Origin of the sequence: Bradyrhizobium sp. SRL28 (assembly GCF_018596315.1) — a bacterium.
GTDB lineage: Bacteria > Pseudomonadota > Alphaproteobacteria > Rhizobiales > Xanthobacteraceae > Bradyrhizobium.
The window spans coordinates 1-96,870 of record NZ_JAHEAG010000027.1 but is presented as its reverse complement, the minus strand read 5'-3'; the positions used below and the strand labels follow the sequence as shown (position 1 = coordinate 96,870).

The following is a 96,870-nucleotide window of genomic DNA, read 5'->3' as shown; positions in this document are numbered from 1 at the left end:
ATCGCCGTTCGTCCTATGTCGGAGGCTGAAGACCCTTTGAGCTGAGCCACTCGGCTCATGTGGGAGGCGGTTTCCGCAAGCCGCGCCCTACGAATAAACCGGTCGCGCTCCACTCCAGGTGGGGTGCCTCGGGCTTCTTTCCGCAGACGCTCGGCTTCTTCCGAAAGGCGGTTGTCGAGGGGATCGATAGGTGAAACGCTTTCCTGCATGGCGGGCTCCTTTCCCTGCCTGCGAGAGGATGACGGGCGCAAAGGGCGGTCTCATCACCGATAGCTGACCGTGACTGGAACATTTTGCGCCGGTTCCACCTGGGCCGCCACCGGTTTATTTCGTTTTTACCCAGGGAACTTCGCGATTTAGGCGAACATTTATAATTCGCATTCTGGTCAATAATGACCAGCGCACTGCGGGGCGAAAAGCGGATAAAGCCATGTCGCTAATCCCCCCAAGGCGACAACTTCAGAAGGGCCTCAGCGCCGCCGCTGGGGCCTTTTTCTCCGTTTCATGCGTACAGTTCGGCGCAGCGGCTCCCGTCCTGAAGGGATTGGATCCTACTTCAGCCTATTGATCGCGAATGAGAAATTTACTTGAAGCACCGGGCCGGTCTCGTCTCTGACCTCAATTGCCATCCGGTGGTTTCGATTACCATCATAGCTGGGTCCGCGGACCGCATCCCCAGCCATTTCCGCCAGAGATTGTGTGGCTTCCTCCTGTACGGCCGCGACGTCGCGCAGTTCCAGCCCCTCTTCATCAACTGCTAGATTGTCCTCGTCGCGCAAGTCCAAATAGTAATGGGGCATCGGCTCTCTTCCAGGCGGCTCCACTCCAGAGAAGAACCAGATCGTTGGTTCGTTCCAAGCTAACAAAAGGAAACCCGGCCTCAGGCGAACAGCTCGGCGCCGGCCGGCGTGAAGGTCACGAAGGTCCCGGAGTCGTGCATCACCAGCCAGCCGCGCTCGACGCCGTAACGACCGGGCTGCCGGTTGCCCAGTTCCTTCAATTGAGCAGCTTGCCGAGCTTCTTGATGATCTCTCGCTGGTCGCTGGCGTATTCCTCAGCGACACGCCGGGCCTGGTCAGTGCGTGTCGGGAGCGGTTTTTCGTCGGTCATGACCTGACGGCTAGCTGAGGGACAGAGGCAATTCTTGACCTAAATCAAAGGAAAGCCATGCATCAGCTTAGCGCCGCGTCCCAAGCAACTGAACGGCCCCAGCCTGGGAGCAGAACAGTGGGGCCGCAATTCCAATGCGCCATGCAGGGGGCGTCGTCGCGCCCCGCATCAACGCGAACGGTTACAAGTCCGTTCCGGGCGAGCCTTAGACAGCCTCGTAAGCTGTTGGCTGCTTTTCAGGAGCCTTCGCAATTTTGAATGTTACGGGGAAGGTGCCTGCCGCCAAACGCTTGTAATCCGATTGCACCTCGGAAGACGCCTTTCAATAAATTGGCGCTCAAGATCCGTCAGCTTGGTTTGGAGCAAGCGTCGGTAGCGGGCGATATTATTGCGATGGGTGCGCAAGCGGGCAATGTTTTCGTCCATCATCGTCGTCGCAGGCCAGTTGATGCTGGCGCCTGTCACCCAACTGGCGCGTTTGAATGCCGGCCCCAGCCTCGGCATAGGAACGAACTTTCAACGCCTCGCGTTGAATCCACGCTCCGTGAGGCGCGTACCATGAACAACACGGATCACGACACGGTATTGCGAGCTATGGAGGATGCCAGGCGCATCCTCGGAGAATACATCGCGCCACCGACGCCTACGGACCGAGCCTTGGGGTTGATTTTCTTGAACAAGCGGGTGGTTGCTCGGTTCCTATTTGGGAGGCTGCAGGCCACACGGTGGCACAGCGAGGCGTTTGGTCTAAGCGAACAACTCCGCGCCCGCGGGCGTGAAGGTGACGAAATTTCCTGACTCATGCATCTTGAGCCAGCCGCGCTCGATCGCGAGTTTGAGGCCCGCGCCGTACTCGGCCGGGCTGCCGCGATCGCGGAAGAGAAACGGCTCGTTGATTTTCTCGATGTGGATGCGTCCTTGAATTGGCTCAACGCCGTTGGCAATCTCGAGGATCCGGCGCGCAGCCTTTTCCGGTTCGGCGTACGTTCGGGTGGTCGCGTACTTCATGCGGCGGCCTTGTCTTCCTTGTCGACACCGCGCGCGACGATCCTGATCGTCGGGCAACGGCCGCTGTAGCGCCTTGGCTTCATCCCACGGCGCGCGCATCCAGATGTCGCGTTCTTCGTCAGTGAGCAAAATAACGGGCATGGCTTTCGGGTGGATCGGCTCGACGACGGCGTTGGGAGACGTGGTGAGAAAGCCGTAGACGAGGTGAGGGCCGGGGACCGGCTTCGATTTCGTCCTACGGTCACCCTTGAACTCGGTCCAGATGCCGGCGAAGCAGGTTAGCGGCCGATCATCATTGATCGCGAACCAGACGACGTCCTTCTTCCTCGTCTCGGGGTTCGGCTCCGGCGCATATTCCGCAAAGCTGTTGAACGGGACCAAGCGGCGGTTCTCCGGCTTGAGCCAGCCGCGCCAGTGCGGCGACGACGGGTTGCGGATGTTAGTGACCGGGTATCCACCGGCTCGTGGTGGCGGCGGCATGCCCCAGCGCATCATCGTCATTTCGAGTTCGCACATTTTCGGCAGCCGGTATCGCCAATCTCTCCAGTGTTAATCCGTCTTAATCGGCAAGTCCCGCAGCTTTCGCACGTAATAGCCTTGCCTCTGAACCGCTGACTTAATCTCGTCACTGACTTTGACAACCTTCCTTTTGGACTTGCGCCATCGCCCGAACGTGCCAACGGGTATGGGAAGTCCCCTACTAACGACGAGCAAATCGCGCTTTCCGCTTAAATAAACGTCGAACATATGCCACCCCCGAGACAATGAACGTTATCGCTTCGGAGCGAAGTATCGCGTTGCGAGAATACAACACCAAGCCCCTTGTTCGCCGCTTCACCGCAGGGCTCGGCGCTCCGACAATAGCATTTGGCCATCGGCTTGTGTCCTGTGAATAGCGGGGAATACTGTCGGCGACCTCACAACCGAGCGTGGTTTTTTGCTTGGATGTCGCTCGCATGTCACGCGCGTATAGCAACAGTTTGCTCGACCAGTACGAGCAGGATGTGGACGAGATCGTCGCCGCCTGTAACGGTGATCTGCGTGGCGCTATCAAAGCTCTGATGCTCGTGAACGAGCAGTTGGAACAAAGACTTTGGCTAATGAGCGCAGAACTCGTTGAGCGGCTGCCTGATCATCGGGTGCTGAAGTCGATGCACTAAGCTGGACCGGCCCGATCGTCATTCAGAACCGAACCTGCGAGCAATCCTTGCAGCGCATGTAGCGTTCCAGTGCATGGATCGGCGTTGTCTTCGGTCGCCGCACGATGTCGAGCGCAACGGTCTGGTGCGTGTTGCAGCCAAGGCATTTCACTTCGATATAGCCAAACCCGGCGTTGATTGCGTCGCCCAAGGCGGGGGATGGCTGCGCCGGACCCTGAAAGCCCAGCATGCGCTTGTTCCACGCCTCGCAAGCGAGCCAATCGGCTTCCTTGCGTGCTGCCGTCGCCCGCTCTGCCGCCGCCCGGACCGATCCGCCGTGAATCCTTTCGCGAGACTTGGTGCCCATCACTCATCAAAGCGTGTCCAGCCCTTGGGCGCAAATCACCCAATGGCTGGTGGTCGACCGTGGCCGGAACCACGGCGAATTGTGGGTGTGGGCAACGACGTGCAACCTCGATGTCGGATGTTCGGCACGTGTCGCGCCAAGCTGACGATGTTGGTTGATAGGGGCAAGGCGGGTCTCAAACCGCGACTGCTCTCGCACGAGCCATAGCAGTAGTGGTAGCAGCCGCGATCACGTCCCCTGATTGTTCGGAATCAGTAGGAAGTAAGTAAAATGGTCGCTGTTGCCCCCAAGGTGCGGCGGGCTTTTTGCGAGTTGCGTTATTGCCCAAGCGTATTTCAGCCATGCCAGGGTTCATTAAACCCCAGCTTGCAACATTGAAGTCCAAGGCGCCCAAGGGCGACCAATGGCTGCATGAGATCAAGTACGACGGTTATCGCGTCCAGGTCCATCTCAACCGCGGACGGAAGAAGGCGTTCACCCGCAATGGGCTGGATTGGACGAACCGCTTTACCGCGATTGCCGGCGCCCTCGCCATTTTCAGGCGAAGCCATCATCGACGGCGAGGTGGTGGTCGTCCATGAAGGACGCACCAACTTTTCCGAACTCCAGGCAGAGCTTGCCGCCGGCAGGCAAGGCAGACTGGTCTATTACGCCTTCGATCTCCTCTGGCGAAATGGCGATCTCCGCGGCCTCCCACAAATCGAACGCAAGCAGGCGTTGCTGGACCTTCTCGGCGAGAACGATGTCGAACTACCGGTTCTCTATTCCGAACACCTCACCGGAGACGGTCAGGTGATGTTCGAACATGCCGCCAAGCTGAACTGGGAAGGCATTATCTCCAAGCGCCAATCGTTGTAGATTGTAATCCCAATCATGATCATCGAGCCGGCCGCGACCGCCACCGAGCAGATCACCGGCCATTCTTCGAGGACGGCGACAATGGCTGCCCGCCCGCCAAGGTTTCTCTTCATATGCGCGAAGCGGCAGCCTGCCACACCCATTCGGAAGCGCCGTTTGGCCCGAGCAGGTGGTTTGCCTCTAACAACACGAAGTGCTCGTATTTTGGCACGCTGCAATTATCTAGCTGTCATGCTTAAAAATGCGTTTAACCCCGCCTTCCGAACCGCGGCCTAAAGGTTCCGGCCGGCAAAGAAATGGCTTCACAGCGCCTATCGAGGCTGCCGGTTTGATCGCTGGGTCAAGGTCAAGACCCGGACCATCCGGCGACGCGTTCGCCGTCATTTGGTGGAGTGCTGCCGGGATCGAGCCTTGTCACATGAATTAACCGGCCGACGCCTGTTCTGGCGACACAGTGCGACGGCTTGCCATGAAGATCTTTCCAGGATGCCTGGCGTTCGGCAACCATAAGAACATCAAGGACTATGCGCGCGCGATGGCATTTATCGCCATCGATGAAGCCACCAAAGAGCCGCTTGGCGTCGTGCGACTGCATGCCGACGCAACCCATGAGACCGGCGAGTACGCGATTCTGCTGCGATCGGACCTCAAGGGCAGGGGCCTGGGCTGGTCCTTGATGCAACTGATCATCGAGTACGCCAAATCGGAAGGCCTGAAACGGATATCCGGACAAATTCTCCAGGAGAATGCCGTGATGCTGAAAATGTGCCGGGAGCTGGGATTCGAGATCAAGGCCGATCCACAGGATCGCGGTTTGCGCGATGTTACACTGACACTCGAAAGCCGCTAGGAAGCGAGCGATATCGTCCACGTATGACGGGCAATCTGCTCATCTTCCTGCGAGGGGAGAACCCTCACTAGGACTTTCGATGGGGCCGGACCAAGGCTGACTCCGGCCCAGGACAAGCCTGCGCAGATCGATCCTCGGACCGCACCGTCATTTTCTCCAATCCCTCCGGTAAAGACGATGAGATCGATGCCGTCGAGAACGGCGATCATTGCAGCGATCTGCTTGCGCACAGAATAGCAAAACATGTCGATCGCCAATCGTGCGTTGTGATTTTCGGGTGAGGCTTCATGGAGGCGCCGCATTGTTGCTGCTGGTTGCGGAGATGCCCATCAGCCCGGATCGATGATCGATCATGTGTTCCAGCTTGGCCGCGTCGAACGTCAGTTCGCGCATCAGGTAGACCAGAATGCCCGGGTCGAGATCGCCACTCCGGGTGCCCATGATTACCCCTCCACTTGGGGTTAATCCCATGCTGGTATCGATGGACTTTCCGTCCTTGACGGCAGTGACGCTGGCACCATTGCCGAGATGAGCAATGACCAGGCGGCCCGGGACGTTGTCTCCAAGTTGATGCACGATTGATTCGCAGGAAAGGCCGTGAAAGCCGTAGCGTTGGATACCCAGCGATTGCAATTCCTGGGGAACTGCAAGCACACGGGCGACATCGGGCATTCCAGCATGAAAGGTGGTGTCGAAACATGCCACCTGCGGAAGTCCCGGAAAATGTTCTTGCGCAAAGCGGATAACCGATACGGCAGCGGGGGTGTGCAGCGGCGCAAATGCGGCCGCGCATTCCAGTTGCTGCGATACCATTTCGTCAATCAGGCAATGCTGCCGGAGCTTCGGGCCGCCATGCACGACACGGTGCCCTATCGCTGCCGGCGCGGGCGTTTTTTCCTCTTCGAAGAAGTTCCCGATGCGGATCACCGCATCCCGTTGGCTGAGGATGGTTGCTCTGTCGTGCACCAGCACATTTCCTTGCGAGTCCCGCACCTGAAATTGGCTGCTTGGCTCGCCGATCGATTCCGCAACGCCCGTGAACAGCGTGTCCGTCCGCGAGGCGCTAACGCGGTATAGGCCGAATTTGAGCGAGGAGGAGCCGCTATTGAGGGCGAGGGCGATAAATTCCGATGGTGTGCTGCTCATGGCATCTCCAACGTCAAGCGTCTCACGCGCGCCAGCGCCAGTCGCGAACCTCCGGCAGGTCGTCGCCGTTCTCGCTGATGTAGAGCTTGTGACGTTCCATCGAGGTCCAGTACCGCTCCGTCGCCTTCTTAACCTGGTCACCGAGCCTGGGGATGCGCCGGATGGCGTCGAGTGCGAGCTGATAACGGTCAAGGTTATCAGCACGACCATGTCGAACGGCGTCGTGGTGGTGCCTTCATCCCGAAAGCCCCTCACATGAATATTGTCGTGATTATGCCGCCGGTAGGTCAGCTTGTGAATCAGGGCGGGATACCCGTGAAAGGCGAAGATCACGGGCTTGTCGGTGGTGAACAACTCGTCGAAATCGTGATCCTCGAGTCCGTGCGGATGTTCTGATTGCGGTTGCAACACCATCAAATCGACCACGTTGACGACCCGGATTCGGATGTCCGGAACATACTCGCGCAAAAGGGTTACAGCCGCCATCGTCTCCAGCGTCGGCACGTCTCCCGCACATGCCATCACGACGTCCGGGTCGCCGGCATCATTGCTGGCCCAATGCCAGATGCCTGCGCCGACCGTGCAATGGCGCGTCGCCGCGTCAATATCGAGCCACTGCCACTCCGGCTGCTTTCCGGCGATGATCAGATTGATGTAGTTGCGGCTGCGCAGACAATGGTCTGCCACCGATAGCAGGCAGTTTGCGTCCGGTGGCAAATAGATGCGGACAACATCGGCCTTCTTGTTGGCGACATGATCCATGAAGCCGGGATCCTGATGGGAAAAGCCATTGTGATCCTGCCGCCAGACATGTGAGGTCAACAGGTAATTCAGCGAGGCAATTGGCTTACGCCAGGGTATTTGCTTGCTGACCTTGAGCCACTTGGCGTGCTGATTGAACATGGAATCGATGATGTGGATGAACGCTTCGTAACATGAGAACAGGCCGTGGCGTCCGGTGAGCAGATATCCTTCGAGCCAACCCTCGCACATGTGCTCGCTGAGCATTTCCATCACGCGGCCGTCTGGGCTGAGATCGGTCTCGATCGCCTCGACCTCGGCCATCCACGCCTTGCCTGAGACTTCGTAGACGGCTTCCAGCCGGTTGGACGCCGTCTCGTCCGGGCCAAAGAGCCTGAAATTCTGTTTGCTCAAATTGAGCTTCATCACGTCACGCAGGAATGCTCCGAGTAACCGCGTGGCCTCCGCTCTGACGCTGCCGGGCGTCGGCACCGCCACGGCGTAATCGCGGAAGTGGGGCATCGATAACGGTTGAAGCAATTCTCCGCCGTTGGCGTGCGGATTAGAACCCATGCGGCGGTGACCCGTCGGCGCGAGCGCTGCCAACTCCTCGCGGAATTTCCCGCGCTCGTCGAACAATTCCTCCGGCCGGTAGCTCCGCAGCCAGGCTTCGAGCTGTTTCAGATGGTCGGGCTTTTGAAATCCGCAATCGGAACCTGATGTGCCCGCCACGTACCCTCGACCGGCTTGTCGTCGACGAATTTCGGACCGGTCCAGCCCTTGGGCGTGCGAAACACGATCATTGGCCAGCGTGGGCGCTCCAGGCGTTTGTCCCAGATGGGAGCGCGGGCCGCGCCCTGGATAGCTCGAATCTGAAACAAAACTCGGTCGAGCGTCCCCGCAAGACTTTGGTGCACGAAGTTGGGATCGTCGTCCTCGACAAAATGCGGGTCGTAGCCGTAGCCACGTAATAGTTCGGTCAGTTCTTGCCGGCTAATGCGGGCCAGCACGGTCGGGTTGGCGATCTTGAACCCGTTCAGATGAAGGATCGGAAGCACCGCGCCATCGCGGGCCGGATTGAGGAATTTGTTGGAGTGCCAACTGGTGGCGAGAGCGCCAGTTTCCGCTTCGCCATCGCCAATAATGCAGCTGACGATCAGATCGGGATTGTCGAAAGCAGCGCCATAGGCGTGAGCCAACGAATAGCCGAGTTCACCACCTTCATGGATCGAACCGGGCGTTTCCGGCGAGACGTGGCTGGGGATCCCGTAGGGCCAGGAAAACTGCCGGAATAGCCGTTGCAATCCGTTCCGGCTGCGCTCGATCGCAGGGTACCGCTCCGTGTACGAACCTTCGAGATAGCTGTGCGCGACGATGCCAGGACCGCCGTGGCCCGGACCGATGACGTAGATCATGTTGAGATCATTGTCTTTGATCAGGCGATTAAGGTGCACGTAAAGGAAGTTCAGTCCTGTAGTCGTTCCCCAGTGCCCGAGCAGCCGAGGCTTGATATGTTCGGGCTTGAGGGCGGTTTCCAACAGTGGATTTTCTTGCAGGTAGATTTGACCGACTGAGAGATAATTCGCCGCGGACCAATAGGCGTGCATTTTCCGGAGCAGGTCGGGCGATAATGTATCTGGCATCAATTTTCCAAATTCCGTTTGCTGCGGTCACCCAGGAGGGGGCATCGCATTGGCTGTCCATGTGATCAGTTCTGTCGCGATGCTTGCGAAGGCGTCATTGAAGGCGGCGACGGCTGAGGCGGGGTCAGGTTTGTCGAGCTTCCTGCGTTGTTGAAAAAGATGCGAAGCCACGACTTGCCCCTCCTTGTTCAGAACCCGCGCTGAAAATCCGATCTCTGCGGTTGGTTCTGGATCCGTATTGATCTGAAAGCTTCTGACGTCGACCAGTAGCTGAGGATTTGCTCCCGGATTGTCGGTCGAGCGGAGTGGCGCATGGGCGACATCGTAGTTTTCGAAGCTCTGAATGAGCTTGGCTTGCAGCATCTTCGGAATGCTGTCGGCCCACTGCGCGTTCGAGAACCCCGGTAGGTCCCTGTTCGGCGCAATCAGGAATCGCTGCGTGTCCAGCAGCAGGATCGCCGTCGGTGTCGGCATCACCAGTTGCTCGTTGAGCGGCGTCCTTGGCGAAGCAAATTCAGAGGGAAGGCTGAGGTCGTAGAGGGTCTTTGGGATCGCTGGCTCGCTGCCTCCCGTCATCTTGACAAGGCCGGCCACGATGGAGTCGAGGCCGCCGGTATTCTTGGCGAGCCCTTCCGTAAAAATCTTCAGATTGGCGATCGTACTTTTGAGCGGTTCCGCGTTTTCAGCCAGCACTGAATCGACCCGCCCGAGTGCGTTGCGGGCAGCCTGCGTCATGCTTTGACCGGCCGCCGGATCGGCGACGAGCACTTTCATATCCGTTGACGCACCGACCTCCTTGCCACCCTCCAACGTGATCACGGGAACGCCGGTGAGACCCTGGAAGTCCAGGCCAACCTTTGTGTCGGAGTGCACCGGAGTACCTGATGCGACGGCGATGGTCGCATCTACCTGCCGCGGGCTGTCCGCGACCAAACCTAGATTGGTGACCTCTCCAACGCGGATTCCATTAAACAGCACCGCTGCGCCTACAAGTAGTCCCGAGACGGACCCCTCGAACTGGACGTGATGCACCGTCCGCGCGCCGGTTCCGGCAGTGTTGTGCAGCCAATAGACGAATCCAAAGACTGCACCGATCGCCGCCAGGACGAATGCGCCGACGACGATAAAGGGAGCGCGGGTTTCCGTTTGTCAGCTCGATTCTGGTTGCAGCATCAGGGAGCGCTTGCCATGGAAGTACGCTTTGACCCATGGGTGGTCGGAACGAAGCAATTCGCGCATCGGGCCGATCGCAACGATCTTGCCGTCCGCGAGCGCCGCGACGCGGTCACAAACAGTTTTCAGGCTGGCAAGGTCGTGGGTCACCATGAAGACGGTCAGCCCGAGCGTTTCCTGCAGTGTTCTGATCAGGTCATCGAAGTCGCCCGCCGCTATGGGGTCCAGCCCGGACGTCGGCTCGTCGAGAAAAACGATTGAGGGATCCAGCGCGAGCGCACGCGCCAAGGCTACGCGTTTTGTCATTCCGCCCGAGAGTTCGGACGGAAACTTCTCGCCGTCCGCTGGCGTCAAGCCAACCATTTCGAGCTTGGCGGTCGCAATCTCGTTCAATAGCGACTCGGAAAGGACGAGGTTTTCTCGAAGTGGAAACTGAATATTTTGCAGTGCGGTCAGAGAGGAAAACAGCGCGCCCTGCTGGAACAGGATGCCCCACATCGCAGCGGTGTGAACGTCGCGACCGTGGCTGTTGTCAATATCGATGCCCATGACCTGGATACGGCCGCTCCGTTTTGGAATAAGCCCGATAATGGTCCGCATCAGCACGGATTTGCCGCCGCCGGACGCGCCGACCAAACCCAGTATTTCGCCTCTGCGAACGTCAAGGGACAGCTGGTCGATCACGGTTTGCCGGCGGAATCCCACCACGAGATCGCTCACGCGAATGGCAAATTGCTCCCCGGATCCCTGCATCGTCACATTCCAATCGATGCAAAGAAAACGGCGAAGGCGCCGTCGAGGACGATGACGAGAAAGATCGATTTGACGACCGAGATTGTCGTCTGTTTGCCCAGGGATTCCGCGCTTCCCTTGACCCTCAAACCCTCGCTGCTTGCGACGATGCCGATCACCAGCGCCATGAAAGGCGCCTTGATTATTCCGACTTCGAAATGCGTCACGGAAACGGCTTCGTGAAGCCGGGCGAGAAATATCGCCGGACTCATCCCGCCATAGAACCACGCCACGAGGCCGCCCCCGTACAAGGCGGCCATCGAGCCGATGAAGGCCAGGATAGGAAGCGCCAGGACCAGCGCAATGATGCGGGGAAGTATCAGGACCTCGACAGGATCGAGGCCCATGGTGGACAGCGCGTCGATTTCCTCGCGCATTTTCATCGAGCCAAGTTCGGCGGTGTAAGCGCTTCCGGATCGGCCGGCGACCATGATGGCGACAATCAGGACGCCGATTTCGCGCAGGACGAGAATTCCAACCAGATCGACGACATAGGACTCAGCGCCGAACTTGCGGAAATGAAAGATGCCTTGCTGGGCGATGATTGCGCCAATTAGAAAGGTGACCAGGGCCATGATCGGTATCGCCTGCCATCCGACCTGGTGCAGGTGATAGACTAGGGATTTCAACCGGAGCGAACGCGGCCTTCGCAAGACGCCGAGACTGGCCGAGGCTAGGGCCCCCAGCATCTGCAGAAAGACGGATATATCCTCCGCGGCGCCGAACGCGGAACGGCCGATGGTTTCCAGTCGCTCGAGGACGGGATTTTGGACCGGCCGGCTGGCGGGCTTGCGGCGGTTGACTTGCCGAATGTCCTCGATAAGACCCTCATGACGTCCGGCGACGCCAACGAGGGTTGCTGGATGGCCGGAGTCGGAAGCGCCGCGCACGATCCTTTCCAGCAACCATGCGCCCAGCGTGTCGAGTTCACGCACATCGGCCATGTCGATCTTCAGTTTCTGGGTCTTTTGGACACTAGCCGGGACGAGATTGATCAGACGTTCCAGGGTGGCTGCATGAACAGCTGTCCACGAACCGCTTGGACTAAGCACCAACGTCTGGTCTTGGGTTGCTGTACCCAGCAGGGGAGGCGTACTCAATCCTGTTGCCGGTCAAAAATGCTTCGTTGGGACAGGTATCCGCCCACGGCGCATTCAACGAAGGCGCGCGCGAGTTCATGGATGCGGGCTTCGCATGCCAGTCTTGTATGATAGGAGCTTCCGTTTGGCACTGGGTCTCCTGTTCTGCTACTCAGCAAATTCGAGTAAATACCGCCGTGGGTCGGATCAAGGGGTGATTATCAAATTGCGCGGATGCGGCTCGCCGGTGTTGCCACTCAACCGAGATCATCTGATAAGCACTGAGGGCGGATTGAGTTCCCCCAAAGCAACGCTCGTCAGCATTGTCTGGCCGTTGAAGGTCGGCGTTGCCGGGCATACCGACGCTTTCGAGTGACTTATGATCAAAATTGCTCACAACAACAAAAATAAATGGAGCAGGATCAAACAATGTCGCGGACAAAGGCATTGTTTGTCTGACGGCTTGTTAGAAACGGTGTTGGTTTTAACGCGCCGACCCTCTCTGTTGTAGCAAAAAGCGATTCTGGCGGCCGTACGCCATAATTCTCGAATCCAGATTGGTTCACCACCATGCCCGATGGCTCCGCCACCGCCCATATCTATCGTCCGAAAATCTTCACCGTGTTGGTGGAAGGATATAATCTCGACTGCTTTCGCCGGGATATGTTGGCCGCACTTACCGTGGCGATTGTCGCTCTCCCGTTGTCAATGGCGATCGCTGTTGCCTCAGGCGTTTCGCCGGAACGAGGGTTATATGCCGCCGTCATTGGCGGCTTCCTGGTCTCGGCGCTGGGTGGCAGCCGCTATCAGATCGGCGGTCCCGCCGGAGCGTTCATCGTTCTTGTCGCAGCAACAGTCACCAAATTCGGCCTGGAAGGGCTGCTGCTTACCGTTTTCCTCTCCGGATTCATGCTGACCCTGATCGGGCTGCTGCGGCTTGGTTCGCTCATTCGTTATATTCCGCATGCCGTAACCGTCGGCTTCACCTGCGGGATTGCAGTCACGATCTTTGCAAGCCAGCTCAAGGATCTCGGCGGCCTGAAATTGCCCGGTGCCGAACCTGGACAGCTGTTGCCCAAGCTCGCGATGCTTGGTCAGGCGTTACCGACCCTCAGCCCGGCCGCATTCGCTATTGGCGCAGGCTCCGCCACCTTGATCTTCTTGCTGCGACGCTTGCTGCCGAACTGGCCGGGAATGTTGATTGCCGTCGTGCTTGCCTCGGTAGTCGCCTGGATGTTCCATTTGCCGGTCGAGACCATCGGCAGCCATTTTGGTCAACTCCCGGATGGCGTGCCGCCCCCCCGATTGCCATCATTCTCGACTTCATCTGTGCTTGACGTGTTGCCGGCTGCGTTCTCTTTCACCCTTCTTGGGGCGGTCGAAAGCCTGCTGTCCGCCAAAGTGGCCGACGGCATGACAGGACGCAAGCACCGCTACAATATGGAGGTCGTAGCGCAAGGCGTCGCAAACGTCGTTTCTGCTATATTCGGCGGGATCAGCGTGACCGGAACCATCGCGCGCACGGCGACCAATATTCGTGCCGGCGCATGCAGTCCGATCTCCGGCATAGGGCATGCCGTCTTTATCCTGGTTTTCATGTTGGTCGCAGGACCGTTGGCGAGCTTCATCCCCTTGTCCACGTTGGCCGGTGTGCTGGTGGTGGTCTGCTGGAATATGGCGGAGAAGGAAGATTTCCTTCTCCTGCTTCGCGATTGGCGCGGCGCCAGCGTGCTGATGGCCACCTTCGGCCTTACGCTGATCGAGGACCTTACCTTCGGTATCATCGCGGGATGCATGCTGGCGGCGTCGTTCGCGATCTTCGACCGAGTCAAGCGACGACAACGAGTGCATTCCTGAGAAATGCCTGAGTCTGCTAAGGCGTACGAATTTGTTGTGATCGAAAGCAGACCCGGTGGAATCTCCGGTTCTGGCGCGAGGCGGTCATTCGGCAAGTGGGTGATGTCGGCTAAGTGGCAATATCGGAAGTGGGACTGGATCAAAATCGACTCATAACGGTGGGCCGATACAAAACTACGCGGCTGCAAAAGTGGCGTGCGTAACTGAGACTTTTGTTCCCAAGGCTCCGCTCAATGTCACCACTTGTGCATCAAGCGTTAACGACGCCGGTACCAAGCCCGGTTTTCGGTTGAGCGAACACGCCATCAGGCTTGCCGGAGCCATTGTCGGAGACCGCAAGCCGCCAATCTGTTCCTGACACATCATAAGCAACAGTAATCTCACCAGTCTTTGTCGTCTCGTTGAAGGCATGCTTGAGGGAGTTGATAACGAGTTCGGTGACTATCAGGCCGATGCTCTCTGCATCGCGCCTCGTGGAATTTCCCCCTGTACCATTGAATTTGATCGAAATCGACCGATTGTCACCAATCATCGATTGCGCCAGAGCCGTGCAGAGCGTCGCAAGATACGGTCCCATCTCGATGATCGAGTTGGCGACAGAACCGTGCAGGTGCTTTTGAACGGTGGCAACCGAGATGACCCGGTTGTGAGCGTCTTCCAAGTGACGGCGGGTTTCTTCTGACTCTACTGTTCTTGCCTTAAGCATGATTATGCTGGCGATGATTTGCAGACTGTTGACAACACGATGTTCCAGCTCCTCTAGAAGCATTTCCTTCTGGCGTATCAAATCATCCTTTTCGTTTTCGAGGATGCGTTTTTCTGTAATGTCCTCAATGCCAAGCAGGATCGTGGAGTGTGAACCCTTCTCATAAAAGACTTTACGGGCATTCAGGAGCATCGTGCGCTGGCCGATGCTCGGGAAATCATGCTCGACTTCGTAGTTTTCCATAGCTCCCTGCTCGGGAACGATTTTTCCAAGCAACAAACGAAGCTTCGGAATATCCCATTGACCGTCTCCGAGGTCATAGAGAAGTTTGCCCTGAGTGTCGTCGGCATTGACTTTGAACGTCAGATAGAAAGATCGGCTCGCAGCAACGACCCGAAGATCCTGATCGAGGACAATAAGAGGTTCTCGAACCGTGTCGACGATAGCGTGCGCAAGTATCCAGGCATCCTGGACCTTGGGAAACTGCTTTCTGAACATGTTTCTGAACATGTTGGATGCCCTCGGGAGTCTACCCAACTCTCAGTCCGCGGCGCGCCCATCTGCTGCCGAAGATAGCTCTACTTTACACCCACTATGCGCGGTCGGCGACGCAATTTGATGCCTTGAAAACAGCCGAACCGTCCCTGCGCTAAAAGCAGACTTGGGCGCAACGCCCGGTTCTGGCGGATATTGTTGCAAAGTCTTTTTGGGGTAGCGAACGAGAATTCTTAGGGCCGCTGATGCGTTTTGCGCGCTGCGGCGTGAGGGACCACATCGTTTCATTCAAAATCGATCACGGACCTTCGTAGGTTGAGCAGTCGATCGTCAAGCGCGGGAAGGTACGCACGGGCAACCTCTGGCACCCGATGGTAGGCAACAACATGCAGCAGTTCCGTAACTCCATTCTACCGGTGCGACAATGCCGAACTCGCCAAGGTAAGCCCCGAGCGAATTAATCACCGCGGTCTGCTGGCGGATGAACAGATGGCGTGTGCATCAGGCAGATCTGCTGCTCAGGCGTCTTGGTTGGCACGAACCGCATGTTGGCTCGGGTAGCCACCTCGCAAATCGCCTCTGCGTCAGCCGCATCAATCTTCTGCCGCTAGACGCAGGGCGTCACGTAAGCTGGCGGCATCAGCCGAACGATATGGCTGAGGGCCTGAAGTTCGCGTGACCAATAGTGACACGAGGCACAGGCCTCAATGCCCACCGGATATGGTGGCAACTTTTGGAAGAACGCAAGTACAAAGCGGCGCTTCAACTGCCGGCGGACCAACACCTGGCCGGCGGCATCACCGTGCACATGGAAGACTGACTTGGCGATGTCCAAACCGATCGTCGTGACCGTCTGCATGGCTCGCTCCTCTGAATACTGGAAGCTTTAACAGCGCCCACATCCGTGGCCCTCACGCGCCCATGGAGGAGCCGTCCACAGCATCAACAGTGGGCGAGACGCTGGCCAAGCGGTCGTTTTGCGGACGATCTTAAGAAAAGTGAACGCGAGACGCGGTACTTGAGTTGGTGGCCCGCGTCCGCCCATAGCGTCGATCCAACGCGGGGATATCAGCGCCGCTCGAACGCGCGACCAGTGGCGATTTGACCCATCTCCGAAATGGACACTTCAGCTCGCTTTCCCGCGTCGATTGCCTATATGTCTAGGTATCACCGCGCCGCCTCCTGCCACTATCGGTGACTGAGAGCTTGTCGCTCCCGCCATTGTCATCGCGCAACTTCGCTCAAGATCTGAGCGGTCATCGCATTGCTTTGAGGAGGAAGCCTTGGCCTTCAAAGATATTCTTGTGGCATTGACCAGCTATCCCGAACCCTCTCCTTTATCCGTGGTCGACGACGCGATTACTATCGCTGCGGTCCTCGGGGCACATCTCGCAGCACTCTCATGCGAAACGCACGTGCAAGTGCCGGGACATTTCCTTTCGGGTTCGTTCGCCCATATCCCCGGAATCATCGCTGGTGAAGGCGCCAAGAGCCGGCAAAATGCACAGGACCTGCTTGCCGCATTCGACAAAGTTGCGGAAAGGGCTGGCGTTCCTCACGAAACAATCCTTGGAAAATGCACGTCAACTGATTTCCCGAGCCTGCTTCTCGATTATGCGCGGCTCCGCGATCTGACCATCATCCCAGTGGCGGAATCATACGAGCAAATGTACCCGGAGGCGGTTATATTCGGGTCAGGCAAACCTACCATGGTCTTGCCCAAGACTCTCCGGACACGCCCATTCGAGCTGGGAACCGTCGCTGTGGCGTGGGACTTCAGCCGCGCCGCCGCCCGTGCGGTATCGGACGCCCTTCCACTTCTTGAAAAAGCGAGAAAGGTCCGTGTGGTCACGATTGTCGATGAAAAACACATGGACACAAAGCATTCTGCCGAAGAACTCGCGAAAAATTTGGCCCGGCACGGAATCGACGTTGTTCTGGACAGGGTTGAAGCAAAGGGCAAGCCGATTGGCAGCGTTCTTGAATCCTATACTCTGTCCAACGCGGTGGATTTGCTGGTAATGGGTGCTTACGGGCACTCGCGGCTGCGGCAATTCATCCTTGGGGGCGCTACCAAGAGCCTTTTATCGAAACCACCGCTTCCGATCCTCTTTTCACACTAACGACGAGCGCTCGTCAGCGCGATCATTGCTCGACAGCCATATTGAGTGATGATCCGAAAGAGACTCGCGATGAGCAGGGCGATTGTGCTGTGACACCGCGAGGTAAACTTATCAATTTGTCCGGGTAATCTTTGCCGCAAAGCCGCCGAATGGCTTATAGGACTGCTTTGCAAGATCACCGTACAGTACGCCAATCGTCTGTGATTCTGTAACGAAGGTCTCGTAGGCGGTTTTGGCGAATTCGGTTTGCACCTCAATCGCATTTTCGAGCGACTTCGCGCCACAGAGCTTCTCAACAAACAGCTTTGTGTCTTCAAGCGACTTCTTCGTGTAGTCACCGTAAGCAGCGGCAATCGCCAGGAAGGGGTTGGATGACGCGGCCCCTGTATGTTGAATATGATTTGCACGTGACATTTTGGACCGTCCCTTTGTTTATGAGCTTTCCTTCATTTATCTAACAGTGAACCAATGACGCGCCCCACCAATGGTTGCTCCGAAATCGCGGTTCCCGCTTGTTCGTTTGGCGGTGCATCTGCGTTCGTATGATGATCTCGGAATTGAGGCGTATGCTCGCCGTGTAACGCCAGAGCAATAGCCGTTGAATTCGCGGCAATCGCCGTCTCTTCGGCAAACGTCTGATCGGCCGCAGTTGGGTAAACGGCTGATCACCCGCCGCCGGGGATTAGGAAGCCTGCATAAGCGGCCAGATTCTCCACGAAAATACGGTCATGCTGAAAATGTGCAGGGAATTGGGATTCGAGCTCAAGACCGACGCCGAGGATCCTGGTCTGTGTGCGACGTCACGTTCACTCTCGAAAGTTCCTAGCAAGCGATCTTGCAGACGAGCAACGTAAGCTTCTCACGGGCTGTTTGAGCGGTAGGGTATCCCTCGTTTGGCCTGCGAGGGTCATCGATACTCGTCTGTCACTTGCCCAAATCGGCGAAGCAGATGCTTATCGTTAAATTTGCCAATCTCGAAATCGGTAGTGCGGCTGTACGCTACAGAACCAGCATGGCCAAATACCTTCCAAAGCCCTTGCGCACGTTGTATCGCGGCGGCAGGGCTTGGGCAGTCAATGGGGTCACCAGCAGCAATGCCGCCGCCGTCAGCGAAATCAAAAGGCAGTGCCAAGAAAAGAGTGATTGCGGCCATACGCTCGCACTTTGTAAGTTTACCTTCGCGCACTCCGGCGGGAGGCATCGTCTTAATCGGCGAGAAGCACCAAGGTTCCTTGTCTATTGCGACGTCGGCCACGTTTTTGGCACGGCCGTCTGAGGAGAATGGCTTAGTGTGTCGCGTCTTTGCCGCTAAGTCGCAGCGGTCACGGCCTCGAGCGGACATATCGGCTACTGTGGTGACCGGGAGGCGCGAATGGACGTGTCGGAGTTTGTCGTCGCAGCGCTGCTGCTGGAACTGACGCCTGGTCCAAACATGGCATACCTCGCGACGTTATCGCTCACGCGAGGGCGGGCTCCCGGCTTGGTCGCAACTATAGGGATCGCGTTCGGACTTGCAGTGCACGCCATCTTTGCAGCACTCGGCGCGGCAGTGCTGATCCAGCAGTTCGCTCTGATTTACGAGGTCCTTCGATGGATCGGCGTTGCCTATCTCTTGTTCCTCGCCTGGGAGGGTTGGCAAACCCAAGCGGAAACCTCGCCGGGCCGCGTTGATCTGCGCAGAACAGCAGGTCCGCTGTTCTTGCGCGGATTTCTGTCAAACGTCTTTAATCCCAAATCGGTCATCTTCTTTGTATCCGTGGTCCCTCGGTTCGTGGAGACGGAGTCCGGCGCTTTGGCAATCCCGATACAGATGGCCGTGTTAGGATGCCTCTATGTCGGCATAGCCACAATGGTGCACGCAACCATTGTCGTGATGGCAGTTCAGTTGAAGCCGTTGCTTATAGATGGAAAGCGACGGGACATAACGCGCCGAGTTTTATCCGTGGCCCTCGCCTTCGTGGCGGTATGGCTGGCTTGGACCACGAGACGTTGAACTCGGACCCACTTTACTCCGATTTCGCAATGGAACGAGCGGCCAGTGCCAAGTCACTGCGTCGTGTCCTCTGTTGGCGCTTTTCGGACCTCGCGCGATGTCCGACTTGAGTCCGCTATGCGCGCCAAGGCGGACATAGGCCCCGGCGACCGGGAGGCGAGACGTTGTGTCCACGATGCCCGATCCCGATCCCAACCCATTCGCCGATTGCGACACCATCGTCTGCTACGGCAACGCCAAGCCCGCCGACACACACACACACACACACACAGCGTGATCCATTGCATCGATGGCGAAATTATCGGGTGGCTGGAGCGTCAAGAGCGACGCAGGCGTGACACACGCAAAAGCCGCCAAGGTTTTCCTTGACGGCTCGTGCCGTTGCATTTGCGTAGAGGTACTGTGTCGAGCGGTGCTCGAACGCAGCCCGTGCTCGCTCTTATTTGGACGCACGCGTCCTTCAATGAGGCGGTGGGTGCGTTGCCAGTGTATCGGGCCAACGATCCCCGATCTTTATGACATGTGACTGGCGGCGATGCTCTTCAAGCCAGCACTGCTGTCCCATTCGATGAAATGGCAAAAGCGCGGTTTTTAATTGAGCGCCCCGCGATCATCATCGCCGACTAAGCTCAGCAACCGATCCGCCACGATGCCAAGCTCGCAGCCGTTTACCATCGTATTCGCCTGCCAGACGTGGCTCTCTCGCGTTCCGATCTGAATGCCTCGTTGGGGCTACAAGTCGACCGGTATGAGGCGTCGTCTGGGCGGCCGTATGCTCAGATCGACATTGCAGATCACGGAGATAAATGGGCCGCTGCTCTCAACCTTATCCAATCAATTCGCGCCTTCATTCCGGGGCTGGTTTCGGGGGGGCGATTGGAACGCCGAGCTTACTTGCTGTGAAGGCCGGTGATTTCTCTGGGTTCAGCGCCCGGGTACTCAGCCACGATAATCCAGTCGTCGTCCGAGTTACGGACAGGTCTGAAGGTCACTTTTGTTTTTGCCATGGGACACTATGCAGGCAATACCTTAAAAAGTGAACCCGCCCTACGGAAAGCAAAAAACCCCGCACGGGCATGGGCGGGGCTTTGAGATTGGAAGGTATTCAATAAGTCCTGTCCCGCGATGCGCACTGATGGCTTTTGCGTTGCGCTAAGCCGCCGTTGCTTGCTCGTGCGGCGCTCGCTCGGCGAGACGCTGTTCAAGGGCGTCGATGGTCATCTTGAGATTATCGCGCCGCTCGATCAGGGTCCTTGCCAGCATTGGATACTTGACATCAGACCGGTCGGAAACGCCGCCGCGCTCTTCTTGGGCCGCGATCTCGCATTCGATCAGTTGAACGGTGCGGACAAGATCAGCCAGTATCTTACTAATCACTGCAGTTTCGCGCGCTGTCTCAAAACGAGGCTGCATACTCATTTGGGTGCTCCGAATGACTTAGTTCGGCACAACCAGAGATTAGTTGCCGAACAATTGAAGGACCCATCGCAAGTTGTTGGCCAATAATGACCCGTAAGAACACGGTCATCGAAACCCGTGGGCCGCGGGGGGCTTCGGTCCCGCGCTCACGCCGACGGCGAACGTCTCAAGCCTGCCGCTTCAACCCGGCGGGTTCTTTTTTTGATGTAGCAGGCGCGGCAATCTGCGGGCTCTCTCTCACCGGCCGCTGGTTTCGAAGTACGGCCGAAGGAACCGGCCGGGAAAATCGAGCGGCCCACCGCCGTTCGCACCGTCTTTGAAGGTCCAGGGGGATGATACTCATAACAGTTCCGGTTTTCGGTGATTTGACGTCCCTCAATGACAGCTTCCCGAAGGCGTGCGGATGGCGATGGGCGCAACTGTGTCCCGAATAGGGATAGAGCTGATTTTCCGCCGGTGTTGGAATCTGATCACACCATGCGGGCAGCACAGCACCCAAGGGTAAACAGGGTGTTTTCGACGTCAATTCGGCATGAGTTTCCACTTCCGAATCTGGCACCTTTCGGACCTGACAGGCCCGGCTGGCGACGTCTGTTCTTGAGGGCAAAGCGGACTGCCCAGTTGCGCCGGTCAGATTCTACGGGCCGCGCTCTCTGGAAAGAAGTCGGGGAGCGGCTGCTCACCTGGCGGCGCAAAACCGCGACACTAAAGCTGTGTTAACTTTTCGAAAGTGAGCAATATTGACCGGCGACGGGATCGCGCTGGTTCCATGCTGGTTGCATCACCGCCCCTTCGGCAACTACCGGTGACTGAGAGTTCTGTAACGCTCCCGCCTGAACTAGAAGGCGAAGCATCATGACCATCCTGCGACCACTCTGTCCATGTGCCAAACGCGAACCATGTTGGCGCGAGTTACCCCTGGCCCTATTGGCTTCGACATCCGGACGTTCGAATGCCCTGCGTGCAATCACATCCATCAGACTGTGGTCGAACTACTCGGCGATCCGATGAAGTCTGTCACAACGAACGTATGGCTTCGCGGTCAACTGCAAGCGCCGACGTAAAGGCCTCTTTAGCCGCGCGCCCTTAGCCGGCATACGACTGTTGGCTCGAAACGAGGGAGCCGCCAACTAAGGCGGCCTTACGTCGGAGAGACCGACCGTATTGCCCGTGCCATTAATTTCGCGAATCCCGTCGCCGATCTAACTGGCTGAGATAGGTAAGCCCGTGCACAGTTAGCCGGTGCTCGTTCCTTTCGCCATCAATGTACAATTTCATCAAATGCGTCGAGAGCTGCTCGCGGGACCCCTTGGCTTCTGAGCGATCGGCAATCGCGCCATATATCCTCAGCGCTCTCTCAACGGGTAAGATAACCACGGAACTTCTCTCAGATTTGTTCATCATGAGCTAAGGCATCTAGCCCCACGAGGTTCCAAAAAACTGAGGCTCGATTGCTTCAATTTCAGGCTGCCTGATAATCACGACGGTGACAGTAGCCACTATTGGTGGATCAGCTCGCAAACCTGTCCCTCGATACCCGTCCGCCGCCCGAGCGACACGCCGCCTGTGTGGAAGCTCGAAGCGATGCTAAAATCGCTGATCGATTAGGTCTCGAACGATCCAGAACAAACTCGCCAGTACACAGTTATCTCACATGCCCCGTCGCAAACTTGTCTTTATCGGCCCAATGAGCGTTCAGCCCGTCGAACACGGATCGATAACGCTTAACCAATCCCCATCCGAGAAGCCGACAATTGACCGGTTACCGGAAGCCGGCAGGACAAAACAATCGGCGAGAGCAGAAGCGCTTCGTATTGCGAAGGCTAAAATTACGAGGCGAAATTCGCTGCAAAAGCAGCGAAAACTTCAGAAGCCGATGTCTGAGTAGAGTACGTCATGCGGAGCAAAGCGGACGTTGGTTAGCCGCCAATCACAGCAATGGGCATTCGCACGAGCGGGCCCCGGTGCGGGGCTGGCTTGCTTCGGGACCGCTCCTTCTGCTTGAGCGTCCCCGTCTCGGAACGCACAATCATGGTACTGGGGAAACCGTACAGCAAGGGTGCGGCATCGTCGCCTCGCATGGAAGTTATGTGTTTTAATCGGGCAGCACGGTGTCCTAGTTTCGACAGCATGTTCAACCCTAGTGGCCTAGTTTGGGATACGCAGCAAAGCGGACATTGGAAACGAAAAGCCCAGCGCTGGGGCTGGGCTGATCGGAAGTATTTCAAGATCGGTAATGGGGCCACCAGAGTACAGGTCAGTCGAGCTGTCTGTATAATATTGAACACCCGCCAAAATAAAGTTCACTTTGTAACACAGTTCCCCCCGCCGGCTGGCGCGTAATGGTATCGGCGCGCTGGGATACCACGGCAGCAAACGTGATCGGAATAAAGTACTCCGTGCGTCAAGCGGCGATCCTGTTTGGGTTGGCTAAAGTAACCCCCAACATTTCCGCAGCTCCTTTAGACAAAGCGGCCGATCTAAAATTGCAAGTGGACGAACCAGGCGCGCTGCCTGAAGCGAAGCTGCTCGCACCGGACATTCAGCCGCCCGCGACGTGACGGAAGGGCCGCCTCAGTTAGCGGCCTCTTTCCCTAAAAACTCGTATGTCGCCAATGGCACCTTTCGGACGTGGCGCGATGTCCGAGTTAAGTCCGCTGTCGGGGGTAAAGTGGAAGTTGGGCTTTGGGGCTGTCGGGGCAGCTTTTGACCCTGGCTGTGTAAAAACGCGAGAGATCGAAACGCCGCGAGAATTACATTCTTCAGTACGCTTTCAAAGTTGAATGCGTTTGCGTGTTTGAGGGCTGAAGCAGTCTTGGACGAATAACTTCTTCTATAGCCCTCAATCGTCTTAGCGTTTTTACACGGCCAAGACCCACAGGCGACATGACCTTTCGGAGGATTGGTTGACCGCCCTCATAGAATCGTATCGCGATCGAACAATTGGTTTGTGCTCGATCCGTCGCCATGATCTTCAATAATGCGGAGTTGCTTGCCACCGTCGATAACCTCGAAGAAGACTTTTTCGTCTTTCGGATCGTCGCGCCAACGTCCGGGCTCGCTGGCCCACAGGACGCGGTTGCCTTCTATCCGACATCTATAGTTCCAAACAAAATTGTCTATTGGCCGGACGTAAGTTAGTAACAGTACGTCGCCGGTGGTTAGAGTTACCTGCATCATCTTCGGATCGCGACCCATAATTGACGCAATTGCGGTTCGGCAAATCGCCTCGACCTCGAAGACTGGCGCACCTGATGCCCGCGACATGCTCGCGAACAACATCGTGAACGTAATCAACCAAAGAATGAAAAGCATGGGAATATCGCCGCTTTTTCCCGATTGCTTCTTCATATTCAGCCTCCGCTCCAACACTCCTCGGCTTGTCCCAAAGCATTCGAAGACGGTCAATCAACTCGGGTGAGGTTTTCGGTACACACAGTACATGCAGATATTCCTCAAGATTGAGCTGTTTTGCTCAGACTCCATGTGGACAACGGCGCAACTGTGTGTGTCGACATAAGCGGCCGGGACCGTAAATGTTGATGCATAGATTCCGGCCACCAGCGTGTGATCGGAAGTCAACCCGCCGAATTCGGGCTTCGGCTTTTGGGGAAACTTCCGCTGGAGGATGCAATGAGCCTGCCCGTCAGCACCACTGACGCTTCGCCCACCAATCCACAGCGACCAGAGCGAAGGAAATCGCGGGCCCCCCGGCGACTGCCTGCGACCGAAGCGCAGCAGCACGACATAGTCCACGACATCGTACTGGAAACAGCGGTCACTGTCGCGCCTGATCCAGCACGGGACCAGATGCCTGTCGACGGACTGCCCACCGCCGCCGTGATCGACCAGATGTGGCAGGCCAATCCGCTCCAGAAGCTCCTGCCCGTGGATTGGGAGGCGATCACGCAGGCTCTCTCGACGCTGGGTGCCCGGTCGATGGCAGATCCGGTGAACGCGACAACGGCGGCCGCAAAACTGAATATGAGGCTGTGGCAGGAAGCGGCGGAGACGTGGATCGGCTCCGCATCGCGCTGGTGGGGACTGGCGACGCCCACCGAAGATAAACTTCGGGGCCCCGCAGCCGACCGCCGCTTCGAGGCGCCGGAATGGGAGCAGCACCCGTTTTTCCGGGTCCTCAAGCAGTGCTATCTCGCGATCGCCGCCCAGCTTCGCGAGGAAGCTGACCGGGAGGTTCCCGATCCGACCGAACGGCATCGCCTCATGTTCCACGTCCAGCAGTTGATCGATGCGACGAGTCCTACCTTGTTTTTGCCGACGAACCCGGCGGCTCTTCGCAAGGCGTTGGCAACGGGTGGCGGCAGCGTGGCCGACGGCCTGCGTAATCTGGTTGCCGATCTGCGCGAGGGTCGGATGACTATGACCGACACCGAAGCTTTCGCGCCAGGAAAGAACCTCGCCATCACGCAAGGGAAGGTCGTCTACCGAAACCGCCTCATCGAGCTGATCCAGTATGCGCCGCTCACCACGCAGACCTACGCGGTACCGCTGCTGTTCATTCCGCCCTGGATCAACAAGTTCTACATTCTCGACCTGCAGCCCAAGAACAGTCTCGTCCGCTTCCTCGTCGAGCATGGCTTCTCGGTATTCATGATCAGCTGGAAAAACCCGGACGCATCAATGCAGGGCATCGCGTTCGAGGACTACATGACCGATGGGCCACTGACCGCGAGCGATGTGGTGCGCGAGATCACGGGGGCGGCATCTGTCAACCCGGTCGGGTACTGCATTGGCGGAACGTTGCTCGCCATGACGCTGGCCTATTTGGCGGCGCGGGAAGACGACCGCTTCGGTCCGGCCACCTTCATGGTTTCGCTGCAGGATTTCTCCGACGTCGGGGATACAGCTATTTTCATGGACGAGCCCCAGATCGAGTTCATGGAGCGACGCATGCTTGAGCGCGGCTATCTCGACAGCAGCGACATGGCGAAGATGTTCAATCTTCTGCGCTCCAATGACTTGATCTGGAACACGTTCATCAACAGCTATCTCATGGGAAACAAACCGTCCGCCTTCGATCTGCTCTATTGGAACGACGATGGCACCCGTATGGTCCCCTCGGCGCACGGCTTCTATCTCCATAACACCTATCTCGAGAACAACCTGGTCAAACCGGGGAAGATCTCTCTTCTCGATCAACCGATCGATCTGCGTCGTATTCGCAAGGACATCTACGCAATCGGCGCCGAGAGGGACCACATCGTTCCATGGAGCTCGGCTTGGCGGATAGCGCAGCTGACAAGTGCGAAGACGCGCTTCGTGCTCGCAGCGAGTGGGCACATCGCCGGCATGATCAACCCGCCGTCCGCAGGCAAAGGTGGCCACTGGACCGACGAGACCGGCGATGCGGCGGCGGCCCGGACGGCGGCGGCGTGGCTGGCTGGCGCGAAAAAGCACGAGGGCAGCTGGTGGGGCGATTGGACCACATGGCTTGAGGCCCGTTCCGGAAAGAGAATACCGGCGGCAGCTGTCGGCAGTGCTGCCTTCCCGCCGATCCAGGACGCGCCGGGAAGCTATGTTCTGGAAAAATAGCATGGGAAATCTGTCCCTATCGGACATCAAATCCGAAGGCATACCTGGAAGGTACGCTACGAGTGCCGGCTTGCGGGGAAGGAGCGGGGCCCGGTGTGATCCGCGCGCTCCCGTTAAATCAATTCAGTGGATCCTTGCGTTGTCGACCATGCATTTGCGATGCCCTTACGATCCACAAGTTGCTACCGAATCGGCCTCACGCCATAATTTGACGTGGATCGAGGTCAGGCGCGCGCCTGCTTGCGCGACCGCTTGTCGAGACCGAGCAGCGCTGGCCCATACGTGACGGAGAAGCCGAGGAAAGCGGCTGACCAGGCGGCTGCCGCGACGTAAAGAAGGGCATCGCTGTGCGCCGTCTCGATCACGGCGCAGATCCGCGCCAACACCGCGACAAGAGCGGCGGCATAGATGGCCTGGGTCGACAGCGACGCAATCAATCTCTGGCCGGTGTGACCGAGGCTTGCGCGCGTCATCACCGCCAGCGTCATGATTCCCGCGGATCCTGCCATCCAGGCGTGCAGTCCCGCGCTTGGGGAAAGCAAACCGAACGCGGACGCCGCGCCAAACAGAAAGCCGAGCGGCACGAAGGCATAGCCAACGTGCAGAATCAGTACCAGGCGCTCGCCAAAGGTTCGATCGCCGGCCCAGCGGCCAAGCCGCACCAGATGCAACAATCCTGCAACGGCGAGCGTGGTGCCAACCAACGCGCCTTCCTGCCGAACAATCCAAATCAACAGTATCACGGCGGTGATTGCCACGATCGCCACGTCGAGGCGCCCGAACGGCGCCGGAAGGCGGCCCGGCTTTTCCCGGGCCAGCCAGTTGCGAGTGAAGCTCGGAATGATCCGACCGCCGATCAACGAGATCAGCAGAACGACGGTCGCGATGCCGATCCGAATGCTGACGTCGGCGGTGCCATTCACATGGGCTTCGATATGGAAGGCAACATTGCCGGCCAGAAGCAGCGTGATCAGCACGACCACCTTAAGATTTAGCCAGTTCTTGCCGGCAAGGATTTCCCGCGTCGCGGCGGCCGCGACCAGCGCGAGGAAGCTGGTGTCAATCAGGAACGCCGCCAGCCAGCCGATTTCGGCGGAGGCCGTCACCGCGACGCGGCCGGCTATCCAGACCAGAACCAGCGTCAGCAGCGGCCTGCCCTGAATCGGCAACCGGCCGGTCCAGTTTGGAATCGCCGTGAACAGGAAGCCAGTCATCACCGCTGGCAGGTAGCCGAACAGCATTTCATGGATGTGCCAGTCACGTGGCGCGAACGCCGAACGCAGCGACAATTCGCCATGGAAAACTGGAAGCCAGACGAGGATGGCAAGCCCGGCATAGATCGCGCCCAGCAGAAAGAACGGTCGGAAACCGTCGGACAGAATAGCAGGCCCCCGGTAGGCGCGGCGCCGCGGCGCAGGTGTTGTGGTCCTGTTCATGTGGAAACGTCCAGTCCGCTCAAAACGACCGGCGACAAGGGGCCGTCATGCAGCCCGGACGCGCTTATTTCTTTTTTCCGTCGGGATCGAACTGCTTGAGAAACGCGACCAGGTCGTTGGTCTTTTGCTCATCCTTCAGACCAGGATAGATCATCTTGGTACCCGGGATTTTCGCTTTCGGGTCCTTGATGTACTCGCGGAAAGTGGCCTCATCCCAAGTGATTCCGGAGTCCTTGTTGGCGGCTGTATATGAAAAGCCGGCAACGCTGCCCGCCTTGCGGCCAACTATGCCGTTGAGGACCGGGCCGACGCCATTCTTCGCGGTTTCGCCAATCTGGTGGCAAGTCTTGCATACGCCAAACACCTTCTCGCCAGCAGCGGCATCCTGGGCTCTGACTTCACCCGCGCCGGCGACCGCCAACAGTGCAACAAAAACAAATCCACGCATCCTGCTCTCCTGTTTCGCCCCTTTGGGAAAGAACTCTTCATCTTGTCGGGGGTGATCGGCCGGTCCGATCGTTCTCACTGCCGCCGGACCGGCACATCTCAAGCACCCAGTATGATCAAGGTTCCGCCTGCTTCGACGATGCGAGCCTGAACGTTCGGTCGCATAGCCACGATGTCCCGGATCCGCGACAACGGCATCAGGCTGAACGCGGTCGAAAGCGCATCCGCTTCGGTGGCAGTTGGCGCAATCGCGCTCACGGTGCTGTACAGCGACGGGCTCCGTCCCGTCTTTGGATCGAACAGATGCGTAAAACGGCCAGTGGAGTCGAAACGAAATCCAGCGCCCGCGGATGTCGCGACCGCGCGATCGACAAGGTCGATGGTTTCGGTGAGCGTACCGGGTTTATCGGGATCGGCGAGACCCACGCGCCACGGCGTGCCCTCGGGTCTCGCTCCGATCGCCCGTATCTCGCCCATATTGACCAGCGTCGTCGACAGGCCCGCGCTGTGCAACTTCTCGACGACGCGGTCCGTAGCGTATCCCTGCGCGATGCCGTTCAGAGTAATTGCGGCGCCACGCTCGACGAGAGCGACGCGATCCGCACTCACAAGAAGCCTATTACGGCCGACCTTCGCGAGCGTTTCGGCCAGCCTCTGGGGCGATGGCCCTTCCGAATCGGGCCTCTCCGAAGAGAAATGATCCGCATAAAGCTGCCACAGCGGCTGCACTGTTGGATCGAAGGCGCTGTCTGTCAGATCAGCAAAAAACAGCGAGGCTTTCAGCAGCGCCACCATGTCGGCGTCGGGAGAGACAAGAATACCAGTGCGGTTGAGGGCGCAGATCGCGGAGTCGGCCCGGTACAGACTGAACTGCTGCTCCAACCGCTGCACGTCCAGGACGCATCGCGCAACAAGCCGTCTGGCCTCGACTCGGTCCGGGTGATAAATCTCGATCGAGACTTGTGCGCCGAGTGCCGATCCGTACCACCGCACGGGATCGCCCGCCTGAGCGGTTCTGCCACCGGCCAGGAATGCCGACCCGGCTGCCGTCGCAGCAATGGCGATCATGCGTCGGCGCGTAAGATTGGGGTTTAGCATCGGCCGCTCCTTATCAGTTGAGACGCACATCGGAGTGTTCGGTCTGGTCGCCGGCCGTGTCACTGCCCAGCACATAGGCGGCTGGAATCTGCGTGAACGTCACAACCCGGCCGCCATTCGCCGCGGCGAACGCGTCAGCCGCCTCGCGATTTCCGAAGGGTACGGCCTCGGCCGCGCCCATTCCGCCCTGCTTGCGGCTTTCGATCACGAAAAACGCCGTGCCCGCGTCGATCCAGTTGGTCTCGCCCGGATTCTCCCAGCTCGCCGCCCGCGCCATATCCGAGACGTAGATCGCCCGGATGTCGCGGGGCTGCTCGGCCATCAGCGTGAACGCCACGGTGTCGCGCACTGACGTGAACCAGAACGGGTCGATCCTGCTCGCCGTGATGATCTGACCTTTCGGTCCCGGATGTTCGAGCAGGTTCATGCCGCAGAACACGCCCATCGCGGCGCTATTGAGGGCGACGGGCGGCGGAGCGACCGTATTGGCCGCATCCTGATTGCATCCTGTCAGGAAGATGACGGCGACGAAGGCGCATATGATCCGCAAGGTCATAGCTCCCTCCGCGCAAAGAACACCGTCGCCAGTCCGAGCGGTGCAGCGACCCAGGCCAGCAAGCCAAGCAACAGTGCGCCAATCCCTGTGCTCGCCGTCCCGGCAAGCCCGGCCATCCCCGAAAACTGGCTAACGTTGAAACCGGTCAGATTGGTCAGGCGGTAAAGATCGGTCGGATTGAGAAACAGCAGCGCCTCGAGGACGGACGCAGAGATCAGCCGCCCCTGATCGATCACCAGGATGCCGAGCAATGCCATGTCGAACACCAGCACCATCAGCAACCAGATGCCGACCGAGAGTCCCGCGGCGGTGCCGCGATCGCGCACCAGGCTGCTGATCAAATAGCCGATCGCGACGAAGACTGCGCCGAGCATGATCGACGTTCCGAGCATGGACGCGAAGGCATACCAGCTTGCCGCCAGCACCGAGGCGCCGGTGACGGCAAGGGCGGCCGCCGCCGCGCCATAACCGATCACCGTAGCGAAGGCGAGGATCAGGACATGTCCGCAGAATTTTCCGAGGATGACCTGACGGCGGCCGACGGGATAGCTGAGCAGCAGGATCATCGTGCCCCGTTCCATTTCGCCGACCACCGCGTCATGGGAAATCAGCAGCGCGATCAGCGGCAGCAGAAAGATCGTGAGGCTGGAGAGGCTGACGACGACGACATCAAGCGCGCCGGCGCCGACATTGCCTGTCGGTGCGCTGCCGAGGAAAGTCAGGGACAGCGCGAGCGCCGCCAGGAGAAGGGTCGTGGCCAGAACCCAGCGGTTGCGCAACCCTTCCTTGATTTCCTTGCCGGCGATGATGACGATGTTCCTCACGCGGCCTTCTCCTGCATACCAAGAAAATGGGCGTAGAGATCGTCGAGGGTGGGTGCTGAGATTTCAATGTTGCGGACGCGTGGATCGCCGGTTGCAACCCGCAACAAATCCATCTTCCGCGCCTCATCCCGCACCAGCATCACGTGGCCGTGCGGCGTTGCCAGCGCCTCGCCGGCCATCCATGCCGGCACCTCACCAGCGTCAGGTGCAAGATCGAGCGAAACCCGGATCGGTAATTGCGAGATCGAGCGCAACTCCGTCAAGGTCCCTTGCGTCACCAGCACCCCACGGTTCACGATGAGGACGTGTTCGGCGCGATCCTCGAGTTCGTTGAGGGCGTGCGACGAGATCAGGACGGTGGCGCCGTCGTCCCGCAGCTCGTTCAAGATCTCGTAGAAGGTCTGCCGCAGCGCCGGATCGAGACCCGTCGTCGGCTCGTCCAGCAGCAGCACCCGCGGTCGCCCGAGCAGCGCCTGCGCCAAACCCAGCCGTTGTCGCATGCCCTTGGAATAGGTCCCGACCCTGCGATCGGCCGCATCCATCAATCCGACACGATCGAGCAGCGCCCATGCCGTGGCCGGCTTGATCTGCTTGAGCCGGGCGTAGAACGCCAGCGTCTCACGCCCGGTCAGCGCGGCGTTGAAGGCAACGTTTTCCGGCAAATATCCAAGCTGCCGGCGCGCCGAAAATTCGCCGGCCGCCGGGTCCTCGTTCAGCACGCGGATTTCGCCGCGATCGGCGCGGATCAGTCCCAGCATCAATTTGATCAGCGTGGTCTTGCCGGCGCCGTTGTGGCCGACCAAGGCAGTGAGCCGCCCCGGACGCAGGTCAAACGAGACGTCCCGCAGCGCCCTCACGGCGCGGTAGCTTTTTTCAACGCCCTTCACGGACACGGTGGAGGGTATCATCGCAGGCTCCGGCTGGCTGACGGTTTCGGCGGTGGTGCGATCAGCGGACGGGTATCGACGACCCCGCCGGGATAGAGTGTGGGAAACTGCGCCTGCGCCCAGCGCAGCACCTGCACCGCGGGGCTGTTGATCAGCACTTTTGCCGACGGCGCCGTCCACAACACCCGATCGACCAGATCGTTGGGACGATAGGCGGTGTCGGCGATGCCGTCGCCGTTGAGGTCGAACGCCGGATTGTCGCTCCAGTAGTTGCCGCGCCCGCCTTTCGACCAATCGAGGTCACGTGTCCCGACATATTTCACCTGGCTACGGTTGCCGACAAAGGCGTTGCCGGTGATTTCGTTGCCCTCGGAGCCGGCCGTGAAGTGAACCCCGATGCCGCATCGCTCAAACCAGTTGTTGCGGAACTTGTTCTGGTTGGTGTTGTAGATGAAAACGCATTTCGCGGGTCCGCTGCGCAGGCCTTGCGTCGGCTTTGTTTCCGGAACCATTCCGCGTTCTTCGTCCGGGCCTTCTTCCCGATCGGCGGCGATGGTATCGAGCGATCCCCCGGCCACCCAATTGCCGTCGATCTCGGAATAATTGGCGTAATTGAACAGCAGCCCGTTATCGCGGTCGCGGTCCGAGATATTGTTGCGGATGATCAGCCGGTTCGAATACATGATGGCGTAGCCGACGTGATTACCGACGGACACGTTGCCGCTCACTTCGCTGTCGTTGGTATACATGTAGTGCACCGCGAACCGCACCTGCTCGAAGCGGTTGTTGATGAAGCGGTCCTTGCGACTGGCGATCGTGAAGATGCCGTCGCGCCCGTAGCGGAACGTATTTTCGGCGATCGTGACGTCGGGTGCATTCCAGAGCGACACGCCGTTGCCGGCCTCGCTGAGGCGTCCGCCGCGCACGCCTTCGATGATATTACGCAGGACACGCGAACCCGTCGCGCCGTGGACATAAATGCCGAACAGGTTTCCTTCGAAGCGGTTATTTTCAATCACCGCGCGTTGCGCGGTCTTCTCCAGAAACACGCCGGAATCCATGGTCTGCAGATCGTGGCCCGATCCCTGGATGGTTACGCCGCGGATTGTCACGTCCGGCGCCGTCACGGTGACAACATTGCCGGCACCGCCGCCGTTGAGTACCGCGCCCGGCCGTCCCGCCAATACAACGCGCCGATTGATCCTGATCGCTCCTTTGTATTCGCCCGGCGCGAGTTCAATGACGTCGCCATCCTGCGCGCGGTCGAGCACGGCCTGCAACGGCTGTTCAGGAACAGCCGTCAGCGTCTCCGCACTAGCGAAGCCCGTGGCTCCGGCGGCGAAGATCACCGCCGGAATGATGCGCAAGAAGCAGAGCACGTGTCGTCTCTCTCAAACCGTCTTGGGCTCGACCAGCATCCGGCCCTTCATTTCCATGTGCATGGCGTGACAGAACCATGAGCAGTAATACCAGTAGACGCCGGCCTTATCCGCCGAGAACGATACCGAGGCGGTCGCCATCGGCGCGACTTCCATGTTGATGCCGTAGTTTATGATAGAGAACCCGTGCGTCAGATCTTCCACCGCATCGATGTTGGTGACGTAGACGGTGACCTGATCGCCCTGCTTGATCTGGAACTGCTCCAACCCGAACGCAGGCGCGGTGGACGTCATGTAGACGCGCACCTTGTTGCCGTCCCGAATGACCTTGGAGTCGGCTTCAAGATCGATGCCGTCGGCCTTGGCCTGTTTGACCGCTTCGGCAAAGAACGGATCGGCGCGATCCCAGATCGAAATCGGATTGATCTTGGAACGATGAACAATGGTGGCGTCATGCGGTTCGGCAAAGCTCGGACCGTCATGGACCAATTTCATCTGGTCTCCGGAAATATCGATCAACTGATCGTTCTCGGGCTTCAGTGGCCCGACATTGAGGAACCGGTCCTTCGAGAACTTGTTGAGCGAGATCAGCCACTTTCCGTCCGCCTCCTTGGTCTGACCCATCGAGGAGTGGTTGTGGCCGGGCTGATAGTGCACATCGAGCTTCTGCAGGATCGGATCCACCTTTTCGCCCTTGAAGGCGCGCTTGGCGATATCGATGTTCCATTTGCAGATCTGGCTGTCGAGGAAGAGCGTCGTGTAAGCATTCCCCTTGCCGTCATATGCGGTGTGCAATGGTCCAAGACCGAGCTCAGGCTCCGCCACCACGACGTCGCGTGGCTTTATCTTGTCGTCGAACAGTCGGTCGAACAGACGGACATTCATCACCGTAACCGTCGGTGAAAGCTTTCCCGCCGCCACGACGTGGATCCCGTCGGGCGCGGTGTTTATGCCGTGCGGGCTGTTGGAGACCGGGACATAGCGCGTATAGCGCGAGCCCTTGCGGCCGTCGATCACCGGCACGCCGTTGATTTCCTTGAAGTCGCCTTTCTTCACCGCCTCTTCGATGCGCTTGATGTTGAAGATGGTCACCCAGTCTTGTTCGTTGGCGGTCATCTCGGCGAGCGTGACGCCTTCTTCCGAATTGTAGCAGGTTGAGAAGGCGTACTTGCCCTGATAGTCGGCATCGACGTTGTCGAGATTGCCGTCGACCATCACCTGCCACGCGACTTTCATGGTGTCGCCATCGATCGCGGAGAAGATCGAGTGATACTTCTTGCTGTCGTCCAGGATCTTGCCATCGTTCGGCAGCGGCACGGCATCCTCACCGTTACAGAACACATAACCGGTGCGCGGATATTTCTGCAAGCGCAGGCCGTGAACCGTATGCTGGTTCGGAAGCTGAATGATCTTGTCGCATTTCATGACATCGAGACGGATGCGCGCGACGCGCGTATTGGCCTTGTCGTTCATGAAAACGTAGCGGCCGTCATAGGTGCCGTCGGTGAAGGAGACATGCGGGTGATGCAAGTCGCCGTTCATGTAGGTGCCGCCGTGATTCTTGAGGAATTCGCGGGTCTCGGGAAGCAGTCCCTCGGTCAGGATCTTCAGGCTTTCGTTGGTCTGCCCCCAGCCGGTGGCGCTGCAGCGGTTGAACACGGGAACACGCATCAACTCGCGCATAGACGGCAGGCCGACGATGCGCAGCTCGCCGGACTGGCCGCTGGAGAAGAACGTGTAGTATTCGTCGAGCTCACCCGGGGCGACGTCGGTCTTCAGCACCGCTGGTCGCGCTGAAGGAGCTTTCGGCGGCGTGGTCTTGGTCTGTGCATCGGCAGAGGTAACAAGACCCTTGCCGTCGGTGCCGAGAGCAACTCCTCCGGCAAGACCGACACCCGCGGCCGCCGCGGTCGTTCCAAGCAAAGTGCGCCGACTGACACCTTTTCCTTTTCCGGTTTCGTTGTCGTTCATAATAGCCTCCTAGGCTTTCAAGTTGCAGATGGAGTGATGGCGTCGACGGGCTTCAGCCCGATAGGCTTGCCGCCGGCGGTGATGATGGTGTTCGGACCTTTGCCGCCGCTTCGCATCGAAGGCGACGACAGCGCATCGCGTTTTTCGCGCTTCAGCCGCACCTGGATCATGTGCGGGCAGCGGTGATCGTCGAAATACAGCTCCTGGCAATGCATGCAGTAGATGCACTCATTGACGTTGATGTGACCTTCCGGATGGATCGCCTGCACGGGACATTCCTTGGCGCATCGCTGGCAGGGCGTGCCGCATTCGGGCCAGCGGCGCAGCCACTCGAACATCCGGATGCGGCCGGGAATCGCGAGCGCGGCGCCAAGCGGGCACATGTAGCGGCAGAAGAACCGCTCGACGAACAGTCCCGCGGAAAGCACCGTCAGGGCGTAGATGACGAATGGCCATTCGCGCGCGAACTTCAGAACGATCGCGGTCTTGAACGGCTCGACCTCGGCGAGTTGCTCTGCGAAGGCCGTGGAATAAAGCGACATGCCGAACAGGCCGAGAAAGATAATGTACTTGATCGGCCACAGCCGTTCATGAAGACCCCACGGCAGTCTGTACTGCGGGATCTTCACCGCCTGGGCGATGTTGTTGAGCAATTCCTGCAGCGCGCCGAACGGGCATAGCCAGCCGCAGAATGGGCCGCGCCCCCAGAACAGAAGCCCCGCAGCGATCGATGCCCAGAGCAGGAAGATCAGCGGGGACGACAGGAAGTATTCCCAACTGAAGTCGGTCAGCAGCGAATTGGCGAAGGTCAGAACATTGACCACCGAAAGCTGGGCGTTGGCATACCAGCCGAGCCACACCAGAATGAAGAGCAAGTAGCCGCGGCGGACCCACACATAGACTTTGGGACGCCGGACCAGGGCATTCTGGAAAAAGAAAATCAGCGTCAGCGCGCCCAATGCGACGATCGTTGTGCTGATCTTGACGACGTTGCCCCGCCAGATTTTCATCCACAGCGGTTCATCTTCGGTGGCGAAGGATGCCGCCGCGTCACGCTTTGCCGGCGCCGGTGCTTCCGGCGATGCCGCGGGAGACGTGGTTGCCTGCTGCCGGACCGGCGGAGCAGACTCGCGTTTCACGTAGGCATCCGGAAGCGTGTAGCCGAGATCGAAGGTGAGCCACGCTTTGTCCCTGGTGGCGACCACGCGCTGCACCAGCAGCTGCAGCAGCCATGGCTCGGTCGGATCGAGGCCGAACTCAGGCGGCACCGTGAACAGGGCAATTTCAGGAAAATCGGGCGCACCCTCGGCCGAAAGGTTGCCCAGCCGGGTGTGATCGCGGTCGCGGAAACGGATGCTGTTGGCGTCCTGGATCAATTCGATACGGTCAAAGATCCCGCCGCGGACGTAAGCAGCGCCCTTGAACGAGTAGCGCCCTGATCCCGCGACGATCAACGCCTGTTGACTCGGCTTCAGCCTACCGGCCAGCCGATTGTAGCCGTCGTCGCCGAGCAGGCTGCGGCCGATCGTCGGTACAGCGACATCCGCGACATAGAGGTCGATGAACGTGTCGTCTGGGTCGCCCTCTTCCGGGCGCGCGGCGGCAGCGGCATTGCCGGATTTTTCGAAAGCTCTATTGACGTCAGCAACGGAGAGAATCAACCGGCGGACGGAGCCGTCACCGACGAGGCTCTGCCAGTCGCGGACTTCACTTTTCCCGGGATCAATCGCCTTCGACACTTGCGGCACCGCGGTGGCGACGGCATTGCCCTGAGCGCCAAGCCGACCGCTCTTGATAAGCTTGGTCGCGGAGCGGACGATGCTGTCGCCCATCACCAGTACGGTCACGGTCGCGCCGCTGACGATATCTACCTGAGGCGAGGGCGCGGCTCCGCGCACGACGCTGTCCATGTCGGCGCCGATCAACTTGTTGATCGCCTCCAGAACGCGTTTTTCCGGAATGCCCAGGAGGACGATGGGTTCTTTGTGTTCGACGAGTTTGAGGCCGGTCAGTACTCCCTTCGGATCGATGCCGACCAACAGCTGGATCGGCTTTCCGGAGTAACCGGTGGAGTTGGCAAACTCGGAATTCAGGTAAACGAAGCCGAGAAGACGATCGTCCTTGTAAGCGGGCGCAATTGCGGGATCCCCTTGCAGCGGCCCGAAGCGATTCGCACCGGCAACCAATTCGGCCGGTTCGGCCTTGCCAAGGTAATCGTTCAGCCGGCCTGCAGCATTCGCGTCGCCAAGGAGAGCAATCCAGCCGAAAAGGGCTAGAGCTCCAAAGAGGACATAGTTGACGGGTTTCCGCAAAACGCTTCTTCCAGATTCTAGCAAAGCGCCGTTGTTCTGGATTGCCAGCTTCGAAAACCTATCTAGAGCACCGAACGAGATTGCTACTTGCGCTGGATCAAACATCCCACACTCTGATAGGTTCAAACTTATTGTGAGAAAGAGCCGACATGCGCAAAGAGCCGCTTCTGACCGCAGTGCCGCCAGCTCCCGTGCGAAGCCTTAGCGAGCTTTATGCAATTGCGGTTGACCAGGCGCAAAGGGCCACGCACCGATATGGCGCGATTGCCACCCAGATGGATGAGCGCCTCTCGCCGGTGCGCTCCGTCTTCGAGGCACTTGCGACACGCGAGCAAAATCGATCCGGTAGCCTGTCCGCAGCCTGCCTTGCCGCATGCGGTAAGCGTCCCGATGCATCCGACCTGCGCTGGGCACCGATCGATCTCGTTCCTGCGGCGGAAATCGCCGACATCAGGGATTCCAGTCTGTCGACGCCTTACACCGCATGGGTGCTCGCAGCCCGCCATCGCCAACGCGCCTTCGTGTTCTGGACTTATGTCATCGCTCTTGCCGAAGATCCGTTAGTCCGGCTGACGGCGGAAGCCCTGGCGCATGAGGCCCTGTCCGACGGTAGTTTGTTGCGTCGCGAGCGGCGGCTGGCCTGGAGGGCTGAGCGGAAGATCGCCGCCGATAAGACTGAGGCTGCTCACGGAACCGACGAGCCCGCATCGGCAGCGCTTCTGGAAAGCCTTCTCCTCAAGGACATCATCGCGTGGTCGCAAGGATTGACCCCCGCCCAACGCGACCATGTCACGACCATGGACCCTTCACGCCTGCCGCCGCATTTCCTGATCCTGCCTGACGAAGGCGGCGCCGATCCAGCGTCCGGAGAGATTGAACAGATCAAGCGCCGCGCGCTGCGCCGCGCCGAACAACTGTCGAACATCTATTTGGACGAGGCGGAAAGCGCTGCCGACCAAAGCAGCATGGAGCTCGCGCAAAAACTTGCCGCTCAATCCATTATGCGACTCGCTGCTCTGCGTAACATTGCCTCTGTATCCGCCTCGCGATGAGCGGTTAGTAACGCTGCTACATCCTTTGTTGGTTTGTGGCCGCCGTTTCGATGCGGTGAAAATGGATCCGGAAAGGTGATAGGACGAGCATGCTCTTCCGGTTCTCGAAGCACTGGTCAATATTGCTCACATTCAACAAAATAAATGATGGGCAAACGTTGCCGGCCATGTCTGTTCCGGGTGTGCGCCGTGTAAAGGCGACGATTTCCAGTGGGTGCAAGTCCCACCCGGCAATCGCTCCAGCCGGAAGCGTTAGAAAGCCGTGCATCTGGTCACTCATGTGCACCACGGAAAAGGCATATGAGCACGTTCACGACAATAGACGGTACCGAAATCTATTAAACCTAGGCGGAGACAGGAATGTGCTGCTGGACGTTCCTCAAGCGACCGATCTGGACGCCGCGCTCCTGCATATCTCGCAGCTGCACATACATCATTGCCGTCATCAACGCGTCGTTGAAGGCGTCGTGCTGGTGCAAAGCTGGGAGCCCCAAGTCCGACAGCATCGATGCGAAGCGCAGGTCGTGCACGGTCCCTGGTGGGGCGTTCCGGTACTTCAGCGCATAATAGATCGCCGAAACATCAATACGCGGGTTCGGTAGTTTTGCTTGAATGTAGGGTAGCACGTACTTATCGAGCATAGCGACGTCGAAGTCGACGTAGTAGCCCACGATCGGACGTCCTCCGATGAAGTGTAGCAGTTCTGGCAGAACTTTATGCATCTGCTTTCCCAGCGCAACTTCCTGGGCTCTGAGATGATGCACCTTGATCGACTCCGCCGTGGGCGGCTTGTCAGCACGAATGACGACCCTGAATGCGTCGCTGGTAAGGATCCGCCGGCCCTGGACCTTGATAGCAGCCACTGCGATCATCTCGTCGCGCCGCGGATTGAGGCCCGTGGTTTCGCAGTCGATTACGACGACCTCATCGGGTGGTCCCGGTTGGAACAGAAATCGGTAAGCGGGGTTGCCGAGCGACACGCGGTAAAAAAGATTGCGCAGGAAGCGGGCCATCTCAGAATGCCGCAAGATTGTAGTGCACCCGAATGAACTCGCGGAACTGCCGCACGACCCGTAGCGCATCACGCAGGATATCTCGGTCTGCGGCAGTAATCTCGTCCAGGCGCACGAGCGCTTCTTGCTCGGGCCTGCCACGGTGGATCGCGCGGAGCTGGGAACGTAACCGGAATTCCATGAACACTCGAAGCGCGCTCACCAGCTCTAACCCAAACCTTGAGTCAAGCGTGCGCATCTCCACGAGGCTGGCAATCCTCCCGGCGGTTGATGAGGCTAATACGGCCTTCTCAATCGCCAGCGTTCGCACCCCATGCACGATCGGGAACGTGCCGGCCTTCTTAAGATCGACCTCGTCAACTCCGACACCAACGGACGCCATGATCACACTGAGTACTCCTAGGTTTGGCGTGCTGAAGGTTTCAATGAGACGCGCAAATTGAGCCAGAAGAGCATTCTCGCCGCGTAGAAGCTCAACGAGTGATCGCTTGGCGCGGGCGAGATGCTCTGGATCACCTGCGACTGCGACCGCGTCGGAGAAGATCGCGATGTTCATCGCTGCGTCGGGGTCCCGACTTAGCAGCCAGGATTTGAGCTGACGGATGAAGCTTGCTACCGACTGCGACCAGACCGGGTTGCTCACGACTACATTGCCTGGGCAGGGAGGGAACCCGAAGCTTTCGAGCGCACCCGAGAAATCGGCGCGGAAGGCCGCGAGATCCTCGGCGGGAACATCGGCGCCCAAGAGAAGTCCATTATCCTGATCGGTGCGAGCGGTCTGTTCGCCACGCCCCTCGGAGCCCATGAGCAGGAGGCAGCCGTGCTGCCGGATCGAGGGCGGCGCGATCATGTCAAACAGCTTATGCAACAGGCGGCGGTTCAAGTCGGAGGTAATGTCAGCGACGAGGTCGACTTTGAGACCTTGCCCGTGCAATCGCTCGACTTGCGCCTGGATATCCCGCGCCGGCGCCGCGAGATCGTCGAGGCTGCGCGCGCGCTCAATCCGGCCCGGAATCAGTTGCGAGTTGCCAGCAAAAAGCCCAAGTAGGTCGATGTCCTCGAGAAAGCCCACGAAGGCGCCATCGCGGCGAACCGCTAGTCTGCGCTTGTCTTGCTTCGTCATTAGGAGCAGCGCATCAAAAATGAAGTCGTCTGCGTCGATGGCGACTACGTCGAAGTGGCACACCTCCCTTAATGGAGTGTCAAGCGCCAGCCGACGCAGCACGACGGCTTTCGACAGGTTCATGCCGGTGACGACGCCGATGCGCTCGCCGTCGCGAACATAGAGTGCATTGATGTTGTTGTCGCGCATGGTTCTGCCGGCCTGCTCGATCGTCGCGTTTGCCTCGATGAACACTGCCGCACCGAAACGAGCGTCACGAATACGCGAGCGCAGAACGCTCTCTACGCCTTCAGCCTGACGTGCTTCGGCGAAGGCGGCGAGCTTGCGTGACACGTCAGCGTAGAAGAAGGCGGCGAAGGCTGGATTGCGGCGTATCAGGCCGAGCAGGAGATCGCGGGGAATGAGGTGGCATAGCGTTTCTTCAGTGGCCACAAAGTCTTCCCCCGCCGCGCCGTGAACGACGGCGCGAGAGTCGAAGCTGTCCTTCGGACCAAGCACAAGCCGCAGGCTGCTGCTCTCTCGGACCTCAACGGAGCCCTTGATAACTACATGCAGATTTTCAGACGCGTGCGCCTGCTGAACGATGACCTCGCCCGGACGATAATAGCCGACGTCGAGCGATGAAATCAGCTCATCGAGTTCGTGCTGCAAGAGGCGATCGAACGGCGGATTAGTTGCATCAAAGCCTTGCATCAGATTGCCATAGCACGACGCAGCCGGAGCCGCACGCCCGGCCGTTCGGGCACCTTTAGTGGACGTGCGCCGTCGCGGCCCCGATACCCGTTTCCGAACGGACATATTGCGCGTCGAACGCGGCCTGCTCCGCGCGAGCGCGCGGGCTTGTGTCGAGCTTAGAGAATAACCAGATGCCCAGGAACGCGAGGCTCATCGAGAAAATCGCAGGATTATCGTACGGGAACAGCGCATCCTTGAAGCCGAACGTGGTCACCCACACGGCCTTGCTGAGAACAACCATGACGACGGCGCTTACAAGGCCGAGGAGGCCGCCAAATACAGCGCCACGGGTCGTGGTACCCTTCCAGAGTATCGACATCAGAAGGACCGGGAAGTTGCAGCTTGCGGCAACCGCAAACGCGAGTCCCACCATGAAGGCGACGTTCTGGTTCTCGAAAATGTAGCCGAGCACTATTGCAATAATGCCTATCCCGATCGCCGCCATCTTCGAGATGTTGACCTCTTTCTGCTCTGCGACGCGACCCTTTGCAATGACCGAGGCGTAGAGGTCGTGGCTCACCGCCGACGCGCCTGACAAGGTCAGCCCCGCGACAACAGCGAGAATTGTCGCGAAAGCCACCGCTGAGATAAAGCCGTAGAACAAGGAGCCCCCGGTCGCGGCGGCGAGATGGACGGCCGCCATATTCGTACCCCCGAGCAGGTCGTTGAGCTTGCTATAGGCGCCGTCAGCGCCGAGCTTGTAATAGCTCGGATCATTCATGAGGTAGGTGATTGCCCCAAAACCGATGATGAAGGTGAGAATGTAAAAGTACGCGATGAAGCCGGTCGCGTAGAAAACGGACTTCCGAGCCGCCTGCGCGTCCGACACGGTAAAGAAGCGCATTAAGATATGCGGTAGGCCCGCGGTTCCGAACATCAGCGCCATGCCAAGCGAGATCGCAGAGATCGGGTCTGAGACGAGCCCGCCCGGCGCCATGATGGCGTCGCCCTTAGGGTGCGTTTTGACCGCCTCGGCGAACATAGCTTCAGGACTGAAGCCGAACCGGTAGAGCACGATGAGCGACATGAAGGTGGCGCCGGCGAGCAAAAGGCACGCCTTGATGATCTGCACCCAGGTGGTTGCTTTCATCCCGCCAAAGGCGACATAGACAATCATGAGCACACCTACGATCACTACGGCGTAGAGATACTCCAGTCCGAACAGCAATTCGATCAGCTTCCCTGCACCGACCATCTGCGCGATCAGATAGAACGCAACGACGACCAATGTACCGGTTGCCGACAGGATGCGTATCTGGGTCTGGTCGAGGCGGAATGAGGCAACATCCGCAAAGGTGAAGCTGCCGAGATTGCGCAAGCGCTCGGCAATCAGGAACAGTACTACCGGCCAGCCAACCAGGAACCCGATCGAGTAGATCAGGCCGTCAAAGCCGGACGTGAACACGAGGGCGGAGATTCCGAGGAACGAGGCAGCCGACATGTAGTCGCCGGCGATCGCGAGACCATTCTGAAACGCGGTAATGCCGCCACCAGCGGCGTAAAAGTCGGCTGCGGTTTTCGTCTGCATCGCCGCACGGTAGGTGATCCCGAGGGTGCCAAGCACGAACAAGGCGAAAATGCCTATCGCCGCCCAGTTCAGCGACTGCATCTGAACAGGCCCTAAATCGGGGCCGGCGGCCATCGCTACCATGGAAAGCGCAGCCGCACCGATTAGGCCAAACAACACCGACGTGAGATTGCGGCTCATCGCGTAAGGTCCCTAATAAGTGTGCGGGTCAGTTCATCAAAACGACTGTTTGCGCGCTGGACGTAAAGTCCAGTCAGCACGCACGCAGACACAATCACGGCAAGGCCGAGCACGATTCCAACGGAGGTGACTCCGCCCCCCACCTTTGCCGCCAGAAGCGGCTTGGCGAACGCGACAAGCATGATGAAGCCGTAGTAGATGATGAGCATCGCTGCCAACAGAGACCAGGCAAAACCAGACCTTTCCCGGACAAGGTTTTGGAAGGCGGGGTCGTCGAGTACGCGACGGTAATCGTTCGTGGGCATACTGTTAGCTCCGTTGAGACCTACCGGACTTCCGGTTGGCAAATGAGGTCCTCAACGACAGTGGGATCAGCTGTCGCCGATCGGACCAAACTCATCTTCGGCAATCTTCCGCAGGATGCGGCGCATGATTTTGCCGGAGCACGTTTTCGGCAGGCCTAGCAGGAATTCGATGAGGTCCGCCTTGCTATCGGTCCAATCTCCTAGCGCACCCCAGACCACGATTTCTTTTCAGCTCCGCCGACGGTGATTCACCCGACACCGGCGTCACGTAGGCGCAGATGCCTTGGCCCTTGATGTCGTGCCGGTAGCCGACGATCGCCGTGACACCTTCGGATGTCCTCGCTTACGGGCGCGACCGAAGGGAAGCCATAGGCAGTGTGGCGACAGAACGAGTTTGCGCCTCCGGCTCCGAACGTCGTGGTCAATATTGCTCACAACCCTCGGAATATTTGTCGCGGTCGCGATCGGAACCTTTCGTACAGTAGCGCGGCTACGCCGAATGTTCTGACTGACGGCTCGTATGAGTCGGAGATGTACAAGATCTGGCAACAATCAATGACGGAATGGCTAAAGACGGAAACGCGAGGCATGTGCCGCCGTCCTAACTCGAACGTCCGGGTCTGGCGGCGGAAAGCAGATATTGAGCAACCGGCTGGCCAAAGGATATTTGCGCCGAGTAGGAAACTGAGCATCCGTCACGCGACCTGACGTACAGCGACGGATTGCGGCCTGTAAGTGGAATGCTCCGCCGCGACCCATGAGCTAGATCAAGCCGACCATCTGTCCTGCTCTTTGCGGTAATCGTCTTCGTTGAGACGCTCCGCGATATCCTCTGCGATGGCTGGGGTTTTCGCCCTGGCGATTGGCTTGCCGTCCGCAGTCATTAATGCGTCGCCCTCAACCTCAACCGGGAAGTCGTCGGGCTTGAGGGGCTTATCATTTGGCATTTCACCCTCCCTCGTTAAAAGAAAAAGCCGCCGGGGCATTACGCCGAGCGGCTTTTCGCGCAACTGCCAGTCGCCCGGTTCCGTTGCTGGAGTGACAACATCGATCTAGAGGAGAAGTTTCTCCCGCAGCGAAGTATTCTTTCGCGCTACGGTCCCGTAGCTCTGCCGGCCGGTGTGATGCAACCAGCATGCGCGTCCGGGGGCACATACGCCCTGATAACGACTGCTCACAATGCTCGAAATGCTTTTGTAGCGAAGTTGGGGGGCCGTTACTTCTGGGGATTGTTTCTAGTCACGCTCTCTTAGTAAAGGCTTCTCATGCAAAACGGCACTCAACAGCGAATTGTGGACCTCGATATGTCCGTTATAGCTGATGAGGCCCAGCTTGCGAAACTTATTCATGAAATAGCTGACGCGGGATCGAGTAGTGCCAATCATCTCTGCTAATGTTTCCTGACTGATGTTCGGGCTGATCGGCTGCGGGTTGCCTTCCTTGCCGAAATTCGCAAGTAACAAAAGCAGCCGCGCAAGTCGCCTCTCGCTCGAATTGAACAGCTGGTCAATCAGATCCTCTTCGATACGGCTGTTCCGAGTCAGGAGATAAGCCATAAACAGCTCGGAAAATTTCGGCTCATCATGAATAGCCGTGATCATCGCGTCTTTCGTGATCGACGTGATGACGCAATCTTCTATCGCTGTTGTTGTCGCGATGCGCAACGGATGACCATTCATGCATCCTTCGCCAAAGAACTGGCCAGGCTCTAGAATTGCGACGACCGCTTCCTTGCCCTGCTCAGACACGACCGTAAGCTTGACCTTGCCCGTTTGAATGTAAAAAACCGTATCCGCGACATCGCCTTGTTCGAACACATGCTGATTTTTATGGAATTCCAGTACCTGCTTCCCCGTGCCCACTTTCGCGAGAAATATTCTGGGGTCAAACATGTCCTTGTCTGGCTTCTCCATGGGAGCCTCCTTTGGCTCGACCAATTTCAGCCAATTTTAGCCTACCGAACTGCTACAGTGCTAGTGATATCGCGCACGACCTTGATCACATCCCGGATCGCGCGATTGACCGGCGAGACACGGAGGTGACCACGAAAGTCGCAGCCGCGCGTTGGGATTAAGACACGCCCGGCGGAAAAGCTAGACCGGCGGGACCGGCACTCGCCATCGTGGACGTCATCAGTAGCTCGACGGGCCAAACTGCGCCGCCGGCTGCGGCGGCCTGAACGGCGTTACGCCCTTGTCGATTTATCGAGAATGGATTGTGTAGGCCGCTCAGTTGGGCTCGGCGCCATAGGCTCGGCACAAACAGATTGGCAGCTTGCGGTCGCCGACAATGGCTCCGGTAAGCCTGACGGCGCGTTTGCTCAGCCGAAAACCGAGCTTGGGACCGGCGTGGTTAAGGCGCTCGCAAAACAGCTTGATGCTCTAGTGGAGACATTGTGTGTTGCTTCGGGAACAAAAGTTTCTGTTACGCACGCGTTTGCGGCCGCGTAGTTTGTATCGGCCCCTCCAGTTCCGGTCTGCGGCTTTTACCTGTGCGCGCCACAGATGGCGCAATTTGATTAGGAACGCCTCTTGAAATTATGCTGCAGTGCACCATATGCTAGGTTCACAAACCGATCCTCCATAGGACCGAGAAAGATTCCCAATGAACAACGTTGAGCAATTTCAAAAGCACGCCCAAGAGCAAAATGAAGCAGCGATGGCGTCAGCAAATACGTTTGCAGCAAACGTTAAGACGATCACAACTGCCCATGCTGAATATACCAAGAAGGCATTCGAGGACGGCTTCGAATTCATTTCGAAACTAACCAGCCTGAAATCGCCGGATGAGGCGATGAAACTTCAAGCTGACTACGCAAAGTCAGCCTATGAGACGTTTGTTGCAGAATCAAAAAAGATTTCCGAACTCTACACTGATTTCGCCAAGCAGACGTTCAAGCCGTTCGAGGGTTTGATTGCAAGGATGACTCCTGCCAAGTAAGAGAAGCCACGTAAGAGAAGTTGCAGCTCGGTCAAATCAGGCCGAGCTGTTCGATATGGACCGGCCTTCGTGGCTATGTCTGTAGGATATGTGGGTCAGTGTTTTTGCCCATTTCGGACATCGGACTCACATCAGACATCCGCTTTGATCCCGCGTAATTTAAGTCAGCCCATCAAATCTAAGGTCCGTTCTCCCTCCCACCACGTCCGGTTGTGCAAAGCGGACGTTGAGAAAAACGCTGATGGTAGATAAGTGCCAATACGCCTCAGCCGATCTAATGAATTGTGGGCGCCCCTAGCACACCGCCCTTTTGCATCGCAGTTTTCAAATCATCACTCGCCGCCATGCGCGCGCCCTTGGCTGGGTCCAACACGTTGGCTACGATTACAATGTCGTTAGGGTCTTCCGCGTTGCGGGAGATACGGCCGTCAGTGATTCCTGCCCCGATCCGGCTCGATTCGTGGGCGTCATAGCTCTAACGCCATGATGCATAGTCACGGACTTGGGGGGGTTTGTGAAAATCATCCCGGTCGGGTTGGTCAGAAGAGATTGGCTGCATGTGCGACGCAGGCATCCCGTGCAAAAGCAATGACAGCTTGGAACAACTGGATGTGAGCGATGCAATTGAGTCCGAGGAAGAAGCGCGCCACTTCAATTCCCTCATGAAGGGAGCTATTACTTCAACACTGTTACTTGATCGGAAGTACTTCTCCGTCCAGCCGGTTGGCCAATGCGCGCCACACGGGCTCGAGCAGGTCGAGAATTGCCGATTGGCTCCAGTGAGCGGTCGCTACTGTCTGATAAGGGACTTAGGCCCTCTGGAGGCCGAAAGGGGAGGGTGAAGCATAACGAGGCGACCATTCGAGATCGCGCAAAGCGTCGGGGATCATCTACCGCCACTTTGAACGAAAGGGTGGCAACGGGACCTACGCCAGGCACCGTCATCAAACGGCGGCAGACCGCGTCGTGCTGAACCACCTGAAGAAGCACGCGATGCAATCTTTCGTTGCCCTCGAAGATCGCCCGCCGTCCAGCATGGCCTCAATCATCACAGAAAATATTGGATCGCTGTGCTCGAGGAACTCCCGGACACGTGCTTCGTAGCCCCCGCGACCAACCGCTCCCATCAGCAAGCCATACGCTCGCAGCGTGCCACGAATGTGATTTTCCACGTCGATCAGCTTGCGCTTGAGGAGCTTCCTGTTGGCCAGAAGTGAGCGCATCTTCTGCATGTCGATGTTCTTGACATGAACGCACGGTACCAGCCCAATCGCATCATCTGCGCGATGCCGCGCGCACATTCCGATCGGTCTTGTTGCGCATCGTCGACAGCGAAACACGCATATGGCGGGCTTCGACAACGATGATCGGGACCCCGGCCGGCTGCAGTTCGCGGTACAAACCAGATGCCCAGCGACGACGCTTCGACGCCCACGCGATCGAGGCGATCCGCGGAGCCCTCAAGAGCGCAGGGGACCGCCTCCGACTCCACGTCGGCTTCGGCGCCAGGATCATGCAACGATTGCGATTGAAGCCTGCACAGTAACTGCTGCAGGAGCACGAAAGATTAGCGCTGGTGTTGCACCCAGCATGTTGAGGAGGAGCTAAGATTGGAGATCCGCGCGCGCGGTGAGCGTCCCCTGGGGGCCGCGAAACGGGGAATGTCCGCTATCTCTTGCCTGCTGCCGCCCGTCGGGGACGAGAGCGCCGGACTGCTTGGACAGCCCTGTTTACGAACCTGATGAAGAGCGTGCGACGGCCCAAGTGCTGAACGCGAAGGAACGCATGGACCCCGCCTGGTGAATGCACGTCGCGTACGCGGCTGTCGCGAAATTTGCGCGTTTTTGGTGCAGGGAGTCTGTAATGGCCGAAGATAGAAGAGTCGAAGAAAAGCGTAGGAATGAGGTGACTTTGCCCGCCCGATTAGGAAGGCAAGATAAAGCGAGTTGCCTCGCTTCCGGAACTTCGTTCCTAAGTTTTTGTCTGCACATTGTTTTAGGTCGGTCACCGACGTTCCGTCAAGATGAGCGAGCGGCGCTTTTTTTGATAATCATTCTCTTTCAATGCTCCGAGAGCCGTCGCCCGCGACGTGTCGAGATTTACAGATTGCCGAGTCTTCGCCGGGGCAAGTGATTCTGCGCCGCCATACGCCAACTGCATTTCTGCTCTTGCGCTATGCCCTTCGACTTCCAATCGTCGTCTGATGGCGCGCAACGAAGACGACTTCCGTATTCGTCCCGGCAAGGTCCGCGGTCGCGTCGGCGGGCAAGAAACCGCGCGTCGGATCGGCGTGGCGCGTGGAGGCCCGACCAGCTTCGTCGGTGAGGTCCATCGGGCGATCCGGCGCGCTGGCGGCAATCCGAACCGGGACCCCGGCACCGGGAAGGGAGGCGGCAGGTTCAACGCGCGGGGCCGGGGCGCTGCGACGGCGCTGAGTCTCAAGGATCGGAGCGCGTGGAGCCGGGACGGAAGCGGGGTGCGCACCCGGTCGCGACGGGTGGCGGTGAAGGCCCGGGTGGTGAAGCTCAACCCGCAGCGCGGAGCGGTCCGTGGACGGCAGTTCGTTAGCGCCAAGGCGGTGGACGCGCACCTGCGCTATCTCGAACGGGACGGCGTGACGAAGGATGGCGAGAAGGGCCAAGTCTATTCGGCCGAGAACGATAGGGAGGACGGCCGCGCCTTCCTCGACCGGGGCCGCGAGGATCGCCATCAGTTCCACTTCATCGTTTCGGCCGAGAACGGGGCGGAGCTGTCTGACCCGCGCGAGACCACCCGTAGCCTGATGAAGCAGATGGAAGTGGACCTCGGGACGAAACTCGACTGGATCGCGGTCGATCACCATAATACTGGTCACCCCCACACACATGTGCTCCTTCGGGGTATCACGGAAGACGGCAAGACCCTCAACATTGCTGGCGACTATATCGCCTACGGCATTCGCGAACGGGTCAGTGAGATCGTTACCCGAGAACTCGGCCGCCAGACTGAGCTTGAGGTGACGAAGCAGCTCGAGCGGGAGGTAGATGCTGATCGTTTCACCCGGCTCGATCGCATGCTGATCTCCGAGCAGCAGGGCAAGGAGTTTTCCGACCTGCGCCCCGACCAGGACATGCGCGACACGTTCCGTCAGAACCGCGCACTGCTGATCGAGCGGGCGCGCAAGCTGGAGCGCATGGGGCTAGCGACCGAGGTCGAGACCGGCAAATGGATTGTATCGCCAAAGGCCGAGCCGACGCTGCGGGAGCTTGGTGAACGTGGCGACATCATCAAGACCATGCACCGGGCGTTGGAGCGCGAAGGGCTGGCGGAGGACCGCCATCCCGCGCGCTACGTCCTGCATCGAGAGAACGCGACCGAGCGCATCGTCGGCCGCGTGCTCGACAAAGCGCTTGGCGGCGACGAGATGGGCGAACTGGTCCGGCTGGTGATCGACGGGGTGGACGGGCGCGTGCATCACATCGAGATGGATGCCGCTCACGCCGAGGAGGTCGGCCGAGGCATGATCGTCGCGGCGGGTTCCGTCCCTCCCGGGCCGCGCGCCGCAGACCGCAACATCATGGACATCGCAGGTCAAGAAGGCATCTATCGCCCGTCCGAGCATCTGGAGCGGGCGCGAACTGCCATCGACCGTATCGGCGGCGACCCGCAAGCCTTCGTCCGCTCCCATGTCCGCCGGCTGGAGGCGCTGCGCCGGGCCGGCCTTGTCGAGCGGATCGACGCGGATCACTGGCGCGTTCCTGCCGATCTTCCCGAGCGCGGCCAGGCCTACGATCTGGCGCGGGACCGCGCGAACATCCGAATAAGCGTCCTGTCTTCCACCGGCCTCGACCAGCAGATCGGTCATGACGGCGCGACCTGGCTCGACCGTGAGTTGGCCTCGCCCAGCCGTACCACACTTGCCAATACCGGGTTCGGCCGGGAGGTCACTGAGGCAATGGAGCGCCGCAAGCAGAGCCTCGTGAACATGGGCCACGCCGTCCGGCTGGAGGACGGCCGTATCCGTGTGTCAAAGGATTTTATCGCCAATCTGGAGCGTACGGAGGTGACTCGTGTCGGCAAGGCCATCGCAGCCGAACGCGGGCTGACGTTCACCGTCGCCAAGAGCGGCGAATATGTCGGCGGCACACTTATTGGCTCCACCCAGCTCGCCAGCGGCCGCTTCGCCATGATCGATGACGGCATCGGTTTCCACCTGGTGCCGTGGCAACCCGTGCTCGACAAGCGCATCGGCCAGCATATCACCGGCACAGTGCGCGATGCTGGCGGCATCGAATGGAGTTTCGGCAGGAAACGGGGGCTGGGGATATGAGTGTCCCCAATGTCGTTACCTGCTTGTCGCCATGGGGCCAGACCGGCGCCATCCGGTAAAGGCTCGCGCTGTTCGCGCGCCCGGCTCCGCCGGCTTTCGGCCTTGACGGGATGTCGCCGGCCCGGCAAGGGCTCGCCATGCAGGTGAGGCAAATTGGGGTAGTACGCTCTGCTCCCCAATGCATGATCGGTGAACAAGTGGCGCTCTGTTGGATCGCGAATTCTTGTTCGCGCATTCGCCGCGGACAGCGAGCACAGACGACGGACTCGTTCGAGCTACGATACGAGATCGCCGCCGATAACGCGCCGAACTTCCAATACTTTTGGTGAGTTTTTGGTGAGTTTTAGTTTCACTCACATGGACGCAATCAGCTAAGTCATTGATTTTTTGGCGCACCCGACACGATTCGAACGTGTGACCTTTGCCTTCGGAGGGCAGCTGTTCGATACCGAAGCTCTAGAGGCACGTCGGCACAATTCGCCACCAGATTTGCCGCGACGGATCCCGCGTGGCGGCGCTTTTCATTTGGAAACGCCTGCTGAGCTATTGAGTTCGCTAGAGGCCATTTTGGTCATTTTTTCCAAACGCCCCTTGAAATCATTGAATAATCAATCGGATTTTGATTCCGCCATTCGGAGGTTCGATCCCTTCCGCGCCACCCAGCACTTAAGCTGCTGAGTTCGTTATGTAAGCAACTCTATTCCGCCAAGTTTTCTGAGCGCGTTTGGAAATGGAGCTTCCGATGCTCTGTCCAGAATCGAACTAAACAGCGTCGTGCATTACATCGACCATATTGGCTTATCTCCGTGGCTTCGCCCCAACATATGCCGCGGAAGCTACTCGGACAGGTCTGTTACGCCCTCATCGTAGAATAGAGTATTACGGCGAACAAATCGGACAACCAGTCGAACGACGCACTTTGTGTGCAATTGGCGCCGTCCTGCAGTTCACCCAGCGGATATCCTCGGGAGTCCGAGTCGCTCCCCTGCTTACACGAGCCACGATTTCCTGCGCCAAACTTCGAATTGTTGGCCTGGGACGAACGGTTTGAGCTGCCGGCGCATAGCGCCGTGCCATAAGGAACCACAATCCGTAGGCTATAGCCAACCTAATCTAGCCATAGGAGCGTTGCAAAAATCCCTGTTCTTCGGGTTTTGTTTCATATGCGGGCTATAATGGGCCATAGCTGGTCTTGCCATATTTTGTTTGCCCCCAGCTGTGCCCTTCGTGAATTTTCCCTTCGGGCACAACAGAGGTGAGAGTGTGGAGTGATCTTTTTCTTGGGTCCCCCCGGCGTGCCCAGGACAAGGAGATTGGCAGACTCTACGGACGATCGGGGGTCAACGACAAACTAGAAGGACGACCATTAGCGCAAGGCCATACAACAGAACCAGCGTCATTGGAGCTGTTCGATCGCGGCAGGCATTTTTGCTACCGACATCAGCGATCGGGCGACTTGGTTGAGCAACTGATCCGAATTCTCTTCTTCCGCCAGCGACTTCGACAACAGTGCGACGACCGCGCTATGACGTAATTGCTGCGCGAGGTTCTTCGCCGTCGTGTAAGCCGAGATCTCATAGTGTTCCACACGCTGCGCTGCTCCGATCAGCGCCAGGTCCGCGGCCGCATCTTCCTTTTCCTCGCCTTCGGCCATGACCTCCTGGCCTTCCTCGACCAGCCCCATCATGCCCTTGCAAGGTTTTGCACGGGCGGTCTTGCCGAGCAATTCGAAGCACTCGTTGATTCGCTCCACCTGATTCTCGGTCTCGACGAGATGCTGCTCGAACAGCTCGCGCAGCTGATCGAAGCGCGCGGCTTCCGCCATCTTGGGAAGCGCTTTCGTCAGTTGCTTCTCGGCATGAAGGATGTCACGAAGCTCATCGATCAACAGGTCGCTCAAGCCGGCTTGCTCGGCCGGCGGCGAACTTTCCGTAACGATTGCTGTAGAGGCGCCGGGTTCGGCCTGAATGGCCGGCGATTCTGTAAAAACCCAGCCGTTGCCCTCGTTCCATGGCCCGCGGGTGTCGATCTCGCCATGCTCCCCCGTTCCGGTGGACTCGTTGAAGAACTGGTCGACCAGTCCCGGCGTTGGGGCGATGCGACCGATGCTGAAGGCCGGCTTGCCCATGCTCTCGAGCGCCAGCGCGAAGGCCTTCATGTGGGTGATTTCCCGGGTCATCAAGAACTGAAGCGCGTCCTTGGTGCCGGCGTCGTCGCAGAAATTGATCAGCCGCTCATAGACGATTTTCGCGCGTGCTTCGGCGGCGATATTGCTGCGCAGGTCGACGTCGAGTTCGCCGGTGATTTTCAGGTAATCGGCAGTCCAAGCGTTGCCTTGGGAATTGAAGAGGTTGACGCCGCCGCCGCCTGCTATTGCAACCAGGGGATCAGCTTCGGCCGCCTGACGATCGAACTTCGTCGGCTGGAGGTGCATGCGGGCGAGGGTGCCCACGATTTCGAGATGGCTCAGTTCTTCGGTGCCGATATCCATCAGCAGGTCCTTGCGATCCGGATCCTCGCAGTTCAGCCCCTGAATCGAGTATTGCATCGCGGCCGCGAGTTCGCCGTTGGCGCCGCCGAACTGTTCGAGAAGCATGTTACCAAAACGAGGGTCCGGTTCATCGACGCGGACGGTGAACATCAGCTTCTTGACATGATGGTACATGGTGAGCCTCGGGAGCGAGAGGGATATCATCCCGAACGGTATCCTGTGTCGTTTGTTCCTATTGGGCGAAGGGCCCGGGGGCGTTCTCGCGAGTGGGTGAACAAGCGGCGCACCCCCGGCTTCGATAGGAACATTGGTCGCCGCATGCTGTTCTCCCAATCTTGGCTAGCGTTGGGTATGGAGGGGGCTACTGACTTAGACGGCTCGCGTAGGTCGCGATTAGCTGACGTTCAAACCACGACCCGGTGCGGAGATCGAGAACCGCGCTTATGAGATCTGGGAGCGCAGCGGCAGACCTGAGGGCAGGGAGGACGAGTTCTGGCAATTGGCGGAGCAGGAGTTGCGAAACGAGGACAAGTCATCTCCCCCTCCGTACTCCCGACACTTTGTAATATCGCTGCTGGCGGCGATATTTTTTGAGATGCTCTTATTATGGATCGCCGGTTTTGTTTTGCACCGATTTACGTCATACTAATCCCAGTATGGAATAGGTGGGCGGGCGATCATCAGCCAGAAGATAACCAGCACCGCCGCGAACGCCGGAAATCCGAAGGCGAACCACCATCGAAAGAGACGGTAATACTCGGCCGGCAGCTTGGCGTCCGTCTTGACCGCGTGGACAGCAAGATCGCGCATCCGCATCTGCATCCACACCACCGGCAGCCAAAAGGCGCCAGTCACCACATAGAGTGCGATCGACGCTGCGATCCATCCTTCGCGCAGAGAATACCCGCTCGACCAAGCCAGCCAGGTGCCGGTGATCGGCTGAAGGATCACGGCGCTCGCCGTAAACAGGAAGTCGGCCAGCACCACCGTCCACGCAACGCCGGCTATCTCGCGCGGATCGCCGCGCAGATGCGCCACCAGCATGAAAAACGCGATGCCGGCGCCCGTGCCGAGCAGTACGGCGGCTCCGATGAGATGCACCATCTTGAGAAGGAAATAGAACATCATCGATCCTCCCGGATCGCTATGGCGACCATATTGAGCAACAGCACCGGCCAGATCTTCAGCATGGGTCCGAGCGGATCGGCCCACAGCCGCGGCACCAGCGTCGTCCCAATCACGACATAGACCAGAGAAATGATGAAGGCCGCCCAAAGGCCATAGCGGCTCGAACGTCGCCAAAGAATAGCGAGGCCAATGATGATGTCGGCGAGGGCGCCTGCAATGACGGTGAGAGCGGCGAAATGTTCCCCCAGCCCGCCTTCCCGGACATACGAAATACCGATTTCCCAGCCCGGCCCCAGTGAGATGATTCCGGTGACGATCCAAAACAAACCGAAGACGGCAAATATCAGGGGCTTCAGCGCGTACAGCCGTGCAAACCAGCGTTCCTGGACCGACGCGGGTTCGCTTCCGAGCGCGGCTTCAAGGTCCCGGGGAACGGTGCCCGTGGCCTGACGCCAAGGCCCAAGATCGCCAGTCGCGCCGCGCCGCATTTCTGCCTGTGCCGTCGAATTGACGGGCGTTCGCCAGCCCAACATCTGCGCGACGTCTCCTGCGCGGTAAGCGCTGGAGGCGGCCCATGTCGGCAACTGCAGGCGGTAAGCGGGCCGCCAGCGCAGCCAGCGGCGAAACAGCGCGACGGCGTCACTGAACGCCATCTGCCGCGGGCCGGCCAGATCCAGCGCGATGCGCGAAGGCGCGCCCGGCCTCAGTAAGAAAAGAACCGTTTCGACGACATCATCCAGATGCACCGGTTGGATCGGCGCCGTGCCGGGCATCACCGGCAGAACCGGTAGTGCCGCAAGCCCCCGCAATAGCGCGCTGCCGCCGTAAGCAGCTCTGCCTACCACGACGGAGGGCCGCAGCACGACCCAATCGAGATCGCGCGCCATCAGCGCGGCTTCACCCTCCTGCTTGGTGCGTGAAAAGTCACTCGGCGCATCGCGATCGGTTCCGATCGCCGAAAAAAGGATCACGCGTCGGACGCCTGCGCGTTCACAAGCCGCGTACAGCGCCGCGCTCCCGGCGACATGAACGCCCTGCATGTCCCCTCCCTGCAGCGCACCCGCCGCGTTGATGACGGCATCGACACCTGCGAGGACAGGCTCCCACGCGGAAGCATCCTTCGCCTGTGCAATATCGAGCGCGACGTGGCGCGCGTTCTGCACGCCCGATGTGTGGCGCGACACCAATACGCAGTCATGTCCTTCAGCGTTAAGCCTTGCGTGGATCGCCGATCCAATAAGGCCCGTGCCGCCAACGAGAAGGATACGCATTGACCTAATCCTTCGCTTGCCGGGCGCGATATCGCAGACCGCGAACCAGCTCCTCAAAGTACGGCAAGACCTCGAGCAGCGCGGTCAAGGCCAGCATCGTGACAATGTACGTCAGGGGTAGCGGCGATTGCTTCAGCCTGAAGGCAAAGTCAGGTGTTCCGTAGCCGAACAATGCCGCAAATGCTGGCCAGTGAAGCGCGATGACGAGCAGCAATCCCGTCAGCGGCAGCATTTCGAGAACGCTGTGCACGTGCTGCTCGGTCGGCGAAACCTCACGCCTCGACGAGGCGTAGCGGACGTCCCAGATGGCTGTGGCTTCGTGGAAAACCAGAAACACCATCATCAACAAAATCACGCTAGATGTGATTTCGAGGAACAGCGCGGCCAGAACCGGAACGGCCATCTCGGCAAACTGGGCAAGGTGCAGAACGGACTCTTTCCAGCCGCTGGTTTTTTCGATGTGACTGGCGCGATGGCAGAGGTAATCGGCAAAGCCGGCGGCCAGCCACATCGGCAGGACGAAATACATCAGCATCCCACGCAGGACCTCGTCGGGCCCCATGTCAGATCTCCATGGCGAACGTGCTGTCCGATAAAGCGAGATCGATCCAAACGTTCCTCGCGGCGGAACCGACCTCAGTAACCGGCCGTTCCCGCCAGCAAATCTGACACGCGTCGGGTCGCCATCAAATGGCTTGGAACATCTAGAAGCGCATTGCAGTTGGTGTGGAAATCGAATTCGTGGTCACCAATGAAACCCGCGCAATTGCTGTCTTCCAGTCTCATTACAGGCAGCGTAGCCAGTGCCGTTTCGACAATAACGCTGGCCGCCCTGGCGAAATTGGAAGGGAAACACGCCGCGCAACCGTTGAACTCGACCAGCCATTGGCTTCACGGTGATAATGCCTCGCGTGTTGGCGGGGTCGACGCTGACCACACCGGGGCAGGGTTCGCCACCCATCACGCATCGGCCCTGTTCTGGGCGCTCCCTTTTGAGACTTGGTTGGCGGTCCGTCCGCCTCAATCATCAATCGAACTACTGCGAAACGCTGCCGTCATGTCGGCGATCGCAGCGGTCGTCGACTATGGAATAATTCCCAAGCGGCTGACGCCGGGATGGGAACTGACGTTATCCAGGCAATCGATGGCAGGAGCTTTTGCTGGCTTGGCGCTGGGGCTCGCTGCGGGCGCCTATGTATCGCGAGGGGTGCGTCAGAACTGATGCGCCAAGCGGAATGCACGATCCATTAAGCGCTTAAGCCTCTTTCGCAATAATTTGGACCGGTGAGACAGCAGATGCGAGGCATGATGGTCGCTGCCCTTGGCCGTCCTCGCCGATCTCATGCATTTATGCAGGGGCGGTGAGCTCTGGCACTGCCGATGCACCCTGCACGACCGCGGGCTCGTCGACTACCCGTCCAGCGACCGGCGCTGCTCCGACGGCACCCGCTCCGGCCGCACCAGCAACGCCGTCGACCGCTCCGCTAAGGTGCAAACGAACCGCTGGAGATCCTCCAGCGCGTCGTTTCTATTTGCGCTCCGCGAGCTGTTTCTTTAGTTCGTCGATAAACTGCTGCGCGCCCTCCTGGGTTAGCAGCTCGCCCGATTTGTCCGGCACGTCGGCCTTCAGGCAGAGCGTCTTGAGCTCATCCCGCTGGGCTTCGGTCATCATCGGCTCTTCCGGCATTATTCCACTCCTCCTTTTCGCGCATCTTATCGATCTCGGCCTTCGGCAGGTCCGGCTAACCTTAGTCCTGGACGCGGGCAAGTGGGCCGATGGCTGGGGCGTTGATGGGTTGTCCTTTCACGTCGAAGATTGAGCCGTGGCAAGGGCAATCCCAGCAAGTCTCAAAACTGTTCCAGTGCAGATGGCAGCCGACATGGGTGCAACTCGCCGAATTCAAATGCAGCGCTCCCTGCTTGTCGCGATAGGCGGCAATCTTCTCAAGGCCGCGCCGGACAATGGCGCCGTCGCCGCACGATAGCTCGTCGAGCGACGTGAGTTCGCCTGGTGCTAGATACTCAGCAAAGCTTTTGAGCGCTGTTATGTTCTCGGCGATGAAATTTTTCGCGGCCTTCAGCGGGACACGACCCGGCGCGTAGATTTCCTTCCATGGATGGTCTTCGCCCGTGATCAGGCAGGCATTCAGCATTGCGCCAGCAACGCCGTGCGTGAGGCCCTGGCCGGAATCGCCCATCGCGACATAGATGTTTGTGCCCCCGGGATCGCGGCCAATGAAGCCGGAGTAATCGATGGTGTCGAGCACTTGCCCGGACCAGCGGTGCGTTTCTTTGCCAAGGCCGGTGATCAAGCCGCGCGCCCATGCTTCAAGCTTTCTGAATCGATCTTCCGCGTCGTCGGCTTCTCCGCTTTTGTGGTCCTCTCCACCGACGAGAACGTAATCGGTATTTGCCGGGCCTGGCTGCAGGCGGACATAATGGTAGGGATCTTCCGTGTCCCAGTAGAGCGCGTCGGGCAAAGCGCCGCGCTCGATCTCAAACGTGATCACATATGTGCGGTATGGCGCCGTCTTGGTGTGAATGGCGAAGCGGTCAGAGATGGAGGAGTTGGTCGCGACGACGGCATGCCGCGAGCGAATGACGCCGCCTGCTGTTTTCGCGGTCACAATGCCATTCTCTTCAGTCACTTCCTCAACCGGGCTGTCACGGTAAAAAGTCACGCCGTTTTCGCGGCAAGCCTTCGCGACGCCGGCAAGATACTTGAGCGGATGAAAGGTTGCCTGCTTGGGATAGCGTAGGACGTGACGATTCTCGCAGCCGTTGAAGGGCACGCCCATGAGCCTGTGGACCGGCGCGCCGACTTCGCGAACTGCCTCCAGCTCTTCATCGATGATATCTGCCGGCATACCTTGACCCTGAAAGAGGTAACCGTCGAGGCGGCGGAAGTCGCAATCGATCTTCTCTTTCTTCTGGATTTCTTCAATGCGGTCGACGGCAGCCGCCTGGCTCTCGCAGAAAAGCGTCGTCGCCTCCTTGCCCCTGATCTTCGTCATTTCGCTGACGAGATCATCGCACAAGGGGGCAAGATGAGCTGAAGTCCTCGAAGTCATGCCTCCGCAGATGCGTCCGCGATCGATGACAAGAACGGACTTACCTCGCTTGCAGAGCTCATACGCGGTCGAAATACCGGCAATGCCAGAGCCGATGACGGCGACGTCGCATTCCCGGACGCCGTCCAGAACTTCCGCGTTCGGGGCAATGTCAATATCCATCCAGAGTGATGTGCTGGCCATGAAACGTTCTCCCAAACACTTGAGAACGCTTACGATACTGGCAAGGTTCCTACGTCTGGCCTTAGGCGGCCAACGATATACGGCCTAGCATTCGCCGCAGGGCTGCCGCGTTTTTGGGGGCATGAGCTTCATTATCGTTGTTGAAGTAAATCCAGGCTCTTTTCGCCCCGCTCGCCCTAATCCTGTCCGCCCAGATCGCCAGCTCGCTCTTCGAGTAATCGTGCCGATACCAGCGCTCGGGGCCATGCAGGCGAATGTAGACTTCGTCGGCTGTCCGGATGAGTTCGTCGGGCAGGCGCGGCCCGCTGCAGGAGCAGAAAATAATTCCGGCCCTTCGGAACGCGGCATAAACTTCCTCATTCCACCAGCTGGCGTGCCTAAACTCCACAACGTTGCGGCGCGCATGATCGAGTTGGCTCACGATCGCGTTCAGCCGCGCCTTTGTGTAGCGGTAGCTCGGCGGCAGCTGAAACAGGAAGCAGCCCATCCGCTCACCTAGAATATCAGCGATGATGCCAAAATCCCGAATGAGCGTCCTTGTGCCCTTGAACGTTTTTACATGGGTGACGAGTTCACAGACCTTGACGGTGTAAACGAACGTTTTCTTGCCGGGCTGGCGCCGCCAGGCCTGGACGTTGGTAACCGTCGGCCAGGAGTAAAAAGATGCATTGATTTCGACGGTGTCGAAGCGCTTCAGGTAGTGCTCAAACCACTTTTCCTGAGATACACCTGCATAAAACGAGTCCCGCCATTTCCAATAACGCCAGCCCGAGCAGCCGACATAGACTGATGACTTCAATTCAGGCGGGCTCTTCGGGCTCTCAGCTTCCATCTTGAGCCGGGCGGCGTGCATCTTCTGGGCGCGCCCGATATTATCCTCGCGCTGCTTTTCGCGGCGGAGCCGCCGCCGCTCGCGGCGCTCCTCGGGAGTCAATTCGCTCCAGTTCGCTGCTGTGAATTTGCGTAGCATGATCTTCGTTTCCGAGTACCTAACGAATGAACAGGGGGAAGGGGTTCCCCAGCCTTGGGAGGTCCCATATGAGTTGGAATGGAGGTGATCCGGATGAAATCGACGTGGTCATCGTCCGCGGGGGACCTGCCGGGCTGAGCGCTGGCCTGATCTGGGACGTTGCCGCCGGCAGGTTCTGCTTTGCGATGATGAACAGCTGCGCAACCGCGCATCGCAGGACATCCCTGGCCTGCTGGGACGTGAAGGCATCCGCGTAGCGGCGGTGGCCATCAACAAGGCCTTTGCGCCGCGACGGGCTTTGCGACTGAAGCCGCTCTCTTACGACTTAACCTCCTTTTCAGCCTTCGGAAACCAGCGCCAGACTCCGAGTACGTTAATTAGAAGGAGAATGACGTTCTGGATAATGAGCGATGCTTTGTTTTCCAGCCAGCCGTCAATCATCCAGGCGATGGAAGCTACGATGAAGATAGCAAAGCCGGTGACGGTAACGCGAGCGTTCCAGTTGGCGGCCACGAGCGCGGCTGCGAGAACTGTCGTCACCGCCGAAAACGTCCTTAGAACCGTGAGTTCTTCCATCCCGTTTCCCTCACAAGGTATGACGCCTGCGCGGCGGTCATGTTTACTTGAAGCGCCAGTTTTCGAGAATCGTCTCCGTCGACACGCATTCCACCTGCTGGCCTAACCGGTTCTCATAGACATTCATCATTGCGTCGTGGGTCTCGTCCGCCGAGCTGCACAGGGCGTCCGTCACCAGAAGAACACGGAAGCCCCAGTCGACAGCGCCCATCATAGTTGCGAGCACGCAGACATCGGTCTCTCCGCCGGTGATAATGAGGGTATCGATTCCGGCGCCGCGAAGCTGCCGGTACAGATCGCTCCCGGTCCACGGGGAATAGACATGCTTGTCGAAGAAGCGGGCAGGTGGGGCAAATCGCGCAAGCTCCGGTACGACATTTATCATGTCAGCGCCGAGCTCATCGACGGTCATCGATGCCCAATGCTCGTAATAGCGCCGCCACATCCCCATGCCCTGACCGGAATGCTGGGCTGGGATGAAGCGCGTAAAGATGGTCCTTTCGGGATGCAAGGAAGTTATTGAAACGATACTAGGCAGAACGCGCTCAAGCCAGGGCATCTTCCATTCCGTGCGTTCTGCAAACATCCTTTGCATATCGACGCATAAGTGCACCGCGCTGGCGCTCGGCGCTTCGTAGCGTAATCCAATATTCTTCGACATATCCCTTCAACCCGGAAAGCCAGCTCCAACGGTGGTCGAAGAAGTTGGTTCCTGTTGAACCAGTTGCCCTGCCTGCTATCCATGCGGCCGTGAACGATAGAGCGGTCAAAGGGCGCGGCTGCCGCGCTGGCGCAAGCGAGTATGCCCTTGACGGCGCGGCAGGCGCCGCCACGCTCGCTTGTGCGAGATCATAACCGATGACAAGAGGGAGACGCGCTCGCTTCCGCACCTGATCGACGCTCCAGCCGACGCGTCCGGCAGGAGGGAACAGCCCCGCGGCGAACGAGACGGATCTTCGGGGCGCTAACCCGTGCTCTGCGGGAAGGCGACGGTTGGCGCTACATCGGTCGTTTCGGTACAGGTTTCAGCCACGCCGCGCATGAGGAACTTCATGCCCAGCTCATCAAGCGGAAGACTTCAGCATCTCCTTTCGCAATGAAAGTGAAGGACTAGGCGTCACTTCATGGGTCAGACCGCAGCTCGTCACCGAAGATTTGCCGACCGGACAAAGCCGGCGAGATGCGGTATCCGGTTTATCCGGATCTGAGAACCGACAAGCGGGCAGGAGGTCGCGCGTGAACGCAAAGAACCGCGGATAGCCACTTCCCGATGCCTCTATGCTCTCGCCGAGGAACTTTCGCCTAGGCTTTGCCCTTATTGGCGAATAGCCAAGGATTGAGAGCCATGTGGTGGACAGTAGCAAAAGAAGCGGTAGCCAACTGGTCGAGCCACAAGGACGCCCGTCAGGGAGCGGCTCTGGCCTATTACTCCGTATTTTCGCTCGGACCCATCATCCTAATTGCCATCGCTGTGGCAGGTCTCTTCTTCGGCCAGGAGGCTGTCACTGCCCAGGTGATTTCATCATTGAAAGCGATGCTGGGCGAAACCGGTGCCAAGGCTGTCGAGGCGATGCTGGCTGGGGCAAGCCGTCCCGCCGCCGGCGTCCTCGCAACGATCCTCGGAATAGGCGCCTTGCTGTTCGCCGCCATCGGCGTGGTCGTGCAGTTGAAGGATGCCCTCAACGTCGTGTGGGAGGTGGAAGAGTCCGAGGAAAGCGGCCTCTGGCACTTCGCCCGCAACTACGTCTTGTCGTTTGCAGCGGTGCTCGCTCTTGGTTTTTTGCTTCTCGTATCGCTTCTTGTAACCGCAGGTCTCGCCGCGGCAGGAAATTTCATCGCTCCTTACTTGCCGGAAGGCGTCTTGCATATTGTGAGCATGCTGGTTTCGTTTGCCGTTGTTACGGTCCTATTCGCGATGATGTTCAAATGGCTGCCAGACGTTTCCGTCGCCTGGGCCGATGTCTGGCTCGGCGCGCTGCTCACGGCGCTATTCTTCGAATTGGGTAAGGCCGCTATCGGATTTTACATCGGCAAGCAGGGCCTTGAATCAACTTACGGAGCTGCCGCTTCGATCGTGGTCGTATTGATCTGGGTCTACTACACCTCGCAAATCATTCTGATGGGCGCCGAGATCACCCACGCTTATTCCAAACGTCGCCACCATCCATCAACGAATGCTCGTCCCGCGCCCGGCGGCGTGGCACGCGGACGCGCTTAAGATGAGCAGGCGCGTCCCTGGCCCCGTGCTGGCGATAAAATTGGATCCCGACTTTACTGCTCATCGGTTTGCATCTGAGCGGTCGCCTGTCGGGCACGTCGTCGCAGGATTGAAAGGCGGGCTGCTATCGCCGATTTGCTGCGTTTGAACGCCGCGGCGATGGAAAATAACGGCCGCCCAGTCCTGTGCAACTCCAGCAAACGGATATCGTCATCAATAGTCCAAGGCGCGTTTCTCTTCATCATGAATGCTCGTTGCGCCGTTAAGCCATTATCCTGTAGATCAGGGTGATCATTGCATTGCCGATGCAAAAGGCGAGCATCATACAGACGATGACCTCGTCGTAATCCAAGTCTGGTTCTCGCTCTTTCAAAGATCCTCCCGCACGCCACGATAGAACGAATGCCGTATCTTGCCTTCTACTGTAGGGCCGGGTTTTGAGATTCATAGGCGCCAGACCCCGGCGCGCCCGCTTGAAGCGATCCGCGAATGAAAAGCGTGGGAGCCTCACTCCAGAGATCGCGGGCATACCCCACGCCTTCAGTCCACGGCCAATTCCTTGCGGACGGCAGCGGCTGAATTTCCGACCTTGTCGATGGCCCTCTGTAATTTCTTCCTTCGAAACGCTGAGGTGCTTCGTCCAATAACGAACCTCATGGATTTGGTTCATATTGATCTTGCTTCGGTCAGGCTGCTCTCTCGTTGTGAGGTTATCCGTCATCAGACCTTCCTTGCGATACGATCGGAGCTGCGCAGATAGCGGAGCCCCTCGACTGCGAGCGCCTTTTCATCAGCCTCCATGCCGGCCAAATGCGCCGTCAGTCTTTTCGCGCACGGCCTCTGCCTCTTCGCGCGTGAGGCCGGCCATCATCATGAAGGTCTGCATTACGCGGTCGATTGCTGCCTGCATCCGTTCCTCTATATGCAGCGCTTAACTGCGGAACAAAAGCTAGGTTCCTAAGGAGCCCGCATGGAGGAAGCCACGGACGGAGTAGCGCGTTGTTTGCAGTGCGGAAAGCGGATGGTCCCAGTCCCTAATCCCGAGTCGAACAGTGCGTATTCTGCGACAAGCTGGACCCGATGAAGATGCCCGCGGCAAAGCAATGGGCCGACAGCCCGCTTGCCCCTCCTGTTTCGGAGCTAGTCCCTTAAAGAGCTGATGCACGCATTTCTCGCGGAAACCCGATCTCCACGGGAGCCACTTTGCAACCTTGCCGCTATCTGGCGCGTTGGAAAGTACTTACCTTTCCAATCCATGAGCCATGCTGAAGCCAGCCGGATTTCCAGGACACCGCCTTCGCCGCGCAAGAAGCTTTCCTATTGCGGTCCGCCCAACCAAAGCGGACATCGCTATCGCGCGCGAGATCGCTCGCAACACGGCTCCGGCCCCGGAGTATGCGGCCCGCGCCCTGACTTGGGGCGCCGACGAAAAGGTGTTGTTGGTTCTGGCCACGGCCGGCTGGATCATCTCCCGCGGGCGCAGCGAGCCGTTGCGGCGCGCAGGTAATCACGCGCTGCTCGTTACGGCAGCGACGTCTTTGTTGCCACATGTCATGAAGTCGTTGTTCGACCAGACCCGGCCCGATCGCAGGACGGTGGTCGGGCACATCCATGGGGTCCCCTTTTCCGGAAAGCGCGAGGATGCCTTTCCTTCCGGGCATGCGATGCACATGGGGGCTTTGGCATCCGCAGCCGAGACCCTGCCAGCCGGTCCCCGCCGGACGATCCGAGCCTTCGCGATCGGCCTCTCGCTGACGCGGGTTGTGGTCCTGGCGCACTGGGCGAGCGACGTCGTGCTTGGCTTCGCGCTCGGAGCAGCCCTTGAGCGCCTGCTGCGGCTGTGGACCGGCTATCCGATCGCCACGGCCAACTCGAAGGAGAACGAACATGCCGATACTTGAGGACCTGAAGGAATACGCCGAACGTGCGACCGGTCTCCGGAGGCCCGGCAGACGGAAAGCCCCCGCGCTCGCCCGGCCGCGTAAGCCCCATACGGTTCGTTTCCAGGACGACGGCGGTCTGGTCCCGAACCATCCCCGATGGCCGCTGATCATCTATCGGGGCGCCGTGAATCTCGGCGCGCGGCACGACCCGGCGGCCGTGATCGAAGACCTGTTCGAGGCGAACGGATGGGCCGAGACCTGGCGCAATGGCGTCTACGACTATGTGCACTATCACTCGCGAATCCACGAGGTGCTCGGCGTTACAAGCGGCAAGGGGAGGGTCCGCTTCGGCGGCGCCAAGGGACGGATATTCACCTTAAAGGCCGGGGACGTCGTCATTCTTCCGGCTGGCACGGGCCATCAATGCCTTTCCGCCGATGACGACTTCCTCGTCGTGGGGGCCTATCCGGCGGCCGGCACCTACGACGAGTGCACCACGGTGGACGACCGGCCGCGGGCACTGAAGACCATTCCGAAGGTGCCTGTGCCGCGCAAGGATCCGGTCTACGGGTCCGGTGGAGCGCTATCCAAACTTTGGAAGAAGGCCAAATGACGGAGTACATCGTCCGCTTTCTCGTTGGTGGCGCGGTCGTTTCCGCCTTCGCGATGCTCGGCGACGTGCTGCGTCCAAAGAGCTTCGCGGGCCTTTTCGGTGCGGCGCCCTCCGTGGCGCTCGCTACGCTTGGCATCGCGGTTTACGCGCACGGCGCAGGCTACGCTGCGGTACAGAGCCAATCCATGATGGCTGGCGCGATAGCGCTCGCCGTCTACAGCGTCGTCGTCTGTCATCTCCTCGTTCGCGTGCGGCTGCGGGCCTTGCCGGCGACCATGCTGTCGCTCGCAGCTTGGCTCCCGGTTGCCTTTCTTCTGCTGGCGATCGCGAGAGCGCAGACATGACGCCCGTCCGCTTCTCGCTGTCGTCGCTCAAGGAAGGCCGGTGGTACGAATACCTGATCCGTTTTGTCCTCGGCGGCGCGGCGACCGTGTTCACCGGTCTTATCAGCAGCCGCTATGGAGCGTCCGTAGGTGGCCTTTTTCTCGCGCTTCCGGCTATCTTCTTCGCCAGCGCAACATTAATCGAGAAGCACGAAATCCGCCGCAAACGGAAGGCTGGCCTCTCCGGCGAGCGCCGCGGCCAAATGGCCGCCGCCGTCGATTCCGCCGGCGCCGCGCTAGGAGCAACGGGTATGCTGGTGTTCGCGGCAATCTTTTGGCTGACTGTGGAGCGCAGCATTGCGGGCGCGTTCACTGCAGCATCGTGCGCGTGGCTAGTCGTTTCGATTGCCGCCTGGTACGTGCGACGCAAAATGCGGTCGGTTCGGAGAGCTGGAAGGCTCCGACAAGCAAACGACTCCGCTACCGCGCGGAGCCGTTCTAGCTGATATGAACTGCTATCAGGCCGCGTTGGATGCCTTCGCGTTGACGCCCTTGCGCAGCGCCACCGTGTTGAGCTTGGTATTCGCCGCCTTTTCCTCGTTCAGATTGGTCGTCAGGAAGCGCACGATCTCGTCGTGGCCGAGTTCTTCGGCCCAAGCGATCAGCGTTCCGTATCGGCACATTTCATAGTGCTCGACGGCCTGCGCGGCTGCGACGAGGGCGGCGTCCAGCACGGCCTTGTCCTCGATCTCGCCCGCAGTCTCGTCGGCCTCCTTAATGATGCCGTCGATCGCGGGACACTGCGTTCCGCTTGGCTCCTTGCCGAGCTTCTGGAACACCTTTTGAAGCCGCTCGACCTGCTTGTTTGTCTCTTCGAGATGGGCTTTCAGACCCGTGGCGAGGTCGCGGTTGGTCGCCTTTTCGATCATCTTGGGCAGGGATTTGATGATCTGCTGCTCGGTGTAGTAGATGTCCTGCAGGCCATGGATCAGCAAGTCATCCATGGTTTTGATGTCCTTGGTGAAGATTCCCATATTCGACGTCTCCCTTTCGCAATGATGGCAATGGAACGTCGTTGGCCCCTCGGGGTTCCCATCCATGAGGTCGCAACGAAGCTGATGGCGTCCCGTCCGGGAATGGCGGCAGTCGACTGCGGCATCCCTTCTAACTGGGTCGCCGCAAGTTGGCTGCCGAGGGTCGAGAACGTAGTGCTGACAAGGCCGAGCTGAGCCGTGGCCAGCCAGTGCGACTTCGCTCTTTCACAGCTACCTCTCCCATCAGCCGAACGGCTTCATGACCACTTTGATGCAGCCGTCCTTCTTGGCACGGAACGTCTTGTAGAGGTCTGGGCCCTCGTCAAGCGTAGCGCGATGGGTGATGACGAAGCTTGGATCGATCTCGCCTTTTTCGATGCGTTCCATCAGTTTGGGCAGGTAGTGCTGAACAGGGGTCTGGGCCATGCGAAAAGTTAGGCCGCGATTGATGGCGCTGCCCATCGGGATGTTGTCAAGCATGCCTCCATAAACGCCGACGATGGAGACGGTGCCGAAGTTGCGGCAGCATTGGATCGCCTGCCGCAAAACATGCGGACGGTCGGTGCCCATGAAGGTCGCTACCTTGATACGGTCGATCACGGAATCCACGCTTGCCTTGGTTTCGGGCTCGGTGCCGACCGCATCGATGCAGGCATCGGCGCCGCGACCTTGCGTGAGTTCCTGGATGCGCTCATAAATATCTTCCTTCATGAAATCCAGAGTGATGGCGCCTGACTTCGTAGCGAGCGCCAGGCGCTCGGGTACCGTATCGATCGCAATCACCCGCTCAGCGCCCAGCAAGAATGCGCTCTTGATTGCAAATTGGCCAACCGGTCCGCAGCCCCATACCGCAACGGTCTCTCCGCCTTTGAAGTTGCAGAAATCGGCCGCCATGTAGCCTGTCGGGAAGATATCTGACAGGAACAACACCTGCTCATCCGTGAGTCCCTCTGGTATCTATAGGGACCGACGTCGGCATAGGGGACGCGCATATATTCCGCCTGGCCGCCGGCGAAACCGCCCAGCATATGCGAATAGCCGAAGAGGCCGGCCGGAGAGTGGCCCCAGAGCTTCTCGGCCTGCTTCGCGTTGGGGTTGGAGCGTTCGCAGCCGGAGTAAAAGCCGTTCCTGCAGAAAAAGCATTCGCCGCAGGCGATGGTAAACGGTACCACCACCCGGTCTCCCACCTTGAGCTTCGTGTTGTGCGTGCCGACCTCGACAACCTCGCCCATGGTCTCGTGGCCGAGTACGTCGCCCTTTTCCATGGTCGGCATGATGCCGTCGAACAGATGCAGATCCGAGCCGCAGATCGCGCAGGCCGTCACCTTGATGATTGCGTCGCGCCCATCCTGAATCTTCGGATCGGGAACCGATTCGCAGCGAACATCGCTCTTGCCGTGCCAGGTGAGGGCTTTCATGGACTGCTCCAAAGAGTTGTTTGACAAGACCAAGCGTGAGCGCAGCGGCTTGTTCCTTTTCCAAATAGGAACGGTCTCGCGTCAGTTCGATTAGGCCCGAAGCAACCGAAAAATGCGGAATGCCAAGATGGAGATGGCCATGGCCGGACAATTTGCGATCGTGACAGGCGCCTCGACCGGCATTGGTTTTGAGCTTGCTCGACTTTGCGCGGCCAAGCACTATGACCTTCTGGTCGCGGCGGATGACCCCTAAATCGAGACGGCCGCGCAAGCGCTGCGCAACGAAGCGAACAGTAGCGCCGTTGTGGCGGTTCAAGCCGACCTTGCCACCGTCGAAGGTGTCGACAAGCTCTATGAGGTCGTTCAGGGGCGCAAGGTTGACTTGCTGATGGCCAATGCCGGCCGCGGTTTGGGGCATGCTTTTCTTGATCAGGACTGGAACCGCATTCGTCAGGTCATCGACACCAACGTCACCGGCACCACCTGTTTGATCCATCGTGTGGGCAAGGACATGCGGCGCCGCAATGAGGGACGCATTCTGATCACCGGCTCGATTGCGGGCTTCACCCCCGGCAGCTTTCAGGCGGTCTATAATGCGACCAAGTCCTACCTGAATTCATTCTCATTCGCACTGCGAGAGGAACTGCGCGATACGAAGGTTACCGTGACTTGTCTGATGCCCGGGGCTACCGAAACGGAATTCTTCGCCCGCGCGGACATGCTCGATACCAAAGTCGGATCCGAAGACAAAGATGACGCCGCCATGGTCGCCCGCATGGGCTTCGAGGCGATGATGAAGGGCGAAGGCGATATCGTCACCGGCCTGAAAAACTAGATTCAGTCGGCGATCGCCAATGTGACGCCGGCCGAGCTTCTTGCCAAGCAGCATCGCAAGAAGGCGAAGCCGGGTACGGCAAGATCATAGACTGCTGTTCACGGCTGCGTTTCGCCCGCAGCCTGTCGGGTTTGCAACTGGTTCGCGATGCATCCTAAGGCGACACAATCCGGGAGGCGGCGAGCACGTCTAGGCCTCGAACGTCCAGTCAGGCACGAGTTCAAGGAGATCGAGGCCGACGATATGCGCAGGTCTGAATTGACCTCAAGCGGACATGCCGGCGGAGAGGATTGTCCTCCGCCGACGTCCGGCGGGTCCGAGATGGAGCAGCATGATTGGCCATTCCGATACGGGGCACCCCATCACTCAACCCTCCTGGAGCCCCAACCGAGTTGACGCTTGAAATTCGCAACACTCCCCGACGAGAATGACCTAAGCCAAGATGATAAACCCCACCGAAGCTCCGCGAGGACACACGACTTCGTGCCGTTGAGCGAAACGTCATCATATATTTATTGCTCCCGTTCGTCCTTAGTCCTTCGCTTCAGGTTAGATGGCTTTTCTTCACAATCGGTGGCGTCCACGTGCCGTCGATAATCGATGGTGGGTCTTAATTCGGCCAGTACGTGCGCAGCATCAGGATGCACTTGCCTTTCGGTGCGGGAAGCCAATTCGATTCTTTGTCCCGGGAGATTGATTTTGGATGTAGAGATCCGTTGAGTGGCGCTCAGCGACGGCAGCGAGGTGACAGTCATGCAGTAATTCGTCGCCAATTCGTCGCCGCGTCCGGCGGTCATGACTGCAACGCCCCCGGCGAGGCGACGCATGAGCGAGCGGAATTGGCGTTCGAATGGCTAGGAGGCGCATGATCGCTGGTGTATACCAACTGGGGTGACGGAATTCGAAACTGTAACGTCGCCTTGGCGCCAGCATTCGAAGAAATCCAGATAACTGCATCGGCCTGGAAGTTGCGGGCAATTGAAGAAGGACCGGGCCGGCCTTGTCACCAAGCAACGATAGACGAATACGCGATCCGCTTCGCTCAAATCCCTAAACGGATTCCAGGGCGTCAATCGGTCAGTTGTTTTGACTAGTGCCGGGAAGATTTCTTCTTGGCCTTTCTTCCTGGCATCATCTTTTTCACAGCTTTTCGGGTCGACCTCGCCGCGGACGTAGCAGCCTTCTTTGCCGTCTGAACAGCTCCCGAAACCGCAGACTTCTTCTTCGCCTTCTTGGCCATCGTTACCTCCTCGATCTAGATTTCTTGGCTTTCTTTCCGGCTTTCTTGTTCGAGGCCTTCTTGGCCATCGACTTCTTCGCTCTCTTTGCGACCTTATTGGCCGACCGCTTTGGCGCTTTGGTTTTGCTAATCGACTTAACCGCCTTCTTCACCCGTTCGGGCGGCTTCTTGGCGGCCGCTTTACGCACGCGCTTGGCAACTGACTTGACCGCGGTTTCAGCCAGCGCGCCCGCTGCCGCAGCGACCAAGTCTGTGATCTGTTCGCCTACGGGCTTCTTAGAGTCGTTCTGCTCTTCCTTTTGCTTGGTATCGTCCATGAGTCCCTCCACTGCAGACCGTACAGTAGTGTGATTGGAAAGACAGACCCCGCGCGCAGGACGCTTCGCTCTTGGCAGATTGAAGGCGTTAAGCGGCCTGCAATTCTTCTTCGGCTTCAAGGTTGACCGCATCCTTGGCAAGAACCGTTAGCGCCTTGTCGGTCATCTCTTCTTCTTTGAGTGTCTCCTTCAGAAGCCGCGCGGCATCGCGCAAGCCCAGTTCTTCCGCCCAAGTGCGCAGCGTGCCATAACGAGAAATCTCGTAATGCTCGACGGCTTGCGCCGCCGCCAGGAGACCAGCGTCAAGGGCGGGCATTCCTTTATACTCCTTCATGATCTCGGCGCCTTCTTCGGTAATGCCATTGATAGCGGCGCACGTCTTGCCACGCGCGGGCTTGCCGATGATTTTGAAGACGCTGTCGAGACGCTTGATCTGTCCGCGTGTTTCGCGCTCGTGCTTCGTAAAAGCCGCCTTCAGCTCTTTCGATTGCGCAGCTTTGGCCATTTTCGGCAGGGTTTTGAGTATTTTGTTTTCTGCGTAATAGATGTCTTTGAGCGTGTCGTGGAAAAGATCTTCGAGAAACTTGGGCTTCTTGGCCATAGAACGATTCCTCTTGGGGTTTTAGACACCCTTAAACGATCACAAACTCGTTAAGTTCCTAATTGAGGCCTCAAAGCAGGCTGGTGTTCGGTGATTCAAGCCCGCTGGTTCATGCCGGCAGACTTTGTTCTGACGATTGTCCGCGGACTCGCGTGACCGACGGTTGCGTGCGCTATGTTCGTCGCCTTCACTGCCTCGTTCTTCGGCACAAAACTCGCTTGTGTCGTATTACGACGAGGTTGCCCTGAAAGGTCTGCAACTGGCCGAAGCCGATGCCCCACGCGACATCCACGAACACGCCTGAGACGTTATCCGTTCGCTTGCGGAGACTGAAGCCTTCGAGCAGTCTCGACGTGAGAGCAAAAAGATCGAGATGCGGTTCGCCGCACCTCAAGCCCATCCTGAAGCTCGGCCGGTTTCGACTACGCGGCCCGCCAGGCGCCCAGGATGAGTTTGTTCTGGCCGCCATCGCTCAAGGCCGCCAAACGGAAGCGAGCCTTACTGTAGGCGTTCGACCTGGAAGGTGAACTTAACTCGCATCACCGCGCCGTTGTCGTCGCGAAACTCGATCGCCAAATCGCGCGTGAGCCCGTTACCGTCAGTGGCCCGCACTTCGTCCCTTGCGGCAAGTGCACGGGCCGCTTCGTCTTGCACGGTGTCCAAGGTGGAAAGCACCATTCCCCTTCATCGGGAATGACGCCGTCAACGTCGTGAAAATCGAAAAATACCGGCGCATTCAATCGCTCCCTGTTAGGCGGGAGCGCTGTGGCGTCTCTCTGTCACCGGCAAAGGCCAAAATCAGAAACGGTGATGGTACGCGAAGGCCGGGGCTGAGTTCCTAATCGAAATTAGGGCACTGACGATTTCAAAACTGGCTACTGAGGCCGGAAAGAACATTAGGACACTCCAAAAATCAAACCCAGGCACTGGGCTGTACTATTCCCTGATCTATGTTTGTCTTTGGCGTGTATGTTTGATTCGAGCGGAGTGGGGTGTCCTCCCTCAATTGGCGCGCGGCCGCGCCCCGAGAAGTTGCAGCGGTCGCGCACCTTGGAGACGACGCCTTCAAGGTCGACCTTGCAGGCGTGCGCGAACATCTCTTTGCCGTCTACTTCGAAGCTTTCGCTGAACTGGACGTCGGTCCCGTCGATGATCTTCTTCAGATGCTCCTTGCGCCGGATCAGCGGCAGCTTTCGAAGGTCATAGCCATTGGGATAGAGAAGGTCGAGCGCGACCAGCACTATCATTGTCGACTTTCCCTTCAGCTCCTTCTGAAGGACTGAAAATCCTTCGTGCCGTCAACGGCTCGAACGACAATCTCGCCGTCGATAATGGCTGAACCAGCGCTGATGTGCCAGGCGTCGTCCGCGACCTTCCTGAAACGCTTGGTCCAATCGCTGCCGCGGGGGTGAAAACCTTGGCGGCCTCGTTCACCAGGTGAACTTGCACACGATAGCCGTCGATTTGATCTGTGGATCCAGCGATCGCCGGACGGCACTTTCTCAATCGACGTCGCCAGTGCGGGTTCGACGAATCCGGGGAAGGGCTTTCACGCCGATTGCCACCGGCTTCTTACGCTGAAACGCCACGCCACAAACCCCACTAACAAAACAGGGTCGCTCAGAGGATCCCGGCGGCCAAAAAATTCAAGGGCGTGCGGGTGGAGAGGAGGGCTGGGAAAAAGAAAAAAGCGAGAGCGGGCGGACGATGTTGATTAGCCGAACATTTGTTATAGCTGGCTCCAAAGGATAGGCGCAGCTTCTTAGCGTCAGCCCGTGCGGATGCGTGGCCGGCTGGCGGTTGCTCCTCAAGAGGCCTCAGCTCACCCGGCTGAGCTGGGGCCTTTGGCGGTTCGGCCAGATCTCGTGAGCCGGCGTAAGGGGTTAGAGTGGCATGCCACGTTACTATTTTGATGTATGGGAGGCCGGCGGGCTCACGCTGGACGATGAGGGGATAGAACTACTGGACGTCGAGGCCGTGCAGAACGCGGCTGTGCAGTCCTTGGCAGACATGGTCAGGGACACGGTTAATTCCAGGAGCAACGTCGGGCCTGATATGGCAATCGAAGTTCGCGACGCAGATGGGCCCGTCCTTCACGTCAAGTTCACGCTCGCGATAGAGCGGCCCAAGCTCACCATCATTGCAAACGGCCTCAGCGCGGGGGGAGAGCTGAGGCCGTCGTCACAGGAGTAGTGCCGGTGGCGGCCCGGCACCCAGCCCCAATATTTTACCGGCCTGCTTAGTTCCTAAGCCCCTCAGCCTGCTGCCCGTCAATCGGCTGCTGGCCTTCAATGGCGCCGGTGCCGATCAGCCATTCGCGCTCTTTAGCGAGCAAGCGATAGCATGCGGCGATGTCGCCATATCGCTTTTTCAGCACGTCGACGGTAGCCGTCGCAGCTAGGGCTTCGAATTCGGCCGCTCTTTCCAAGTACTCCGCGACGCTACGCACCTTGCCCTCGTCATTCCGGGGGTCGCAAACCGGACGACTCGAGCCACTCGTCGATATGCGCTGCGGTCTCGGCCTGCCGGGCCTTCCGCTCGAGGCCGTGCCGCTCCGTACCGGGCGGTAGTTTCTCGGCTTCCGCCCGTAAGCGTTCGGCCTCCTGGCTTAGGTCATCGGGGAAGGACACCACGTGTCTGAAACGGCGTCGCTGCATGGCGCTGCTCCATTCCGCGAGGATAGCGGGCGCGCAAGGGGCGTTCTCATCACCGATAGCTGCCGTGCGGTGACCGGAACATTTTTGCGCCGGTTCTCGCTGGGCGCCACTGATTTATTTTTGTTCCACAAGGGAACTTTTGATTTTGGCTCGGGCGGAGGTATTTAAGTACTTTCAGGCACTCTGCGAGATGTACTGCCATTCCCTCTCGATCAAATACGTTTCCCTCTAGGTCAAAGGTCCTCGGGAACTCCTTTTGACCGTGTTCCGGAACCCGGTGAGGAGATGCAAGCCGCAGTATCGGGCAGAAGGTTTCTATTGCCAGGCAAAGGCGGAGCTGAGCACGCCTCAATATTTGCTTGGCCACGTCACAAAGCGCCGACGACGGCCGGCTCACCTCAGCACCGCGTCCAACAGCTGCTGTGGCTCATAGGGCTTCATAAAAAAGTGGGTGTCGTGCGGGACCAAGGGCGGGCTGTGTCCTGAGACCATCACGACGTTGAGGTCCGGGAATTTGCGCTTGGCATACTGCGCAAGTTCGACGCCGGACATCCCTCCACTAAGCTGTATGTCGGTCACTAGCGCCCGGAGTTCAGCGCCTGTTGTAGCTAGGACAAGTTCCGCGACCTCTCCATTGGCACACTCCACCACCTCAAGTCCCTCGCTTTTCAGAAGGTCAGCCAAGGCCTCCCGCTGGAACGCATCATCCTCCACAATGAGGGCTACGAAGTTCGACATCATTGCCTCCGGAAAAGAAAATAAATCGCGGAATTCGCAAGGGTTGCATCGCCATTCGTAGGCGCCTTGCCTTCCTTGTCAGCGTTCCGCCTGGTTGGCTTCCATCGATGGCGAGTCACGCCTACGCAGCTCCACAGGGCAGCCTCCAGCCCCGGGAGTCGAGAAGGACGGCGCAAAGAGCTGGAGCCGCAATGGCGTCTATGGGAAGGTGCCACGCGATGCATACGCCGTGAGGCCTGGATTCGTTCCGAGGAAGGCTTGCGTAGCTTCTCGAGGATTTCACGCGGGCCAGCTAGGGTATTCCTCTGCGACTTGCCTGGTCGGTGCGCGAAGGCTCGTCTTTCCGATCACGGGCGGCTTGCTTTTAGTGAACCGGCCCCAGCCCCTCGGAGCAGAAACGCTGGGGCCGCCATTCCAATGCGCCATGCAGGGGCGTGGCGCCCCGCATCAACGCGAACGCAGGTCCGTTCCTGGCGAGCCTTAGATAGCCTCGTAAGCTGTTGGCTCCTTTTCTCGCCCGATCAAGGCCGACCGCATATTCTGCCGGCGAAAGGAAGGGGCCGTTTATCTTCTCGATATAGATGCGGCCATCCCGGCGGGCTCGAGCAGCTAGGCAGATCAGAGCCCTTTCGTGCGTCGCCAATCGTCGCCCATCTTTGACTCCAAGGTACCGTTCTCAGATTCAATTCGTTTGTCTTGAAACGTGCCAACTTTTCCCGATGCCCTGATTTGGAGTCGAGGTCGGCGACGATAGATTGGTGGAAGCGGTGCGAATTGTTCTCGGAGATTAGGAACGAGGTGGTAGCGGCCGAGTTAAGGCGACAAACTCACTATTGAGGGAGGAAGCCATGGCCCGTGCGACAGCCCATCCTGATCATCAATGCATCTCAAGCGAAGACATTCAGGGAACCGAGGTTTACGAGGCAGGTGGAAAGAATATCGGTGAGATTGATCACCTCATTATCGACAAGGTGTCAGGTCGCGTGGCCTACGCCGTCATGAGCTTTGGCGGATTTGTTGGGTTAGGCCACAGCCATTATCCCATACCCTGGGCCGCTCTGACATATGATACGTCGCTTGGTGGTTTCCGAACAAATATTACCGAGCAACAGTTGAGGGACGCGCCTGAGTTCAGTGATGACTCGTGGCAGGATCGAGACTGGGAAACGCGCACCCACCAGTACTACGGGACACCCACGTACTGGGAGTCGCGAGGTGGCCTAATACGCTAAGCTGTGCATCTCAACTGGCGGCTGTGGAGCCAGCCCCATCAAAAGGCTCGCAGTGCTGAAAACCTGCGGGCCTTTCTGTGGCCAGCGGGATGTCTGCTAAGGCCCAATGGCACGCAACGCGTCAAAAGGCGAAATTCCGGGATGACCAGCGCATGTCTGCACTGGCCGGGACCTCAAAAGTGGACATCTCTCGTTCACGCCCTAGCGGCCAATGGTTTGTGTTAATCGAGAGTTTATCCTCTACCATCGATACCGCTTCACCGGTCGACGCTCCGAAGAAAGCTGCCTAACAGGCGCCGCATAGCAGTCGCGTTTTTTGCGCATAGGCATCGTTATCATAATTGAAGTAGATCCAGGCTCTCTTCGCCCCACTTGCTTTAATCCTGTTCGTCCACTCCAGCTGCTCGTCCTTTGAATGCCGATACCAGCGCTTGGGTCCGTGCAGCGTACGTATACTTCGTCAGTCGTCCGGATAAGCTCATCAGGAAGCCGTGGCCCGCTGCAAGAGCAGAAGATAATGCCTGCCTCACGGAAGGCGCTGTAAACCTGCTCATTTCACCAGCTGGCGTGCCGGAACTCAACGGCGTTCGGCGCGCAGGATCGAGCTGACTGACGATCGCATTCAGCCGCGCCTTGGAGTAACGGAGGCAGATCCGCGGGATCCCCGCCATTTCCAGTAGCGCCAGCCAAGGTAGCCGACATAGGCCGCCTTCAAACGAGGCGTTGAACGCGAGCCTGCGGAATTCAACTCCTTTCGGGCAAGGTGCATCTTTGCGGCGCGGCCGACATTATCCTCGCGCTGCTTTTCGCGGCGTGGCCGCCTCCGTTCGCGCCGCTCCTCTCGGGTTAGTTCTTTCCATCGAGTTGCTGTGTTCGCGCGTGGCATGATTTTCTTCCCAAATACTAACGCCTGAGTGGTTACCAGGGGTTCTTCTTATATGTTTACGCAACGAAAGGGCTTCCAATGAAATTCGATGTTCTCGTTGTCGGCGGCGGGCCTGCCGGATTAAGCGCCGCACTTATTCTGGGGAGGTGCCACCGCAAAGCATTGCTCTGCGATGAAGGACATCAGCGCAACCTGAGTTCGCACGCGATTCACGGCCTGCTCGGACGGGAAGGCCGGTCCCCCTCGGCATTCGTGGATGAGGCGCGGCAAGAACTCAGCCTTTACAGTTCGATTTCGGTGCGCGGGACACGAGTAACCGACATCATTCCAAGGGGCGACGAATTCGAGTTTGTGTGTTCGGACGGAACAACCGGAAGCACTTCAATAGTCTTGCTTGCGACAGGTCTCGTTGACGAGCTTCCTGAATTAGCGGGAATCGAGCCTCTTTACGGTGTTTCCGTGCACCATTGTCTATATTGCGACGGCTTCGAATACGCGGGGAAGCCCGTAGCTGCATTTGGCAAAGGGGATAAAGGGGCTGAGCTTGCCATTATGATGAAACACTGGATGGCGGATGTTGTGGCCTGCTGCGATGGGACTGAGGTCAGTACGCAGGCGAAGCGAAAACTCAAACAGCACGATATTCCGCTGCGCTTGGAGCCCATTGAATCCCTCGAAGGTACGAACGGAGAGCTCACAAAGATCGTATTCAGGAGCGGGCCGGATCTGCCCCGGGCAGGTTTGTTTTTCTCGACGGGCTGCCATCAGGCGTCCGACCTCTCCGAACGCCTTGGTTGCAAGCGCGATGCAAAGGGCGGCGTCGTGACGGACCCCGACACGGAGGAAACCAGCGTCCCGGGCGTATATGTGGCGGGTGACGTGTCGCGCGACGTTCTTCTTGTCGCCGTAGCCATCGCGGAAGGCGCGCAGGCGGCCGTCGCCATCAATAAGGATTTCTTGCGCCGCGACGGATATTGCGAGTGATGAATTTGGGAAGATAGTTAGCTTTTCGCTTCCTTCACGGCCTTTGAAAACCAGCGCCAAATGCCGATGGCATTCATGAGAAGGAGGAACACATTCTGGATACGAGCGACGCTTTGCTTTCAAACCCAGCCGTCGGCCATCCGGGCGATGGAGGCAACCATGAAGATCAAGAAGCCAGCTGGTGATACGGGCATTTAAGTTGGCGGCTACGAGGGCCGCAGAAAGCTAAACGCTTTGCCTTTTCAGAACGCTGAGCCGTCCGTCGCCTTCCAGCGTAGCCAGCTTGATGTCTTCGTAGTTGTCGACACTCTGTTCGCGCAGATGCGATTTCAGTTCATCTTCGGTAATCATTTCCTTGTTCAGGTTCTGGGGAAGCAACCTGCCGTCGCGAATGAGCGTAAGGCTTGGAGTCTTCAAATACGGCCGCGTCGCTGGAAAGCGCCAGGCGATCCAGTCCAGAAGATATTCCCACGCAACGATCGTAAGAACGAGGGCGATACCCTCGGTTACCGAGCTGTACTCTTTTCCAAGCCCATTCTGAGCGGCATCGGCGATCAAGACGATGACGAGGAGATCAGCAGGCCCGAAATGTCCCGCCTGGCGACGCGCCATGAAGCGGAGGATCACGAAGAGTCCGAGATACATGAGGCTGCCGCGAACAACGATCTCTGCAAGTCCTATTGCCGGCACAAACACGGAATTCCAGTCGACCGATAGATTCATGGCTTACTCCTAATGTATCTACTCCAGAAGAAGGCCTGATAGCACTGATGATGTTTTGCGCGGCCGTAGCTTAACCGTCTGCAATAGCTGCCAGCAGACGGTCGAGGAAAACCGCTTGCCCTTTTAAAATTTTCGCGCGAGCCACCTCAATTTCAAACCATACGGCGCGATCGAGTTCGAGAAACATCTGACGCCGGCCGGACGGCGGCCATTCCATCTCGAACATATTGCTCTTGAGATCGGCGGCGTCCCAGTCATGTTCAACAGCCCATGCGTGAACGATCTTTCCTCCTGGCTGCTTCGACCGCGCCGACGGTGACCGGTTTCTTCCGCAAACTCGCGCTTTGCTGCGGCGAGGGAAGTTTCACCCGCGCCGATCAAGCCTTTTGGAATCGACCACGATCCCAGATCCTTCTTGCGCCAGAAGGGTCCTCCGGGATGACCGAGCAGGACTTCGACGCTACCGTCCTTTAACCGATAGAGGAGAAGCCCCGCGCTCTGTTTACTGGAAAGGGATGTTGCCATTATCGCACGCGAGGCTGCGCGGACGGCGTCTGCCGTCTATTGTGAAGATGACGGAGAAGTATAGCGGGACGCATGGCATTGATTACGCGGTCCGGCGGTATGCCTCCTTTACGGGCCATCTCCACACCCCAATGCATGTGGTCGAGCTCCCCTGATGGAATGGGCTCGGGATTGACGCTTGGTTGCTATCGCCGAAACCTTTCAAGAACAATGTTGTGCAACGTTTCGGCGGTAGGCCGGTTCCGATCGGCCCCATGCGCAGGAACATTCCGCGGCTCGCGCCCCGGAAAATCTAAAGTGGCAGGGATCCTTGTCCCTCAGCCCAATCGATGACCTCGAACAGCATGCCCCGTCTAAGCATTTCGGATTCCAAGTCTGCTGCGTGTTTCTTCCACTCTTGCGTATCGCGGACCTTGAACCTGGGTTCGCCGCCTTGGCGTTCGGCCGCGTCATCGGCAGCCAAAGCACCACGGACGGCAGCGTACATCATCGTGAGGCTGTCATTTGTGAAAGCCTGATAATCCATCTACTCTCTTACAAAAAAAGCCATCGCAGGTATTCCCAGCGACGGCTCTACTCAATACGCGCGACCACCAGAAGGTCATGAGGATCGTGGCGGATACAAAGCCGCAAGGCTGATGTCCTAAGATGTATTTATTCCCCGGAGGTCGGAATGACCGATACGTCATCACGGAAGTTTGCCGTCATCAATGGCTCGTGTTTGCGGATAGGCAAAGCATTGCTTTTTGCGCGGACGAGAACGAGGCAGTGAAAAGCGATGACCGGACATAGAGCACGCAACCGTCGATCACACGAGTCTGCGGACAGTTCGTCAGAACAACGCCTGCCGGCAAGAACCAGCGGGTTTGAATTCACCCGACTCTAAGATTTTCCGCGGACGTTTTGCTTCGGCTGCTCACTTCTTCGTAGCTCACCCTGGCACCCTCATTGAGGCTGCTCAGGCCGGCTTTCTCAACCGCTGAAATGTGCACGAAAACATCCTTGCCGCCGCTGTCAGGCTGGATAAACTCATATCCGTTGGTTGCATTAAACCACTTCACTGTCCCTATCGCCACTTCAGTATCTCCCGCTAACGAAAAGGTGGGATTTCAAACACGCGCGATTCATCAGCCAAGCTCGTGGCCGCTTGGCGGCAAAAAGCCGTCGTTATGACGATCTAGCGTCGGCTACTTGCCCAGGCGTTAAGAGATCATTACCGTCTGAGCCGCTACGCGTGCAGGCCATTCGCTGCCGGTTGTGCTTCCTCACCGATCGGCGCCGGCGCTTCATTATTTGAAATTTCCCGTATCGTTCGGATTTTCCGCAGCGAAAGGCGCATGGTTCATAGCTGATCGAGTGCCAGCAATCGGTTGTTAATTTCCTCGGTCAAAACGCTGAACCTGGTAGCGCTGAACTGAAGGCGAATGGGAGATGAAGTTCAACAGCACAACGAGGGCGATATGATTTCAGTTTTGATAGGGGTTTTAATTATCGTCGTCGTCGGCGCAATCTGCTTTTGGGCCATCGACAAATTCGCCACTGACAGCCGACTAGCAAATCTGCTCAAGTTGCTCGTGGTGCTCGTCTGCCTCGGTGCGATTTTGCAACGAGTGCTGCCGCTGACATATTAGCCAATGCCCCGGGGTTGGGTAGAGATGGCGCATTATGCGGGCGCCCTTGGGGCTGATCTACACGATTTTAGTGGATGGACGGCCTGTCGTCGCACTGGAAGCTACTGGCCGTGAGGCGGTTGAGCTTTGCCGAGAGGAATGGTTTCGAACCGAATTGTGTGCGCTGAGCTCAAATGGCGAACCACTCTGCAGGATCGGATCAAAACTGCAAGCACGTGTAGCTGTCGAAGAAGAGAGGACTAGTTATCAGGAAGCGTCGAAAGAAGTTCAGGCCTCCGACGACATCCTGTTGGTATATTTGGTTGAGCTGGACGATTTATAGATGGTAGCGGCGTTTCTGCCATGCCAACGTTTCGTGATCTGATCGAATTCATTCCGACCGGCGAGACAAGTTGTATTTCCAGGCCGCGGAGTTGGGACTGAAGGTGAAGAGATGCATAGGCACCGCCGCTTCTACGAAAAAAGTGCCGTATGCAGAACGTCGTCCCGCGAGGCGTATGCGACTAGTAGACCTGCCTTGTCTGAACCGTCGCCGATGCCGAGTGGACCGAAGACGCCGCTTTCAATGCTCCCGCGGCGACCAAGTCCGTGATCTGTTCGCATGCGGGATTCTTAGGCGCGCTCTGCTCTTTATTCTGCTTGGTATCGTCTACGAGCACCTCGAGTGTAGGCGAATCATACGTAACTCACTTTAGGCGCTAATGACCCGAACATGACCCTCAATTGATCAACGGAAACGTGAGGGTCGTTGTCGTCCCTGAATCTGAACTTTCTTGTTCCATGGTGCCGCCGATCTGTCTTGCAAGAGAAGCAATCAGTTTCAGTCCGGACCCGTGTTCGCTCGGGTGACGGATGCCACGCCCGTTGTCAGAAACGGTCAGCCGGGCCTCCCCATAACCGATGCCCCCGACCAATCTCACTCTTATCTTGCCAGCGTCCGGGCCAAATGCATGTTTGATGCTGTTCATTGCTGCTTCATTCAAGATAAGACCAACTGGCAAGGCCCTATCAATACTCAATTCAAGTTCGTCCGACTCTACGTCGATTTCGACGGCGTCGATCTGCTGACGGATTGCGCTGCAAAGAGCGCGAATGTAATCTGACAGTCTGACTGTCTTGCCTTCGTGTCGCGATGCGAGCTGATCGTGGGCAAGTGAAATGGCGTTGATGCGGCTTGCAACATGATCCAGCGCGCGATGAACCTCGAGATTTTGATACCGGCGCTTCTGAATGGAAATAGAGGACAAAACGAGCTGGAAGTTGTTCTTGACGCGATGTTGCAATTCGCGAAGCAAAATCTCTTGTTTCTGAGCCTCGGCAGCCGCAGCCATCAAGCGCGCTTCCTTATCCGGCTGCGCATGGTGGCGCAGTACGGAGCCTATGAGGCCCGCGGCGGACGATAGGAAATCACTCGTATCCTCACTGAAGTCTCTAGGCGAGGTGCTATCCACCTCCAACACACCCCATGCCGCCCCCCCGATCAACACAGGCACATTGGCCACCGAGATGATGCCATGTTCCTTCAGGAAATCCGACGGAACGTACTCATCTTGCTCTCTGAAATCTTTGATGCTGACCGGCTCTGCAGTCTGAAATGCCCGCCCAGGCGGTGAACGCAGGTCTGCTGACAACGTAGCTGTGCGAACGACACCTTCCTTCCATCCGACACCTGCGACGAGGAGAAGATCCGACGTCTCGGGACGATATCGAAGAATTTTTACATGGTGTATTTCGACTGCCCGAGCGATCTGGACGACGGCCTGGTCCAAGAAGCGATCCAACTCGGCATTCTCACTCGCAAGTCGTCCGATATCGGCTAAAATGCGAACGTGACGCCGGAGCTTATCCAGCACGCCAACTTCGCTCGTTGCGTTGGAACGGTCCTCCATCAGCTTCTAAGTCCTACCCACCGGTTCCGCCTTTGTCGTTTCACGAGTGACCTCGAGTGCCTCCTCGCCGTTACTCGCTACCTGACTTTGCCCGGTCCCGCTCTTCTCTCGCGTAAAGGTACTTCGTTGCTTGTTCGGTAATCTGCTTCTCGGAGCGCGTCCGGCTCCTGTTTCGCGTGATGCCGTAGGCTATTACCAGTCCGAGCACGATGGCACCGGCGAACATTAGGGCGACCGACACGTGCGATCCGGTTTCAACCGGCAGTCCCTGCGCGGCGAGATTATTCGGGAGGAAGGGCAGGACTAATAGAGCCAGAATCGTCGCCCAATGCCAGTTGCTTCCCCTAAACCATCCAATATGAACCAACTTCATGGCCAGCCTCCTGTGCGGCAAGCGGTAACGCCAACAAGCGGACAGCCTAGGAACATTCGGGACAACGATATGTTGCTAGTCGAACTGCGGCAGAGAGACACACGCCAGTGGCGCCTACGGCTCTTATGAACGATAGCCGGAGCAGGTTGTCGGATTTGTTGACTTGCATTGGTTGCAACTAAACGATGAAGCTTGAGAAGATTGATCCCGATGACAAGGGGAGTGATCTTATTCAATATCGCTGCAAGATATGTCAGCGTATTGAACTGGTGCGGCTAGCCCGCGCCCGATGGCCGAGCCGCACATGACGAGACCAATCAACTTGACTTCTCGCGCGAGGGCTATTTACGAGCACCACGCCGGCTTCCTTCGTGGGCTGCTTATTGATTTCGGGATTCGTTCTCCATCATCAGACTGGTGTTGCAGTTCGGTTCCGGGAAGACTCATAGTCTGGCTTCCTCGCCATGGCTCATAGTGGGACCGCTTATCGCGCGGTTGCGGGCTGGTGGATTTAAGCCAATGGTTCATATGCGCTGCGCCTTCGGCCTGTCGGGCCCGCTTCAAGAGCAGTTCTCGAGCCATTCCCGGGGGGAGAGCCTTGGCCGCTTCTCTAAAGCGCTGCGCTTCTTCCGCTAGCCGTTGTTCAAAGCTTTTTTGGTGCTTGATGCGGCGACGCTTCTGCATGTGGTGCTCCATCCGGTAAGAGCGGAGCGTGGGAGCGTGGAATGCGTTCTCATCACCGATAGATGCTGGACGGCCCAGCGGTGCCAGCATTAGCCCGGTACGGAAAATCCGACCGTGCAGTAGTGAACACACTGGATTGTCTGTTCAGAGGGACTGGCATGTGCTGTCTTGTTAACATTTGTGGCCGTGCGCGCATGCGAGCCGCGCGGCTGCTTTCCGCTCGGTAAACGGGCTGTCAATGGCGTGCTTCATGCGGCGGGCTTGTTCAGCGCCGCGGGCGACGATCCTGATCGTATCGTCGGGCAATGGCGCTGCAGCGCCTTGGCCTTGTCCCACGGCGCGCGCATCCAGACCTCGCGCTCCTCGTCTCAGTAAGTTGACCGGCATGCTTTCGGATGGACCGGTTCGACGACGGCGTCGGCGATGTCGTGAGAAGCCGTAGACCTGATGTAGGCTGGGAATCGGTTTCGATTTCGTCCTGCGATCGCCCTTGAACGGTTCAGATGCCGGCGAAGCAAGTCAGCGGCCGATCGTCGTTGTGGTTGAAGGCGGCAGCGTGGACGGCCGGTCGACAACGCTATGGTCCGTCTCGTCATCATCTCGCGCCAAGGGATGCGAGCTCATCGGCTCGTCGCTCCCAGACGACCGTCTTGGGACCGTCGCGCAGCGCCTGGACGAAGGACTACGATCCCCGTCGCAGACGACGCTGGCTCGTGATGCAGCTATTGGGTGCAAGGACGGTAGCCCGCGCAAGTCGGCTATAGAAGCATAGCAGCTAAGCTATCGCCTGCACGGAGGGGATAGTGCTCAGGCTGAGCGATCTAGGAACCCGAACGAAAATCTAGTGTTGAGTGTTCGCGTCGCAGAATTTCTGGTCTCGCGGTCTCGTCCTACCCTATTGCGTTTCGAGAAAAGGCATGGCCACACCTAAAGAAAATGGATGTTGTCCGGCGGGCTCCCTATCGCGTCCAGCTGCACATCCACAATGATGCGATCAAGGTGTTCACGCCACAACAAACTCCACGCATCAAGCGTGCGGGATAAATAGGCAATCGGGGGCGAAATGCGAGTCTGAGTTACACCGGCCAGAGATTCAACTGATGCCGATCGCGATCCTCGTGCCGTTAGACAAAATCAGAGATCGTGAAGGGAAGTTCGCGCATCTGCAGATCGCAGCGGCGGCGCAATTCGCGAGCGACTTCGGAAGCACCTTCCGACCGGCGCTCGGCGGTATTGAACGCGAACTATGCGGATTGGGCTGCTATATTGGCCGGTCAGTAGGTCTTTGTTGGTGTCCTATCTGATGTAGGAGTGTCCGAAAACCGCGTCTCAATGTGACAGCGAATTTGCGCTTGAGGCGGGTTGCCGCGCGAAGAAGTGCAGCGCGAAACTCTTTCTTACATCAAGAGTTCCTCTCCGGGAACTTTGCTTCCAAATGCAAGCAGCCATTGGTCGCGTGATGCAAACCTACGGCGTGATGGTCAATCTCCCGCCACGAAGCTCGGGAGAAGGTTTCCAATTTCTTGAAAGACAAAGGCGGAGACGAGCACGACTTAGCCATCGAGGGCCTCAAATATTTGCTTGGCCGCGTTACAAAGTCCCGACGACGCGCAGCTACCTTAGCACCGCGTCCAGTAGCTGCTGAGGCTCAAATGGTTTCCTAAGAAAGCGGGTATCGTGCGGGACGTGTGGCGGGCCTTGTCCAGAGACCATCACGACATTCAGATCAGGGAATTTGCGCTTGGCATACTGCGCAAGTTCCAAGCCGGACATCTCTCCACCAAGCTCTACATCGGTCACCAGAGCCCGAAGGTCTGGACCGGTTGAAGCCAGCATCAGTTCCGCGGCCGCTGCATCGGCACACTCCACCACCTCAAGTCCCTCGCTTTTCAGAAGGTCGGCAAGGCACTCCCGCTGGAACGGATCATCCTCCACAATGAGGGCTACGAAGTTCGACATCATTGCCTCCGGAAAGAAACCAATCTCAACCGCAATAGTTGCTTCGCCGTTCGTAGGCGCTTCCTTGTCGGCGCCCCCATGTCCAGTGACGCGTACGCGACTCCACAGGGCAGGCTCTAGCCCCGGGAGTCGAGAAGGAAGGCGCAAAGAGCTGGAGCCGCAATGGCGTCTATGGGAAGGCGCCACGCGATTCATACGCCGTGAGGTCTGGATTCGTTCCTAGGAATGCTTGCGTAGCTTCTTGAGGATTTCGCTTCTAGTCAAACGGCCCCAGCCTGAGAGCAGAACACTGGGGCCGCCACTCCAACGCCAACAACGGTTACGAGACCGTTCCTAAAGAGCCTCTGACAGCCTCGTAAGCTGTTGGCTGCCTTTCAGGAGCCTTCGGAATTTTGAATGTCATGGGGAAGGTGCCTGCCGCCAAACGCTCGTAATCCGATTGCTCCTCGGACAGACGCCTTTCAATAAATTGGCGCTCAAGATCCGTAAGCTTGGTTTGGAGCAAGCGCCGGTAGCGGGTGATATTATTGCGATGGGTTCGCAAACGGGCAATGTTTTCGTCCATCATCGTCGTCATCCTTTGACGGTCGTTACAGCTTTCTCTTTTGGCTAGAGGGGCGATGCCCCGGCAAAAATTAGGCACGGGCGGCAACCTGTCAAGAGGCTCGGGGACCCACCACGGAGATGATCCGGGCCGGCGAAAGCCAGCCCGTGACGCCAGGGGTACGACCGCAATGGCGGCCGCCGGCGCTCCGGAAGTGTCGTGTCGAGCCTTCCTCACCCCCTGGCGCGCCTCTATTCCACAAGACGAAGGATTCGACGCCGCTTCATTCGATCGAGAGCGTGGACAACCTCATCTCTATCGAAGACGGCGATGAGCCGGTGCACTGTACGCGTGGCGTCATGTGGGCCGGGCGCGATGTAATCTCCGAGGATGCGCCTGGCATCTTCCATAGCTCGCAATACCGTGTTCTGATCCGTGTTGTTCATGTACGCGCCTGCGTTTCAAGGCAACAATTCCGCTTATGCCGCAAGTGCATGCTTGGTGGACCGCAACCGAAAGGGTTTGCCTCCCGGCGGATTCCACGGCTTGCCGTCGAGTTCGCAGAGCGCGTCGAGGATCTCGTCAATAGGCACCGGCGCCTTCAGGCCATTGGGCGCTCGAAGGGCAGGGCACGAAGCGATAGCAGACGCGTCTGAAGCCCAGGAGGCGAGAATGGCGCGCTTCTCGGCCAATGTCAGCGTGGGGTGGGTTACGACGTCTCGGGGGTGATCGAACACCGTGCCGGGATGTATCAGGGCGTTGATGTCGAAGACATTGTCTTTGATGGCGGTCGTCGGCCGCATGGTACCCTCCTATCCTGACGAGGTTGCGATACCGCGCGCCGGGCGCCGGCGCGCGGTAGATCACGGAGCGACGCTATTCGGCCGCTTTGGAATCGATCTGCTTGACGTTGCCGCCGGCTACGCCGTTGACGGCGATGCGGCGAGGCTTCATGGCTTCGGGGATCTCCCGGACCAGTTCGATCTTGAGCAGGCCATTGTCAAAGGCGGCGCTCTTCACCTGCACGTAATCGGCAAGGTTAAACTGGCGCTTGAAGCGCCGGGTCGAGATGCCCTGATACATGAAGTCCCGATCGGTCTTCTCGGCCTTGTCGCCCTCAACAGTAACCACGCTCTGCTCTGCGGTCACCGAGATTTCGTCGGGTGAAAAACCGGCAAGAGCGAGCGAGATCTGATAGTGATCTTCGCCAAGCCGTTCGATGTTATAGGGTGGATAGTGGTCTTCGGCGTGTTGGGCGGCGGCCTCCGCGAGATCGAAGAGGCGGTCGAAGCCGATGGTCGAGCGCCAAAGAGGTTCAAAGTTGTAACTGCGCATAGCCAAATCCTCCAATGAGCAAGTTGGTTACGAGCTGCACCGGAACACGACCGGTGCCCGTCTCCAGCCCGGGCCCATCAGGCACCCGGACACCACCGTATAGTGGCGACAAAAAAATTAGGAAAACCAGTTTTGGTTCAAGGGAGCCGCAAAAAATTTTTGGGGCGTTCTTTGCTCGTCAGGCGAACAGCCGGGCGCCGGCCGGCGTGAAGGTAACGAAAGTCCCGGACTCGTGCATCTTGAGCCAGCCGCGCTCAATCGCAAGCTTGAGGCCTGCGCCCTACTCGGCCGGGCTGCCGCGGTCGCGAAACAGAAACGACTCGTTGATTTTCTCGATGTGGATGCGGCCTGAACTGGCTCGATCGCATTGGCGATTTCGAGGATTCGGTGCGCGGCTTTTTCCGGTTGGCATAGGGGCGGGTGGTGGCGTATTTCATGAATGTCCCATGCGAACGCACGGAAAGCCGGCCGTACATTGGCGCCGCGTTGCCGCAACCCTCACAAATGAATCTGTCCACTATATCTAGGTCACTGTTCCCTCTAGAGCCTGCGTTTGTCCCAATGGTTTGCGGTCGGGATTGAACACCCGCTCGACATGACGGTTCAGCGCCTTCATGCACCCGATGCGAGCGAACATCGTTGGTCCATTTTGCTTGACCACCAACAACAGTGCCTCGATAGCGGTCTGCCATTCGTCGAGCTGCTGGTCGGCCTTCGGAAGTTGGGTGATGTAGGCCCCTGCGTCTTCGAGGGTGAGTAGCTGCCGACCATTAGACAGGGGTATTGGATCGTCAAATGATCGTTTCCAGCCCTTTGCAGTCATCAGGCCTCCCAAGGGGGAGCGGCTAGGCATCTTCCGGCCAGAAGGAAATGCGGCTGCCGAATGAGCGGAAGAACCCCGCCGCGAAGAAGGCGGCCAAGCCCTAGCGCTCAACGGGCCGGCGGAAGGCCGGGTTTTCAGTTCGGATTTTAGCCCGCGAACGCATGGCCGCATGACGATTATGGAATGATGATCGCAATAAAAAAGGCCGCTGCCGGCGCATCGACAGCGGCCCCAAAAGTCTAGGGAGGAAACGCCCAAGGAGGGCGGTGGTCCAAGCGAGCGGCCAAACTAACACAACCTAGCCTAGACAGTGATCACTGTTCCGGGAGGCCCGGCCGCCTGCGGACCTCTGGGTGTCCGAGAGCTACGGAACTGAAATTTGGTTGGGCGCGGAACCTCGGGTTCCACCACGTGTCGAGGCCGCTGTTCCGGCTGTAATCGCCCCCCAAGCACCAGCCGGGAGTTGGCGGCCCCGGCCAAGCGGAGAAAGGGCCGGGGCCGTTTAATCGCCGGATCCGCGGGATCGCTCGCAGTTCGCCTGCGCCTGCGCGACGACAACGGCGATCCTTGAACTGCTGAGCAGCTAGCGTGGAGTGCGGCTCGTTTCAGAACCCTGGCCGCCGCCCGTACCAGCGCCCGAACCGGTCGTGGTCTGGCTGCTGCCCGTATCGGGACGTCCAGGCGGATGTGCGGAGGCACCCGGGCTTTCCTGTTGCCCCACGAATCCGGCTTCTCCGGAGTTGCGCGTCTTAATGCCTTTGTCCGCTTCCTCCTGCATCTGCTTGTCAGATTGCATCTGCTGGCCAGGCGCCGTCGACTGTTGAGCCTGTGCCGGCGTGCCGATCGAAATACCAAAAGCAGCCGTCGCGGCTAGAATTAATGTTCGCATGAGCTGTCCTCCTGTTGTCTCCTCTCCGCACAACGCGTGAGACAGCGATAGTTTCCTGGGAGAAGTAGAGGAGGCGTGCGTAGCAATCCAAGCACACAGCAATAGGAACGAAAGCAATGAGCAGCCGTTTTTTGAGTACAGAACAGAACCTAGGGAGAGCGTTCAATGAAGAAGATTATGTTGACTTCGGTCTGCATCTTGGCACTCGCTTCACCCGCTGCCTTCGCGCAGACCACTCAGCCTACTGGTGGTGCGTCGAGCCAAGGCAATGTCGGACCAGGCGCGTCGGAAGGCGCGATGAAGGACGCAAGCGGAACCATGAACAAGGGCACCACCGGGGCTAGCAGGCCCTCGCCGGGGGGAGACGCCAGCACTTCTGGCGCGAGCACGGCAGCCGGGCCAAATAACACTGGCACCGCCAAAGAACCGGGTGCCCTACAGAAGGGCGTGAACAAACAGTAAGCGATACTGCAAGAAAAGGGGCCGCCCCAGTGGCGGCCTCAATCATAGCAGGTCAAAGCTCCTACCTTACCTGAGCAGCACAAGGAGAAAGGCCGCGACCAAGACAGCCAACCAAATCAGCACGAGCCCTATGTAAACGGTGTCACGGCCCATCCCGACAGCATAGGCCGATGGCTGCGATAGTTTTATTGGGCTTTAGGGAGGGTTGCGGGGCCCTGCGCTATCAATTTAGGCTGTCACCATTAGCTCAAAGGGAGATCGTCAGTGGCGACAGGTACTGTGAAGTGGTTTAACCCGACGAAGGGATATGGATTTATTCAACCCGACAACGGCGGCAAGGATGTCTTCGTTCACATCTCGGCCGTAGAAAAGGCGGGACTGAGCAGCCTCAATGAGGGTGCCAAGGTCAGCTACGAAGAAACGAGCAACCGTGGCAAGACGTCCGCCGAAAATCTGAGAGTCGGATAAGATCAATTCGGTCGGCTCGCCGGCTTGGAAAACTGGCGTCTACGCAATCCGCCCGACAGCAGGCATTGCCTGAAAACGAAAACCCCCGCCGCTACTTGGAGCAAACGGCGGGGGCAAATCAACAGGGTATGGAGCGAGGGAAGCCCGTGACCAAGGCCGATGTCGCTCGCAATGGCCTGTAGGAGAAGTGAAGCGAAATGGATGCAGAGAGACAAGACGAAGTTTTGAGCAGCACGCAAGGTTTCTGCGAACTGCGCCCCCAAGCAATTAACCGTTGGCCATTGCCTGACACTTCCCAATGATGGGTAATGAATAAAAGAGCCCGCCGGTTAGGGCGGGCTAGCGCAAATAATTGCAAACGTTTTATGCCACCTGCTTCTGAAAGAAGCTGCTCGTTTTGCAGCAAGCTTTGGAGCAGCCTTTACCATCAGGTAGCGGTGCAAGAGATTGCCGGGCCGGTGGATTTCTCCCGACTCTACCGACCGCAGAGGCCGCCACTGAGGCGGCTTACTTCATGCTGGCTTTGGCGGCTGTAGTCCCGGCGACGAAAGCCATTCGCTCATGTGGGCCGCTGTATCGAGCTGGCTAATCTTCTTGAGAAGGGCGTCCATTTGAGGGCCAGGTTTGAGCTTGGCGACCTGCGCTTCAAGCTTTGCCTTCTGGGCTGCGATGTTCTCTTCGAATGTGTGAGGGACGGAACGGCGGCGACGCTGCATGTCATAACCTCTTGCTTACGGGTCCTAACCGTAGGGTTGCGCTTCCGATTTCGTGGCACCTTTGAGACATGCCCTATCCTGAGAATGTCCGTTCACCGGGATAGACCGGAAGTCGCCGTGGTTCGGCTCAACCGACGCGATTGACCCACGCGGTTTGTTTGCAAGGGAGCACGCGACGACACGTGCGAAAGTGCTGGCAGGTCGCGCGTGCAACTCCGAATTGCGAGACATTCAAAGGATTGCGATGAAGCGTCAAGTATCCCACCTTTCCTCAGAAAGGTCATAGAATCAAAGCCTTGCGCTAATGTCATCTTCCAAAAGGGTAGGTTTTTCGCTCGTCTGCCGCGATCATTTGGCAATGACATTCTGCTTGCGGTCTAATACTCTCGAAATTCAGGACAAGTGGAGCCGTAGTTGCGGCCAATCACCGCGAGATTCAAATGTCAGACGCCAGCGACAGTGCGCGCGAGGCAACCATCAATTCGCTGATGAGCCAGCGCAATTTGGGCCTGGATGCCGAAAGCGAAAAGCGACTCCACGAGTTGCTGCACGCCTTGCCAGCGGCGGTGTACACAACGGACGCGTTGGGACGCATCACATTCTACAACGAGGCTGCCGCGACTCTTTGGGGTTGTCGGCCGGTCCTGGGTACCGATGAATGGTGCGGTTCGTGGAAACTGTACTGGCCTGATGGGACATCGCTGCCCCACAGCGAGTGCCCGATGGCGATGGCTATTAAGGAAAGACGCCCAATCACGGGCTACGAAGCCATAGCCGAACGGCCCGATGGGACGCGCGTGCCTTTCATGCCGTTCCCGTCGCCGCTATTCGATTCATCCGGTGTGTTTATCGGCGCGGTCAATATGCTGGTGGATATCACTGAGCGCAAGCAGCAAGAGGAAGCCGCGCGGCGATCGGAACAAGACCTCCGCGACTTTTTGGAAAACGCCCAGATGCCAATCCATTGGGTTGGGCCTGACGGGATCGTGCTTTGGGCCAACCGCGCCGAACTGCAAATGCTCGGCTATAGCCCCGACGAATACATGGGGCATCACATCGCAGATTTTCATGCCGATCAGCCGGTCATTAATGATATTCTCAAGCGGCTGACTAACGGAGAAACTCTCACCGACTACGAGGCGCGGCTTCGTCACAAAGATGGTTCGATCCGTGACGTGCTGATCAATTCAAGTGTATTCTGCAAGGACGGCAAATTTGTTCACACCGGTTGCTTCACGCGTGACGTTACCGAAACTAAACGTGGCGCAGACGCCGCGCAACGGCTCGCCTCGATCGTCGAGGGGAGTGATGATGCCGTTGTCAGCAAAGACCTGAACGGCATCATCACGAGTTGGAACAATGGCGCAGAAAGAATTTTCGGCTACTTGGCTCAGGAGGTTATCGGAAAGTACGTCGGCCTCCTCATTCCGCCGGATCGCATGGACGAAGAGCCCGCCATCCTTGAGAAGCTGAGGCGCGGCGAGCGAATCAATCACTATGAAACGGTGCGACAGCGCAAGGACGGTAGTTGGATCGATGTTTCACTGACGGTTTCGCCTGTGAGGGATGGCACCGGTAAGGTCGTCGGTGCAGCAAAAATCGCCCGCGACATTACAGACCGCAAGCGGAGTGAGGCTCAAATCGAGATGCTTGCTCGCGAAGCGGAGCACCGGGCAAAGAATGTATTGGCGACTGTGCAGGCAACAGTGAATCTGTCGAATGCTAATACGCCGGATGAACTCAAGCACGCAATTTCGGGCCGTATTCAGGCCCTTGCAAACGTTCATAGGCTGTTCGTGGCAACGCGCTGGGAAGGCGCAGACCTCCACAATCTGATTAAGGACGAACTCGCCGCCTACGTGAATGACGGAGAATCGCGGGCGACAATCGAGGGACTTACCCTTTTGCTTGATCCGTCCACCGCTCAGGCGGTCGCGGTAACCGTCCATGAGTTGGCGACAAACGCCGCGAAGTACGGATCGTTATCGGTCCAGAATGGAATGGTTCATGTGCAGTGTTCGCAATCTGCAGAAGGCCAAGTCATGCTGCGCTGGAGCGAACGAAACGGCCCACCCGTCGAGTATCCCACCCGTTCGGGCTTCGGATCGCGCATCATGGAAACCATGGTCAGAGGCCAGCTCAAAGGCGAGATAAGCTTTGATTGGCAGACTGACGGACTGATTTGCGAAATCGCCATGCCGGCGTAAGGCCGAGCCGGTCAAGCGGCTCGTGCCCCCGCCTCATCGAGCCCGCGTAGAAGAGGCTGCGCGCAGGCATCCTGACAATCGCGGAATGTCTGCCTTGCGAAGGTTTTCGGATGCCGGCCCCATGACGGTGGCGCCGCGCGCACGGGGCCGGCGTCCGCAAACCTCCAAGGGAGGAAACCGCGCTTTGGGAACGTAAAGCCGCGCGGCAGGCGCTATGGAGATTTGAGGGCCGCGGGTGAGGTGTGTGATTGGAGCTGAGCTGGCTCAGCGAGTTGGCCGACGGTGAAGCGGCTCATGAAAGAGCGGCGGGCCGCGTTGAACGCTGTGAATTGGCGACCGATTTGCGACGACGGCGGGATTTGAATTTTATCTGGTCCCCAGCGTTCGGTCACCGATTTCATGTTGCGTTTGTTGCGAGCGAATGTCGTTGATTATCAACGAATTTCATCGAATAGCGGTGAGTAGACGCGACATGACCGCGACATAGGGATACTTCGCTATCCGCCTGATGCTGCGACACTACTTCCCGCCGGATACATGAGGCCGAAAGTCGGTCCCCCTGTGCAGGTCTGGTAAGAGCTTCGGATCTGGAACCGGACAGACGGGCAAAGCATTTATGGCTCTCTCAGTCTCTGTTGGGAGCCAGCAGATGCAAGAGTACCACGCCTACATCATGGGGCCAGACGGGCATGTTCAAAATCGTGTCGATTTGCGATGCGATGATGGGGCCGAGGCCATCAGGCTCGCCAAGCAGTTCGTTGATGGTCACGACGTGGAGCTATGGCAACTGGATCGACACGTCGAAACATTTACGTCCGAGCGGCCAATCCTGAGCCAGTCGATTACTGACGCTGGTGCTCGCTAATCTCAGATTCAGCTTGAAGCCAAAACTCCAAGTCGCGGTCTGTAGGGCATCCGTTCTGTTCCCAAATTTCCCGGGCGCGTGCACTGATGGCCTGCTTTGTGCGTCTCGCCTCCAGACGCGGCCGCAGCCTCTGCCTTAGCTCCTCAATCCAAGCCCTCAACCGCTCCACGGTCGTCGGGTCATTGATACGCGAAGCAATCCGGGTCGCCTGGTCGATCTTGCGCTCTAGTTCCCGGGGATCTTCAATCTGATCCATAGACCATCTCCATCAAAGTAAGACGGTTCAGGTCACAGTTTTGTTCATATACGATGATGGAAACGTTCTAGGCGGCCCGACGCACGACGTTCCCTAGACACGCGGAGGGCCCACCAGAAATTCCGCCGGGGTGAGCCCGCCGTAGGAACGATCGCAGGGCGATTCTAATTGAGTCCGTGCTCAGCTACGCGCGTACCATGAACACCACGGATCAAGACACCGTATTGCAAGCTGTGGAGGATGCCAGGCGCATCCTCGGAGAATACATCGCGCCAGGCCCACGAGACGCTACGCGTACAGTGCACCGCCTCATCGCGGTCCTAGATAGAGATGAGCTTGTCCACGCTCTCGATAGAATGAAAAAGCGCCGGGCTCTTCGCCTTGTGGAATAGAGGCTCGCCCGGCGAGCGAGGCGGCCCGTGCTAGACGGATTAGCCACCGCGACAAAAATTCCTAGGAGCGATCCAGGCATGAGGGCGTATGAATCGCGTGGCGTCTTCCATAGACGCCATTGCCGTCGTCTCGACTCCCGGGGGCTGGAGCCCGCCGTGCAGACTGGCTGCGCTCGCCGGCCAAGGTAAAGGTCCATGCAGGACATGAAGGACAGCGCAGAGAAGCTGCGCGCAGAAGCCGACAATGCGGAGCAGATCGCCCGAAGCGCGACGGCTGTGCAGAAGCGCGAGCTTTACGAGCGCCTCGCCGTTCATTTCAGACAACTGGCTGCTGAAATCGAAAAAGTTATGGCGGATCGGGCTGAGTAAGGCGGGCCCGGTGCGCGATTTCGGAGCCGCATCCCCGCCTCTAGGACCGGGCCCCTGACAGCCCACGTCAATGTAAGCTCCACGCCCGCCGCATGGCGCCTTGAAATGACGGCACCAGCGTTGTGACCCAACTGAGGCCGTTCTTATTCAGACACTGCCCCTAGCCGTGGCACAAGCCGCACATGAACAAAAGGTCGGGGAATACCGGGAACAAGTGGCAATGGACGGCGTTCTGAGTCCCGTGTCTTTCAGAATTGCCCAAAGGCACACAAGACACCTTCCCAGGCCCCAGCTTTCCCCGAGGCTGGGGCCGTTTCTTATTTCGATACCGGCAGCGTCTTTTATTGAAATCGATCGGGAAAAACAGGCAATCAGTTAGGAACGCGCTGCTGTGAGCGGAGTCAGTTCACAGCTTCCGGTTTTTGCCCCCGAAGAACCCTGCCGGAAGAAAACTCGGGGTTGGCGGCCCCAGCTGTCTCAACCGACAGCTGGGGCCTTTTCATAGAAGCCAGCGCGGCAACTCTAGCCGACGCCGCAAGGCTTGTTGAGAAAGTAATCGCGATTGCCCAGCGCCTTCTCCGCGTACTGATCTATCGCAACGGTGATTGCCTGGACGTGCTGATAGCAGTGGCCTTCACGCGCGGCTCGCTGCCGAAGTTCGGCGAGCGCGTTGATCCATGGCGAGTTGTCCGCCTTTTCGTCGTGCCATTGCAATCATAGCGCTCCTTCATCACCCTCTGGATCGTTCGGACGAGCCCCTCGGCACGGCGCCCGAGCTGGTTGTACAGGCGAAGCCGCCTGAACAGGATCTCGATTTCACGGTCGGTGTTCATTATGCGGCTAATAGTACAAATAGCGAACAAGGTGACAAGCCGCTAGGAATAGGCTGTGCTGGGACGGGACACCCAAGATCATTGCCTGAGTAGATTTTATTGCCCTGGTCTATCCGTTTGAGGATCCCATCATTTTGCCCGACGGCCGGAAGTTACTCACGCTGAAGGACGCGGCCGACTACATTACGAAGCTGCCGAAGAACGAATCCGAGTCTCACTAAGCGAAAAGCCCGGCCGAGAGGGCCGGGCTGATCCGTAATATTTTCTAGTCACACAATGTACAAAGTAGACGGAATGTGAACGCCGCTGTCTGTTCAAAAAAGAACATGAAACCAAACAAGTCGCCCGTAAGACTACGGTGGCTGCCGCCCGCGGTCGTCACTCGCGGCCATTCAGTCACAGGAACGGCCCCGGCGCGGGGCTGGCTAGCACCGGGACCGCCCCCTCTCCTTGCGCCCCGTCTCGGACGCGCCGAATTATCAGATTGGGAAAAGTGGTCGCGATTGAGCTAGATCAAGAGCCGCCGGTTGGAACTTTTACTGGCTAAGAGGGTCGGTGTGAGCTTCCGGGGACCAGCCCCCAAAGCCCCACTCGGAAGAAGGCGGCCCCAGTTTCTTTCCAGCAACTGGGGCCGTTTCTCATTCAGATGCCGGCGAGCCGTTTTCCGAGGATGGCAACGCAAGTGCTCACCCGGAAGCAGCCCGCGCGGCGTCAAAGGCTTGGCAGCCGTGATTGACTTACAAAATTTTCCAGAGAGAAGCCGTCCTAAAACGGGGAACTGCAGGCCAGATCGGTCATTGGCCCCCGTGCTGATCATCGCTCTGCTTGAGGCTGGCAATTGGAAGTGGTCGGCATAGGGCCGCTGGCCATTAGAAATAGCTGGCGGCCCCACCGTACACTTTCAAGATGAGTCGTCTCAATTCAATTGATCGACTTGTCCTAAACTTTTTTTGGGGCCCGCCGGCGAGATCCGGCGGGGCCTGCTTCCCTCAATTCGCAGTGCGCGGTTCGAGCGCCAGCAGTTCCAGACTTGCCCGCGTCGGATCGGTGGCCGCTGCCATGTAGGCCAGGACGGCCATAACCTCAGCCGGCATTATCAACTTGACGATGACCTGCTGCCACTGGCCGCCCCGCATATCTGGTACCGTGAAAATCAGGCGCCGATTTGGCCCCAAGTGGTCAATGCGCGCCAGCTTATGGCAATACACATCCTGCGCCTGATCGATTAGGTGCTCAGTCATGCCGTCACCGGCATCAGCTCGCGCAGAGCTTTGGTCAGATTGTCAATCAGGAAGAAATGCCGGGAGCGGCGCTTGGCATTGTCATCCGCCAAATCAGGCCAGTGTTCGGGATCTTTAGCCTCTACGCTCGCTACGTATTCGAGCAGACCATCATCGTAATCCCTGGCATGCCGGGCAACCAGTGGGTTCGCGCGGAGAATGCCGGCTCTTGGCGCAAAGCCGACGGCCAAGCACCAATGGCCTAAATTCCCGAAACGGACGCTGTGAGCTTCAGTGGCTTAGAGGACTTCACAGACGTTGTCGGATTTGCCAGCCTTCGTTCGTCCTAGGGTCTCAACAAGGAGCCCAAACCATGGCTGAACAGGCCAAGGCCGAAGAAACCCGGATCAAAGCCCTTCTCGAGGGCTGGGCGGACGCCGTCCGCCGGCACGATCTTCCCGCCATTCTGGCGCACCACGACCGGGACATAGCGATGTTCGACTTGCCGCCGCCACTCCAATGCAGGGGCATCGAAGCCTACGAACAGACCTGGGATCTGCTTTTCCGTTACCACAAGCCGGGTACGGCCTTCGACTTTCGAGAACTCGCCGTTACCGCAGGCGCTGACGTCGCCTTCGCGGTCGCCATCCTGTGGTGCGGACCTGACTCGTCCAGCAATCCTATAGACAAGGACGGCTTTCTGTTCCGACTGACTGTTGGCCTGCGGAAGGTCGATGGCGACTGGCGCATCGCACACGAGCATCATTCTGTGCCTGCTTCGGACTGACAGGTCAGAATCCGTCCACAGTGTCGGTTCATTGGGTGCTCAGAGGCCAGCTACGCCGGCTGGTCAATGTCCGCTTACCCGCCGGGTCTGCATGTCAGCTTCGG

General features: G+C 58.5%; 98 protein-coding genes and 12 pseudogenes. 36 read left to right on the top strand and 74 right to left on the bottom strand.

The features are described 5' to 3' along the window. From KIP88_RS33780 to KIP88_RS33765, 4 genes and pseudogenes are all read right to left on the bottom strand, one after another. Window positions 1–209, bottom strand: a 209-nt coding sequence (locus KIP88_RS33780) for a hypothetical protein (protein WP_308163693.1), incomplete at its 3' end; no start/stop codon positions are given. A 342-nt stretch (window positions 210–551) separates the two neighbouring features. Then, window positions 552–800 (bottom strand): hypothetical protein, encoded by a 249-nt coding sequence (locus KIP88_RS33775; RefSeq protein ID WP_214492463.1) that lies wholly within the window; start codon window positions 798–800, stop codon window positions 552–554. Window positions 801–1,857: 1,057 nt separating this feature from the next. After that, window positions 1,858–2,118, bottom strand: coding sequence for a hypothetical protein (locus tag KIP88_RS33770; RefSeq protein ID WP_214492462.1), 261 nt, complete (start codon window positions 2,116–2,118; stop codon window positions 1,858–1,860). Next, a pseudogene (locus KIP88_RS33765) lies at window positions 2,115–2,628 on the bottom strand (SOS response-associated peptidase family protein); the annotation flags it as partial. The gene KIP88_RS33770 and the pseudogene KIP88_RS33765, both read right to left, overlap by 4 nt. A 446-nt stretch (window positions 2,629–3,074) precedes the next feature. Here KIP88_RS33765 and KIP88_RS33760 point away from each other — a divergent pair. Next, window positions 3,075–3,278, top strand: coding sequence for a hypothetical protein (locus tag KIP88_RS33760; protein WP_214492461.1), 204 nt, complete (start codon window positions 3,075–3,077; stop codon window positions 3,276–3,278). Between the two features lie 28 nt (window positions 3,279–3,306). Here the strand turns inward: KIP88_RS33760 and KIP88_RS33755 are convergent. Further along, window positions 3,307–3,624, bottom strand: a pseudogene (locus KIP88_RS33755) (hypothetical protein); the annotation flags it as partial. Window positions 3,625–3,944: 320 nt separating this feature from the next. Here KIP88_RS33755 and KIP88_RS47925 point away from each other — a divergent pair. The 3 genes from KIP88_RS47925 to KIP88_RS33745 all read left to right on the top strand — a co-directional run bounded on the left by KIP88_RS47925 (window position 3,945) and on the right by KIP88_RS33745 (window position 5,332). Beyond that, on the top strand, window positions 3,945–4,205 hold the full coding sequence (locus KIP88_RS47925; protein WP_283848548.1) for a hypothetical protein: 261 nt from the start codon (window positions 3,945–3,947) through the stop codon (window positions 4,203–4,205). Continuing rightward, the gene (locus KIP88_RS33750; RefSeq protein WP_308163692.1) at window positions 4,192–4,482 is read left to right on the top strand and encodes a hypothetical protein; all 291 of its coding nucleotides are present in this window, start codon (window positions 4,192–4,194) and stop codon (window positions 4,480–4,482) included. The genes KIP88_RS47925 and KIP88_RS33750 overlap by 14 nt, the downstream gene beginning before the upstream one ends. A gap of 454 nt (window positions 4,483–4,936) precedes the next feature. Then, window positions 4,937–5,332: an N-acetyltransferase family protein gene (locus KIP88_RS33745; protein WP_374226539.1), complete on the top strand. Its 396-nt coding sequence runs from the start codon at window positions 4,937–4,939 to the stop codon at window positions 5,330–5,332. On the opposite strand, the gene KIP88_RS47920 is transcribed toward KIP88_RS33745, so the two are convergent. The 6 genes and pseudogenes from KIP88_RS47920 to KIP88_RS33715 all read right to left on the bottom strand — a co-directional run bounded on the left by KIP88_RS47920 (window position 5,329) and on the right by KIP88_RS33715 (window position 11,927). Beyond that, entirely contained in the window at window positions 5,329–5,634 is a 306-nt protein-coding gene (locus tag KIP88_RS47920; RefSeq protein WP_214492459.1) for a hypothetical protein, read from the bottom strand. The genes KIP88_RS33745 and KIP88_RS47920 overlap by 4 nt on opposite strands. Continuing rightward, a pseudogene (locus KIP88_RS33735) lies at window positions 5,618–6,439 on the bottom strand (acetate/propionate family kinase); the annotation flags it as partial. The gene KIP88_RS47920 and the pseudogene KIP88_RS33735, both read right to left, overlap by 17 nt. Before the next feature lie 61 nt (window positions 6,440–6,500). Then, a pseudogene (locus tag KIP88_RS33730) lies at window positions 6,501–8,862 on the bottom strand (phosphoketolase). 27 nt (window positions 8,863–8,889) lie between these two features. Continuing rightward, complete coding sequence (locus KIP88_RS33725; protein ID WP_214492470.1) at window positions 8,890–9,987, bottom strand: ABC-type transport auxiliary lipoprotein family protein; 1,098 nt, start codon at window positions 9,985–9,987, stop codon at window positions 8,890–8,892. Window positions 9,988–10,011: 24 nt separating this feature from the next. Beyond that, window positions 10,012–10,788 carry an ABC transporter ATP-binding protein gene (locus KIP88_RS33720; RefSeq protein ID WP_214492457.1) on the bottom strand — a complete coding sequence of 259 codons (777 nt, stop codon included), beginning with the start codon at window positions 10,786–10,788 and terminating at the stop codon, window positions 10,012–10,014. A gap of 2 nt (window positions 10,789–10,790) precedes the next feature. Continuing rightward, window positions 10,791–11,927, bottom strand: coding sequence for an MlaE family lipid ABC transporter permease subunit (locus KIP88_RS33715; RefSeq protein ID WP_214492456.1), 1,137 nt, complete (start codon window positions 11,925–11,927; stop codon window positions 10,791–10,793). A 549-nt stretch (window positions 11,928–12,476) separates the two neighbouring features. Here KIP88_RS33715 and KIP88_RS33710 point away from each other — a divergent pair. Further along, window positions 12,477–13,763: a SulP family inorganic anion transporter gene (locus tag KIP88_RS33710; RefSeq protein ID WP_214492455.1), complete on the top strand. Its 1,287-nt coding sequence runs from the start codon at window positions 12,477–12,479 to the stop codon at window positions 13,761–13,763. A gap of 250 nt (window positions 13,764–14,013) precedes the next feature. Here the strand turns inward: KIP88_RS33710 and KIP88_RS33705 are convergent, their stop codons facing one another. Both KIP88_RS33705 and KIP88_RS48580 read right to left on the bottom strand, forming a co-directional pair. Continuing rightward, the gene (locus KIP88_RS33705; protein WP_308163691.1) at window positions 14,014–14,979 is read right to left on the bottom strand and encodes a histidine kinase dimerization/phosphoacceptor domain -containing protein; all 966 of its coding nucleotides are present in this window, start codon (window positions 14,977–14,979) and stop codon (window positions 14,014–14,016) included. 592 nt (window positions 14,980–15,571) lie between these two features. Then, window positions 15,572–15,823 (bottom strand): hypothetical protein, encoded by a 252-nt coding sequence (locus KIP88_RS48580; RefSeq protein ID WP_214492454.1) that lies wholly within the window; start codon window positions 15,821–15,823, stop codon window positions 15,572–15,574. Window positions 15,824–16,247: 424 nt separating this feature from the next. Between KIP88_RS48580 and KIP88_RS33695 the strand changes: the two genes are divergently transcribed. Beyond that, window positions 16,248–17,087 carry a universal stress protein gene (locus KIP88_RS33695; protein ID WP_214492453.1) on the top strand — a complete coding sequence of 280 codons (840 nt, stop codon included), beginning with the start codon at window positions 16,248–16,250 and terminating at the stop codon, window positions 17,085–17,087. A gap of 111 nt (window positions 17,088–17,198) precedes the next feature. Here the strand turns inward: KIP88_RS33695 and KIP88_RS33690 are convergent, their stop codons facing one another. Together KIP88_RS33690 and KIP88_RS33685 are read right to left on the bottom strand one after the other, a co-directional pair. Next, entirely contained in the window at window positions 17,199–17,501 is a 303-nt protein-coding gene (locus tag KIP88_RS33690) for a phasin family protein (RefSeq protein ID WP_214492452.1), read from the bottom strand. Window positions 17,502–17,994: 493 nt separating this feature from the next. After that, complete coding sequence (locus tag KIP88_RS33685) at window positions 17,995–18,342, bottom strand: hypothetical protein (protein ID WP_249791204.1); 348 nt, start codon at window positions 18,340–18,342, stop codon at window positions 17,995–17,997. Between the two features lie 117 nt (window positions 18,343–18,459). Here KIP88_RS33685 and KIP88_RS33680 point away from each other — a divergent pair, with 117 nt between their 5' ends. Continuing rightward, the gene (locus KIP88_RS33680) at window positions 18,460–19,080 is read left to right on the top strand and encodes a LysE family translocator (RefSeq protein WP_214492451.1); all 621 of its coding nucleotides are present in this window, start codon (window positions 18,460–18,462) and stop codon (window positions 19,078–19,080) included. Window positions 19,081–20,232: 1,152 nt separating this feature from the next. Here KIP88_RS33680 and KIP88_RS33675 read toward each other — a convergent pair. After that, complete coding sequence (locus KIP88_RS33675) at window positions 20,233–20,499, bottom strand: hypothetical protein (protein WP_214492450.1); 267 nt, start codon at window positions 20,497–20,499, stop codon at window positions 20,233–20,235. 2,342 nt (window positions 20,500–22,841) lie between these two features. Here KIP88_RS33675 and KIP88_RS33670 point away from each other — a divergent pair. Beyond that, entirely contained in the window at window positions 22,842–23,060 is a 219-nt protein-coding gene (locus KIP88_RS33670; RefSeq protein ID WP_214492449.1) for a hypothetical protein, read from the top strand. Between the two features lie 355 nt (window positions 23,061–23,415). Here the strand turns inward: KIP88_RS33670 and KIP88_RS33665 are convergent, their stop codons facing one another. Then, entirely contained in the window at window positions 23,416–23,850 is a 435-nt protein-coding gene (locus tag KIP88_RS33665) for a hypothetical protein (RefSeq protein ID WP_214492448.1), read from the bottom strand. A 282-nt stretch (window positions 23,851–24,132) separates the two neighbouring features. Here KIP88_RS33665 and KIP88_RS33660 point away from each other — a divergent pair, with 282 nt between their 5' ends. Beyond that, window positions 24,133–26,052: an alpha/beta hydrolase gene (locus tag KIP88_RS33660; RefSeq protein WP_249791203.1), complete on the top strand. Its 1,920-nt coding sequence runs from the start codon at window positions 24,133–24,135 to the stop codon at window positions 26,050–26,052. 224 nt (window positions 26,053–26,276) lie between these two features. On the opposite strand, the gene KIP88_RS33655 is transcribed toward KIP88_RS33660, so the two are convergent. From KIP88_RS33655 to KIP88_RS33615, 9 genes are all read right to left on the bottom strand, one after another. Then, a complete protein-coding gene (locus KIP88_RS33655) occupies window positions 26,277–27,488 on the bottom strand; it encodes an NnrS family protein (RefSeq protein WP_214492447.1) in 1,212 nt (403 codons plus the stop codon). A 64-nt stretch (window positions 27,489–27,552) separates the two neighbouring features. Continuing rightward, complete coding sequence (locus KIP88_RS33650) at window positions 27,553–27,936, bottom strand: cytochrome c family protein (protein WP_214492446.1); 384 nt, start codon at window positions 27,934–27,936, stop codon at window positions 27,553–27,555. Between the two features lie 98 nt (window positions 27,937–28,034). Then, window positions 28,035–29,033, bottom strand: coding sequence for an FAD:protein FMN transferase (locus KIP88_RS33645; RefSeq protein ID WP_214492445.1), 999 nt, complete (start codon window positions 29,031–29,033; stop codon window positions 28,035–28,037). 13 nt (window positions 29,034–29,046) lie between these two features. Further along, the gene (locus KIP88_RS33640; protein ID WP_214492444.1) at window positions 29,047–29,589 is read right to left on the bottom strand and encodes a nitrous oxide reductase accessory protein NosL; all 543 of its coding nucleotides are present in this window, start codon (window positions 29,587–29,589) and stop codon (window positions 29,047–29,049) included. Then, a complete protein-coding gene (locus KIP88_RS33635; RefSeq protein WP_214492443.1) occupies window positions 29,586–30,413 on the bottom strand; it encodes an ABC transporter permease subunit in 828 nt (275 codons plus the stop codon). Before KIP88_RS33635 ends, KIP88_RS33640 begins: the two co-directional genes overlap by 4 nt. Then, window positions 30,410–31,318, bottom strand: coding sequence for an ABC transporter ATP-binding protein (locus KIP88_RS33630; protein WP_214492467.1), 909 nt, complete (start codon window positions 31,316–31,318; stop codon window positions 30,410–30,412). The genes KIP88_RS33635 and KIP88_RS33630 overlap by 4 nt, the downstream gene beginning before the upstream one ends. After that, window positions 31,318–32,679: a nitrous oxide reductase family maturation protein NosD gene (locus tag KIP88_RS33625; protein ID WP_214492442.1), complete on the bottom strand. Its 1,362-nt coding sequence runs from the start codon at window positions 32,677–32,679 to the stop codon at window positions 31,318–31,320. Before KIP88_RS33625 ends, KIP88_RS33630 begins: the two co-directional genes overlap by 1 nt. Before the next feature lie 12 nt (window positions 32,680–32,691). Next, window positions 32,692–34,650 carry a TAT-dependent nitrous-oxide reductase gene (gene nosZ / locus KIP88_RS33620; protein ID WP_214492441.1) on the bottom strand — a complete coding sequence of 653 codons (1,959 nt, stop codon included), beginning with the start codon at window positions 34,648–34,650 and terminating at the stop codon, window positions 32,692–32,694. A 17-nt stretch (window positions 34,651–34,667) separates the two neighbouring features. Next, window positions 34,668–36,908, bottom strand: a complete 2,241-nt coding sequence (locus KIP88_RS33615; protein WP_308163695.1) for a 4Fe-4S binding protein — start codon at window positions 36,906–36,908, stop codon at window positions 34,668–34,670. 203 nt (window positions 36,909–37,111) lie between these two features. On the opposite strand from KIP88_RS33615, the gene KIP88_RS33610 reads away from it, so the two are divergent. Beyond that, window positions 37,112–38,014, top strand: a complete 903-nt coding sequence (locus KIP88_RS33610; RefSeq protein ID WP_214492439.1) for a hypothetical protein — start codon at window positions 37,112–37,114, stop codon at window positions 38,012–38,014. A 16-nt stretch (window positions 38,015–38,030) separates the two neighbouring features. Here the strand turns inward: KIP88_RS33610 and KIP88_RS33605 are convergent, their stop codons facing one another. The 8 genes and pseudogenes from KIP88_RS33605 to KIP88_RS33570 all read right to left on the bottom strand — a co-directional run bounded on the left by KIP88_RS33605 (window position 38,031) and on the right by KIP88_RS33570 (window position 44,811). Beyond that, window positions 38,031–38,294 carry a hypothetical protein gene (locus tag KIP88_RS33605; RefSeq protein ID WP_214492438.1) on the bottom strand — a complete coding sequence of 88 codons (264 nt, stop codon included), beginning with the start codon at window positions 38,292–38,294 and terminating at the stop codon, window positions 38,031–38,033. Window positions 38,295–38,358: 64 nt separating this feature from the next. Next, a complete protein-coding gene (locus KIP88_RS33600; RefSeq protein WP_214492437.1) occupies window positions 38,359–39,027 on the bottom strand; it encodes a 3'-5' exonuclease in 669 nt (222 codons plus the stop codon). 1 nt (window position 39,028) lies between these two features. After that, complete coding sequence (locus KIP88_RS33595; protein ID WP_214492436.1) at window positions 39,029–40,843, bottom strand: DUF294 nucleotidyltransferase-like domain-containing protein; 1,815 nt, start codon at window positions 40,841–40,843, stop codon at window positions 39,029–39,031. 55 nt (window positions 40,844–40,898) lie between these two features. After that, the gene (locus tag KIP88_RS33590; RefSeq protein ID WP_249791208.1) at window positions 40,899–42,536 is read right to left on the bottom strand and encodes a cation acetate symporter; all 1,638 of its coding nucleotides are present in this window, start codon (window positions 42,534–42,536) and stop codon (window positions 40,899–40,901) included. Window positions 42,537–42,589: 53 nt separating this feature from the next. Beyond that, window positions 42,590–42,898, bottom strand: coding sequence for a DUF485 domain-containing protein (locus tag KIP88_RS33585; protein WP_214492434.1), 309 nt, complete (start codon window positions 42,896–42,898; stop codon window positions 42,590–42,592). 20 nt (window positions 42,899–42,918) lie between these two features. Further along, window positions 42,919–43,217 (bottom strand): annotated as a pseudogene (locus KIP88_RS33580) (acetyl-coenzyme A synthetase); the annotation flags it as partial. 448 nt (window positions 43,218–43,665) lie between these two features. Next, window positions 43,666–43,845 carry a hypothetical protein gene (locus KIP88_RS33575; protein WP_214492433.1) on the bottom strand — a complete coding sequence of 60 codons (180 nt, stop codon included), beginning with the start codon at window positions 43,843–43,845 and terminating at the stop codon, window positions 43,666–43,668. A 288-nt stretch (window positions 43,846–44,133) separates the two neighbouring features. Next, complete coding sequence (locus KIP88_RS33570) at window positions 44,134–44,811, bottom strand: Crp/Fnr family transcriptional regulator (RefSeq protein WP_214492432.1); 678 nt, start codon at window positions 44,809–44,811, stop codon at window positions 44,134–44,136. 691 nt (window positions 44,812–45,502) lie between these two features. Here KIP88_RS33570 and KIP88_RS33565 point away from each other — a divergent pair. Then, on the top strand, window positions 45,503–45,838 hold the full coding sequence (locus tag KIP88_RS33565) for a phasin family protein (protein WP_214492431.1): 336 nt from the start codon (window positions 45,503–45,505) through the stop codon (window positions 45,836–45,838). 675 nt (window positions 45,839–46,513) lie between these two features. Here KIP88_RS33565 and KIP88_RS48575 read toward each other — a convergent pair. Next, a complete protein-coding gene (locus tag KIP88_RS48575; RefSeq protein WP_374226541.1) occupies window positions 46,514–46,783 on the bottom strand; it encodes a transposase in 270 nt (89 codons plus the stop codon). Further along, window positions 46,783–47,070: a hypothetical protein gene (locus KIP88_RS33555; protein WP_214492429.1), complete on the bottom strand. Its 288-nt coding sequence runs from the start codon at window positions 47,068–47,070 to the stop codon at window positions 46,783–46,785. The genes KIP88_RS48575 and KIP88_RS33555 overlap by 1 nt, the downstream gene beginning before the upstream one ends. A 971-nt stretch (window positions 47,071–48,041) precedes the next feature. Here KIP88_RS33555 and KIP88_RS33550 point away from each other — a divergent pair. Beyond that, the gene (locus KIP88_RS33550; protein WP_214492428.1) at window positions 48,042–50,147 is read left to right on the top strand and encodes a DUF3363 domain-containing protein; all 2,106 of its coding nucleotides are present in this window, start codon (window positions 48,042–48,044) and stop codon (window positions 50,145–50,147) included. Between the two features lie 414 nt (window positions 50,148–50,561). After that, window positions 50,562–50,825: a hypothetical protein gene (locus tag KIP88_RS33545; protein WP_214492427.1), complete on the top strand. Its 264-nt coding sequence runs from the start codon at window positions 50,562–50,564 to the stop codon at window positions 50,823–50,825. 718 nt (window positions 50,826–51,543) lie between these two features. Here KIP88_RS33545 and KIP88_RS33540 read toward each other — a convergent pair. Beyond that, window positions 51,544–52,812, bottom strand: a complete 1,269-nt coding sequence (locus tag KIP88_RS33540; protein ID WP_214492426.1) for a DUF892 family protein — start codon at window positions 52,810–52,812, stop codon at window positions 51,544–51,546. Between the two features lie 223 nt (window positions 52,813–53,035). Between KIP88_RS33540 and KIP88_RS33535 the strand changes: the two genes are divergently transcribed. Further along, the gene (locus tag KIP88_RS33535) at window positions 53,036–53,287 is read left to right on the top strand and encodes a DUF2934 domain-containing protein (protein WP_374226540.1); all 252 of its coding nucleotides are present in this window, start codon (window positions 53,036–53,038) and stop codon (window positions 53,285–53,287) included. Here KIP88_RS33535 and KIP88_RS33530 read toward each other — a convergent pair. From KIP88_RS33530 to KIP88_RS33520, 3 genes are read right to left on the bottom strand one after another with little or no spacing between them, the layout of a single operon-like run. After that, the gene (locus KIP88_RS33530; protein WP_214492466.1) at window positions 53,284–53,763 is read right to left on the bottom strand and encodes a DUF2269 domain-containing protein; all 480 of its coding nucleotides are present in this window, start codon (window positions 53,761–53,763) and stop codon (window positions 53,284–53,286) included. The genes KIP88_RS33535 and KIP88_RS33530 overlap by 4 nt on opposite strands. Next, window positions 53,763–55,037 carry an SDR family oxidoreductase gene (locus KIP88_RS33525; protein ID WP_214492425.1) on the bottom strand — a complete coding sequence of 425 codons (1,275 nt, stop codon included), beginning with the start codon at window positions 55,035–55,037 and terminating at the stop codon, window positions 53,763–53,765. Before KIP88_RS33525 ends, KIP88_RS33530 begins: the two co-directional genes overlap by 1 nt. A 4-nt stretch (window positions 55,038–55,041) precedes the next feature. Continuing rightward, the gene (locus tag KIP88_RS33520) at window positions 55,042–55,599 is read right to left on the bottom strand and encodes a diguanylate cyclase (protein WP_249791201.1); all 558 of its coding nucleotides are present in this window, start codon (window positions 55,597–55,599) and stop codon (window positions 55,042–55,044) included. A gap of 189 nt (window positions 55,600–55,788) precedes the next feature. Between KIP88_RS33520 and KIP88_RS33515 the strand changes: the two genes are divergently transcribed. Beyond that, window positions 55,789–56,259 (top strand): hypothetical protein, encoded by a 471-nt coding sequence (locus KIP88_RS33515; RefSeq protein WP_214492424.1) that lies wholly within the window; start codon window positions 55,789–55,791, stop codon window positions 56,257–56,259. Between the two features lie 306 nt (window positions 56,260–56,565). Here the strand turns inward: KIP88_RS33515 and KIP88_RS33510 are convergent, their stop codons facing one another. The 3 genes from KIP88_RS33510 to KIP88_RS33500 all read right to left on the bottom strand — a co-directional run bounded on the left by KIP88_RS33510 (window position 56,566) and on the right by KIP88_RS33500 (window position 59,261). Then, window positions 56,566–56,724, bottom strand: coding sequence for a DUF3072 domain-containing protein (locus KIP88_RS33510; protein ID WP_214492423.1), 159 nt, complete (start codon window positions 56,722–56,724; stop codon window positions 56,566–56,568). 61 nt (window positions 56,725–56,785) lie between these two features. After that, a complete protein-coding gene (locus KIP88_RS33505) occupies window positions 56,786–58,291 on the bottom strand; it encodes an FAD-dependent oxidoreductase (protein WP_214492422.1) in 1,506 nt (501 codons plus the stop codon). A 61-nt stretch (window positions 58,292–58,352) separates the two neighbouring features. Continuing rightward, complete coding sequence (locus tag KIP88_RS33500; RefSeq protein ID WP_214492421.1) at window positions 58,353–59,261, bottom strand: DUF72 domain-containing protein; 909 nt, start codon at window positions 59,259–59,261, stop codon at window positions 58,353–58,355. A 68-nt stretch (window positions 59,262–59,329) separates the two neighbouring features. On the opposite strand from KIP88_RS33500, the gene KIP88_RS33495 reads away from it, so the two are divergent. Next, entirely contained in the window at window positions 59,330–59,518 is a 189-nt protein-coding gene (locus KIP88_RS33495) for a hypothetical protein (protein ID WP_214492420.1), read from the top strand. 61 nt (window positions 59,519–59,579) lie between these two features. Here KIP88_RS33495 and KIP88_RS33490 read toward each other — a convergent pair whose 3' ends face one another. Both KIP88_RS33490 and KIP88_RS33485 read right to left on the bottom strand, forming a co-directional pair. Then, window positions 59,580–59,837: a hypothetical protein gene (locus KIP88_RS33490; protein WP_214492419.1), complete on the bottom strand. Its 258-nt coding sequence runs from the start codon at window positions 59,835–59,837 to the stop codon at window positions 59,580–59,582. A 43-nt stretch (window positions 59,838–59,880) separates the two neighbouring features. Next, window positions 59,881–60,498, bottom strand: a complete 618-nt coding sequence (locus tag KIP88_RS33485; RefSeq protein WP_214492418.1) for a cysteine hydrolase family protein — start codon at window positions 60,496–60,498, stop codon at window positions 59,881–59,883. Window positions 60,499–60,789: 291 nt separating this feature from the next. On the opposite strand from KIP88_RS33485, the gene KIP88_RS46790 reads away from it, so the two are divergent. Continuing rightward, window positions 60,790–60,951, top strand: a complete 162-nt coding sequence (locus KIP88_RS46790) for a hypothetical protein (RefSeq protein ID WP_308163694.1) — start codon at window positions 60,790–60,792, stop codon at window positions 60,949–60,951. 204 nt (window positions 60,952–61,155) lie between these two features. Continuing rightward, on the top strand, window positions 61,156–62,055 hold the full coding sequence (locus tag KIP88_RS33475; protein WP_249791200.1) for a YihY/virulence factor BrkB family protein: 900 nt from the start codon (window positions 61,156–61,158) through the stop codon (window positions 62,053–62,055). A gap of 540 nt (window positions 62,056–62,595) precedes the next feature. On the opposite strand, the pseudogene KIP88_RS33470 reads toward KIP88_RS33475, so the two are convergent. Next, window positions 62,596–62,776, bottom strand: a pseudogene (locus KIP88_RS33470) (DUF3606 domain-containing protein). Between the two features lie 541 nt (window positions 62,777–63,317). Between KIP88_RS33470 and KIP88_RS33465 the strand changes: the two are divergent. Genes KIP88_RS33465 through KIP88_RS33450 form a run of 4 tightly spaced genes read left to right on the top strand, consistent with a single transcriptional unit; the run spans window position 63,318 to window position 65,380 of the window. Beyond that, on the top strand, window positions 63,318–63,956 hold the full coding sequence (locus tag KIP88_RS33465; RefSeq protein WP_214492417.1) for a phosphatase PAP2 family protein: 639 nt from the start codon (window positions 63,318–63,320) through the stop codon (window positions 63,954–63,956). Continuing rightward, window positions 63,943–64,551, top strand: coding sequence for a cupin domain-containing protein (locus tag KIP88_RS33460; RefSeq protein WP_214492416.1), 609 nt, complete (start codon window positions 63,943–63,945; stop codon window positions 64,549–64,551). Before KIP88_RS33465 ends, KIP88_RS33460 begins: the two co-directional genes overlap by 14 nt. Then, window positions 64,548–64,895, top strand: a complete 348-nt coding sequence (locus tag KIP88_RS33455; protein ID WP_214492415.1) for a DUF3147 family protein — start codon at window positions 64,548–64,550, stop codon at window positions 64,893–64,895. Before KIP88_RS33460 ends, KIP88_RS33455 begins: the two co-directional genes overlap by 4 nt. Continuing rightward, window positions 64,892–65,380, top strand: coding sequence for a DUF3147 family protein (locus tag KIP88_RS33450; protein WP_214492414.1), 489 nt, complete (start codon window positions 64,892–64,894; stop codon window positions 65,378–65,380). Before KIP88_RS33455 ends, KIP88_RS33450 begins: the two co-directional genes overlap by 4 nt. Window positions 65,381–65,392: 12 nt before the next feature. Here the strand turns inward: KIP88_RS33450 and KIP88_RS33445 are convergent, their stop codons facing one another. Continuing rightward, window positions 65,393–65,908 carry a ferritin-like domain-containing protein gene (locus KIP88_RS33445; protein ID WP_214492413.1) on the bottom strand — a complete coding sequence of 172 codons (516 nt, stop codon included), beginning with the start codon at window positions 65,906–65,908 and terminating at the stop codon, window positions 65,393–65,395. Between the two features lie 243 nt (window positions 65,909–66,151). After that, window positions 66,152–67,326, bottom strand: a pseudogene (locus KIP88_RS33440) (zinc-dependent alcohol dehydrogenase). A 133-nt stretch (window positions 67,327–67,459) separates the two neighbouring features. On the opposite strand from KIP88_RS33440, the pseudogene KIP88_RS33435 reads away from it, so the two are divergent. Then, window positions 67,460–68,251, top strand: a pseudogene (locus KIP88_RS33435) (SDR family NAD(P)-dependent oxidoreductase). A 520-nt stretch (window positions 68,252–68,771) separates the two neighbouring features. Here the strand turns inward: KIP88_RS33435 and KIP88_RS46785 are convergent. The 7 genes and pseudogenes from KIP88_RS46785 to KIP88_RS33400 form a co-directional block, all read right to left on the bottom strand. Beyond that, window positions 68,772–68,881: pseudogene (locus KIP88_RS46785) on the bottom strand (DUF1214 domain-containing protein); the annotation flags it as partial. A gap of 183 nt (window positions 68,882–69,064) precedes the next feature. Next, a pseudogene (locus tag KIP88_RS48570) lies at window positions 69,065–69,139 on the bottom strand (hypothetical protein); the annotation flags it as partial. 112 nt (window positions 69,140–69,251) lie between these two features. Continuing rightward, window positions 69,252–69,401: a hypothetical protein gene (locus KIP88_RS46775; RefSeq protein WP_249791199.1), complete on the bottom strand. Its 150-nt coding sequence runs from the start codon at window positions 69,399–69,401 to the stop codon at window positions 69,252–69,254. Window positions 69,402–69,403: 2 nt separating this feature from the next. After that, window positions 69,404–69,718 carry a hypothetical protein gene (locus KIP88_RS33420; RefSeq protein ID WP_249791198.1) on the bottom strand — a complete coding sequence of 105 codons (315 nt, stop codon included), beginning with the start codon at window positions 69,716–69,718 and terminating at the stop codon, window positions 69,404–69,406. Between the two features lie 88 nt (window positions 69,719–69,806). Then, a complete protein-coding gene (locus KIP88_RS33415; RefSeq protein ID WP_214492411.1) occupies window positions 69,807–70,319 on the bottom strand; it encodes a ferritin-like domain-containing protein in 513 nt (170 codons plus the stop codon). A gap of 498 nt (window positions 70,320–70,817) precedes the next feature. Next, window positions 70,818–70,997: a hypothetical protein gene (locus KIP88_RS33405; RefSeq protein WP_214492410.1), complete on the bottom strand. Its 180-nt coding sequence runs from the start codon at window positions 70,995–70,997 to the stop codon at window positions 70,818–70,820. A gap of 341 nt (window positions 70,998–71,338) precedes the next feature. Further along, window positions 71,339–71,908, bottom strand: a pseudogene (locus KIP88_RS33400) (DNA ligase); the annotation flags it as partial. A gap of 304 nt (window positions 71,909–72,212) precedes the next feature. Here KIP88_RS33400 and KIP88_RS33395 point away from each other — a divergent pair. Beyond that, the gene (locus tag KIP88_RS33395) at window positions 72,213–72,512 is read left to right on the top strand and encodes a hypothetical protein (RefSeq protein WP_214492409.1); all 300 of its coding nucleotides are present in this window, start codon (window positions 72,213–72,215) and stop codon (window positions 72,510–72,512) included. A gap of 46 nt (window positions 72,513–72,558) precedes the next feature. Here the strand turns inward: KIP88_RS33395 and KIP88_RS33390 are convergent, their stop codons facing one another. After that, a complete protein-coding gene (locus tag KIP88_RS33390) occupies window positions 72,559–72,768 on the bottom strand; it encodes a hypothetical protein (RefSeq protein WP_214492408.1) in 210 nt (69 codons plus the stop codon). A 184-nt stretch (window positions 72,769–72,952) separates the two neighbouring features. On the opposite strand from KIP88_RS33390, the gene KIP88_RS33385 reads away from it, so the two are divergent. Next, window positions 72,953–73,144 carry a hypothetical protein gene (locus KIP88_RS33385; RefSeq protein ID WP_214492407.1) on the top strand — a complete coding sequence of 64 codons (192 nt, stop codon included), beginning with the start codon at window positions 72,953–72,955 and terminating at the stop codon, window positions 73,142–73,144. 225 nt (window positions 73,145–73,369) lie between these two features. Here the strand turns inward: KIP88_RS33385 and KIP88_RS33380 are convergent, their stop codons facing one another. Continuing rightward, a complete protein-coding gene (locus KIP88_RS33380; protein WP_214492406.1) occupies window positions 73,370–73,714 on the bottom strand; it encodes a response regulator in 345 nt (114 codons plus the stop codon). Window positions 73,715–74,562: 848 nt separating this feature from the next. Here KIP88_RS33380 and KIP88_RS33375 point away from each other — a divergent pair. Beyond that, complete coding sequence (locus tag KIP88_RS33375) at window positions 74,563–74,946, top strand: PRC-barrel domain-containing protein (RefSeq protein WP_214492405.1); 384 nt, start codon at window positions 74,563–74,565, stop codon at window positions 74,944–74,946. 964 nt (window positions 74,947–75,910) lie between these two features. Next, complete coding sequence (locus tag KIP88_RS33370) at window positions 75,911–76,816, top strand: NAD(P)/FAD-dependent oxidoreductase (protein ID WP_214492404.1); 906 nt, start codon at window positions 75,911–75,913, stop codon at window positions 76,814–76,816. Window positions 76,817–77,041: 225 nt separating this feature from the next. Here the strand turns inward: KIP88_RS33370 and KIP88_RS33365 are convergent, their stop codons facing one another. The 4 genes and pseudogenes from KIP88_RS33365 to KIP88_RS33350 form a co-directional block, all read right to left on the bottom strand. Continuing rightward, window positions 77,042–77,512, bottom strand: coding sequence for a YetF domain-containing protein (locus tag KIP88_RS33365; RefSeq protein ID WP_308163689.1), 471 nt, complete (start codon window positions 77,510–77,512; stop codon window positions 77,042–77,044). Between the two features lie 97 nt (window positions 77,513–77,609). Beyond that, a pseudogene (locus tag KIP88_RS33360) lies at window positions 77,610–78,064 on the bottom strand (NUDIX domain-containing protein). A gap of 292 nt (window positions 78,065–78,356) precedes the next feature. Then, window positions 78,357–78,590 carry a hypothetical protein gene (locus KIP88_RS33355; protein ID WP_214492402.1) on the bottom strand — a complete coding sequence of 78 codons (234 nt, stop codon included), beginning with the start codon at window positions 78,588–78,590 and terminating at the stop codon, window positions 78,357–78,359. A 346-nt stretch (window positions 78,591–78,936) separates the two neighbouring features. After that, entirely contained in the window at window positions 78,937–79,140 is a 204-nt protein-coding gene (locus KIP88_RS33350; protein ID WP_214492401.1) for a cold-shock protein, read from the bottom strand. 348 nt (window positions 79,141–79,488) lie between these two features. Between KIP88_RS33350 and KIP88_RS33345 the strand changes: the two genes are divergently transcribed. Then, the gene (locus tag KIP88_RS33345; RefSeq protein ID WP_214492400.1) at window positions 79,489–79,695 is read left to right on the top strand and encodes a hypothetical protein; all 207 of its coding nucleotides are present in this window, start codon (window positions 79,489–79,491) and stop codon (window positions 79,693–79,695) included. A 46-nt stretch (window positions 79,696–79,741) separates the two neighbouring features. Continuing rightward, window positions 79,742–80,017 (top strand): hypothetical protein, encoded by a 276-nt coding sequence (locus KIP88_RS33340; RefSeq protein WP_214492399.1) that lies wholly within the window; start codon window positions 79,742–79,744, stop codon window positions 80,015–80,017. Between the two features lie 397 nt (window positions 80,018–80,414). Here KIP88_RS33340 and KIP88_RS33335 read toward each other — a convergent pair whose 3' ends face one another. Both KIP88_RS33335 and KIP88_RS33330 read right to left on the bottom strand, forming a co-directional pair. Continuing rightward, window positions 80,415–81,584: a sensor histidine kinase gene (locus KIP88_RS33335; protein WP_214492398.1), complete on the bottom strand. Its 1,170-nt coding sequence runs from the start codon at window positions 81,582–81,584 to the stop codon at window positions 80,415–80,417. Window positions 81,585–81,654: 70 nt separating this feature from the next. Then, the gene (locus KIP88_RS33330; protein WP_214492397.1) at window positions 81,655–81,957 is read right to left on the bottom strand and encodes a hypothetical protein; all 303 of its coding nucleotides are present in this window, start codon (window positions 81,955–81,957) and stop codon (window positions 81,655–81,657) included. A gap of 1,784 nt (window positions 81,958–83,741) precedes the next feature. Here KIP88_RS33330 and KIP88_RS33325 point away from each other — a divergent pair. Then, complete coding sequence (locus KIP88_RS33325) at window positions 83,742–83,945, top strand: hypothetical protein (protein WP_214492396.1); 204 nt, start codon at window positions 83,742–83,744, stop codon at window positions 83,943–83,945. A gap of 310 nt (window positions 83,946–84,255) precedes the next feature. Here KIP88_RS33325 and KIP88_RS33320 read toward each other — a convergent pair whose 3' ends face one another. The 6 genes from KIP88_RS33320 to KIP88_RS33295 all read right to left on the bottom strand — a co-directional run bounded on the left by KIP88_RS33320 (window position 84,256) and on the right by KIP88_RS33295 (window position 88,191). After that, window positions 84,256–84,600: a response regulator gene (locus KIP88_RS33320; protein ID WP_214492395.1), complete on the bottom strand. Its 345-nt coding sequence runs from the start codon at window positions 84,598–84,600 to the stop codon at window positions 84,256–84,258. Window positions 84,601–84,919: 319 nt separating this feature from the next. After that, window positions 84,920–85,168, bottom strand: coding sequence for a hypothetical protein (locus tag KIP88_RS33315; RefSeq protein WP_249791196.1), 249 nt, complete (start codon window positions 85,166–85,168; stop codon window positions 84,920–84,922). Window positions 85,169–85,623: 455 nt separating this feature from the next. Next, a complete protein-coding gene (locus KIP88_RS33310) occupies window positions 85,624–85,947 on the bottom strand; it encodes a hypothetical protein (protein WP_214492394.1) in 324 nt (107 codons plus the stop codon). Between the two features lie 73 nt (window positions 85,948–86,020). Beyond that, entirely contained in the window at window positions 86,021–86,479 is a 459-nt protein-coding gene (locus KIP88_RS33305) for an Hsp20 family protein (RefSeq protein ID WP_214492393.1), read from the bottom strand. 523 nt (window positions 86,480–87,002) lie between these two features. Continuing rightward, window positions 87,003–87,302, bottom strand: a complete 300-nt coding sequence (locus tag KIP88_RS33300) for a hypothetical protein (RefSeq protein WP_249791195.1) — start codon at window positions 87,300–87,302, stop codon at window positions 87,003–87,005. A 583-nt stretch (window positions 87,303–87,885) separates the two neighbouring features. Continuing rightward, window positions 87,886–88,191 (bottom strand): hypothetical protein, encoded by a 306-nt coding sequence (locus tag KIP88_RS33295; protein ID WP_214492392.1) that lies wholly within the window; start codon window positions 88,189–88,191, stop codon window positions 87,886–87,888. 165 nt (window positions 88,192–88,356) lie between these two features. Between KIP88_RS33295 and KIP88_RS33290 the strand changes: the two genes are divergently transcribed. Both KIP88_RS33290 and KIP88_RS33285 read left to right on the top strand, forming a co-directional pair. Then, window positions 88,357–88,653 carry a hypothetical protein gene (locus tag KIP88_RS33290; RefSeq protein ID WP_214492391.1) on the top strand — a complete coding sequence of 99 codons (297 nt, stop codon included), beginning with the start codon at window positions 88,357–88,359 and terminating at the stop codon, window positions 88,651–88,653. A 264-nt stretch (window positions 88,654–88,917) separates the two neighbouring features. Beyond that, window positions 88,918–89,121 carry a cold-shock protein gene (locus KIP88_RS33285; protein ID WP_214492390.1) on the top strand — a complete coding sequence of 68 codons (204 nt, stop codon included), beginning with the start codon at window positions 88,918–88,920 and terminating at the stop codon, window positions 89,119–89,121. A 512-nt stretch (window positions 89,122–89,633) separates the two neighbouring features. Here the strand turns inward: KIP88_RS33285 and KIP88_RS33280 are convergent. After that, complete coding sequence (locus KIP88_RS33280; protein ID WP_214492389.1) at window positions 89,634–89,837, bottom strand: hypothetical protein; 204 nt, start codon at window positions 89,835–89,837, stop codon at window positions 89,634–89,636. A gap of 440 nt (window positions 89,838–90,277) precedes the next feature. Between KIP88_RS33280 and KIP88_RS33275 the strand changes: the two genes are divergently transcribed. After that, complete coding sequence (locus KIP88_RS33275) at window positions 90,278–92,044, top strand: PAS domain S-box protein (RefSeq protein WP_214492388.1); 1,767 nt, start codon at window positions 90,278–90,280, stop codon at window positions 92,042–92,044. A 649-nt stretch (window positions 92,045–92,693) separates the two neighbouring features. Then, window positions 92,694–92,909, top strand: a complete 216-nt coding sequence (locus tag KIP88_RS33270) for a hypothetical protein (RefSeq protein ID WP_214492387.1) — start codon at window positions 92,694–92,696, stop codon at window positions 92,907–92,909. Here KIP88_RS33270 and KIP88_RS33265 read toward each other — a convergent pair. Beyond that, window positions 92,887–93,165: a DUF2934 domain-containing protein gene (locus KIP88_RS33265; RefSeq protein ID WP_214492386.1), complete on the bottom strand. Its 279-nt coding sequence runs from the start codon at window positions 93,163–93,165 to the stop codon at window positions 92,887–92,889. The genes KIP88_RS33270 and KIP88_RS33265 overlap by 23 nt on opposite strands. A 587-nt stretch (window positions 93,166–93,752) precedes the next feature. On the opposite strand from KIP88_RS33265, the gene KIP88_RS33260 reads away from it, so the two are divergent. Further along, window positions 93,753–93,926, top strand: coding sequence for a hypothetical protein (locus tag KIP88_RS33260; protein WP_214492385.1), 174 nt, complete (start codon window positions 93,753–93,755; stop codon window positions 93,924–93,926). Window positions 93,927–94,448: 522 nt separating this feature from the next. Here the strand turns inward: KIP88_RS33260 and KIP88_RS33255 are convergent. The 3 genes from KIP88_RS33255 to KIP88_RS33245 form a co-directional block, all read right to left on the bottom strand. Next, window positions 94,449–94,640: a hypothetical protein gene (locus KIP88_RS33255; RefSeq protein WP_214492384.1), complete on the bottom strand. Its 192-nt coding sequence runs from the start codon at window positions 94,638–94,640 to the stop codon at window positions 94,449–94,451. Between the two features lie 1,108 nt (window positions 94,641–95,748). Beyond that, entirely contained in the window at window positions 95,749–96,000 is a 252-nt protein-coding gene (locus KIP88_RS33250) for a hypothetical protein (RefSeq protein ID WP_214492383.1), read from the bottom strand. Continuing rightward, window positions 95,997–96,230, bottom strand: coding sequence for a hypothetical protein (locus KIP88_RS33245; RefSeq protein ID WP_214492382.1), 234 nt, complete (start codon window positions 96,228–96,230; stop codon window positions 95,997–95,999). The genes KIP88_RS33250 and KIP88_RS33245 overlap by 4 nt, the downstream gene beginning before the upstream one ends. A 122-nt stretch (window positions 96,231–96,352) precedes the next feature. Here KIP88_RS33245 and KIP88_RS33240 point away from each other — a divergent pair, with 122 nt between their 5' ends. After that, on the top strand, window positions 96,353–96,766 hold the full coding sequence (locus KIP88_RS33240; RefSeq protein ID WP_214492381.1) for a nuclear transport factor 2 family protein: 414 nt from the start codon (window positions 96,353–96,355) through the stop codon (window positions 96,764–96,766). Window positions 96,767–96,870 lie beyond the last annotated feature (104 nt).

What these genes read in the sequence shown, in the direction of transcription:
- KIP88_RS33775 (WP_214492463.1), bottom strand. Translation starts at nt 800, where the DNA reads ATGCCCCATTACTATTTGGACTTGCGCGACGAGGACAATCTAGCAGTT.
- KIP88_RS33770 (WP_214492462.1), bottom strand. Translation starts at nt 2,118, where the DNA reads ATGAAGTACGCGACCACCCGAACGTACGCCGAACCGGAAAAGGCTGCG.
- KIP88_RS33760 (WP_214492461.1), top strand. Translation starts at nt 3,075, where the DNA reads ATGTCACGCGCGTATAGCAACAGTTTGCTCGACCAGTACGAGCAGGAT.
- KIP88_RS47920 (WP_214492459.1), bottom strand. Translation starts at nt 5,634, where the DNA reads ATGCGGCGCCTCCATGAAGCCTCACCCGAAAATCACAACGCACGATTG.
- KIP88_RS33720 (WP_214492457.1), bottom strand. Translation starts at nt 10,788, where the DNA reads ATGCAGGGATCCGGGGAGCAATTTGCCATTCGCGTGAGCGATCTCGTG.
- KIP88_RS33710 (WP_214492455.1), top strand. Translation starts at nt 12,477, where the DNA reads ATGCCCGATGGCTCCGCCACCGCCCATATCTATCGTCCGAAAATCTTC.
- KIP88_RS33705 (WP_308163691.1), bottom strand. Translation starts at nt 14,979, where the DNA reads ATGTTCAGAAACATGTTCAGAAAGCAGTTTCCCAAGGTCCAGGATGCC.
- KIP88_RS48580 (WP_214492454.1), bottom strand. Translation starts at nt 15,823, where the DNA reads ATGCAGACGGTCACGACGATCGGTTTGGACATCGCCAAGTCAGTCTTC.
- KIP88_RS33690 (WP_214492452.1), bottom strand. Translation starts at nt 17,501, where the DNA reads ATGTCACGTGCAAATCATATTCAACATACAGGGGCCGCGTCATCCAAC.
- KIP88_RS33680 (WP_214492451.1), top strand. Translation starts at nt 18,460, where the DNA reads ATGGACGTGTCGGAGTTTGTCGTCGCAGCGCTGCTGCTGGAACTGACG.
- KIP88_RS33675 (WP_214492450.1), bottom strand. Translation starts at nt 20,499, where the DNA reads ATGAGTATGCAGCCTCGTTTTGAGACAGCGCGCGAAACTGCAGTGATT.
- KIP88_RS33670 (WP_214492449.1), top strand. Translation starts at nt 22,842, where the DNA reads ATGGTATCGGCGCGCTGGGATACCACGGCAGCAAACGTGATCGGAATA.
- KIP88_RS33665 (WP_214492448.1), bottom strand. Translation starts at nt 23,850, where the DNA reads ATGAAGAAGCAATCGGGAAAAAGCGGCGATATTCCCATGCTTTTCATT.
- KIP88_RS33660 (WP_249791203.1), top strand. Translation starts at nt 24,133, where the DNA reads ATGAGCCTGCCCGTCAGCACCACTGACGCTTCGCCCACCAATCCACAG.
- KIP88_RS33655 (WP_214492447.1), bottom strand. Translation starts at nt 27,488, where the DNA reads ATGAACAGGACCACAACACCTGCGCCGCGGCGCCGCGCCTACCGGGGG.
- KIP88_RS33650 (WP_214492446.1), bottom strand. Translation starts at nt 27,936, where the DNA reads ATGCGTGGATTTGTTTTTGTTGCACTGTTGGCGGTCGCCGGCGCGGGT.
- KIP88_RS33645 (WP_214492445.1), bottom strand. Translation starts at nt 29,033, where the DNA reads ATGCTAAACCCCAATCTTACGCGCCGACGCATGATCGCCATTGCTGCG.
- KIP88_RS33640 (WP_214492444.1), bottom strand. Translation starts at nt 29,589, where the DNA reads ATGACCTTGCGGATCATATGCGCCTTCGTCGCCGTCATCTTCCTGACA.
- nosZ (WP_214492441.1), bottom strand. Translation starts at nt 34,650, where the DNA reads ATGAACGACAACGAAACCGGAAAAGGAAAAGGTGTCAGTCGGCGCACT.
- KIP88_RS33610 (WP_214492439.1), top strand. Translation starts at nt 37,112, where the DNA reads ATGCGCAAAGAGCCGCTTCTGACCGCAGTGCCGCCAGCTCCCGTGCGA.
- KIP88_RS33605 (WP_214492438.1), bottom strand. Translation starts at nt 38,294, where the DNA reads ATGAGTGACCAGATGCACGGCTTTCTAACGCTTCCGGCTGGAGCGATT.
- KIP88_RS33600 (WP_214492437.1), bottom strand. Translation starts at nt 39,027, where the DNA reads ATGGCCCGCTTCCTGCGCAATCTTTTTTACCGCGTGTCGCTCGGCAAC.
- KIP88_RS33595 (WP_214492436.1), bottom strand. Translation starts at nt 40,843, where the DNA reads ATGCAAGGCTTTGATGCAACTAATCCGCCGTTCGATCGCCTCTTGCAG.
- KIP88_RS33590 (WP_249791208.1), bottom strand. Translation starts at nt 42,536, where the DNA reads ATGGTAGCGATGGCCGCCGGCCCCGATTTAGGGCCTGTTCAGATGCAG.
- KIP88_RS33585 (WP_214492434.1), bottom strand. Translation starts at nt 42,898, where the DNA reads ATGCCCACGAACGATTACCGTCGCGTACTCGACGACCCCGCCTTCCAA.
- KIP88_RS33575 (WP_214492433.1), bottom strand. Translation starts at nt 43,845, where the DNA reads ATGCCAAATGATAAGCCCCTCAAGCCCGACGACTTCCCGGTTGAGGTT.
- KIP88_RS33570 (WP_214492432.1), bottom strand. Translation starts at nt 44,811, where the DNA reads ATGGAGAAGCCAGACAAGGACATGTTTGACCCCAGAATATTTCTCGCG.
- KIP88_RS33565 (WP_214492431.1), top strand. Translation starts at nt 45,503, where the DNA reads ATGAACAACGTTGAGCAATTTCAAAAGCACGCCCAAGAGCAAAATGAA.
- KIP88_RS48575 (WP_374226541.1), bottom strand. Translation starts at nt 46,783, where the DNA reads ATGACGGTGCCTGGCGTAGGTCCCGTTGCCACCCTTTCGTTCAAAGTG.
- KIP88_RS33555 (WP_214492429.1), bottom strand. Translation starts at nt 47,070, where the DNA reads ATGCAGAAGATGCGCTCACTTCTGGCCAACAGGAAGCTCCTCAAGCGC.
- KIP88_RS33550 (WP_214492428.1), top strand. Translation starts at nt 48,042, where the DNA reads ATGGCGCGCAACGAAGACGACTTCCGTATTCGTCCCGGCAAGGTCCGC.
- KIP88_RS33540 (WP_214492426.1), bottom strand. Translation starts at nt 52,812, where the DNA reads ATGTACCATCATGTCAAGAAGCTGATGTTCACCGTCCGCGTCGATGAA.
- KIP88_RS33530 (WP_214492466.1), bottom strand. Translation starts at nt 53,763, where the DNA reads ATGTTCTATTTCCTTCTCAAGATGGTGCATCTCATCGGAGCCGCCGTA.
- KIP88_RS33525 (WP_214492425.1), bottom strand. Translation starts at nt 55,037, where the DNA reads ATGCGTATCCTTCTCGTTGGCGGCACGGGCCTTATTGGATCGGCGATC.
- KIP88_RS33520 (WP_249791201.1), bottom strand. Translation starts at nt 55,599, where the DNA reads ATGGGGCCCGACGAGGTCCTGCGTGGGATGCTGATGTATTTCGTCCTG.
- KIP88_RS33515 (WP_214492424.1), top strand. Translation starts at nt 55,789, where the DNA reads ATGAAACCCGCGCAATTGCTGTCTTCCAGTCTCATTACAGGCAGCGTA.
- KIP88_RS33510 (WP_214492423.1), bottom strand. Translation starts at nt 56,724, where the DNA reads ATGCCGGAAGAGCCGATGATGACCGAAGCCCAGCGGGATGAGCTCAAG.
- KIP88_RS33505 (WP_214492422.1), bottom strand. Translation starts at nt 58,291, where the DNA reads ATGGCCAGCACATCACTCTGGATGGATATTGACATTGCCCCGAACGCG.
- KIP88_RS33500 (WP_214492421.1), bottom strand. Translation starts at nt 59,261, where the DNA reads ATGCTACGCAAATTCACAGCAGCGAACTGGAGCGAATTGACTCCCGAG.
- KIP88_RS33495 (WP_214492420.1), top strand. Translation starts at nt 59,330, where the DNA reads ATGAGTTGGAATGGAGGTGATCCGGATGAAATCGACGTGGTCATCGTC.
- KIP88_RS33490 (WP_214492419.1), bottom strand. Translation starts at nt 59,837, where the DNA reads ATGGAAGAACTCACGGTTCTAAGGACGTTTTCGGCGGTGACGACAGTT.
- KIP88_RS33485 (WP_214492418.1), bottom strand. Translation starts at nt 60,498, where the DNA reads ATGTCGAAGAATATTGGATTACGCTACGAAGCGCCGAGCGCCAGCGCG.
- KIP88_RS33465 (WP_214492417.1), top strand. Translation starts at nt 63,318, where the DNA reads ATGCTGAAGCCAGCCGGATTTCCAGGACACCGCCTTCGCCGCGCAAGA.
- KIP88_RS33460 (WP_214492416.1), top strand. Translation starts at nt 63,943, where the DNA reads ATGCCGATACTTGAGGACCTGAAGGAATACGCCGAACGTGCGACCGGT.
- KIP88_RS33455 (WP_214492415.1), top strand. Translation starts at nt 64,548, where the DNA reads ATGACGGAGTACATCGTCCGCTTTCTCGTTGGTGGCGCGGTCGTTTCC.
- KIP88_RS33450 (WP_214492414.1), top strand. Translation starts at nt 64,892, where the DNA reads ATGACGCCCGTCCGCTTCTCGCTGTCGTCGCTCAAGGAAGGCCGGTGG.
- KIP88_RS33445 (WP_214492413.1), bottom strand. Translation starts at nt 65,908, where the DNA reads ATGGGAATCTTCACCAAGGACATCAAAACCATGGATGACTTGCTGATC.
- KIP88_RS46775 (WP_249791199.1), bottom strand. Translation starts at nt 69,401, where the DNA reads ATGGCCAAGAAGGCGAAGAAGAAGTCTGCGGTTTCGGGAGCTGTTCAG.
- KIP88_RS33420 (WP_249791198.1), bottom strand. Translation starts at nt 69,718, where the DNA reads ATGGACGATACCAAGCAAAAGGAAGAGCAGAACGACTCTAAGAAGCCC.
- KIP88_RS33415 (WP_214492411.1), bottom strand. Translation starts at nt 70,319, where the DNA reads ATGGCCAAGAAGCCCAAGTTTCTCGAAGATCTTTTCCACGACACGCTC.
- KIP88_RS33405 (WP_214492410.1), bottom strand. Translation starts at nt 70,997, where the DNA reads ATGGTGCTTTCCACCTTGGACACCGTGCAAGACGAAGCGGCCCGTGCA.
- KIP88_RS33395 (WP_214492409.1), top strand. Translation starts at nt 72,213, where the DNA reads ATGCCACGTTACTATTTTGATGTATGGGAGGCCGGCGGGCTCACGCTG.
- KIP88_RS33380 (WP_214492406.1), bottom strand. Translation starts at nt 73,714, where the DNA reads ATGTCGAACTTCGTAGCCCTCATTGTGGAGGATGATGCGTTCCAGCGG.
- KIP88_RS33375 (WP_214492405.1), top strand. Translation starts at nt 74,563, where the DNA reads ATGGCCCGTGCGACAGCCCATCCTGATCATCAATGCATCTCAAGCGAA.
- KIP88_RS33370 (WP_214492404.1), top strand. Translation starts at nt 75,911, where the DNA reads ATGAAATTCGATGTTCTCGTTGTCGGCGGCGGGCCTGCCGGATTAAGC.
- KIP88_RS33355 (WP_214492402.1), bottom strand. Translation starts at nt 78,590, where the DNA reads ATGGATTATCAGGCTTTCACAAATGACAGCCTCACGATGATGTACGCT.
- KIP88_RS33345 (WP_214492400.1), top strand. Translation starts at nt 79,489, where the DNA reads ATGGGAGATGAAGTTCAACAGCACAACGAGGGCGATATGATTTCAGTT.
- KIP88_RS33335 (WP_214492398.1), bottom strand. Translation starts at nt 81,584, where the DNA reads ATGGAGGACCGTTCCAACGCAACGAGCGAAGTTGGCGTGCTGGATAAG.
- KIP88_RS33330 (WP_214492397.1), bottom strand. Translation starts at nt 81,957, where the DNA reads ATGAAGTTGGTTCATATTGGATGGTTTAGGGGAAGCAACTGGCATTGG.
- KIP88_RS33325 (WP_214492396.1), top strand. Translation starts at nt 83,742, where the DNA reads ATGCCGATCGCGATCCTCGTGCCGTTAGACAAAATCAGAGATCGTGAA.
- KIP88_RS33320 (WP_214492395.1), bottom strand. Translation starts at nt 84,600, where the DNA reads ATGTCGAACTTCGTAGCCCTCATTGTGGAGGATGATCCGTTCCAGCGG.
- KIP88_RS33315 (WP_249791196.1), bottom strand. Translation starts at nt 85,168, where the DNA reads ATGATGGACGAAAACATTGCCCGTTTGCGAACCCATCGCAATAATATC.
- KIP88_RS33310 (WP_214492394.1), bottom strand. Translation starts at nt 85,947, where the DNA reads ATGCGGCCGACGACCGCCATCAAAGACAATGTCTTCGACATCAACGCC.
- KIP88_RS33305 (WP_214492393.1), bottom strand. Translation starts at nt 86,479, where the DNA reads ATGCGCAGTTACAACTTTGAACCTCTTTGGCGCTCGACCATCGGCTTC.
- KIP88_RS33300 (WP_249791195.1), bottom strand. Translation starts at nt 87,302, where the DNA reads ATGACTGCAAAGGGCTGGAAACGATCATTTGACGATCCAATACCCCTG.
- KIP88_RS33295 (WP_214492392.1), bottom strand. Translation starts at nt 88,191, where the DNA reads ATGCGAACATTAATTCTAGCCGCGACGGCTGCTTTTGGTATTTCGATC.
- KIP88_RS33290 (WP_214492391.1), top strand. Translation starts at nt 88,357, where the DNA reads ATGAAGAAGATTATGTTGACTTCGGTCTGCATCTTGGCACTCGCTTCA.
- KIP88_RS33280 (WP_214492389.1), bottom strand. Translation starts at nt 89,837, where the DNA reads ATGCAGCGTCGCCGCCGTTCCGTCCCTCACACATTCGAAGAGAACATC.
- KIP88_RS33275 (WP_214492388.1), top strand. Translation starts at nt 90,278, where the DNA reads ATGTCAGACGCCAGCGACAGTGCGCGCGAGGCAACCATCAATTCGCTG.
- KIP88_RS33270 (WP_214492387.1), top strand. Translation starts at nt 92,694, where the DNA reads ATGCAAGAGTACCACGCCTACATCATGGGGCCAGACGGGCATGTTCAA.
- KIP88_RS33265 (WP_214492386.1), bottom strand. Translation starts at nt 93,165, where the DNA reads ATGGATCAGATTGAAGATCCCCGGGAACTAGAGCGCAAGATCGACCAG.
- KIP88_RS33260 (WP_214492385.1), top strand. Translation starts at nt 93,753, where the DNA reads ATGCAGGACATGAAGGACAGCGCAGAGAAGCTGCGCGCAGAAGCCGAC.
- KIP88_RS33250 (WP_214492383.1), bottom strand. Translation starts at nt 96,000, where the DNA reads ATGACTGAGCACCTAATCGATCAGGCGCAGGATGTGTATTGCCATAAG.
- KIP88_RS33240 (WP_214492381.1), top strand. Translation starts at nt 96,353, where the DNA reads ATGGCTGAACAGGCCAAGGCCGAAGAAACCCGGATCAAAGCCCTTCTC.